Annotated in this window: 83 protein-coding genes, 3 tRNA genes, 1 other RNA gene and 3 pseudogenes (1 of these 90 cut by a window edge); 43 read left to right on the plus strand and 47 right to left on the minus strand. The window is 69.8% G+C overall.

What is annotated here, in order from left to right:
• The 23 genes from FL583_RS22485 to FL583_RS22590 all read left to right on the plus strand — a co-directional run.
• A protein-coding gene (locus FL583_RS22485; protein ID WP_142706693.1) for a type IV secretion system DNA-binding domain-containing protein crosses the window boundary here: on the plus strand, window positions 1-1,582 show its 3' portion. Its footprint begins 962 nt before the window's first position; 1,582 of the gene's 2,544 nt are visible here — the last part of the coding sequence; its start codon lies off the left edge, out of view; its stop codon occupies window positions 1,580-1,582.
• Window positions 1,583-1,810: 228 nt separating this feature from the next.
• Window positions 1,811-2,707 carry a replication-relaxation family protein gene (locus FL583_RS22490; protein ID WP_205752359.1) on the plus strand — a complete coding sequence of 299 codons (897 nt, stop codon included), beginning with the start codon at window positions 1,811-1,813 and terminating at the stop codon, window positions 2,705-2,707.
• A gap of 506 nt (window positions 2,708-3,213) precedes the next feature.
• Entirely contained in the window at window positions 3,214-3,870 is a 657-nt protein-coding gene (locus FL583_RS22495) for a hypothetical protein (RefSeq protein ID WP_142706694.1), read from the plus strand.
• 114 nt (window positions 3,871-3,984) lie between these two features.
• Entirely contained in the window at window positions 3,985-5,097 is a 1,113-nt protein-coding gene (locus FL583_RS22500) for a hypothetical protein (RefSeq protein ID WP_170323819.1), read from the plus strand.
• On the plus strand, window positions 5,094-5,411 hold the full coding sequence (locus FL583_RS22505; protein WP_142706696.1) for a hypothetical protein: 318 nt from the start codon (window positions 5,094-5,096) through the stop codon (window positions 5,409-5,411). Before FL583_RS22500 ends, FL583_RS22505 begins: the two co-directional genes overlap by 4 nt.
• Window positions 5,412-5,540: 129 nt before the next feature.
• Window positions 5,541-6,515 carry a hypothetical protein gene (locus FL583_RS22510; RefSeq protein WP_142706697.1) on the plus strand — a complete coding sequence of 325 codons (975 nt, stop codon included), beginning with the start codon at window positions 5,541-5,543 and terminating at the stop codon, window positions 6,513-6,515.
• Between the two features lie 357 nt (window positions 6,516-6,872).
• Window positions 6,873-7,673 carry a hypothetical protein gene (locus tag FL583_RS22515; RefSeq protein ID WP_142706698.1) on the plus strand — a complete coding sequence of 267 codons (801 nt, stop codon included), beginning with the start codon at window positions 6,873-6,875 and terminating at the stop codon, window positions 7,671-7,673.
• Between the two features lie 227 nt (window positions 7,674-7,900).
• Entirely contained in the window at window positions 7,901-9,112 is a 1,212-nt protein-coding gene (locus tag FL583_RS22520) for an FAD-dependent monooxygenase (protein WP_205752360.1), read from the plus strand.
• 217 nt (window positions 9,113-9,329) lie between these two features.
• Window positions 9,330-10,715 (plus strand): hypothetical protein, encoded by a 1,386-nt coding sequence (locus tag FL583_RS22525; RefSeq protein ID WP_142706699.1) that lies wholly within the window; start codon window positions 9,330-9,332, stop codon window positions 10,713-10,715.
• 275 nt (window positions 10,716-10,990) lie between these two features.
• The gene (locus FL583_RS22530; RefSeq protein WP_142706700.1) at window positions 10,991-11,191 is read left to right on the plus strand and encodes a hypothetical protein; all 201 of its coding nucleotides are present in this window, start codon (window positions 10,991-10,993) and stop codon (window positions 11,189-11,191) included.
• Window positions 11,192-11,295: 104 nt separating this feature from the next.
• On the plus strand, window positions 11,296-11,676 hold the full coding sequence (locus FL583_RS22535; protein WP_142706701.1) for a hypothetical protein: 381 nt from the start codon (window positions 11,296-11,298) through the stop codon (window positions 11,674-11,676).
• 256 nt (window positions 11,677-11,932) lie between these two features.
• Entirely contained in the window at window positions 11,933-12,874 is a 942-nt protein-coding gene (locus FL583_RS22540) for a hypothetical protein (RefSeq protein WP_142706702.1), read from the plus strand.
• 108 nt (window positions 12,875-12,982) lie between these two features.
• Window positions 12,983-13,654 (plus strand): GGDEF domain-containing protein, encoded by a 672-nt coding sequence (locus tag FL583_RS22545; RefSeq protein ID WP_142706703.1) that lies wholly within the window; start codon window positions 12,983-12,985, stop codon window positions 13,652-13,654.
• A gap of 140 nt (window positions 13,655-13,794) precedes the next feature.
• Entirely contained in the window at window positions 13,795-14,148 is a 354-nt protein-coding gene (locus FL583_RS22550) for a hypothetical protein (RefSeq protein WP_142706704.1), read from the plus strand.
• A 482-nt stretch (window positions 14,149-14,630) separates the two neighbouring features.
• Window positions 14,631-14,990 carry a hypothetical protein gene (locus FL583_RS22555; RefSeq protein ID WP_142706706.1) on the plus strand — a complete coding sequence of 120 codons (360 nt, stop codon included), beginning with the start codon at window positions 14,631-14,633 and terminating at the stop codon, window positions 14,988-14,990.
• Window positions 14,991-15,236: 246 nt separating this feature from the next.
• Window positions 15,237-16,343 carry a M23 family metallopeptidase gene (locus FL583_RS22560; RefSeq protein WP_142706851.1) on the plus strand — a complete coding sequence of 369 codons (1,107 nt, stop codon included), beginning with the start codon at window positions 15,237-15,239 and terminating at the stop codon, window positions 16,341-16,343.
• Window positions 16,343-16,489 (plus strand): hypothetical protein, encoded by a 147-nt coding sequence (locus tag FL583_RS40275; RefSeq protein ID WP_170323820.1) that lies wholly within the window; start codon window positions 16,343-16,345, stop codon window positions 16,487-16,489. Before FL583_RS22560 ends, FL583_RS40275 begins: the two co-directional genes overlap by 1 nt.
• 1,195 nt (window positions 16,490-17,684) lie before the next feature.
• Window positions 17,685-19,688, plus strand: a complete 2,004-nt coding sequence (locus FL583_RS22565) for a hypothetical protein (protein WP_142706708.1) — start codon at window positions 17,685-17,687, stop codon at window positions 19,686-19,688.
• A gap of 35 nt (window positions 19,689-19,723) precedes the next feature.
• The gene (locus FL583_RS22570; RefSeq protein ID WP_142706709.1) at window positions 19,724-20,245 is read left to right on the plus strand and encodes a DUF4262 domain-containing protein; all 522 of its coding nucleotides are present in this window, start codon (window positions 19,724-19,726) and stop codon (window positions 20,243-20,245) included.
• Between the two features lie 629 nt (window positions 20,246-20,874).
• On the plus strand, window positions 20,875-21,765 hold the full coding sequence (locus tag FL583_RS22575) for an AAA family ATPase (protein ID WP_205752362.1): 891 nt from the start codon (window positions 20,875-20,877) through the stop codon (window positions 21,763-21,765).
• Between the two features lie 26 nt (window positions 21,766-21,791).
• Window positions 21,792-23,609, plus strand: coding sequence for a VWA domain-containing protein (locus tag FL583_RS42495; protein WP_142706713.1), 1,818 nt, complete (start codon window positions 21,792-21,794; stop codon window positions 23,607-23,609).
• A gap of 96 nt (window positions 23,610-23,705) precedes the next feature.
• Entirely contained in the window at window positions 23,706-24,818 is a 1,113-nt protein-coding gene (locus tag FL583_RS22585) for a hypothetical protein (protein WP_142706714.1), read from the plus strand.
• A 673-nt stretch (window positions 24,819-25,491) separates the two neighbouring features.
• Window positions 25,492-25,845, plus strand: coding sequence for a histone-like nucleoid-structuring protein Lsr2 (locus tag FL583_RS22590; protein ID WP_142706716.1), 354 nt, complete (start codon window positions 25,492-25,494; stop codon window positions 25,843-25,845).
• Window positions 25,846-26,488: 643 nt separating this feature from the next.
• On the opposite strand, the gene FL583_RS22595 is transcribed toward FL583_RS22590, so the two are convergent.
• The 3 genes from FL583_RS22595 to FL583_RS22605 all read right to left on the minus strand — a co-directional run bounded on the left by FL583_RS22595 (window position 26,489) and on the right by FL583_RS22605 (window position 31,020).
• The gene (locus FL583_RS22595) at window positions 26,489-27,841 is read right to left on the minus strand and encodes an ATP-binding response regulator (RefSeq protein ID WP_170323821.1); all 1,353 of its coding nucleotides are present in this window, start codon (window positions 27,839-27,841) and stop codon (window positions 26,489-26,491) included.
• A gap of 1,763 nt (window positions 27,842-29,604) precedes the next feature.
• Window positions 29,605-29,934, minus strand: a complete 330-nt coding sequence (locus tag FL583_RS22600; RefSeq protein ID WP_142706720.1) for a hypothetical protein — start codon at window positions 29,932-29,934, stop codon at window positions 29,605-29,607.
• 450 nt (window positions 29,935-30,384) lie between these two features.
• Window positions 30,385-31,020, minus strand: a complete 636-nt coding sequence (locus tag FL583_RS22605) for an IS1096 element passenger TnpR family protein (protein WP_142706722.1) — start codon at window positions 31,018-31,020, stop codon at window positions 30,385-30,387.
• On the opposite strand from FL583_RS22605, the gene FL583_RS22610 reads away from it, so the two are divergent.
• From FL583_RS22610 to FL583_RS22620, 4 genes and pseudogenes are all read left to right on the plus strand, one after another.
• Window positions 31,019-31,261, plus strand: coding sequence for a hypothetical protein (locus tag FL583_RS22610; RefSeq protein WP_142706724.1), 243 nt, complete (start codon window positions 31,019-31,021; stop codon window positions 31,259-31,261). The genes FL583_RS22605 and FL583_RS22610 overlap by 2 nt on opposite strands.
• Before the next feature lie 66 nt (window positions 31,262-31,327).
• Window positions 31,328-31,537, plus strand: coding sequence for a hypothetical protein (locus FL583_RS22615; protein WP_142706726.1), 210 nt, complete (start codon window positions 31,328-31,330; stop codon window positions 31,535-31,537).
• 164 nt (window positions 31,538-31,701) lie between these two features.
• Window positions 31,702-31,833: pseudogene (locus FL583_RS43030) on the plus strand (zinc finger domain-containing protein); the annotation flags it as partial.
• A gap of 21 nt (window positions 31,834-31,854) precedes the next feature.
• Window positions 31,855-32,388: a hypothetical protein gene (locus FL583_RS22620; RefSeq protein ID WP_142706728.1), complete on the plus strand. Its 534-nt coding sequence runs from the start codon at window positions 31,855-31,857 to the stop codon at window positions 32,386-32,388.
• A gap of 427 nt (window positions 32,389-32,815) precedes the next feature.
• On the opposite strand, the gene FL583_RS22625 is transcribed toward FL583_RS22620, so the two are convergent.
• Window positions 32,816-33,622, minus strand: a complete 807-nt coding sequence (locus FL583_RS22625) for an SAM-dependent methyltransferase (RefSeq protein ID WP_142706730.1) — start codon at window positions 33,620-33,622, stop codon at window positions 32,816-32,818.
• 166 nt (window positions 33,623-33,788) lie between these two features.
• Here FL583_RS22625 and FL583_RS22630 point away from each other — a divergent pair, with 166 nt between their 5' ends.
• Together FL583_RS22630 and FL583_RS22635 are read left to right on the plus strand one after the other, a co-directional pair.
• Window positions 33,789-34,706 (plus strand): hypothetical protein, encoded by a 918-nt coding sequence (locus FL583_RS22630; RefSeq protein WP_142706732.1) that lies wholly within the window; start codon window positions 33,789-33,791, stop codon window positions 34,704-34,706.
• A 155-nt stretch (window positions 34,707-34,861) separates the two neighbouring features.
• Window positions 34,862-35,908, plus strand: coding sequence for a hypothetical protein (locus FL583_RS22635; RefSeq protein WP_142706734.1), 1,047 nt, complete (start codon window positions 34,862-34,864; stop codon window positions 35,906-35,908).
• 283 nt (window positions 35,909-36,191) lie between these two features.
• Here the strand turns inward: FL583_RS22635 and FL583_RS22640 are convergent, their stop codons facing one another.
• Entirely contained in the window at window positions 36,192-36,398 is a 207-nt protein-coding gene (locus tag FL583_RS22640; RefSeq protein WP_142706736.1) for a hypothetical protein, read from the minus strand.
• Between the two features lie 459 nt (window positions 36,399-36,857).
• On the opposite strand from FL583_RS22640, the gene FL583_RS22645 reads away from it, so the two are divergent.
• Together FL583_RS22645 and FL583_RS22650 are read left to right on the plus strand one after the other, a co-directional pair.
• A complete protein-coding gene (locus FL583_RS22645; protein ID WP_142706738.1) occupies window positions 36,858-37,823 on the plus strand; it encodes a hypothetical protein in 966 nt (321 codons plus the stop codon).
• Between the two features lie 1,793 nt (window positions 37,824-39,616).
• Window positions 39,617-40,285 carry a hypothetical protein gene (locus tag FL583_RS22650; protein WP_142706740.1) on the plus strand — a complete coding sequence of 223 codons (669 nt, stop codon included), beginning with the start codon at window positions 39,617-39,619 and terminating at the stop codon, window positions 40,283-40,285.
• Between the two features lie 762 nt (window positions 40,286-41,047).
• Here the strand turns inward: FL583_RS22650 and FL583_RS22655 are convergent.
• The gene (locus FL583_RS22655; RefSeq protein ID WP_142706742.1) at window positions 41,048-41,464 is read right to left on the minus strand and encodes a hypothetical protein; all 417 of its coding nucleotides are present in this window, start codon (window positions 41,462-41,464) and stop codon (window positions 41,048-41,050) included.
• On the minus strand, window positions 41,464-41,928 hold the full coding sequence (locus FL583_RS22660) for a Panacea domain-containing protein (RefSeq protein ID WP_205752363.1): 465 nt from the start codon (window positions 41,926-41,928) through the stop codon (window positions 41,464-41,466). The genes FL583_RS22655 and FL583_RS22660 overlap by 1 nt, the downstream gene beginning before the upstream one ends.
• 310 nt (window positions 41,929-42,238) lie before the next feature.
• Here FL583_RS22660 and FL583_RS22665 point away from each other — a divergent pair, with 310 nt between their 5' ends.
• The 3 genes from FL583_RS22665 (at window position 42,239) to FL583_RS22675 (ending at window position 44,123) form a co-directional block, all read left to right on the plus strand.
• Window positions 42,239-42,514 (plus strand): hypothetical protein, encoded by a 276-nt coding sequence (locus FL583_RS22665; RefSeq protein WP_142706744.1) that lies wholly within the window; start codon window positions 42,239-42,241, stop codon window positions 42,512-42,514.
• Window positions 42,515-42,670: 156 nt separating this feature from the next.
• Window positions 42,671-42,919 (plus strand): hypothetical protein, encoded by a 249-nt coding sequence (locus FL583_RS22670; protein ID WP_142706746.1) that lies wholly within the window; start codon window positions 42,671-42,673, stop codon window positions 42,917-42,919.
• A gap of 370 nt (window positions 42,920-43,289) precedes the next feature.
• On the plus strand, window positions 43,290-44,123 hold the full coding sequence (locus tag FL583_RS22675) for a hypothetical protein (RefSeq protein WP_142706748.1): 834 nt from the start codon (window positions 43,290-43,292) through the stop codon (window positions 44,121-44,123).
• 79 nt (window positions 44,124-44,202) lie between these two features.
• Here FL583_RS22675 and FL583_RS22680 read toward each other — a convergent pair whose 3' ends face one another.
• The 3 genes from FL583_RS22680 to FL583_RS22685 form a co-directional block, all read right to left on the minus strand.
• The gene (locus FL583_RS22680) at window positions 44,203-47,958 is read right to left on the minus strand and encodes a DUF4365 domain-containing protein (RefSeq protein ID WP_170323822.1); all 3,756 of its coding nucleotides are present in this window, start codon (window positions 47,956-47,958) and stop codon (window positions 44,203-44,205) included.
• A 366-nt stretch (window positions 47,959-48,324) separates the two neighbouring features.
• Window positions 48,325-48,392, minus strand: a tRNA-Lys gene (locus FL583_RS40280).
• Between the two features lie 26 nt (window positions 48,393-48,418).
• Window positions 48,419-48,769: a histone-like nucleoid-structuring protein Lsr2 gene (locus FL583_RS22685; RefSeq protein ID WP_142706752.1), complete on the minus strand. Its 351-nt coding sequence runs from the start codon at window positions 48,767-48,769 to the stop codon at window positions 48,419-48,421.
• Window positions 48,770-49,506: 737 nt separating this feature from the next.
• Here FL583_RS22685 and FL583_RS22690 point away from each other — a divergent pair.
• The 3 genes and pseudogenes from FL583_RS22690 to FL583_RS43035 form a co-directional block, all read left to right on the plus strand.
• On the plus strand, window positions 49,507-50,241 hold the full coding sequence (locus FL583_RS22690; protein ID WP_142706754.1) for a hypothetical protein: 735 nt from the start codon (window positions 49,507-49,509) through the stop codon (window positions 50,239-50,241).
• A complete protein-coding gene (locus FL583_RS22695) occupies window positions 50,234-50,593 on the plus strand; it encodes a hypothetical protein (protein WP_142706756.1) in 360 nt (119 codons plus the stop codon). The genes FL583_RS22690 and FL583_RS22695 overlap by 8 nt, the downstream gene beginning before the upstream one ends.
• A 30-nt stretch (window positions 50,594-50,623) precedes the next feature.
• Window positions 50,624-51,625: pseudogene (locus FL583_RS43035) on the plus strand (recombinase family protein); the annotation flags it as partial.
• On the opposite strand, the gene FL583_RS41855 reads toward FL583_RS43035, so the two are convergent.
• The 4 genes from FL583_RS41855 to FL583_RS22720 all read right to left on the minus strand — a co-directional run bounded on the left by FL583_RS41855 (window position 51,548) and on the right by FL583_RS22720 (window position 53,289).
• Entirely contained in the window at window positions 51,548-52,036 is a 489-nt protein-coding gene (locus tag FL583_RS41855; RefSeq protein WP_240746765.1) for a hypothetical protein, read from the minus strand. The pseudogene FL583_RS43035 and the gene FL583_RS41855 overlap by 78 nt on opposite strands.
• 190 nt (window positions 52,037-52,226) lie before the next feature.
• Window positions 52,227-52,299, minus strand: a tRNA-Ala gene (locus FL583_RS22710).
• Window positions 52,300-52,376: 77 nt separating this feature from the next.
• On the minus strand, window positions 52,377-52,934 hold the full coding sequence (locus FL583_RS22715; RefSeq protein WP_240746766.1) for a YqgE/AlgH family protein: 558 nt from the start codon (window positions 52,932-52,934) through the stop codon (window positions 52,377-52,379).
• 160 nt (window positions 52,935-53,094) lie between these two features.
• Window positions 53,095-53,289: a CsbD family protein gene (locus tag FL583_RS22720; protein ID WP_142706760.1), complete on the minus strand. Its 195-nt coding sequence runs from the start codon at window positions 53,287-53,289 to the stop codon at window positions 53,095-53,097.
• Window positions 53,290-53,370: 81 nt separating this feature from the next.
• Between FL583_RS22720 and FL583_RS22725 the strand changes: the two genes are divergently transcribed.
• Window positions 53,371-54,168, plus strand: coding sequence for an S-methyl-5'-thioadenosine phosphorylase (locus tag FL583_RS22725; RefSeq protein WP_142706762.1), 798 nt, complete (start codon window positions 53,371-53,373; stop codon window positions 54,166-54,168).
• A gap of 9 nt (window positions 54,169-54,177) precedes the next feature.
• Here the strand turns inward: FL583_RS22725 and FL583_RS22730 are convergent.
• From FL583_RS22730 to FL583_RS22740, 3 genes are all read right to left on the minus strand, one after another.
• Window positions 54,178-54,250: transfer RNA gene (locus tag FL583_RS22730), tRNA-OTHER, on the minus strand.
• 52 nt (window positions 54,251-54,302) lie between these two features.
• Window positions 54,303-55,982 (minus strand): MDR family MFS transporter, encoded by a 1,680-nt coding sequence (locus FL583_RS22735; protein ID WP_142706765.1) that lies wholly within the window; start codon window positions 55,980-55,982, stop codon window positions 54,303-54,305.
• Between the two features lie 9 nt (window positions 55,983-55,991).
• The gene (locus FL583_RS22740) at window positions 55,992-56,510 is read right to left on the minus strand and encodes a MarR family winged helix-turn-helix transcriptional regulator (protein ID WP_170323823.1); all 519 of its coding nucleotides are present in this window, start codon (window positions 56,508-56,510) and stop codon (window positions 55,992-55,994) included.
• A 114-nt stretch (window positions 56,511-56,624) separates the two neighbouring features.
• On the opposite strand from FL583_RS22740, the gene FL583_RS22745 reads away from it, so the two are divergent.
• A complete protein-coding gene (locus tag FL583_RS22745) occupies window positions 56,625-57,188 on the plus strand; it encodes a pyridoxamine 5'-phosphate oxidase family protein (protein WP_142706769.1) in 564 nt (187 codons plus the stop codon).
• Window positions 57,189-57,226: 38 nt separating this feature from the next.
• Here FL583_RS22745 and ssrA read toward each other — a convergent pair.
• The 20 genes from ssrA to pruA all read right to left on the minus strand — a co-directional run bounded on the left by ssrA (window position 57,227) and on the right by pruA (window position 75,451).
• Window positions 57,227-57,599: a transfer-messenger RNA gene (gene ssrA, locus FL583_RS22750) on the minus strand.
• A gap of 24 nt (window positions 57,600-57,623) precedes the next feature.
• Window positions 57,624-58,100: an SsrA-binding protein SmpB gene (smpB, locus tag FL583_RS22755; RefSeq protein WP_142706771.1), complete on the minus strand. Its 477-nt coding sequence runs from the start codon at window positions 58,098-58,100 to the stop codon at window positions 57,624-57,626.
• 69 nt (window positions 58,101-58,169) lie between these two features.
• Window positions 58,170-59,414 (minus strand): M23 family metallopeptidase, encoded by a 1,245-nt coding sequence (locus FL583_RS22760; protein ID WP_142706773.1) that lies wholly within the window; start codon window positions 59,412-59,414, stop codon window positions 58,170-58,172.
• 77 nt (window positions 59,415-59,491) lie between these two features.
• A complete protein-coding gene (ftsX, locus tag FL583_RS22765; protein WP_142706776.1) occupies window positions 59,492-60,376 on the minus strand; it encodes a permease-like cell division protein FtsX in 885 nt (294 codons plus the stop codon).
• Window positions 60,377-60,424: 48 nt separating this feature from the next.
• Entirely contained in the window at window positions 60,425-61,105 is a 681-nt protein-coding gene (gene ftsE, locus FL583_RS22770) for a cell division ATP-binding protein FtsE (protein WP_142706778.1), read from the minus strand.
• A gap of 444 nt (window positions 61,106-61,549) precedes the next feature.
• The gene (locus FL583_RS22775) at window positions 61,550-62,491 is read right to left on the minus strand and encodes a hypothetical protein (RefSeq protein WP_142706781.1); all 942 of its coding nucleotides are present in this window, start codon (window positions 62,489-62,491) and stop codon (window positions 61,550-61,552) included.
• A 391-nt stretch (window positions 62,492-62,882) separates the two neighbouring features.
• Window positions 62,883-63,998, minus strand: a complete 1,116-nt coding sequence (gene prfB, locus FL583_RS22780; protein ID WP_142706783.1) for a peptide chain release factor 2 — start codon at window positions 63,996-63,998, stop codon at window positions 62,883-62,885.
• A gap of 187 nt (window positions 63,999-64,185) precedes the next feature.
• Window positions 64,186-64,713, minus strand: coding sequence for a PadR family transcriptional regulator (locus FL583_RS22785; protein WP_142706785.1), 528 nt, complete (start codon window positions 64,711-64,713; stop codon window positions 64,186-64,188).
• 156 nt (window positions 64,714-64,869) lie between these two features.
• Complete coding sequence (locus tag FL583_RS22790; RefSeq protein WP_142706787.1) at window positions 64,870-65,262, minus strand: hypothetical protein; 393 nt, start codon at window positions 65,260-65,262, stop codon at window positions 64,870-64,872.
• 23 nt (window positions 65,263-65,285) lie between these two features.
• Window positions 65,286-65,828 (minus strand): hypothetical protein, encoded by a 543-nt coding sequence (locus FL583_RS40285; protein ID WP_170323824.1) that lies wholly within the window; start codon window positions 65,826-65,828, stop codon window positions 65,286-65,288.
• Window positions 65,829-66,400: 572 nt separating this feature from the next.
• Entirely contained in the window at window positions 66,401-66,766 is a 366-nt protein-coding gene (locus FL583_RS22800; protein WP_142706791.1) for a TadE/TadG family type IV pilus assembly protein, read from the minus strand.
• Window positions 66,767-66,800: 34 nt separating this feature from the next.
• Window positions 66,801-66,995: a hypothetical protein gene (locus tag FL583_RS22805; RefSeq protein WP_142706793.1), complete on the minus strand. Its 195-nt coding sequence runs from the start codon at window positions 66,993-66,995 to the stop codon at window positions 66,801-66,803.
• A 102-nt stretch (window positions 66,996-67,097) separates the two neighbouring features.
• Complete coding sequence (locus FL583_RS22810; protein ID WP_142706795.1) at window positions 67,098-67,481, minus strand: hypothetical protein; 384 nt, start codon at window positions 67,479-67,481, stop codon at window positions 67,098-67,100.
• 85 nt (window positions 67,482-67,566) lie between these two features.
• Window positions 67,567-67,932 (minus strand): fluoride efflux transporter FluC, encoded by a 366-nt coding sequence (locus FL583_RS22815; RefSeq protein ID WP_142706797.1) that lies wholly within the window; start codon window positions 67,930-67,932, stop codon window positions 67,567-67,569.
• Entirely contained in the window at window positions 67,929-68,372 is a 444-nt protein-coding gene (locus FL583_RS22820; RefSeq protein ID WP_142706799.1) for a fluoride efflux transporter FluC, read from the minus strand. Before FL583_RS22820 ends, FL583_RS22815 begins: the two co-directional genes overlap by 4 nt.
• 44 nt (window positions 68,373-68,416) lie before the next feature.
• Window positions 68,417-69,520 (minus strand): type II secretion system F family protein, encoded by a 1,104-nt coding sequence (locus tag FL583_RS41070; protein ID WP_205752365.1) that lies wholly within the window; start codon window positions 69,518-69,520, stop codon window positions 68,417-68,419.
• Window positions 69,517-70,230 carry a type II secretion system F family protein gene (locus FL583_RS22830; protein WP_205752366.1) on the minus strand — a complete coding sequence of 238 codons (714 nt, stop codon included), beginning with the start codon at window positions 70,228-70,230 and terminating at the stop codon, window positions 69,517-69,519. Before FL583_RS22830 ends, FL583_RS41070 begins: the two co-directional genes overlap by 4 nt.
• A 191-nt stretch (window positions 70,231-70,421) precedes the next feature.
• The gene (locus FL583_RS22835; protein WP_142706803.1) at window positions 70,422-71,657 is read right to left on the minus strand and encodes a TadA family conjugal transfer-associated ATPase; all 1,236 of its coding nucleotides are present in this window, start codon (window positions 71,655-71,657) and stop codon (window positions 70,422-70,424) included.
• 78 nt (window positions 71,658-71,735) lie between these two features.
• Window positions 71,736-73,538: a serine/threonine-protein kinase gene (locus tag FL583_RS22840; RefSeq protein WP_170323825.1), complete on the minus strand. Its 1,803-nt coding sequence runs from the start codon at window positions 73,536-73,538 to the stop codon at window positions 71,736-71,738.
• A gap of 281 nt (window positions 73,539-73,819) precedes the next feature.
• Window positions 73,820-75,451: an L-glutamate gamma-semialdehyde dehydrogenase gene (gene pruA / locus FL583_RS22845; protein WP_142706807.1), complete on the minus strand. Its 1,632-nt coding sequence runs from the start codon at window positions 75,449-75,451 to the stop codon at window positions 73,820-73,822.
• Window positions 75,452-75,850: 399 nt separating this feature from the next.
• Between pruA and FL583_RS40290 the strand changes: the two genes are divergently transcribed.
• A complete protein-coding gene (locus tag FL583_RS40290; RefSeq protein WP_170323826.1) occupies window positions 75,851-77,716 on the plus strand; it encodes a hypothetical protein in 1,866 nt (621 codons plus the stop codon).
• A 778-nt stretch (window positions 77,717-78,494) separates the two neighbouring features.
• Here the strand turns inward: FL583_RS40290 and FL583_RS22855 are convergent.
• The 6 genes from FL583_RS22855 to FL583_RS22880 form a co-directional block, all read right to left on the minus strand.
• On the minus strand, window positions 78,495-78,704 hold the full coding sequence (locus FL583_RS22855; protein WP_142706809.1) for a hypothetical protein: 210 nt from the start codon (window positions 78,702-78,704) through the stop codon (window positions 78,495-78,497).
• Window positions 78,705-78,782: 78 nt separating this feature from the next.
• On the minus strand, window positions 78,783-79,286 hold the full coding sequence (locus tag FL583_RS22860) for a DUF6912 family protein (protein WP_142706811.1): 504 nt from the start codon (window positions 79,284-79,286) through the stop codon (window positions 78,783-78,785).
• A 14-nt stretch (window positions 79,287-79,300) separates the two neighbouring features.
• Complete coding sequence (locus FL583_RS22865; RefSeq protein WP_142706813.1) at window positions 79,301-80,281, minus strand: patatin-like phospholipase family protein; 981 nt, start codon at window positions 80,279-80,281, stop codon at window positions 79,301-79,303.
• The gene (locus FL583_RS22870) at window positions 80,278-81,642 is read right to left on the minus strand and encodes a WS/DGAT/MGAT family O-acyltransferase (RefSeq protein WP_420843179.1); all 1,365 of its coding nucleotides are present in this window, start codon (window positions 81,640-81,642) and stop codon (window positions 80,278-80,280) included. The genes FL583_RS22865 and FL583_RS22870 overlap by 4 nt, the downstream gene beginning before the upstream one ends.
• A gap of 37 nt (window positions 81,643-81,679) precedes the next feature.
• Window positions 81,680-82,708: a CpaE/TadZ family protein gene (locus FL583_RS40295; RefSeq protein WP_170323827.1), complete on the minus strand. Its 1,029-nt coding sequence runs from the start codon at window positions 82,706-82,708 to the stop codon at window positions 81,680-81,682.
• 1,337 nt (window positions 82,709-84,045) lie between these two features.
• Complete coding sequence (locus FL583_RS22880; RefSeq protein WP_142706817.1) at window positions 84,046-84,897, minus strand: SAF domain-containing protein; 852 nt, start codon at window positions 84,895-84,897, stop codon at window positions 84,046-84,048.
• Window positions 84,898-85,101: 204 nt separating this feature from the next.
• Between FL583_RS22880 and FL583_RS22885 the strand changes: the two genes are divergently transcribed.
• Window positions 85,102-85,347 (plus strand): helix-turn-helix domain-containing protein, encoded by a 246-nt coding sequence (locus FL583_RS22885; protein WP_142706819.1) that lies wholly within the window; start codon window positions 85,102-85,104, stop codon window positions 85,345-85,347.
• On the opposite strand, the gene FL583_RS22890 is transcribed toward FL583_RS22885, so the two are convergent.
• Window positions 85,340-85,900, minus strand: coding sequence for a hypothetical protein (locus tag FL583_RS22890; RefSeq protein ID WP_142706821.1), 561 nt, complete (start codon window positions 85,898-85,900; stop codon window positions 85,340-85,342). The two genes, FL583_RS22885 and FL583_RS22890, sit on opposite strands and share 8 nt — an antisense overlap.
• Before the next feature lie 115 nt (window positions 85,901-86,015).
• On the opposite strand from FL583_RS22890, the gene FL583_RS22895 reads away from it, so the two are divergent.
• The gene (locus FL583_RS22895; RefSeq protein ID WP_142706823.1) at window positions 86,016-86,531 is read left to right on the plus strand and encodes an Rv3235 family protein; all 516 of its coding nucleotides are present in this window, start codon (window positions 86,016-86,018) and stop codon (window positions 86,529-86,531) included.
• 55 nt (window positions 86,532-86,586) lie between these two features.
• On the opposite strand, the gene FL583_RS22900 is transcribed toward FL583_RS22895, so the two are convergent.
• The 3 genes and pseudogenes from FL583_RS22900 to secA form a co-directional block, all read right to left on the minus strand.
• Window positions 86,587-87,900 carry a hemolysin family protein gene (locus tag FL583_RS22900; protein WP_142706825.1) on the minus strand — a complete coding sequence of 438 codons (1,314 nt, stop codon included), beginning with the start codon at window positions 87,898-87,900 and terminating at the stop codon, window positions 86,587-86,589.
• Window positions 87,901-88,023: 123 nt separating this feature from the next.
• Window positions 88,024-88,182, minus strand: a complete 159-nt coding sequence (locus FL583_RS43040) for an SEC-C metal-binding domain-containing protein (RefSeq protein ID WP_420843181.1) — start codon at window positions 88,180-88,182, stop codon at window positions 88,024-88,026.
• Window positions 88,183-88,307: 125 nt separating this feature from the next.
• Window positions 88,308-90,855 (minus strand): annotated as a pseudogene (gene secA / locus FL583_RS22905) (preprotein translocase subunit SecA); the annotation flags it as partial.
• 245 nt (window positions 90,856-91,100) lie between these two features.
• Between secA and FL583_RS22910 the strand changes: the two are divergent.
• Window positions 91,101-91,649 (plus strand): GNAT family N-acetyltransferase, encoded by a 549-nt coding sequence (locus tag FL583_RS22910; protein WP_205752368.1) that lies wholly within the window; start codon window positions 91,101-91,103, stop codon window positions 91,647-91,649.
• The last annotated feature ends 229 nt before the right edge of the window (window positions 91,650-91,878 follow it).

The following is a 91,878-nucleotide window of genomic DNA, read 5'->3' on the forward strand; positions in this document are numbered from 1 at the left end:
CACCGACCCGCATCCGCGGCTGGGTGGGCTGGGCAGCACGATCGCGGCGGCCTTCGCCGTCTACGACGGCCGCAACCGCCTCATCCGCCGGGTCCCGCTCACCGGCCCGGCACACACCATGGCGCAGCGACGCCTCTCCGGCGGATTCTTGGCCAGCAGCGACGAACTCGCCGCGTTCGCCGCACTGCCCCGCGACCTGGCTGTGCCGGGCTTGGAGCGGGCCCGCGCCAAAGCGGTCCCCGCCCCGATCGCCGTGCCCACCGGTGGGCGTGGCACCAAGGTCCTCGGTGACGCTCAGGTCGGCGGGCACGCCGTGGCCCTCTCGGTGCCCGACTCCCGGTTCCACACCCACATGATCGGCTCCACCGGCTCCGGCAAGACCACGCTGCTCGCCGGGCTTGCGCTCGACGACATCAAGGCCGGGCGCGGCACCGTGGTCATCGACCCGCACGGCGACATGGTCCTCGACATCCTCGACCGGCTCCCGGCCTCCGCCGCCGACCGGCTGGTGCTCATCGATCCCGACCAGCCCAACCACGCCGCGTTCAACCCGCTGCAGGGCGAGGACCCGGACCTGGTCACCGACAACCTGGTGTCGATCTTCGGGTCCATCTTCGCCAAAGCCTGGGGACCGCGGATGGACGACGTGATGCGGGTGGCGTGCCTGACCCTGCTGCGGCACCCCGCGGTAACGTTGCAGCACATTCCGCCGCTGCTGAACTCCAAGCAGTTCCGCAGCGAGATGACCGTCGATCTGGACGATCCGGCCGGCCTCGGCGGGTTCTGGGCCTGGTACGACGAACTCACCCCGGCGCTGCGCTCCCAGGTCATCGGCCCGGTCCTTGCGCGGCTGCGGTCGTTCCTGCTCCGGGATTTCGTCGCCCAGACGCTGCGCTACCCCCGGTCGAGTTTCGACATGCGCAAGGTCCTCGACGGCGGCATTCTGCTGGTCCGCCTCCCGAAAGGCGCGCTGGGAGAAGACACCACCAAGCTGCTGGGTTCGCTGATCCTCGCCCAGGTCTGGCAAGCCGCCACCGCCCGCTCGAGAATCCCGGCCGACAGACGCCGGGACGCGAGCCTCATCATCGACGAGGCGCAGAATTTCCTCACGCTCGCCGACTCGCTGGACACGATGCTCGCCGAAGCGCGGAAATACCGGCTCGCGTTGACTCTGGCCCATCAGGACCTCGCGCAGTTCCCCCGCGAGCTGCTCGCCGCAGCCTCGGCCAACGCGCGGAACAAGATTTACTTCGCCTGCGCCCCCGAGGACGCCCGGCTCCTGGCCCGGCACACCCTCCCGGAACTGGACGAACACGACCTCACACATTTGGATGCCTATCACGCCGCCGCGCGGCTGATCGCCGACGGACGGCAAACACCCGCGTTCACCCTGCGGACCCGCCCGCCCCGGCCTCTCATCGGTGATACCGAGGAGATCCGCCGGCGCGTCGCGGCCAGCGTCCCCGACCAAGACACCAGCGCCCTCGACGCGCTCGTCCTCAAATTCTCCCAACGCCCCCGACGCGACGCCCCGGACCGCAACCGGCGGCCCTCGGCGGAGGCCTCCGGCACGAGCAGCTGAACCCTCGGGCCATCTGCTGCGGCGACGGCGACCCGGTGGGCCTTCCGTGACCCCTTCCGTCAGGTCTTCCCTTCGGTCTTCCCCAGCTCAGACCGCGTCGCGGCGATCAACCACCGTGGACGGTCCATGTGCGCAGGACGTCCGGGCTGACAAGCGACGGCGAGTCCGCCCCGCGAGCCAGACACCCCCTCCCAAGGGGGATCCCCTTCTCCCGCTAGGAGCATCCTCGTGTCCTCCGCATCTCCTCCCCGGGCCTCGTCCACCCTCCGATCCCACCTGGCCAGTCTTCGCCGTCTGACACTGCGCGACCGCCAGCTGCTGGACTGGCTCGCCGAGCACTATCTGCTCTCCACCGCTCAGATCACGCAGGCACTCTTCCCGTCACCGCGCACCGCACGGCTGCGCCTGAAGACGCTGCACGACTTCGGCGCGCTCGAACGGTTCGCCGACATCACCACCGGCACCAACCAGCACCTGTACGCCCTCGGACCGGTCGGTCTCCTCGTCGCCCCGACCCAGTGGAACGACCCGGACCGGCCACAGTCCCGGCCGCTACGGTCCAGCGCCGAACGGACGGCACGCATCGCTGCGTCCCGCACCCTGCGGCACCTGCTCGGCACCAACCAGTTCTTCGTCGATCTGCTCGCCCACGCCCGCGCCCACCCCGACGCTCACCTGCAACGGTGGTGGTCCGAACAGCACGCCACCGCCTCCTGGACCTTGGCCGGTATCCGCCCCGACGGGCACGGCGTCTGGACGGCGCAGGGCCGCACCGTCGGGTTTTTCCTTGAGCACGACAACGGCACCGAGCCCCTCGGCACCGTGCTGGGCAAGCTGCGCGCCTACAGCCGTCTGGCGGCCGTCGGTCCCCGCTATCCGGTCCTGCTGCGCGTCCCCGGCCCGGTCCGGGAGGCGCATCTGCTCGACGCGCTCACTGACATCCCCACGCCGATGCCGGTGGCGACCTCCACTCACGACAGGCATCCCGCCGTCGCGGCCTGGCTGCTCGCCGCCGATCCGAGTCGACGCCGCGCGCTTCACGAGCTGCCCAGCGACCACGGCCCCGACGACCCACCCATCAACCCGCATCGCTACCAGCCCACCGACGGCCGCCCGACCGCCTGACGTCCGGCCTGCGTCGCTGCCTGCCCTCGAGGTACGCCGACCCCCGACACCGGCCACCCAGCGGGGTCGGCAAGCCGTTCTCACACGACGGGGCGCGCCGATTCAGGCTGGCTGTGAGAACCACTGCCGAGGTTTTCTTCTCACAGACGCTGGCGCTCTAGCCAGGGAAATTCTTCTAACACCGCAGCCCAGAGCGCCTTTTCACGAGGTTTCTCCGCCGATTGAGGTGGGAGATCCAGCCGCTACGTTTCCGGCATCACATCCCTCTTTTAGCTCCACCCGGTCCCGCCTCGCGGGGTTCCCGCCGCACTCTGCGGTGCTGCTCGTCCACCCGCCTCACGGCCGGTCGACGTCCGCACCGCGCGGCGACCCTCTGCCAGGCCGCACTGGTCTTTCCCTGTCCCGTTCCGGCCCACGACCCGTGGCGCTGGTCCCCGGCGTGCCCGACGCGCCTATGCATCCGGAGGTAATTGATGCCTGCTACTACGCGGTCTCGTACCGCCCCGGTGACCGTCCAGACGTACGCCGCAGTCCTGCCCGACGGCATCTCCGCCCAGGACTTCCTGGCGCACGCGCTCGTCGGCGGGCACGCGTTGGCTCCGCGGTTCTGGACCAACGCGCGGCGCCGCCACCGCGACCAGCTCGTCGGCTACCAGCCCGGTCGCCGCGCACTGTGCGCCGGTGGTCGGCTGGACCTGCTGGACCTGCGAGGGCAACGTGAGGCAGTCGCCGCCTGGGCGGCCGTCCGCTACCACCACTGGTTCCAGCTTGCGCGCGGCACTCGCGACGCCAAACCGCTCGCGGCATTCCTCCGTCGTCACGCCACCGCACCGCAGCAGTATCCGCGGTCGGAGGCCGAACACGACTTCTGGTCGCAGCCGCGGATCAACGCCATGGTGCTGCACAACCACACCGTCGCCGATCCCCAGCTCTGGCTCTCCCCCACCCAGGTGGAGATGTTCCAGGCCGGCCAGAAGGCCTACGTCCAGTACAGCATGGATGCGGCGCTGGCCTGCGACAAGATCATCCTGCCGACCGGTGAGGTCCTGGCCCCGGCTAGCGATTTCATGGCCGACCGCATCGCCTACCACCAGCAGGCGCTTGCGCATCTGCGTGCCCTCCGGGGTTCGCAGCGGCTGATCGCCGTCACCCGCAACTCCTGAACCTGCCAACCACGAGTACAGGGAACCAGAACAGCAGCGCGGAGCCCCCGGCTCCCGCTGCTGTCCTGGCCGCCCCGTCCTGCGTGCAACGGCAACCGAACGATCCTCCGCGGCATGAGCACCGGAGAGCGCACCGCGCGGCAGATCGCGCCCGATCGCCCGTCCCTCGATTCGCCGCCGAGGCCAAGTCCCGGCGAGGTTCCGCTGCGCGCAGGCACATGCACGGGTCCGTCACTACCTGCGCCGCGACCGACGAGGTCACCGCAGTTGGGTCGCGCGCCGGGCGCCCTGGGCCAGGGCATCGCGGAGTCCCCGGCCACGCAGCAAACGGCCGCCTTCCCCTCTTCCCCGACCCTTCTCAGCTTCCCGGAAAGGGAGGTTTCTTCTGTCATGTCTATCCGACTGTGGTTTCGCCTCGACGAGGTCCTGCCTCTGGCCGAGCACGCCGCGGCGTGCTTCGACCACCGCGCTCCGATCGCCCCGCTACCCGAGCAGGCCGGGCGCCGGCCAGCGCTGATCTGGGACGGCCGCGGCCAGATCGATCAGCTGTACTCCAACGGGCTGCCCGGCTGGTACGTGCCATTCGGGTTCCCGTACACCGCGGCCGCCTCGACCTGGCAGCACGCCAATACCGGCGAGCGCGGCACCCCGGCCGGCGCCGGCCGCGACACCGCGGTGCTGCTCCTGGACGTACCCGGACAACAGCCGCCCCTGCTTGAGCGGCTCCGCGCCGCTCGGGACAGCGGCGTGTTCTGGGTCGCGCTCACCACCGCTGACGGCCCGGTCCTCGGTAGCGACGCGGTCAGCTTCGCCGAGCAGCGCGGCGACCTCGCCCCGCCGCACGCACAGTGGATGCCCAGCACCGTTCGGATCGACGAACCCTGGACTGCGGCCTATCCGGCGCTGACCCCGATCGGCTACACCACGAGCAACGGCGACACGATCCCGCGCTTCGACCGGACCACCGTCGAACGGATGGTCACCGACTTCGCCGCCGCGCACGACAACCCCGACCGGAACACCGATCTGATGCCCGGCGAACGCCCTCGGCTGTCCTTCTACGAGCCAGGCGTCCTGGTCATCGCCCAGGAGACCGACGACGGGACCGACACACCGAGACTGCGCGTGACCGACATCCTGACCCCGGACGCCGACGGGTTGTATGCCGTCGGCGCGCATCAATGGGCTTGGGAGCAGGCCCCGGGTCCCGAGGGCACTGTCCGGTGACTGCCGGCGACGACGCGACCATCGTGGACGCGGTCTTCGCGCAGACCCGCGAGGGCTGCTACCGACTGACTCGCGTGCACCACATCGCCGGACGCGTCCTGCGTGTTGACGTCGACCGCGACTACTACCCGTTCCAGAGCCACGCGCGTGCGGAGATTCTCGCCCCGTCCCTGACCTGGACCGTGCTCGCTTACGTCCCGCCGGCGGAGTGGCATCGGCAGACACCGGTTCGTCACGCCGACGCCGGCACGCTCGCCCCCATCGCCAACCTGCTGCTGGAGCGGGCGCTGCGCATCCTGCCTGCCTCGCCGTGAGGCTGCGTTCCACCGCCAGCGGGCCGAACTACAAGGACGCCGAAGACGCCCCGGCCGCGCCGTGCCGCCGGGCCCCGCAGCCGTGCAGGCATCCCTCATCACTACCCCTCTTCACCGAAAGGCTCCGCTATGAGCCCCCACGCTGACCTGCCCGACAAACCTCCGTCTCCTACCCACGAGAGCCCCGACGATCCTGACACCCGCACGCCTGCCGACCAGGGACATCGACCCACCACCGCAGAATGCGCGCCCTCGACGCAGGCTGCACCCAGTGCGGCATGGCGACGGGAAGCGCTCGCCGCGGTCATCTCCGAGCTCGACGTCGCCCTCAGCTCGTGGACCGTGCACGCCCTCTGGGTCGATGCCGAGGAGCAGCTCTATGCCCAGGCCGAGCCGGACGATGTCCCCCTCATGCTGGAGGCGCCCCTGACCTCCCTGCTCGGACGGGCGCAGGAAGCAGGCCTGCAGGACGACGCGGCCAGTCCTGCGGATCTGGTCGGGTACGCGCTGGTCCACCAGGCGCCGAGCCCGCACGACACCGTGACGACCGTCTGGGCCGCCGACCTGTCCGGCCGGATGTGGCAGGGCCACCGCGACGCCGACGGGGTCGTGCACGCGGCTGAGCCCTCCGCGTCACGCCGCGACCCCTACCTGCGGGCAGTGGCCGCTCTCGCGCTGGCCACCGCCGGACACTTCCCGGCAGACCCTCAGCGCGTACGCACGGGCGCTGCCGCGTTCGTCCTGCTGCTCGGCGGCTCGCCGGCGACCGTCGCCAACGCCACCGCCTTCGCCGCGGCGACCGGGCTGCAGTTCCGCCACTACAGCCCCGACGCCCCGCCCATGCCGACGGACTGGATGGACGCCATCGTGGCGCTCGTCGATCTGGACGCCGTCCCCCTCGCCGTAACTCTCCCGCTGCGACCCGTCACGGTCCTGCTGGTCCCCGCAGCCATCGACGGCACACCCAGCAACCCGCCTGTCCGGGCGGCTGCGGAATCACTGCTCGCCGAGTTCAGCATCAGCGACGCCGACCAACCCGACACGCCCAACTGGACGACGCTGGCCAAGCTCCTGCGCACAAAGCCCTCTGCGCGACCGACGTAGCGCCAGCGCGGGCCGGACCATCCGGTCGTAATGGTGGGCGCTGCATATCGCGCCAGGCCGCGGCTTCGGCCGCAGCTCGTACCGCCAGCAAACGGGCCTGACCCGCACGCCGCACCGCACCCTCCTCCTTTGCTAGTCCCGCAGCCCTCGCCTCCGGTGAGGGCCATTTTCGTCGTGCGCCGCTGCGTCCCCGAGGGCGCGCCGCGTCAGCGATTCCTCCGCGGACGCGAACCGAATCTGGAGTTCCTCATGCCTGATCACCCTGTGAGTTCCGGTCCTTCTGCTGCACCCGAGCCACCCGCACTGCCCGGATCCATGCCCGCCGGATCCATGCCCGCCGGGTCTGGGCTGCGGGGTGTGCCCGAGCCCTGGCTGCCGCCCTCCGCGCTCGCCGCAGCCCTCAACACCCTCAACCCCCGCGCGGGCGCCTATCCGCTTCTGCTGAGCCTGCACCGGGACACCGCCGGCGCACTGGTCGCCGTGGAAGAAGGAATCGACCCGGACGCCTGGGCGCACCTGGGCTACGCCGGAACCCTCGGGTGGGTCGCCGGCGGTCTGGCGCGCACCCCCTGGACCCTTCTGCCGCCCGCCGGGTTCTGCCTGATCGCCGAGCGGCATTCCGGTCCACTGCTCGGGTGGGCCGCCGACCGCAACGGCGGCATCTACGAACTGACCGTCAATGTCGTGCACGGCCTACGCATCCGGCACTATCTGACCGCCGGGCCCGCCCGCCGCAGCGAGCCGCTGCCCTACCTGCCCCGGGCACTGGCCGCGGTCGCGCTCGCCGCCGCAGGCCATCACCCCGGGGTCCCCGGCCAGCCCCCGAACGCGCTGCTCGTCGGAGGAAGCGCCGATCTCTACGACGACCTCGAGGCGAGCCAGACGCGCTACCAGCTGCACCACTACGAACGGCGAACTCCGCCGCTGGAGGAGTGGGCCGCGGCGTCGCTGGTCTTCGTCGCCACCGACGCCGCGGACCGATGCCGTGATCTGCCGCTGCGCCCCGACGTGATCTACCTGCCCGAAGCCGGTGTGCCGGGCTCGCCGTCCGCCGACGGATACGTCGCCCAGCTGGACGCGATGGCCGTCGCGCGCCGTCACCCCGATCGCTGGCGCATTCAGTGGCTGCCTGGTGCCCAGTTCGGGACCGGCCGCTAGCACCACAGCTGCGCGCACCAGGGCGGCCGCCCGCTAGCGGCCCCACCGGCATCGTCGCGCGGGCACCGAGCCCGCAGTGACCCGCCCGTGCTCATTCCGCTTGCCGTTCTTTCCCTTCGTCGCCGCGCCCGACCCCGCGCTTCTCGCGCACCGCGGACCTACCGCCCGGGCCGGCCGCAGCGCCGTGCCCGGGCGCCCCCGCGTCCTACCACGCCAGGGAGTTCTCTGTGTCCTCACTGAAACCGCCTGAAACGCCGCACCGTACGGCCCCGCGCTCCACGACAGCCCGCAGCCACCTGCGGACATCACGTCTGCGGATCGTCCGTCCGCCGGCCATCCTCATCGTCGGCGCCTCGATCACCGGGCCCATCCTGGCGCTGCTGCTCTGCCGCGCCGGATTCGACGCCGTGTCCGTGCTCGACGCGGCCCCGGCCGTGACCGAACGCGGCGGCGGTGTGCTCGGACTGCGCCACCCCAGCCTGGACATCCTTGACCGCGCCGGGGTTGACCAAAACGACTACGTCACCCACCCGTCCGAACGCATCCGCACGATCGAGGTGCGCCATCGCCGTACCAACGGCCCGGCTACGCATCTCTACCCGGGGCGCAACACCACCTGGACGCAGCTGCATCATGCCCTGACCCGCCGACTGCCCGACGGCACGCTGCGCACCGGGCAGCGCGTCACCCACCTCCACCTGGCCGGCGGACGGCCGCAGCTGACCGTCGCCGGCGCCGACCCTTACTCCGCCGACCTGGTGATCTTCTGCGACGGACGCACGTCCGTCGGGCGCCGGATCCTGGACCCCCGGCGGCGCCTGCGCTACGCCGGCTATGTCGCCCACCGCGGCCACACCGACGCCCCGACCGACAACCGGACCAGCTATCTGGCCGACTTCTGCCGCTACGAGCCAGTGCCCGGTGGCCTGCAGTTCAACCTGGCGCCCGTTCCCGGTGGCCTGGACTGGACGATGCACCTCAACACCCACGCCGCCGACTACACCGCCTGGTGCGGTACTACGCCGACCCGCCGCGCGTATCTGCCCGCCGCGCCGCAGGCCGCCCGCGACCAGGTCGACCAGGCCGCCGCCGAGCACCTGCCCGCCGAGCTCGCTGACCTCGTCGCCGACACGCCCCGGCGGGCCGCCGCGCCCGTCCTGGACATTCCTGCGCCCCGGCGCATGGTGTGGCCGCTCGGTCGCGGCCACACGATCCTGCTCGGCGACGCCCTCGCCCCAGTCCGGCCTCATACCGGCATGGGCGCCAACCTCGGCATCGAACAAGCCGCCGGCCTCACCGCCGCTCTCACCCAGCACTCCCGGCACGGCGCCGACCTGCCCACCGCGCTCGAGAGCTTCCAAGCCCGGCACCTGCCGGCCGTCACCGCCGTGCTCCGCGAGGGTCGCGCGATCGCGCGGGCTCTACGGCTCGGCGTCTAGAGGCGGCGAGGCTCTCCGGCACACGACTCCGGCGGCGGCCGACGCCCGCGCGACCTGAAACCCGGCCCAGCTCAACAGCTGGCCCCCGCTCAGCGCACATCGCTGATCCCCGCCTCGGGCACCCATCACGATCTCCGACCGCCGCGCCCCGGCACGCCGCCGGGCGTGGCGGTCGGCGCCGCGCGATAGGCCCGGGCCACACCACAGGAGAATTCCCATGCCCAGCACCTCACCGGTGACGCTCGACCCCAACCCGCCGTCCGCCGCAATCGCGTCCATCCTGTCCGCCGTCGCCACCAACCGCGACGCCATCGCCGGACTCGACGCCGTGCGCGACCGCACCGCCGACTTCCCCACCCCGCTGGCCGCGCAGCTCACCGGCGTGGCCCTCCACCCGGACAGCCGCCAGCTCGCCGACCACGCCCTGGACACCTACTGGGCGGACGAGGACCGCCAGCAGAACCTGCTGCGCTCGGCCGGCACCGACCGAGAAGTGATCATCGGCGCCGGATTCCACGCCGCGACCTACGCCGCGATCCGTGTCCTGAGCGGCTACCCCAAACCGCTCGTCCTCGAGCAGCGCGACCGCGTCGGCGGCACCTTCGCACTCACCACCTGGCCGACCTTCCGGCTCAACTCACCCAACCGACCCGGACGCGCCGGCATCGCCGGTGACCAGGCCACCAACCCCAACCACCTCCCGGGCGCCCCCATCCAGGCCGCCAACCTGTCCATGACCGAGTTCCAGACCAACACCGACATAGCGTTCGTCATCCGAGTCGCCTTGGCGCAATTCGCCGACGTGGTCACCAACGCCGAGGTACTGACCGCAGCGGGTATCGACTACGAAGAGGGTGTCGAACTGCAGATCGCCGACCGAGGCCCTCTGCGCGTCGGACGGGTCATCGACGCGCGCGGCATCGGCGACCCCCGCGACCAGGCCCTCGCCAACGGCACCACCATCCTCACCTTCGACCAGTTCCTGCAGCGCATGACCAGCCCCTGGCCGCTGCGCGGTGTCCGGCGCGTCGCCGTCGCCGGCGGCGGCGACTCTGGCAAATGCACGGTCGAATCCCTGCTCGGAATCGCCCCGCCACCGCGCATGTCCGCCGCGGCCCTCGACACCGTCGAACGCATCGACTGGTACGCCCCCGGCCTGCCCACCACCTGCGAGCAGTGGCGACAAGAGATCCGCGGCCGATACCAGGGCATCGGCCGGTACCTGCGAGCCGACCGCCTCGGCGGGCGGCGGCTGGCCGTCCTGCAGCGGCGGGCGCAACCGGTCGCGCTTCCCGACACGACCCTGATCGACGGCCGCACCTACGACCTCGCCGTGCTCTGCACCGGTAGCGAAGAAATCCCCATCGACGGGCTCTCCCTCGACGCGTTCGGTCTCCTCACGGGCGCCGGAGAAAGCCCCGTTGCCCGTGAGCACTACGACCTGCCCGCCTACCGCGTGGGCCCGCACGCTCGGCTCCCCTTCACCCAGCGGGAACGCGAAGACGGCATCGCGGAAATCCCCGGCAACGCCGTCTCCATGTGGCGGACCTCGACAATGACGGCCGCGCTCGCCGCGACGCTTCCCGACCCCGGTCAACCCTGACGCACACCATCTCCCGCAACGCGCACGCCCGACCCGCGACTCGCCGACAAACGCGCACCGCCCGTCCTTGAAGTTGCGATTAGCCGACGGCGCGCATCACTCGACTGACCGACCACGGCGATTCCCGATCGCGCCGATCCCCGAACCGGCGGAAGGCGCGCACGGCCCCGCGCCGACAAACCGCCGGTGCGCCTCGCATCGCCGGATCAGGCCAGCTAGCTGGCCCGGCCTCGTATCGCGTCAACCACCCTCATCCAGCAAAGGAGCAATTCATCATGGCCCGAGGTAAACACCGTGCCCCCGCCCCGCGGCGAGCAGCCCACCGCCTCCTGCGCCGAATCAGCACCGCCGCGTCCCAGGCCGACCGCGAGTTCTTCCCCCTGAACGCCCTCGCGGCAAGCCCTGTCGCAGCGGGTCTGTTCTCCGCCGTCGCGGTGCTGCTCGGCCAGCACCTGTGGTGGCTGATGGCCGGCTAACCCCCGGCCCCTCGCGCCCCCCGCGCGGCTCGGCAGACCCACCGATCCGCGCCGGGCCGCCGGCGCAGCGTCTGCTCACCCATCCCTGATCTACGGAGGCACTCGTGTCGCTCCGCGTCTACCTCGTCGATGAGCTCGGCGGGGATCCCGAACACATCACCGTCCACCGCGTCGAGCCCGACGGCACGGCCCATGAGCTCATCCAAGCCCCGGACGCGCGTGAGGCTCTCCGGGCGGCTCTGCACTCGCTCATCGCCGACAACGCCACCAGGCGCCCCTCTCCCCCTGCCGGCCCGCAAGTGCTGCGCGCAGCGGGCTCGCTGCCCGAGGCCGCCGTTCTCCGCGCGTGGTGGGCACAGCAACCGCCCGAATCCGGTTTGCCCTTACCCCGCGCAAGCCGAGCAATTCCGCGGTCCGTGCGCACCGCCTACGCCAACTACCTCAACAGCCTGCACGCAGAACGCCCCCGCACAACGACCGACTAGCACGGCCTCTCCCCGCCACCAGTCACACCGACGGCCGACCACTCGGCAGGAGGGCACCGCCGCTGGGGCCAACACCGGCAGCAACCACCGATCGCAACCGCGGGCGGGCGCAGCCATTCGCGCGGCTGGCTGCACTTGCATTCGTCGGTCTCGCGAAGCGTGCATCAGTCCACCCCACCCCACCCCACCCCCACCACACCGCACCGCACCGCACCGCGCAGGGCCTGCCGCTCGGGCAGGCAGAAAGGACCGCATCATGACCGACTCCGCACCACCGGAAATACCCGCCGATCCCGCCGACTCACCAGTTGACGCCGGCACAGCCGGGACAGCCGGGCCAGCCGCAGACGACACCGCGCTGTCCGCCCGGGACAGGATCTGGGCCGCCCTCGCTCGCCTCGGACAAGCCACCGCCGGTGAACTGGCCGCAGCAGCCGACGTCGGCTACTCCACCACCAGCCCGAAGCTGCGCTCACTGCTCGAGGACGGCCTAGCCGAGCGGCGCGAGGACAACGGCCGCATCTCGTGGAGCATCACTACCGCCGGCAGGACCCGCGCCCCCGGACCGACCACGCCGGCCACCGACGAGGCGGCAGACGACCCGGAGGCCGAACCGCACCGCACCGCCGCGACCTGCGCCCCCACCGGCGACTCGTCCCGGCCGTTCGCCGCACCGCACGACACCCGGGAACGCGACAAAACCATCGTGGCGCCGGAACTCCCGGCAGCAGAGCTCCCGCCCGCGGCACCGGCCACCGACGCGTCACCCTCAGTCCCGTCGCCGACACCAGCCCCGAACACATTTCCCTCCCCTTCCCGTCCCTCCTCGTCCCGGCCCAATACCGCCGATGGGCAGAAGGAACTGACCACCGGCCACAAGACCGCCGCGCTGGACGCCGCCACGTCGGCAGCGACCCCACCGGAAGCTCTCAAGGCGACCTCCACCGTCAGCAAACGCGCGAAAGGCGCTCTCACCGCAGAAGTGTTCGAGGTACTCAAGTCCAGTCCCGACGCCGCACTCAAGGTCGGGGAAGTCAGCCGCTTGGTCGACCAAGCGGCCCAGGCGGCCGGACTCGGCCTGCCCCCCGCCAGCCCGGGCGCCGTCGTTCTCGCCCTCGACCGGCTCGTCGACGCCGGACGCGCCGTCCAAACCCTCGCGCGACCCGCGACCTACCAGCTGGCCGCCGGAGCGGAATAGACCCCACCGGATCGCTCAGACCACGCCCGAGCCCTGGTCGGCGCGACGGTCACCCGCCCCGCTGCCCGGGCGGCTCCGGCATGCCCCTCCACCGAAAGGAGCGCTTCGATGTCCGTGCTCCCGGCCGCCGCAGCGGCCGCCCTCGCCGTCGCGTTGACCGGATTGCCGGCCGGTCTCGCCTGGCGCCGCGAACGGCGCGCGCGACGCCGCTACCAGCACCACGCCACCCACGACGACCTGACCGGCCTGCCGAACCGGCGCGCCATCCTCCATCACCTCAGCACGCAACTGCTTACCGGCCAGCCCACCGGTGTGATCCTGCTCGACCTCGACCTGTTCAAGTCCGTCAACGACACCTACGGGCACGCGGCCGGCAACCTGCTCCTCACAGCCGTCGGGGAGCGTCTGTCCACGCTGGTCACGCCGGCGGTGTTCCTCGGCCGGCTGCACGGCGACGAGTTCGTGTTCATCACGTCCGGGGACCGCGACCGCACCAGTGCCCTCGCGCTGACCGTGACCCGCGCGCTCACCCATGAGCCCTTCCTCGTGGGCCCCGACCAGCGGCCGGTCCGAGTCAGCGGCAGCGTCGGCTACGCCCAGTCCGCGCTCGGCCTGGACGCGCCCGCCCTGCTCCGCCTGGCCGACGAATCCCTCTACGAGGCCAAGGACACCCAGCGCGGATCCGTCCACGGAGTGGCGACCACCGCCAGCCGCAGGCCGCACGCCGCCGGCTCTCGCCCACGCGACCAGCGCCGCCACCCCACCGAGCACGAACGGTGAGCCCGCCATCAACGCCCTGCGGCAACCACGGCACTCGCCGCGGATACCGCGGTGCCGCGCACCGAACGCGATCAGGTCGATCAGCGGCACCGCATCACGGCTGGGTCCGACGCACGGGGGAGCGGCTGGACAGGCTCGCCGTGGCGGTCAGGCTGCGGTGGCGATGCAGCGACCCGGGCTGCGCGAGCCGTCACTGGGCGCACGTTTCCATCTGCACGGTCTGTGCCCTGCCGCGCGGCTGGATCCGCCTCTCGCTGCACGTCGAGAACGCCTACGAGCTCTACCCGGACGCCGAATGTGACTTCACCGACGTCATGATCCCGGCCCCACCGGCACAGCGCTGCGGCGAGGGCTGGGACGAGTGGGCGTACACCAACGTCTTCGTTCCGTTCACCGGGGTCGGTCACACCGACGGTGACAGCTGGTACGACGTCGCGATCACCGCATGCACCGACCCCACCCTGGTCGGTCAGACCTTCGACTGGGGTTACTGACCCCACCCTCCTTGATCCGCACCGGTCCGTCGCCCCAGGCCCTCGGTCGGGGGCGACGGACCTTCCACCCCGTGACGAGGAGAGCATCGGGTGCCGATCACCGTGCGTGGTGCATCGCATGGGCGCGGCGCCCGCCCGTCGCCCAGACGGGAACCGCGTCTCAGGCCCCGTCCACGCATCGCGCGGCCCTTCCTCGCGCGGCGAAACACCCACCGCCCTCGCTCCGAGCCCGCTCCGATCAGCCGCACGGACAGGGCGCCTCTGATCCGACGAGCGTCTCGCGTCCCACGGCGCCTCCCCGGTCGCCAACACCAAACACGGAAAGTAACCGCCCGAAGCCAGCACCGCCCAAGCCGACCGCGCCGCCTGCGCTCCCCCAACCGACAGTGACCAACCGATCGATAACCGAGTCACCTGAACCACTCATCCCGCGACCAGGCAGTACCCGCGCCCCAGGCCGCCACCACTCCGGAGGACTGACCGTGACCACCACCGTCGCGCGACCGTTGATCTGCGTGCGCGCACTGAATCTGACCGATCAACTCACCCGCCTAGCCACCACAGCCGGCGTCGATGTCGACGTTGCCAACGACCCAACCGCTGCCCGGCCACTCTGGACCACAGCCCGAATCGTCATCGTCGGCGCTGACGTCGCCACCGAATATGCAGCGGCCCGCCTACCCCACCGATCCGGACTCATCTTGGTCGCAGACGAACGAGCAATCCCATCCGACGCGCCAATCATCTGGCAGATAGCCGCCGAACTGGATTCCGAATACGTCACCTTCGTGCCAACCGCCGAAGCCTGGCTGATCCAATCACTCGCCGCATCACCACGCTAAAGACCCGAGATCCCGCAGCGACCGGCGTCGAGACAGAATCGCTTCCCGACCTGACCCTCGCCTGCTCATTCGCCGCATCTCACGCAACCAGGCCCCTCACCACTCAACGCCGGCTGGGAGTGCCGCCATGCATAGCCGAATGCGCCCCGTCACATTGCGCCGCGTCCTGGCGCGCGAGGCATCGCCAGCGACCGCACCCACCCTCAAGCCATGGACGCAGCAGAGATCTCCGCGCGGGGCCCCCGGATGACCGGCCGGACCTTGGCGATAATCGGTGCGCTGGTCGCCGGACTACTGCTGCTCTGCACCGGAGGCATCGGGGCTGTCCTGCCCAGCGTCACCACGCAAGACACGTGCAGCGCACCGGACCCCCCTGCGGATTCCGCGGTGACGCTCACGATCGACGATCTCGCCACCGATCAACGGCACAACGCCACCACGATCATCAACGTCGGACAGCAACTGCACGTGCCGCCGCGCGGATGGATCATCGCGCTGGCCACCGCATTACAAGAAAGCCTCCTGCACAACTCTACGGCCGTCACCGATCATGACTCAGTCGGCCTGTTCCAGCAGCGCCCGAGCAGCGGCTGGGGCGACACCCCTGCTGCGCCGGGCGACACCCGGACGCCCGCCCAGCGGCTGGCCGACCCGCGCTACGCGGCCACCCGGTTCTACGACAAGCTCCTGCGGATACCGGATTGGGAGACCCGCCGGCTCGCCGACATCGCGCAGACCGTTCAGATCTCCGCGTTCCCGGAGCGGTACGCAAGATGGGAAAGCGTCGCGACGCTCCTGGCTGTCCACCTGACCCAGGACACCACCACCACCAGCGCCCACGACGCGGCCGGTGTCCTGGCGACCGACGAGACCACGATGCGCTGCGCTGCTCCCGGTCAGGTTAGCGCCGCCGGATGGACAGTCCCGGTACGCGGCCCGATCGGCAGCGGCTTCCGGACACCGCAGCGCCCCGGCCACGCCGGAGTCGACCTCCTCGTCGCCCGCTTCACCGTCATTCATGCCGCCAGCGCCGGCATCGTCATCACCGCCGCCTGCAACGCCTCGACAGGTAACTGCGACATCGACGGTAACCCGCAGGTGAAGGGATGCGGCTGGTACGTCGAGCTCGCGCACACCACTGGGCTCACCACGCGGTACTGCCACATGGTCGAGCGTCCAGCAGTCACCGTCGGACAGACGGTGGTCGCCGGACAGCCACTCGGCAAAGTCGGTTCCTCGGGTAACTCCTCCGGGCCCCACCTGCACTTCGAGACACACGTAAACGGTCAAGCCCGCGATCCGGTGCCGTTCATGGCCGCGCGCGGCGCACCGCTCGGGGCAAACGAGCCATGATGATCGACGCCATCCACGTCATGCAGCTAAAAGGCACTTGTCCAGCAGGACCGAACCGCAACAACCGTCAGATATCCACTGCTGAATTCGCAACCGACCTACTGCCGATGAGCGATAGGGAATTAAAAGGGGGGCTTACAAAATGACCGCATCGCGACCAGACGGACAGGAATTCGATCAATCCGAGACGCGGGATACAGCTCCCGCCACAAACCCGGGAGCCGCCGCCCGCGCCAACAACCTCGATGGGCTTTGGGCCTTCTTAAGCTGGATGGAAAATCATTCGTCAGAACTGCAATTGAGCTTGAGAACTGTCCGGAATTCTAAGGAAACATGGCGGCTCGCTATGCAGCGACTCGACCTGCCCGGCAGTACGGCGATCGACGATCTGGACCTTGCGTCTCTCGCTGAAGGCGTCGTCGCCGATAGCCGCTATCGTGGCAACGATCCCGCGTCTACCGTACGTACCTACGCTGGCCACCTCGCTCGGGGGCGGGCGTGGCATCAGCGATGGCGCACCGGTGATCCGAACTGGACGCAGAGGAACTACTCTCGCAACCCAGCCACAGCGCGGGAACTTGCGAAAGTCCACGATTACACACTCTCTCTGAGCGGCAAGCGACGGGTCACTATTCGGCTACCCGTCGATCTCAGCGCCGCTGAAATCGACCTATTGTGGTCGTGGCTACGGGCTCTGACGCTCAACCAATCCGGCTCCGCGGAATCTCCTGCTCCTAATGCCGCCACTGATCAGTAGAAATTCCATTCAGAACTGCAGCGCGCCTTCACAGCAACAAACGATGCTGTGAGATCGACAATCTAAGCCCAAATACTGACCTCCTCAGCCAGGCCTCGGCACAGCCGATTTGGTTTGATAGCACCACCTCTTCGCCGCCCATGGGACTTGGCCGGTCGGCACCTTATAGGAGGCGAGTTGACTGCCGCGTTATGCATTGGCGCCGCATGCTGAATTCGGGCCAAGCACTTTCGATGCGCAGCGTCGACTCGACGCCGCCACGAGCAACCACTGTCGTCGGTCAGTACAGACTCTCGGGGAATAGCGCACAGTTCGGATAGCACCGCCTCCCGGCCAATCGAGCAGTGATGCATCGAATGCATGCTGGGCGAGCTCCGCGCTAAGTAGGCGCCACCGACGCCTCAGCGCGCGCCACGTGAGGCCAGCCCGCCGCATAAGCCGCCCCGCCACATCGGCCCGCGCCTAGCGGGCCAGCGCGCGCCCGCTGCCCGGCGGCCCTTCCGCAGCGCCTTCCGACACGTCACTTCCGTGGTGTCGGCGCGCTGCAGATTCCTCCTGTTTCTCCCACGGAAAGGATCGGCGCAGTGACAACCCACAGCGCTCACACGTACCGAATCAACGACCGAGTCACTCTGATCGCCCCACCGGCCGGGGACGGGGCGCTAGCGGCCGGTGATCTCGGCACCGTCGCCGAGATCCACGGCGACCCGCCCGCTCCGCAGGTCGCAGCCGACCAGCCCGCGGCTTCGCTCGAGCCGCCCGCACCCGAGGCACAGCACCCCATCTATGCGGATATCGTCCAGCCCGGCACGGACCCGATTCGCCTCGACGTGATCTGGGACCGCGGCGGCCGCACGTCGGTCAGCGCAGATCAGGTCGAGCCGTTCGTCGCCCTCGGTCGCTTCACCCGTGCCACCGTCGCGGTGTCCGCCGCCGCCGCACGCCGGGGACAGCAGGTCGCACACCTTTGGATCGCCGAAAACATCGGCGACTTCGCTCCCCACCCCGGTGCCCGATACGAACGCCGCCGCCACATCACGCGAGAGGCCCGCCGGCTGCTGGGCTCGATCGCGATCGGACAACGCTCCCTACTCGACCGGCTCCCGACCGTCGGTGACCTCACCGGTCTCGACACCCGCGTCCAGGAGCCCGCTTGGTACGAGGCGGCGGTCGGCGACCGCGGCCCGGCTTGGCGGCTGCTCACCGACGATCGCCGTGACGCGCTGCGGCACGTGTACAGCCGCTCGTTCGATGAGGCGCTCCGAGACCGGGTCATCGACCTCTGCCGGGTGCTGGCCGGGCCTACCGGCGACGACCGCGACCTGGCCCACCTCGATCCTGCCGGACTCACCGCCGGCGGCACCGCGGTCTTCTCCCACCGCTGGCATCTTCTCGACCCCGACCTTCCCCACGACGCCCCCACCGGCGACGGCGACGGCGACTTCGGCGCGTTGGCGCGGTACGCGGAGGGTTACGTCGGTGTCCTGCTCGAGGAGACCGTCGAGGGCACGGTGTTCGACTGCGACCGGACCACCGCAGAGGCGATCGTCGCCTCGCAGCAGGCCCGGCGTGCACACGCTCGGGAACGGATCGCCGTCACCGGACTGGACTCCGCGGCCGCCGACGACGCCGTCGAGAGGTGGGCCGCCGGAATGTTCTGGGACGACGACGTCATCGTCATCGACGAACGCGTCCGGTCCGGCGACTACACGGCAGTGCGGCGGATACACCCGGACGGTGATGGTCGCTACCGGATGCCCGACTGGGGCTGGTACCCCGTCGATCCCTACGCCTGCGACCGCATCCACGGCCCGTTGCCCGCACCCTCCGGCGGGCCCGGGTGGGTACCGCTGCAGCACGTGCCGGGCGTGCGGTTGGCCGACGACCGGCTCCGCGCCAGGCCGCTGATGCTCGCCCACCTCCGCGAGGACTCCCTCAGCGTCCTGGGCCTGGAGTACGCCGGAGAGCCGGTCGCCGTCCTCGATGCCGGCGAGGAGGTGACCGTGACCTTCCTCGGCCCCGACTTCAGCGAGCACGACCTCCGCGGCTACGCCGCCGAATCCACCTTCGACGGCACACCGCTCACCGCCGGCCAACTGCTGCAGACGCTAGTCACCGACGCCGAAACCGCAGCGCTGATCGCCGAAATGACCACCAGGAGCATCACCCTCGCCCGCTATCTCGACGCGGGTGGCCTGCACCTCCTCACCAGCATCGCCGTCTGGCCGGCGCCCCGCACCACCGCCGCGGCGCTCAATCTGGGCCGCCAGCTGACCGCCGCCGCCGAACTCAACGACCCCGACTTCACCGACGACCGAACCGGCCGCTGGGAACTGTGGACCGGCACCGGATGGCTCGACGTCACCCCCTACCTCGACGACACCGACACCGGGTCCACCAGCGTGTTCACCGGCTGGCTGACTCAGCCTCTCAGTGAGATCCCGCCGCTACAGGCGCCGCAGACCCTCTCTCGGGACCGGCTGGTCGACCTGGCCGCCGACCACGGCGTTCTGCTGCCACGGGATGGTGACCTACCGGCGCTGGCCGCGCGCATCGTCACGGTCCTGCACCTCGGAGAAATCCGGTGAGCAGAGCCGACGCCTTCTACCAGCGTCAGAGCGCGATGATCGAGCGCTACGGCTGGGCCGTCACCGCCGTCGTCCCGACCTCCGAACCCGCCGACACCGAAGACACCCACACCGAAGACACCAGCACCGACGACACAGAAACCGGAACCACAGCGGGTGGGGACCCGCAGCCCTTCGCCTACACCGTCGGCCTCACCGCCTACGGCTACCCCGAGCTAGTCATCGCGGGACTGCCGGTCGCGGTCGCCCACGCCTTGCTCAACGAAATGGCAGGCCGGGTGGTCACTCGCGCCGAACCCTTCGCCGCCGGCGACCAGATCACTGACCTGCTCGACGGTTACGCCGTCGTCATCGTGGAGGGCCCTGCTACCGACCAGCTTCATCCGGGCGCGGCGGTCGGCCGCTACGGACCCGAGGCGGTGCAGCTCCAGCAGATCGTCTGGCCCGACCGCGACGGACGGTTCCCCTGGGACGAGGGCTATCTCCATCCGCCGCAGACCCAGCCACTCCTCGGCCCACCACCACAGCCGCCGCGGCCTTCCTCGGCGGCCGGATAGCACCGCCCCAAGGGGCTCTCCGAAACATTCAGGTCGGTGCGCAGTCGCGGTGCTGCCGTCCGCGCCACCAGATTCCCGGACACCATCTCGCGCTGCCCTCTGCTGCTCCCCCCGCCGATGTGCCCACCCGTCGCGCTGCCGTGCGCTCCGGGAACGGAGCGCACGGCAGCCTGCCCACCACTCCCGCTGGAGGCAGGCATGACCGTTACCGCCCACCCTCTTCACGACGGGGTGATCGCGGCCGACTTGAGCGTTGGCCCTCTCGCGGCTATCCGTGTGCTGTCCCGCGCAGCCACTGATCCGAGCAGGCCCCCTCGATGACCGGCCCGACACCACCACCGACTCCCGCGTCCGCGACGCCGGCGACCAACGCCGGCGGACTCCCCAAACTGCGCCCGGGCCAGCTCCGCGCGCAGGTCCTGGCCCTGGCAGCCTCGGACCCGAGTGTCGAGTTGAGCGTCACCATCGCCGCCGCGCGCCTGGGTGGCCGATCCTCCGGAGCGGTCGGGGAAGCGTTCACCGCCCTGACCGACCACGGTCTGATGCGGCTGATTCCCGGCTCGCCACGCCGCTGGCAGATCACCCCCGATGGGCAAACCGCAGCTCAGCAGCAGGGTGCGGCGCCTCTCGTGACCGGAGCCGCACGGCGCCCCGGCTCCACTCCTCCGTCAGACCCCACACCGCCCGCTCCCACCCAGGCCGGTCCGAAACCGCCGCGCCCCGGCGCGGTCCAGCGGCCGGGCGGCTCCTGGTACTACCCCCGCGAGCTCACCGGCGGCCGCCTCGACGTCGACGTCCTGCGTGACCTGCGGGTCAAGCAGCTGCCGGTCCTGCTCTACGGGCCACCCGGCACCGGCAAGACCGCGCTCGCCGAAGCCGCCTACGGTGCCGATCTGATCACTGTCACCGGCACCGGCGACGCCACCATCGACGACTTCCTCGGCGGCTACGTCGCCGAACCCGACGGCTCGTTCACCTTCACCTACGGGCCCCTGGTCGAGGCGATGCGCGGCGGCAAGGTGCTGTTCGTCGACGACGGCACCCTCATCCCGCCCCGCGTGCTGGCCGTGCTGTATCCGGCGATGGACGGCCGCGGCCGCATCACCATCCCCGCCTACCGCAACGAACCCGTCCACGCCCAGCCTGGGTTCTACGTGCTCTTCGGCCACAACCCCGGCGTCCACGGCGCCGTGCTCACCGAAGCGCTCGCCTCCCGGCTGCGCGTGCATATCGAGGTCACCACCGACTTCCGCCTCGCTGCCTCCCTCGGCGTCCCGCTGAAGGCACGAGAGGCCGCACTACGCCTCAACGAAGCCTTCGCCCGAGGGGAAATCGGCTGGGCGCCGCAGCTCCGAGAACTCATCGGCTTCCGCGACATCGCCACCGCACTCGGCCCGGACGCGGCCGTCAGCAACCTCCTGGCCATCACCCCCGAAGAAGACCGGCCCGTCGTCCGCGGCCTGCTCAGCAACGTCTTCGGCCACCCCGTCACACCGCTGACTCTCGGCGACCAGCGCTAACACCCTGACCACCCGGAAGGACGCCCATGGCGCCTCGCACGCCGCACGTTCATCACACCACCGGCCCCACCAGGCCCACCAGCCCCAGCGGCCCCGCCGGCCCCGGCGGCGCAACTAGCCAGAGCAGCCCGGGCGGCGCCGCTGCCGGCCCACCGCCAGTCCCACCGGTCCGGTCGGGCTGGGGACGCTGGTCGCAGGCCTGGACCCGGCAGGCACACATCCTGGCCGGTCGCACCGACCTCACCGTCACCGTCGCACCCGGCGCCGGTCACGGCTCACCCGCATGTTTCTTCCCCGCCCGGGCGGCCATCGAGGTCGACGCCGACCTCATCGGCGACCCCACCGTCACCGACCCCCGCCGGCCCGGTCACAAAAAGACCGTGCCCACCGCTTACGGCGCCCTCGTGCATGAGGCCGCGCACGCCCGCGCCAGCCACTGGACCAGCCCGCCCGGAACACCACCAGTGCTCACCCTGGTCGCCGACCTCCTCGAGGAGTCCCGCGCCGAGAACCGCCAGCGCCGCTCCCGGCCCCGCGACAAACAATGGCTCCGCCACGCCGTCACCCAGATCATCGACACCAATGATGCCCCCACCGACACTCACTTCAACGCCGCCTACGCCGCCGGGCTCCTGCTCGCCCGCGTCGACGCCCGGATCCTCACCTCCGCCGACGTCACGAAAGTCCGCGCCGCGGTCACCCGCGTCCTCGGACGTCCACGGCTGCGGAAACTCCGGACGATCTGGCGCGCGGCTCTAGCCACCGGCGACACCGACGGGGCCGCAATGCACGCCCACGCCCGCGACTGGTGCGCCGTGCTGGGCATCGACCCCGACCAGCAGCCCGCCATCCCCGACCCGAACGCCGGAACCAGCACCCGCATCGCCGAGGCCATCGCGGCCGTCCTCGACGCAATCGCCGGACGCATCCCCAGCCCCGGACCGTCAGAACCCGATCCGCCGGGTTCCCCCAATAGTCCCTTCCCCTCACCGCCTCCCAGCACAAGGGATTCCGGTACAGGGCATTCAGGTTCAAGGCGTTCCGGCACAGGGGATTCCGGTTTGGGGCATCCCGGCGCGAGCGTCACCGTCAGCCCGATCCCCGCGCGATGGACACCGCGCTCACCACGGCCCGCCGAGCAGCAAGCCGCCGGGCAGCTGGCCGCGCTGCTGCGCCGCGCGCGGACCCGCGAACCCGTCCGTACGCCCATCGCGACCGTAGTTCCTCCGGGCCGGCTCAACGCACGTGCCGCCGTTACCGCCGCTGCCCAGGCCAGTGCCGGGGCGTTGCCCACCGCGCAGCCCTGGCGCCGCACCGTGCAACGCCCCGCACCCGAACCCGAGCTGAAGATCGCCGTGCTCATCGACGTATCCGGCACCATGCGCGCCTTCGCGCCACCGATGTCCTCCGCCGCGTGGATCCTCGCGCACGCCGCCGTCCGCGTCCACGCGGCCAGCACCACCATCGCGTTCGGACGGGCCGTCACCGTGCTCACCGCACCCGGGCAACGCCCCACGCACGTCCACGACCTGCAGGCCACCGACAACGCGCACCGCTTCAACGACGCCGTCGCCGTCGCCGACCGCCTGCTCGGCCTCACCACACCCGGCGCCGCGCGGCTACTGGTCCTGGTCTCCGACGGACTGCTCCACGGCAACGGCATCCCCGAAGCCCAAGCCACCCTCACCCAGCTACTACACGCCGGCTGCGCGGTCCTGGTCCTCACCCCCGACACCGACCGAATCCACACCTACCCCGGCCCCACCACCATCCGCGTCGCCGACCCCGCCGACTGCGCCGCCCTCATCGGCCGCGCCGCCGCCCAGGCCCTCACCCGCCGCTAACCGGCCAACGCTCACGCGGGACAACCCCTCGACCGGAATCCAGCTGCACTCCCCCACCGCGATGCAGCGAAACACCACCCAGAAGGACGAAGGCCAATGAACAACGCAGACGACACCCATCAAAGCGCCGACGACCCAACCGATCCGAGCCTCCAAAGGACCCGTCGCAGCGGATACGTGACCCACGTCCGGTCCGACACATTCCACGCGATTCTCGCGGAAAACCCGGGCGAACCGGACGAGGCCGCAGAGTTCCCCCTGAGGCTGGTCTCCCCACGCGACCGGCAGCGCGTCACCCCCTCCGCGGCTTTCGTGTGGGAGACCGGCGTCGAGACCGCAGACGACGGCACGCGGTCCTGGATCTCCCGGCTCCACTTCCCCGAACCGGAACCGCTATCGCCCGAGGAATTGGCCCGCAGCCAGCAGGAAGCCGCCCGGATAATTCGTTCACTCCAGGAGCACAGCCGACGGTTCAGCCCGCACGACGTAGCCGATGAGCCGGCCCGGACACCGGGCCGGGAACTCTCACCGGAAGTGACCCAGCGGGATCGTGGCAGCGGCAACTCCTCACCACAGCCACGGCCGCACGCAGACGTCCACGAAATCCCACCGGAGATGGCCGAGACGCCGCGTCGGGCCCCACTGCCCGACCCGCCGGCCCCGCTGCCGCATCCGCCTCCGGTCAGCGAGTGGTATCGCGTCGAGTGGACTGAAACCAGCGTTGAACGCCAGACCGCCTACGTGACCGCCGCCGATCTGGCGCTGCTGGCCCGAGAACCATTCAGCCGCGATATCGCACGCACAGTCCGCAGCGCTGACCCGTCGTCGATGGCCGACCTTGTCGGGAACCCCTACGACTACGACCTCGACAACAGCCTCGCCGACCTGGACGTGGCCCCCGACGCCGGGATACTGGACGACTTCAACCGCACCGATATCGTGATCAGCCCGATCACCGAGCAGGCAATGCGCGTCGCAGGGCATGACCCGAAACCGCGACGGTGTTCCAGCTGCGGCGCGCCCTGCCACTGGACCGCGACCGGCTATCTGCACACCACCGACGGACCCTGGCCGCACGGACTACCTCACACAGACGTGCACGACGCGCACCTGGCCGGTCAGCCCGTCACCGACGAGGACGTCACCCAGACCGGCGACAACCTCGACAATCCCCTCGCCGACGACCACACGCAGCAACCACCGCGCTGAACAGCGCCGACGTCGCACCCAGGCGCCTACGCCCGCCGCCCCACACGAGTTCGGCGCCGGCATCAGGCCCGCCGCTCCGATCCAGCACCAGCCTTCGGCAAATATTCGCCGCGCGTTGAGGGCGCACTCTCGCCCGGAATCGAAATGCCGACGTATCCAAGATGAGGACACCGTGTAGTCAAGACGGCGCGCCATCCGTGCGGGACCGGCCCCAGGTCGGTCCCACACAGCGCGGACCAGGGCTTCGCCGCAGGTGTTGCGTCATTCCCGAAGCCGCGTCCGCGACCACTGCCAACGCCTTCCACTAAGCCGGCGTGGGCGGCCATTGCACATGCAACATCCGCCCTACATCGTAGGCCTTCCGCGTTGTCCACAATGTTATTCCGATCCGCGATGACGATCACGCGCTTCAACGCCGTACCGATCGTTTCGAAGCGCGGCGCAGTACCCATGCAACACCCACTCATCGCCGGATCAGCGAGACACACCGTAGGCACACGAAGGCGTCCGCGCGTGCATCACTTCACACCGGTCGGACACAGCCGATCCTCGAGTCCTCAATACTGCCTCACAACCGCCCGCAGAATCGCGGCAACCAGCCCGGGGAAAGCGCGCGGCACGCCCGATTACACTGACCTACCGATACCCCCTCTTCGTTAACGAAAGGCCATCCATGGCACGCAAGGTCGAAGTTCTTCTCGTTGACGACATCGACGGCAGTACCGCCGAGGAAACCATGACGTTCAGCCTCGACGGCACCAACTACGAGATCGATCTCTCCGCTGACAACGCCGGAGCGCTACGAGACGAACTCGCACGCTACGTCGCCGTCGCCCGCAAAACCGGGAAATCGACCGGTTCCGCGCGGGCCCGCGCCGCCGCGGCACTTCCGAAAGCCCCGATCGGGAAAGCCGACCGGGAACAGAACCAGGCCATCCGCGACTGGGCCAACCGCAACGGCCTCCAAGTCAGCGCTCGCGGCCGCATCCCCGCAGACGTCGTCGAGAAATACCACGCTGCTAGCTAGGAACCTCAGAGCCCAAGCCACACCCCGGCGCCCGCGCCGTCAGCCCTACCTCCCCGACGCCCTGCCAGGACCATGCCTCCACGGCAGTCCCCAGCATCGCCGTCGACCGGCAGCGACGCCGCACCCAGCCGCACTTGTCACCGGCAAGACACTGTCCTGCCGACGCCGTAACGCGCAGTAACCTGCGCTCCACTCGCCACTCAGTACCGCCCCTCTAACCTTGCCTCGCCCGCACGAACTCGACCTCCGGGCACACGCAGAGCGTCCATCCGTCCCGCGCCTGGTCCGGCCGCACACACCCAGCGGCCGGCCCAGGAGGCCGTACCGGCCTCCCTACTCCATACCGCCACATCTCGCGGGTGCCGGATAACGGGCCCGGCCCGAATCCTTCACGCGGGCCGCAGATTTGGGCCGAGATCCCCCGCCGCACCTTGGTCACGCCCACCCGACCTCCATGTGTTCGACTCGGCCGCGGTGGCTAGCGTCCGAGCATGTATTGGCCACCGATCGCGATCGCGCCGGTCATCACGATCAGAAGGCATAGACGTAGCGTTTGTGGCCAACCGCGTAGAGCGGCTCGGACCGTCAGCCCGATCTGTTTAGCCCAGGGTTCCATAGGACGTATCCCCTTCGAACGTGGCGGTCAGCGGCTTATTGCTGCTCGAAGAGGAACGGTCCAGTCCAACTCGGTGCCCCCACCGTCGGCTTCGAGGAGTTCCAACTCGCCGCGCCAGCGCTGGGCTCGGGCGGCCATGTTGGCTAGGCCGCCGGTCTGTGGACGTTCCGCAGGCAGGCCAATTCCATTGTCAATGACAGACAATGTCAACAGCATCCGGGCGGGGTCGACCTGGACCGACACATCGACCTCTGTGGCTGCGGAATGCCGGGCGGCGTTCGAGAGTGCTTCTCGTAGGGTGGCGGTCAGGTCTCGTTCCAGTTCGGTCGGGATGTCGAACTGGCGCCCGTTGCGATCGTCGGCCGCGCTGTTAAGGGCGTCGTCGATGACGACGGTTGGAGCGAAGCCCAACTGTCGGGTGTAGTCGGCCACGCAGTGCCTGATCGCTGCGGCGATTGTTTCTGTCTCCTCGTTAATGTCCAGCGCTAGCACAATCGCGCGGAGTTCGCGGTTGGCTTCGTCGATCCGGCGGGCCAGCTCGTCCCGCCGACGGAGCGCTTCCGGGCCTTCTACGGGGAACTCGCGGAATTCTAGGCTGATCGTAAATAGTCGCTGGCTGACCACGTCGTGAAGGTCGCGTGCGATGCGGCGGCGCTCGTCGCGTACGGCGTTCTGCACGTCGCCCGCATTGGCCGCTGTGTGCTGGGCATCGGTGGGTGCGGGCGGGTCGGGAGGCCGGTAAAGATAGCCGACGTCGCGAACGCTTGCGATGACGGCGCCACCTAGTGGGGTGCGATCCAGCTTCAGCCGCAGGCGCGAGATCGTGGACTTTAGCTCTTTGCTGTCCGCGAGGCGGCTAAGTTCGGCGGTGCGGAAGATGTGTGAGGGATGGCGTGCTAACCGGTTCAGGATGGCGAATTCCGCATCGGTCAGGCGCAGCGGTTCGCCGGCAACGTGCGCGGCAGCCAAGCCGGGATCGAGCCGGAGGACGCCGTCTTCGTAGACCTGGTCCGCCGCTCTAGCCAGGCGGCGCGTTCTTTTCATGACGGTCTCGATACGCGCGACCAAGACCTCGAGAGAGAACGGCTTGACGAGGAAGTCGTCTGCGCCGGACTTGAGTAGGGCCACGATTTCGCGTTCGGAGTCGCGTGCGCTCGCCACGATGATCGGAAGGTCCGCAAACGCGCGAATCATCCTCAGTAAGTCGGCTCCGTCGAGATCGGGGAGTCCGAGGTCCAGCAGGACGACGTCGTACTGCTTCGTCGTCACCGCTCGCAGGCCGGCCATCGCGGTGCCGGCGGCGTCAACGTCGTAGCCATATTCAGTTAGCCTTCGCACGATCACACTGCGGATGGTGTGGTCGTCCTCGATGTAGAACACACGGGTCTTCATCGCGGCGCCCATTCGTTGTCAACCGTTTCGGTGTATCTACCGTCGCTGGCGGTGACGGACACTACAAGGTTCTGCCACCAAGGTCGCAGAACCTCCCGCGGCCCGGGCCACTCCGTCGGTGCCGCAGACCGCGCAAGGACTGTCGGGCATGGAGCACGCCTGGCAAATGTGGCTAACCTCGATGGCGTACGCAGCCGAGTTAACCCCCGGGTATGTCGGAGACCTAACGGCTGATCCCCACCGGGCCCGGCGGCCCGGTCGCGCAACTCCACGACGCCGGCGCCCGCCGAGCCGCCCGTACCGCTAACGGGCGCCGCGCCGCCAGCCAGCAGCTACCGCCCCTCGGCCAGGGCCCCACCACCGCAACAGCACCACCGTCGCCGTCGACCCGCAGAAACACGACACGCACCTGCGCCCGCCGACAGCCCACTGGCGCCCATCGGGCCTCGAACCCGCCACACCGGCAACCGCGCGAACTTGACTCCCCAGCACAAGTGGAGCGTCCATCCATCCCGCCGCCCGGCCCGGCCGCCCACACCCGACGGCCGGACCGGGCAGCACTCGGCACCTCACTCAACGCCGACCGGAGACGCTGCCATGACCCCGCCCATGCGCGCACGCCCCAGCGACACCGCCCCGATACCCGACGACGTCACCGACCTGCTCCTGTGGAAACTCGCCTACGACGTCGCCGCCGCCCACCAGCCCGGCCCCGACGGGCGCTGCCCGAACTGGCAGTGCGCCAACACCATCGGCCCCTGCCCGACCAGGGCCGACGCTCATATCGCGATGCTCCTTGCCCGGCGTGGCAACGCCCGCAACTCGGGGCCGACCTCGGCACGCCGCTCTCAACACACAACCCTTTCCAGTGCCCGCGGACTAGCGCAGGTCAGCCCGATCTTCCGGGGAGAACCGCAGGCATCCGATCTCCCGGGAACCCGAACCTGGTCCAAGCAGTTCACCGGCTGGTTCGCTCCACGATTCGGACAGCACCTAGCACCGCTGCGCAACACCGACAGTCGACGCAGCTCTCCGCGGACGATCGGCTCTCCACCCACCGGTCCGCCGGACGGCACGCGGCCGGATCCGGTGTCGACGCCGAACCCGGCTGCGGCCGGGCGATGGGTCTTCATGCGCCATGGGAACGCAGCCCGGAAGCCCTACCGGCCGCCATACTCGATGCCACCACATCTCGCCTGCGCCGGATAGCAGACCAGGCCCGGTTCCTCGCCCAGCCGTTGCTTCTGGAGCTCGCGTCGCGCGTCAATCCTCGTCAAGGCCCGCGGGGAGGGTGATCGTGTGGGTGTAGTAGCCCGGAAGGTGGTCGGTCCAGGTCGTGGGCTCGGGACGCACGGTCCAGGGACATTCCTCATCCGGCCAGGCCGGGATAGGGGTCTCTCCGTCGTCGCCGTCGAAAAGCCGACCGTAGGGGATCCGGGATGCTGCCCCGGCCCCAATTACGCCAAGGGGACGGGCCGGCACAATCCCGAGTTCCGGTCGTCGATCGCTTCGGCTAGGACGTAGAACGTGTGCCGCGAGCTGACCGCGAAGATGCGGCCCGGCCGCCCCGGCCACAAGTTCACCGGCCGGCCCGCCACCCAGCAGCTCCACCGGCACCGACCACCAGTCACCCGTCATGGCTGCTGATTGTGCCGCGAGGTGACGGGCCAGAGCGTCCCGCCAGCTGCGACGGCGAGGGAAGCAGCCGAGCCCGCGCGAGATCGCGCGGGCTCGGCGTCGGATTGGACCGGTCAGGCTTCGAGGGTGTGTGCCTGTCGGACAGGCTCGAGTGCAGTGCGCAAGGCGGCGGGATCGATGACGGCGCTGGTACCCGCCAGGCCCAGTTGCGCCGCGATGCGCCTGCCGTCATCGGTGAAGTAGAGCCAGAAGTCGTAGTCCAGCGCCCAGGTTCCCAGGCAGCGGACGCACGCGGTCTGGAGGTGCTCGCAGAGGGCCGAATCCGCAGTGGGGATGCTGGTCGATTCGCCCTCAAGGTGGGCGTAGAGGCCGTTGTGGCCCTCGGCCGGCGGGCGGTCTTGCCGGTTGAGGTCGCTACCGAGTCCGGCTTGCTGAAGTGACATGGAGTCCTCGCGAAGTCGTGGGGATCAAGGGATCGGCCAGCGCGGAAGCCCCTATCGCGGAGTTGGTCGATGAATCAGTGGTGGGCGTCATCCGGTCAGATACGTTGGTCGGGCGACGGTGGTCCGGCGCGGCCGACGTGATGGACGCTCCACTCGATGGCGCTGGTCAAGTCGACGGCTCCACTCGGTTGCAGTGATTCAGCGCCCTTCCGCGACGCGGCCACCCTGCGTGTGACGTGATCAGCGGCCGGTCGTCGCTGGCATCCTCGCGCCGCCACCGGCGCGATTCTCCACATCGGATACGGACGCGATGAAGCCCGTCAGTACGATTAGCTCGCCAGGACGGGTCACGACAGAACCAGAAGAGGGTCTCCCGCCGCGCTGCGGTTCTTACCAATCAGGACGGTGGCCTGTAAGGGCCCGAGCGGTTGGCACTGGTGTCGAACCGCATCAATCGTCGTCGTCGACGTCTGCGGGCAGGCTGAGCGTATGGGTGTACTGGCCCGGACAGTGATCGGTCCGCACCGTCGGCGCAGGTCGCCCGGTCCAGGGCCAGTCATCGCCCGGCGGCGCCGGAATGGGTGCCTCACCGTCGTCACCGTCGAACAACCGCCCATAGGGATCCGGGATGTATCCCCAGCCCCAGTACGCCAGGGGGCGGGCCGGCACGATCCCGAGCGCGGTCTCCGGGTCGAGCGGTCCGTCGCCGATTACGCAGCGATGGCGCCAGTTGTCCCCGAGGTCGAAGACATACCCGAACTCGTCGCCGAGACCTAGCAATGCCTCCAGCCGCACATGGTCAGCGTCGCGGTACCGGTCCGGCTCGTAGTCCTCGAGGTACTTCAGCTCCGTGACGTAGAGATCGTCGTAGTGATCGCCTCCAGCTGGGCTTGCCGCGGCGGGCACGGTGAACTCGTGCAGGTGGCTGCGGTCCCAGCGGGCGAACGCGTCGTCGATCGCCTCGGCGAAGACATGAAACGTGTGGCGCGGATTGACCGCGAAGATCCGGCCAGGCCGCGGCCACAACTCGCCCGCCTGGCCGCCGCCCAGGAGCTCCACCCGCACCGACCACCAGCTGTGCGTCATGCCGCTGATTGTGACGCCGCAGACCGTCACCCGCGGGGCGGTCGACGGGGCCGTCTGGTGCTCCGCGCACACCGCTGCAGCCGCCGATCGGCGGCTGCCGCCCCTGGTGTGGCGAGGTCGCCGCCCAGCTGACCCGCTGGCGGGCGGAAACCCCGACCGGCTGCCGGTTACTCACGTCCTGGGAGCCGGGACGGTCGGCTCACCGCGGCTGGCCGCGGCGATCCCGGCGCCGCCTGACTAGCCGCCCTCGCATCGCGCCTTCCGCCCCAGGTCAAGGCCGTTCATGATGGTGAGGGAGCATCACAGTGTGTTGGTATCCGGCCGGTGGCGCATCGAGGAGATCTCGCCGACCGAGTCCTCCGGTCGGGCAGTTCAGGCACTTCTCCGGCTGAGCAAAGACGGCGACGTGGTGATCGACTGCCTGAACCTCACCGAGCTTGCCGGAGCCCTCGACCGGATCCCCGGCGCGCCGACACTCGCCGAGTGGACCTCTGCCGACCTCGACGCCCCGGAGTAACCGGCGTCGCCCCGGGCCCGCTACCGCGCCCAGAGCAGACCGCGAATCCGGAGTGAGGAACACAGTGGCATGGCGGGGAGTTCCGCGGCCAACGGTCACGACACGGCGCGATAACCAGTGCACTCCAGCGAAAACACGATGCCGTTTTCGTGTATTTATGTTCTGTGGCGAGACGGTTGATTCCCGATCAGCCGACACCAGCCCTGAACGCGCCGTGTCCCGCCTGTGACGCGCCGCCGGGGTCACCGTGCCGTCGCCGTGACCATCCCGGCGAACTTCGGGCGCGGCCTCATCCGCACCGCTACCGGTCACCGGCGGTGCTGGTCGACGTCGACGGAGTACTGGCGGACCTGCGCCCGTTCGAACACGAACTGTCTGCCGGCGGCGAGACCGGCGCACGGAAGCGGTGGACGGCATTCTTCGCCCACATCCCCGAGGCCGGGCTCATCGAAGCCGGCGCCGAACTGGTCCACGCACTGACCGCGATCGGTGCGCGCGTGCAGTACTCCACGACCCGCCCGTACTGGGCTGCCCGCGCCACCCGTGACTGGATGGCCACCCGCGGCCTACCCGCCGGGTACCTGTACTCCCGGTCGCCCGGCAACGGCAAGACCGGCTACGTCCACAGTCAGTTCCCCACGATCGGTCCCGCCGCCACGATCAAGGCCGCGCACTGCGCCTTCGTCCATGACCGGGACGGACTGGGCGCATTCATCGACGACGAACCCGACGCCGTGACCACGCTTCGTCACTCGGGCTATCCCGCCGTCCTGCTCAGCGAACTGTCCGCAGCCACCACCCAACAACTGCACAGTCTCACCCGGCACCGCCGGCTCGTGTCCATGACCTAGCCCGGACACGTCAATCAGCGATCTTCGGCGTGCCGGCGTCGAGGCTTTGACGTCGGCCGCCGCGCGGGTCGTGAACCTTGCCGAGAGACGGGCCGTGTGCTTGACGCGACCGGACCACGCCCGGAACGGTCGTATCGCAGGAGTAGCACCGCATCGTGTCGGCGTGCGCGCCCGGAACCCGCAAGCCGACGCGCAGCGGGGCCGTGCCGCTGATGCACGGTGCGGCCCCGCAGCGGGCCATCAGCCCAGATCCTTGGTTCGCCTACCGGAGAACGCGCTGGATCAACCACCGCCAGATTCGTCGCGGGCAGGCGAAGCCCTCCCACCGGCCATCCGGCGCCCTCGGCGGTTTCTTGCGGGTGCCCCATCGTGGGTCTCTTCGGAGAGGGCACTCAGCCGAAACCTGTGTTACCGCAGGTACCTGCGCCTACGGTATGCGGGCGACGGTGCCGTAGGCGGAGGTCTCGTGGTCTTCGGGCATCGGCAGGCCCGCGGAGTCGTCACGGAGCCACCGGTGGATCAAAGACACGCCCGGCTCGACCAGTTCCAGGCCGTCGAAGAACCGCGCGAACTCCTCGTGGGTGCGAGGCTGCCCCTCGGCGCTGACGGCCGGTTCCAGGAGCTTGCGCTGATCAGGGTCGTAGTAGTCCCAGCTGTTGTGGCTCATCGCCAGGTACGAACCGGACGGCAGCGCGCCGACCAGTTGGCGCACCAGCCCGTAGGGGTTCTGCGCGTCTTTGAAGAAGTGCAGGACCGCGATCAAGCTCAGCCCGACCGGCTTCGTGAGGTCGAGGGTCCGGGTGACCTCGTCGCTGCGCAGGATGCTGTCCGGGTCGGACAGGTCGGCCTGGAGGTAGGCGGTCTGCCCTTGGGTGCTGCTGACGAGCAGCGCTCGCGCGTGGACGAGGACCAGCGGGTCGTGGTCGACATATACGACGCGGGCGTCCGGGGCGATGCCTTGTGCGACTTCGTGCAGGTTCGGTGAGGTCGGGATGCCGGTGCCGATGTCGAGGAACTGTCGGATGCCGGCCGTCGCGAGGTAGGCCGTGACGCGGTGCATGAAGAACCGGTTTTCCCGCGCCCAGGTCCGCAGGTTCGGCGCGACTGCTAACGCGGCCTCGGCCGATTCCCGGTCGGCGGCGAAGTTGTCCTTGCCGCCCAGCAGGTAGTCATACCGCCGCGCCGCGTGCGGTGTGGAGGTGTCGATGAGGCGCTGCGCGTCGTCGTCCGGCATATCTCCTGCTTCACCATGGCCCGCTGTGGCGCGCTCATCGTACTGACGGTGTTCATCGGCCCAACGACCCGATACGGATGGTGCACCTCCATCGCATGAGGACGCGAATGGGCCGCAGCGATGGCGAGGCCCAACAAAGAGTTAGTCGCCGCCCTACCCTCAGTAGATGCCGAAATCGCGTGAACGTAAGCCGCGCCACCGCACCGGAACGCCCTCCGAATCCCGCGATATCAGCAGCCGAGGCGTCCTGCGTTCCACTGCAGACCTGGCCGACCACCGGCCTCGGTTGCATCTTCGGCGTACGGATCCAGCGGATATTCGTCTGGTCATTGGCGTTCCACCGCTGTTCGTCGACTTGCGCGCTGAGCAGATGGGGGCACCCGCCGGCCGGTGCGTGGATGACTGCCTTACCCTCGCCTGCGCCTATGCCCAGCTCGGGTTCGTCGCGCAGGTCCGCGTCGCCCAGCTTGAGATCGTCGAGGAGCGGACCGGGCAGACCTGGAGCCACGGCGCGGCGACGCCCCGCTGGGACAACGACCTCCTGGACGGACATACCGTGGTGTGGCTGCCCGACGTGGGTTATTTAGTCGATGTGACCGCCGACCAATTCCCGCCGCTCGACGCGCGTTACGCCGGTCCGGTCATCGCACCCTTGTCCGCGCCCGGCGAAGCCGCCGCTCGCTTCGCTGCACCGATCGGCCACGGTGGCTTTGTCCTGCGCTACAAGCTCGCGCCCTGGCACGTCACCCGCGCCGCGCTCGATCATCCGCTGATCCGCGACGACGAAGCCGCCTACCGGCAACGGGGCATCAACGTCGCCGGCGCCACCATCGGGCTGCTCACGAACGCGCTCACACCGCGACGAACCCGAGTCCTCACGCACGACCGGTCGGCGGCGCTGATCACCGCGGCTCGCCAGACGACTGTCGTCGACGACCCGCTGCTGGGCGCACGGTTCCGATGCTCGTCGCTCGGCGAGGACTCCCGGCTGCTTGCCCTCGATGAAATCCCGCTCCCGGACACAGTCCCACCGGCCGTCCCGATCCTGCTGTGGCCGACGGACCCATCATCCACAACCTCCTGAAGCGACACGAACCGGTCGTTTCTTGCTTTCCGGTACTTATCGCTCAATGCTGTGGGCGGCGATTAAGGGCGCCACGTCGAAGGTCGCACCCGGAGATAGACGACCGGTCTCGGCGGAAAGGGCTCGGCCTCACCCCACCGTCCCAGCAAACGAGTGTGCGACTGGCGCTGGCTTTCCGCATCGACCGGGCGATGCCGCGGAGGTTCACGATGCCCAAGTCCCTGCTTAAAACGCTGGCCCGTCAATGCCGCCGCTACACCGGCGAGCGCTACCAGAAGGCCCTCACCAGGCTGGCCGCCGACCCTGGCGCGCCACCGATCCCCATCGCCTCACCGGCCCAGGCCCAACTCGAGGCTGAAGTGCTCGCCGGCCTCGGGCAAGGATGGGTCACCGATTCCCACGGCGCCCCGCCCACGGAAACCCCGTTCGCCCTGACCTCGGTCACGCCACTACCCGACGCGCTCGAAGTCACTGTTCAGGACATCGCGCTGCCCGACGTCATTACCGCACTCTTGCCGACCACCGATGAACAAAGCAACACGTCCGGCATCGCCGGCCTGCGCTTCCGGCTCCAGCCCAGTGGCGTGGAGCTGACCCGGCTGGACTTGCCCGGCGTGGTCCGTATCACCGGCGTTACACCCGCGCAGTGGTGGCAGGCCTACGCCGTCGCCGAAGCCGACACCGATGTCCCGATCCTGTCCGGCCACCACCCCGACCGGATGCACCCTGCCGAAGAAGCCCACGCCCGCGCCTACTGCCCCGGCTACAGCCCCCGGCACGACGAACCCCGCGACCAGGCACTCGCTGCACTCACCTCCGCGTTCCTGCGCCGCCACATGATCTTCCGGACCCCCGAGGTGACCTCCATCGATCTCTGGAGCAACCCCGACTCCCTGGAAGTCGAATGGTTCGGCCCGCTCACCCACACCCAGGCCGTCACCGACCTCTGCGACCCCGTCTTCGGGCTCGGCGGCACGCCGAGCAAAGACTGCGAGTGCGAGCGTCATTCCTGGTGCTTCGTCATCCCCGTGATCACCGACCCGGTGTTCGGGACCTGCGTCGCGCTCCGGCATAACCGCCACCACGACACCGACGACGAACTCGCGGACAACCTCCGGGACGACTGGCGCCGCAAGCACCGGTCCGAGCGACTCAGCCAGATGGAACGATGGCACGGTGCCCGTCCACGCACGCAGCGGTGACCAGGCGGACAGAGGTAACTGCCTCGAACCGAAGCCCAGACGGCACGAGCTTCTTGCGCCGCCCTGGCGGTCCAGCAAGCGTGCGGCCGACTGCCCGTGAGCTTCGGCCAGCAGCCTTCCCCGTCCTTCCCAGCCGCACCGCTCACACCGTACGAACTCCTCGGTTCCCGACGTTGTCGCCCCAGCTATCTCAGGGCAGAGGGCCGTCCTGGCGGGGGCCGCCCGCGATCAGCAGACGACGAGACGGCTACCGACGTGGATGCCCACACCGTTTGCCGGTGGCTCATCTGCCGATGATGCGGTCGAGTGGGATCAGGGAAACGCCCGCGGTGGAGAGCCCGGCTACCAGCGCCACCGGCAGTGAGGCGCCGCCCCACAGCGTTAGCCCGCCCATGACCGCGCCGGCGAGAAGCGCGATCACGATGATCAGCGCGGAACGCATCGGCAGCAGGGGCGGGGGCGTCGGATCGGTCGTCGTAGGCCTACTCACGGGTGGAACTCCTCCCGCCCCGGTGGCGGGGCGCTCGCGGTTGTGTTCGGCGAGTTTTCCCTCTGTCGCAACGCGACAGCGACACGGTCGAGGTCATGGCGGAGCGGCACGGTCTCTACTCATCGATTCATCTAGTCTTCCTACGAGGAGAGGTAGTGCTATGTGCCGCTCCGCCGTGACCTGCTCCGCCGTGTCGAACCCGCCGGGAGGTTCGCCGTGTTACCTGGCAAGTCGCCGCCGCGGGGCGCGTTTCCTGCGGATCCGGCCCTCGACCGGCAGCGGCAGGCCGCTTGGCGAGAACGCAGCGTCGAGCGGATGCGGGCGTCACGGGAACAACGGCTGGCCCAGCTCGCGAGAAAACGCGTTGCTCTGGACCGCGCCCGAGCCGACTACCGGACGATCGACACCGGCGATGTCCCGGAGATTCGGATCCTGCCCGGCTTCACGCGGCTGAGCACGATGCGCGTGCGTGACCCCGCCGACAAGGACATCGCGGTCGATGCCGATCCTGACTACCGCGACCGGCAGGCGGCCGAGGTCGCCAGCAGGCCACCGGCGACCCGCCTGGTCCATCGGCGCTCCAACTCGCTGGCGTTCTACCTGACCACGGTCTACGTCGCGCACCTACGCGCCGATCCGTCGCGCCCGGGGATGCGACCGGTCTTCGTCAACGACCTCGCCAATCTTCGTAGCCGGCCAGAGGCCGGCCCGTCCTGGGCGTCTCTGGCCGCGCTGACCGCTCCGAGAGAGCCCCGCGCCCGTCGCGCCCAAGTCCACCGTGCGCTGGACTCCCTGGAAGCCGCGGGCTTGGTGGCTCTCCATCCGCCCGGAACCCGCTACCGATACGAGCAGTGGCAGTTACTGCAAGAAGATGGAAGCGGCCAGCGGTACCGCGTGCCGCCCGAAAAGAGCCCCACCGGGCTAAGACTTCCCGCCACGTTCTTCTGGAACGGCTGGCATCTGGTCTTGGAGCCGGCCGAGCTGGTGATGCTACTGGCCGTCCTCGACCAGCACTGGCGACTCAACTACGACCCAGCCCAGAACAGGCCACCGCGGGCCACGGTCGCGCTCCCACGGACCGTGCGCTGGGGCCACTACGGCATCAGCGGAGAGGTGTATCTCCACGCCCAGCAACTCGTCGAGTTCGGCCTCCTCGAATTCCACGACCCCATGCCACACCGGCGACGAGGAAAACTCCCCGCCCACGGCGCGGAAGCAAACCCCAGCCGGGAAGACCTCAAAGCCGATACCGAAGCCAACGGCGATGTCCATACCGGGCAGCCCCCACCGAAAGAGCCCTACCAGTTCGGACCCGTCGACCCGTCGACCTTCAACCGTGACCCAATCGCCGTCGTCACCGACACCCTGACCGCCTACCCGATCCCGTCACGTCTCCAGGACGACGAAGACCTCCTCTGGTCGTAGCCGCCCTTCGACCCCCGTACGCGAGGACGGCGATTCCAGCTCTAACCGAGAGCCCACTGCTAGAGCGGGTTCAGTTCGCCGGCGGATGCGTGTCCAGCGCGCGTGATGATGGGCCAGAGTCGGCAATGGCGGTTGCGCGTCGGCCGCGCAGGTGGTCCCGGGATCGCGGCGCGGCGCAAATCCGCGCCCGATTACGAGAGGCCGGAGTCCGAGGTGTCGACGAACCTAGGTAGGCGACCAGAAGCAGGGCCCGACAGCCAGCGTCCAGCCGCCGCCACCGGGTCCGCAGCTGGTTGCGGCGAGCGCGTAACTCGTCGGCCAGCAGCCGCACCGCGCGGCTGGACACGGTCATCCCCGACGGTTAGGAAAGCAACCTGGAGCTCTTGGTGGGCGATGGGTTGATCTAGGCAATCGCCTGTCCTACCAGGGGCTCCTCTCCGTGCCAGCACATGGTCTGACCTCACCTCGGTGGACACCCGGACACCCACTGCATCGGCGGCACGGACCCCGGCCGCCCGGAGCGTTGCCCGGCGTGCCGGGGTGATCGCTGCCCGTGCGGCTTCGGCATCGCCCCAGCGTTTGGACGAAACCCGTCTCTCCGGGTCATCCGAGGCCACAGCGAGCGCACATCAGAGGAAGGTCGTACGACCAATCGGCTGCTGCTTCACCGACGCTGATCCGTATCCGCGCCCCACGTCGCTTCTCTGCATCGGCTCCACATAGGGCATCGTGTTGAGGGGTCAGATCAACAACCTCGCAAGCTGCATGCCGTCTGTCGTGCCCAAGGGCGGATGTCGACTCTCGTCGTTCGCCGGAAAGCGCGGCAGGTACGGGATAGCCAGGCGGGGCGATATGTTGTTTGCTACCCGAGGCAGTACCTGAAACTCGTGTACTGCCTCGGGTAGCGCTGCTACCTCAGGTTCTGAGCTGCGCTCAGAACCTCCTCAACAAACATGTGGCTGCCGGCCGCGAGGTTGCTGAGGATGTAGCCCGTGCTCACGGTGACCGCCGCGAGCAAGGCTATGAAGCGAGCGGTACCGGCAGTGCTTTCCAGAGCCTGCCGGGCCGTTCGCCAGTACTCGGCGAAGAACCACCGCCAGAATCCATCCCTGGGCCGTTTCAACAACTTCTCCCCTCACATGAATAGGCGCCCAGCGCGAGTCCTCCAATTCCGACCGCGCCGACACCGCGAACGGGGAGAACTCAGGCTGAGCGCCTGCATTCGACCTGTTGTTGCCCTGTGTGCGAGTAGTCCTATTGAGCCCCGAGTCGGGAGGCTCACCTCGCCCGGCCTGCGTGCCTGACTCACGCGCCGCATCCGCAGACCTGCCGGACGCTGGCAGTCTGCCCGCCGCGGTAGCCGATCTCAACCCCGCCCCGAATCACGGTGACAAGCGACGTACGTCCCCGATGCACCGCAGCTCGGACCCAGATACGACCTCGGTGGCCGGGTTCTAGCTGCGAGCCCGTCGTTCTCTTCATTCAGATTGAAGAGAGCTGAACTGGTGTCCGAGGACAGGCCCGGAATCTCGGTGGAACGATCCGTCGTCGCGCCGTACAGCCTCTACCGGCATGGGCGGAATCGCGCAAGAATCAGGCATCGGTCGGACCTCTAGGGGCCGCCGGACTTTGACACTGAACACAGCACTCATATTGATGGTTCGAATCATGCACGGTGAGTCCTAACGGATATTGCCAAGTCATCCGCGTATCGAGTTCCTGCGGTTTTGCCGACAACAACTCTTCCCGTGGCGGGATGGACAAACGTATTTGTCGGCTGGCATTCTGCCGTCGTGCCTAGCCACCGTCCCCCACTCCAGGGAATCAGTCGCCGCGAAGTAGAGGAAGCCATCCGGGCGGCCGCGCAACGCGACATCCTCGACACGGAATCGCAAGGCCAACGCCTTAGTAGACGTCAGGCCGACGGTGACCGGCCAGAAGCCATCACAGCGCTGGCGCTACTCACGACGATCGAGCGCGCGCACGCACTCCTCGACGACCTGGCGCAGCGCGTCGCGCGCCGCGCTGTGCGCGCCGGCGCCGACTTCCCCGACCTCGGGCGAGCGATCGGAGTGACCCGCCAGGCCACACGGAGCCGGTGGCCCGATCTGGCGACACCCATTCGCCTCTACCCGTGGCTCATCGCTCACCGCAGCGAGCTGCTCAGGCTGGCCAGACGCAGCCTAGACCTTCCGTTAGCCAGCTGGGGCGTAGACGATCTGCCTGATCACGCGGCTGCGCTCGTGCGAGCAGCCGTAGCTGGGCCTCACTCCCTGATCGCCCGGGGGTACCGGAACGCAACCACCCGGAATCGCGAATGGAGGGGACGCGACCTGTTTGACATTCAGGACGGTTTGGCGTCTCTGACCCGCCTGGCCCATCGGGACCAGGCGACGGCGGCCCTGCTGCTGGATGATGCCGATGGGCTCCTGGAGACGATGCCGTCAGCCCTCCCGCTGTAGAGCGCACGACGATGGTGGCGGCCATGGCACTGGCGATCAGGGCACAACAGGGCGGAGGCTAAGCGGCGCATACCGGCGGCTGTCTCGCGGGACATGGTGCAGGCGTCGGTAGCGGGCGGCACGCCCGGAGAGGTTTCGCCGACGGCGGTACGGTCTGCTCAGGCCGACACCCGCGCGGCGCTGGCACTGCCGTGGTGGTGGCTCGCCCGGTCGGGGTGTTTCGCCGGTCAGCTCGCCGCGCTAGTCCGCGGATGGTGGCAGGTCTTCGGTGAGCGAATCCATCGGCCAGAGCTCAACCACTGGGCCTTGCGTGGCCGCGGGGAGCGGAAGCACGTGGAGAGTCAGCAGCCGTGGATTCTGTCTAGGTTGCCGGTCATGGCTGGCCGGTGGCGATCGCGGCGAGCAGCGCGCCGGCGCGGCCGAGGGCGTCTTCGAGGGCGAGGATTTCGTGGCGCAGGCTAAGCGGTACGCGCTGACGTTCCCAGCCGGACACGGTCTGGTCGGGTGGGCGGGTGGCCCAGAGGGTCTTCGCCCGGCCCGGCGGGCATCACCTCGTGCAGTCGGTAGAACGTCCGGGTGTGCCGCAACCGGTCCTCACGGAAGGGCTGGCGGACCTCGCGCTCATCGCAGCCCGTGGTCCGGATTCGGTGTGGGTGTCCGTTGATGACGAGCGTGGCGAGGTAAGCAGCGATAGGGCGACGGTCGTACATGACCGCATCATACGAACATGCGTTCGATACGTCGAAGTATCGGCGGCGATCCTCACCCATGGTTGTAGACGTCTCCGTAGCAGGCTTCGATCCACAGCACGTAGAACGTGTCGCCAACCTTGTAGCCGACTGCAGGCAGGTTGCCTTCGTGGCGGACGACCATGTACTTGTTTTGCGCTAACGCGTCTGGGGCGACCTTCTTGATCTGGTGGGCAGGAAGGTACTCGAAACCGAGACCGTGCTTCTGGTGCAGCTGAAGTTCCGCCCAGGTGAAGCGGGATCGCTTGGCCCACTTCACCAAGAACTCCGAACGTTGCCCCTCCGAAAGCTCCTCTACTCCATACCCCTGCCGGACGTGCCGAAGGCACAGCGAGGGGTAGCCCGACGCGGCGTCACCGGATTTCTCCTGCAAGGTCTCACCGGTGCCCCCCGGACGAGTTCCCTTGCCCTTCTTCTTGCCGCCGCCCATCAGGCGGTAGGCGCGAAGAACTCGCGGAGCGCGTCCTGGCTGATCACCATGTTCCACTCACCGCGGTCGAACGCTTCCTTCCACGGCCGTTCACTGTGCGTCCGCTGACGCAGCGCCCACGCCGCGTACTTGGCGTAGGTGTTCCAAACCTTGATGAGGTGCTGTTCGACGTCGCGATAATCGTCCCAGTCGAAAGACTCAGCGACGGCCCGCTCGGTGTCGATCGGCCCGGCGCCGAAGTGCTTGAGCCTGTGGTACTCATTCGGAACCACGGGCCCGTGCGCCCACGCCTGAATCTCATCGGAGAACAGCGGCTTGCCATGCTCGCCCAGGTAATGGCCCTGCGCGTAGTACAGGAGTTTCTGCAGCTTGAGGTTGGTCAGGCCCGGATCTTCACCGGTCTCCTCGTCGGCCCACATCAGGAGCCAGTTCGCGATGTCCTGCGCGCTGCGCACGTTCGCCACCCATCCTCCAGTCGCGGTTCTTTAGCTGCTCTTATGGTTAACCAGCCTACGGGGTCACGGCATTCCAAGGGGTGCACGTTACGGGTTCGACGCCGAAGTACACGTGCCCGCGCCCTGTGGATGACGCCAGCAGGCAGCGAGCTGAATCTGTCACGCTGATGCGGTCGTCCGGGACGGGGATCCCGACCGGGCACCGGCCACACCTACGGGAGGTGGGGCGCCCGCGTCCGGAGCGCACCCCCGGGCGGCCTCAGGACCACGCGATCCGCACCGATGGAGCATTGACGTCTGCCATCGGCTCGGGGGTTCCGTGACGAAGCTCAGCCAGCACGAACGCGCCGCCGACCAGGCGTGGAAGGCGGGGATCCAAGGGCCGGGCAACGCCGCCTTCCTGAGCGCGATCCTGGCCGCGCTCTCCCTCGTCGGCGGCGTATTCGCTTCCGCCTTCCTTGGGGACGGCACCCCGTTCATCGTCGGCCTTGCCGGCTGCATGCAGCTCTACCTAGTACGCGTCGTGTTCCGCTGGATGGAGGCGAGGTTCAAGCAGACGGAACAGCTCATCCAGCACCTGCTGGTGGACGACTGAGCCGGGGTGCTGCCCGCGCCTGGGGTAGTGGGTTGGTCCGGCCGAAGAGCCGGCCCGTCGACACCCACCCCGACGGGCGGTCTCGGTGTGCTGACCGTTCGGTCAGTGGGCATCCCTCGAACGTCGGCACGGTAGGTGCGTCGCTACTGTCCGCACGTGCGCACCGTGCCCTGGTGGCTTGCTCTCGCCCTTGCCCTCGTCGTCGGCGCCGGCGCATCCGCGGCCACCTTCGCGGCGACCACGTACCTCACTGACCCGTCCGCCGCGCCGATCTCAGCCGATGCGCGGAAGAAAGCCGTCGAAGCCTGCGACAGCTGGAGGTGCCGCAATGTGCCTGATGCAGTCCAACGCGCCGGCGAAGCCCTCGCGTTGGACGAGCGGTACCGGCCCCTCACCAAGCGATAGCCGCTGACCAGGAACGCCGCGACAACCCGTTGACGGGTTCTGCAGCCGTGGGAGTTGAATGCAAAGCGATCGACGGGAAATCCGCGTTCACCTACCGCTGACACGACCGGCGACCTGGACCGCGATCGAACCAACCAACGTGCGTAGGCGTGCTCGGCGGCAGCCTGCACAATCACCCCCGGTTTGCTTCCCGAGTCGCTCTACGGAGCAACCTCGAGCATTGCCTCAGCCTGGAGCGAAAGCGGTCGATCCGCGGGGCATGCGAGGAACAGCCAACCTTGACGACGTCCCATTAGGCGTCTCCATTGGCGCCCGCCGACCCGCCGTGTTCCGGTGGACACCGGTACCGGCGGTTCTCCTTGTCGCGGCGGTGGCGGTGATCGCCGCGCTCGCAGTCGTTGCCGGATGGAACTCCGGCGGTGACCGGTGGGAGCGGGCCGCAACTGGTGCCGGCGCGGTGATCGCGTTCGCCGGGCTGGTGCTCACGCTGGCTCGCCACGAGCGAATCCGTGCGTATACCGAACTGGCGCGGATGACCGCAGAAGCGTTGAGCGCGTGGAACGGCCTCAAGGTCGCCACGGGCATCAACCAGGCGATTGAAGGCAACATCGGCGTCGCCCGCGAGACATTCCTTTCGCCGAGCGAGGGAGCGCACCAGAATGCCGCCTTGGAACTCGGCCAGTTGGAGGAGGCGCTTCGTTCGGTTGAGCCGCTCTCTCGTCCCGCGGACCTCGCGAAGGTCGACACGTGGCTCAATGAGCGCTATGACCATGTCTTCGACCTCAACCAAGAGGTTGTCAAGCTGCTGCATTCGGCCGGCTACACCGGCTTCGAGAAGGACGGACAGAAACCCCGCGAGCAGATCGTCGCCGCGCGCGCCGACTGGGAAAGGACTGTCCAGACGGCGCGATCGCAGGCCGCCCGCTGGGAGCCGGTCGCGGGCATGATCCACGCTGCCGACCGACTCGTGCAGTACTGGGTGGTGCTGGCGTTGAACGATCCGCGATACGCCAACCAAGACGAGGCCTTCAAGGCCGAGCGCAAGCGCGCGTTCGAACAGGCGGAGGACGCCGTGGAGCGGATGGGCTGCGCGGTGGCGACCCGTCGTCTCGGCCAATCGTGGTGGCGCGTCGTGCTGCTACGGGCGACGACAGGACACGCCGGGATCCGCTCACTCGACGCAGCGAAGGACGTCATCCCCTAGGAGGCCGACCGGAAGGACGACCGTCCAACTGATGCCCGAAGACCCCGAGGCCACGCGCCACCTGCCGGACGGTCAGCTGCTATGCCTCGAACAGCACGCTCGTGACGATCGTGGCTGGATCGGTCAGATATCCCATCCTGTGTAGGAGGTACGCGGCAGCCGACAGAAACTGGCGGGGCCCGGGAAGGTGACGGGCCGCAGCTAGTTCGGCCACTCGGGACAGTCCGGCCTTGACGTCTTCCGTTGGCGGGTCCGGCGCAAAGCCGTACAACGCGATGGTCGTCATCCAGAGAACGGCCTCGTTGGGGTCATCGGAGAACGCGAGGCTCAGACCTTCCATGGCCGCGTACTGCCAGCCGATCAGGGCTTCAGGCCGGTGCTCGCTGACGTGCTGGTAGATAGCGCGTAGGTCGGCGAAGGGGGTGTCGGCCCATGCCCACCAGGCCGGGCGCGTGAGCAGAACGGCGGAGGCGGCAGGTTGCCACTCGTCGGCCTGTGCCTGGGCGAGGAGGTCATCGAGGGAGGCCGGAACGTCCACGACATAGTCCGCCACCATCGCGCGGACGAGCTGGTGTTGGCGGTCGGTGAGATCCCGAATCCTGTCGTCGCTGCCAGGACGCGTCGGATCATCGAGTTCGATCGCGATGCTCGTCAGTTCTTCAGTGAGAGCTGCCGTGCTGAAAGCAGGCACTCCGACGGATCGGGCAAGCTGTCGGAGCGCGACGTCGTCACTCCAAAATGACCACTGTTTGGTCTTGGCGAGTTGAAGTGGTGCCAGCCAGGAGCCGAATAGCTCGGGATCGAAGTCGCCGAAGTCGGGTAGGTTCACGACCCGGTCGAAGACGAGATCGCATGAGGATGCTTCGAGCGCTGCGGCGCGGCGGAGCAGTTGGAGGCGGTCGGCCGGGGTCATCGGGTGGAAGACGAGTTGCTGGCGTTCGTCGTCCCACCCGAGGCTGCCGACGCTGGCGGCATTACTTCGGGCATGGATGACGGATTGCAAGATGTCGGCGCGCGACACGGCCGGCAGATGCACGATGGAGAACCTGCCGGCGAGATCAGTGCCGCCGGGGAGCTGGCTGGAGACCATGAGCGCTGACGCGTCTACGACGACCGGACGGTTCAATGCGTCACGGGCCGCCTGGTGGTCGAGGTCATGTTGTCCGTCATCCGCGGCGGCGGCAATTTGTACGCCCGCGGCGCGTTGGATTAGCACTAGGCCATAGGGCAGGCGCAACCCCGTCGCCAGCATCCCGAGGGGCAGGCGGCCGAGTCGGATAGCGCGAATGAGGTCTGTGGCTATCCGCGGGTCCGCCGTGGATTGCACGGTGGCGGTGATCTCGTCGGCCAGGGTCTCGATGGGTCCGTCGAACTTGCGTGCCCCAAGGTCGTCCCCGTGCCGGGCGATCAGGCCGTCCAATGCCTGGAACGCCGCAGCGTACAGTTCGTCGGGAACCGCTGCCGCCGCAGCGGATGTCGTGGATCGCCTGGCGGCAGCCGCGTGGTCATCGTCGGGGTCAGAGTGCGTGTGGACATCCAGGAGCTCTGGGCGTTCGGCGGTGGCGCGTTCGATAATCGCCATCAGCAGCGCTCGGGCCAGGTTCGGGGCCTTATCCCGGAACTGGCTCGCTAGCGCGTAGGCCTGACTGGCGTCCTGGTCGGTCCACGGTTCGGTGGCGAATGCCTGGAGCCACCAATGGCCGTGCGTGGGGGTGAGGACGGATGGGTGGTGGTCGTGGAGCAGCGCGGCGGCTCGGTTGGGACGAAGTTGGACAAGTTCGGCGGCTACGCGTAGCCAGATGACGTCCGCCGGTGGGTCCGTGGTGAGCGTGAGCAGGGTGCCGGTGTGTCGCTCGGCGGCGGCACCATCGCCGGAGTGGATTGCGCGCAGCGCAAGGAACCGAAGTAGCCGGGCCCGTTCGACATGGCCGAGGTGCCCATCGGCGAGCGCGATGTGTGCGGCCTGTTCGGCCTGGCCAAGGCGATCAGCCTCTTGGAGTACCTGGACTCGGTAGGCCAGGAAGATCGGACGGTGCAGCGAGTGGTACGCGGCGTCACACGCGTCGAGGGCCTCGTCGTAGCGATGGGCGGCGCGGAGCTCGCGGATCAGCATCAGAGCTGCGTTCGCGTTCGTCTTGCTCAGTCCCCGCAACGACGGCAGAGCCGGGTCCAGCTCGCGGACTGCAGCGGCCACGACGGTGATGCGCTGCGGCACGTCCGCGGAGATCAGCGAGCGGCGAACCAGAGGATCCAGCCGTGCCGCAGCGTCGACTCCGAGACCGGAGAGGTTCTCGACCGCGCGCAGGATGCCGGTGAAGTCGTCGGTCGCCTCCGCTTCGTCCAGCGCCGCGGTCCACAGGCGGATCTGGTCGTCGCGGGGCAACGCGGTGTCGTTGATCCTCGCGGCGAGCAGCTGGTCGGCGGGTGCATCGCCGAGTTGCTCGGCGAGCGCCACCGCAAGGTCGTGCTGGCCCAGTTCGTGTGCTGCCTCGGCTGCGTGTCGACGCACGTCGGGGCGCTCTGCCTCTTCGATCCGCGCGACGCCGTGCGGCGCAGCGAGTGCGTAGCGCAAGACCACGTCCAAATCTCCGGACAACACGTGGATCTCGAGCAGCTTGTCCAAATACCCATCAGTAGCGCCGGCCCATCGATGACGCTGCTCGACGGCGTGCCTCATTAGTTCGCCCGCCCGCTGGAGGTCGTCGGCGTGGGCGCACGTACTCAGCGAGCGATGCAACAGGGCTTCGGCAAGCAACTCCATCGCGTCACTGCCATCACGATCCAGCTCCAATGCGCGTGTCGCCCGGACGACCGCAGCGTCCCATTCGTGCGACCGTAGTGCGTGCCTGGTCAGGATGGCCTGAACAGCGTGGTCTGAGCGAGCTGCGGGAACGTCGAGGTCGAGCCCGGACGGCAGCTCCCACGGCGCGGCGTTCCCTGACGGTTGCGCCAGGATCGCCCGTATCAGCGCAACCACCAACTCCGTGCCGGGGAGGCCGGCTGCGCGATCAACCAGTTGATGGGCGCGGTCCCGATCGAGATCCAGCAGCGGCAGGACCGCGGCGAGAAGCAGGCGCCCCTCGCGCTCCGGGTCCGCCGCTGCGGCGCGCTCGAACGCCTCCGACCCAACCGCCATGGCACCGTGTTCGACGCCAAAGCTGGCGACCGCTCGCCAGGCGCGTGCCGCGTCACGGATCAGCCATATCGGCGCCATAGAGAGCAGAGCCCGGCAGGTCTCGGTCGGCTGGCTGCGGCCGTCAGCCAGATGAGCCGCGAGGACCGCGGCGTCACCGGGTGCGCTGTCATGCAGCTCGGCCAGGATGGCCGCAGTGGACGGGGGCAAGACCGTCAACAGCTGCTCGTACCGCGTCCGGGAATCTCGCTCGATGCCGCTGGCGATGTGATCCCACTCGTCGGCCGCGTCGCTGACGCACTGTCGTTCCGGGACGACGATCTTGTAGCCCTTGCCGGTCGGCTCCACCGTTCCTGGCGTGAATTGTTGCCAGTACCCTCGCTGCGTCTCGATATCGACGAGCACAATCAACACCGGTAGCGCATGCCCAAGCCATAGATGGAAATGAGCTTCGTCGAACCGGAACACCCAGCCGTCGGCGGTGCGTTCGCCGAAGAAGCTCGGACCGGCCTTGATCTGCAGGGCAATCAGACGCCCAGTCTGCCGGCCCGCCGAGTCCCGCGCCTCAACGTGCGCATCGATCCCCGCGTCCGATGTCGCCTGCTCCCGGAACACCCAACGCAGATCGCGCACGACCAACGTGTTCAGGATTGAGACCCCGAGCCGCCCCGTGCCCTCGCGGTCCAGCCCTGCAGCCCCCACCACGTCCTCCTGTCATACAGCACAGCAGGAGGAAGTGTAGGCAACTGACGTCTAACGGCTGGCGCACAAGACGCGAACGGCCAGAGGTGCGAATCAAGGGTATTTCGCGACCAGCGTTCGGCGCGAGCAACGGCCATACAACCTGGATGGGGTAGCCCCGACCCAAGTCGCCCCGCAGCCAGGCGCGCCGTCGACACCGCCACGCACTGCTCGGCGTTCGTCTTCCCTGCCGACAAAGCGGCCGAACACGCCGGCCTGAGCAGTCGATACGACACGCCGCCGACATCCGAGCAACCAATGAGCAACCACAGCCCATTTCTTGACCACATACGACACTTGTATTCAACAAAACAGCTGCTCAGCGGGTGGGCCGCCTGGGGATCGAACCCAGAACCCGCGGATTAAAAGTCCGCAGGTCTTGAGTCTCAACACCTCTTGGCTCTACTTCCATCTCACTGCTCTAACCTCGGATAGACGCCCTGTACTTCTCGACGATCTCAGTTGGGATCCGTCCGCGGACGTTGACATCGAATCCTTGGGTCTTCGCCCACTCGCGGATTGCATGGTTCTGCTGACGGTTTGCCCCTACCGACTGGGACTCGCCCGCGGTGCGGGTGCGCGCGGTTCGCGGAGACTTCCCAGCCTTTCGGGCCGCCGCGACGAAGCGCGCCATCTCGTCTCGAAGAGCGCCGGCATTCGCGGCGGACAAATCGATTTCGTATGCCGTTCCGTCGAGGGCGAAGTTCACGGTCTCCGCGGCGGCGCCGCCATCGATGTCGTCAACGAGGAGTACTTCGACCTTGCGTGCCATCCGAACCTCAGTTGCTCTTGTTCCCGGTCTGTGTCGACGAAGTGTATGTGCTGCCGACGAGCCCCCATCGCGCCAGGCTGCTGCTGGATGGCCGTCCGCAGATCTCGCCGCCGGTCAACGACCATCGCATGCATTGGTTACCCGGACACGGCCATCGGGCGCCGAAGCCGTGTCGATGCCTGCACGACCTGATAGGCACTGCAGGCTTGTTCTCAGCCGAGTCGGCGACTCACGATGACTCTGCCGTCGGGTTGCGCGACTCAGCTCGGGCTGGCACCGCGATCTCGATCGTTGTCTGGCGACTCGAGGTCTTCCGCGGCCGGGAGGTGATCGGCTGAGTCTTTTCGGCCGATCTAGTCATTGTTCCGTGACCGATGCCGGGTCGTCCCGACTGGCTCGAGGATGGCCTCCTCGCGGCATCGATTGCGGTGTTCCAATCTTCTTGGGCAGCCTTGGGGTCGTGGCGGTCGTCCGTTGGGTTCGATGGTCTGCAGCCGTGGCGCCGATGCCGCACGGGCTTTCCTCGATGCCCGCGGGAGGCACAGGAAGCTGAGCTGACCGAGCCTGAGCGCCAGCACCCCTTCTCGGTCAGACACGCGCGCCGCCGTCGGCGGGCGGGGAGGCAAGGTCTATCCCTTGCGCGACGCCCGCGATGCCATGTTGGCCCGCTGTTGGGTACGGGTGACGCATCGCGACCGGCGAGACCGTCGGCTGTTGGACATTCGACGTTGGCGAACATGGCCGGTCAGGCACCGGAGCCACCCGTTCGGATGGCTAAGCGAACGAACGATTCACAACCCCGCCCATCGGACGAGCCCGACAAAAATCCTGTCTATCACAGCAGACGAACGAACATCCACAGCGAATTGCCGATCGCTGTCTGGCAACTGGGACACCACGAAAGCGCCCGTGAACCGGCCGAGGACTTCGCGTCGCGCGTCGCAGAGCGACTCGTTCATGTGTACGCGCGGCCTGGGGAATCAGTCGCCGACCTCGACGGCGACCCGATCCTTCGCTATGCCGTAGTCGCCGCCGGATGCACCTACCTGGACGTGCAGCACCAGAGCGACGTTTCCGTGCTTGGGCCCGTGGCGCCGCCGGTCAGGCTGATTGTCGTCCGCTGGCCTCGCGCCGCAGGCAACCCCGACCTTCTGGATCTCCGCGCCATCAGCCGGTTGTTGCTGCCCGACATCCCGAGCCTGGTCACGACTGTTCGGCCCGACGACTCACCGCGACCAAGCTCAAACCCGAGTGACGATGAGCAATTGGTAGCGGCAGCCCACGACGCTGGACTTCACCGGATGCTGCAGATCGTTACAATCAGCGCCCCTAGCGGCGGTGATCGATTCCTTTACTACTCCACCCAGGCAGAGGCCGAACACCTCACGCGCGCGACACCTGCGAGATCTCAACACCCGACGCTGCGTCTCGACCTCTTCGTCTTCAGCCCGAACCTTTCGCACCATGACTGACCGCGACTCAGTCACACGCGACGACGACACAACCACCCACGCTGAACAGCGAAAAGTCGCCCGAAAACGTCGCGAAGTCACGTTGCCGTCGCGCAACGAAGCGAGCTACGTTTCGGATTCTCCGGAGCCGGCCCTGGGCTTGGGCGCTCGGCCAACACCCGGAATGTCTCCCGCGGTGCTGCCGACACTCGCCGCGCCACGCACCGCCCCCATCTCCGAGAAGAAGTACCGACAGGCCGTCGATCTCCTCGCATCGATGATCGCCGAGGCAGTAGCCCGCGCTCGTTTCGAGCGGATCGACACCCCGCAGCCGTCCCCCAGCCCGGACAGGCCAACCAAGCCTGAGGACTAAGGCCGACTTTCTCTCCGGGAAGGAGTCGCCATGGCACGCCGATCACGCCCGGCAAGGACGACGACCCTGTCTCTGCCGATCACCCATCAGCGGGTCGCCACCTACACCCGTTGCTCCACCGATGAAGAGAACCAGCCGTTCACCATCGAAGCCCAGGACACCAAGCTCGACGCCTACGCCTCGTCGCAAGACGGCTGGTCCGTCGTCGCCAAATACACCGACGACGGCTCGGGCGGAACCCTCGACCGCCGCGACCTCCAACGCGCGATCGCCGACGCCAAGGCCGGCAAGTTCGACGTCTTGCTCGTCTACCGCGTCGACCGATTCAGCCGCCGAATCCGCGACCTGGTCTGGCTCCTGGACGAGCTCACCTCCGCCGGCGTCACCTTCCGATCGGCCACCGAGCCCTTCGACACGGCCACTCCAGCGGGCCGAATGCTCGTCCAGATGCTCGGGGTCTTCGCCGAGTTCGAACGCGAGATGATCATTGATCGGGTCATCAACGGGATGGAACGTAAGGCCAGCCGAGGCCAATGGACGTTGAGTACTCCACCAGAGGGGTACGTCGTCGATCAGGCGACCCAGTGCCTGACCCCGATCTCCACAGAATCCCCAAACATTACGAACATATTCCAGCAATACACGACTAAACGGCGCGGCGCCCGGGCGATTGCCGCGGATCTCAACAGCCGCGGCATGCGACGACGCAGCGGGCGGCCCTGGAGCCACAAGACCGTCATCGATGTCCTCACGAATCTGGCCTACGTCGGCACGGTCGCCTTCCGCGACATCTACGTGGAAGACGCTCATCCGCCGCTGATCCCACCCGAGGTCTTCGCCCTGGCCCAGGAAATCCTCGTCGAACGCAGCGAACATCCTGCGAAATTCGCCGGCGCGGCTTCCGACTACTACCTGAGCGGCAAGATTCGCTGCCCTCGATGCGGCCAGACTTACCTAGGAACGTCTGCCACCGGCAAGTACCGCCAATACCGCTACTACACCTGCTTTACCCGCAACCGGTACGGGACGGAGAGGTGCGGCGCCCCACGGATCCAAGCCGACGCCTTCGACGAGATAGTGCTCCAGGCGTTGGGCACCTTCTACCGCACCCGAACCGACCTGATCAACGACGCGCTCCGCGCCACCCAGGAACACCACCGCGCCGCAGTGGCCGGCAGCGAAGCCGAACTCGCAACGATCAAGGCTCGGCTCACCCAGAAAGAACTCGTCGTCGACCGCTACTTCACCGACTACGAGGCCGGGCGCCTCGACCACGATCTTCTTCGAACCCGGATCGAGACACTCTCCGAAGAACTCACCGAGCTCCGCCGCCGGCGCGATGAAATCCAGATCCAGCTCGACAACGCGCCTCCGATGATCAGCCCCCGTGAGCTCGAGACCGCCGCCGCATGGATCACTGACATCATTCGGGACGGGGACCACCCGCGCCGCAAGGAACTCTGCGACCTTCTCATCGACGAGTTGCAGCTCGACTTCAAGGCGGCCACTGCGACACCGGTTTTTCGTGTCCGAGCCGGAGACCTCGTCCCGGAAAGCAACGAAGCCCCGGCCAGTACTCTGGCCGGGGCGAATCAGGCCAGCTCACGCGGTGTTCGCGAGCATCAACCTCGGGTGGAGCTGAGGGGACTCGAACCCCTGACCCCCACACTGCCAGTGTGGTGCGCTACCAGCTGCGCCACAGCCCCGTCCGGCCCGTTCCGGACCGACTGCTGAATAGTACACAACCCGCCGGGCTCCCCCTCCCCGGCCCCCTCCCGGCCCCTCAGTTCAACTGCGGATCCGCCGGATAGAACGCCAGCGCCGCCAGCATCCCGCCCTGCCGCCTCAACACCATCGACCACAGGTCGTCCGGCTGGGGCACGAACGCATCCCCCGGCAGCGCGTCCAGCACCAGCCACGCGCCCTGCTCGATCTCCGACTCCAGCTGGTCCGCGTCCCATCCCGCGTACCCCGCGAAGACCCGCAGGCGGTCCAGCGACCCGTTGAACGCCTCCGGGCTCGCCGACAGGTCGACTGTCCCGACGACCCCCTCGACCCGGCTGAACCCGTCCGGCGACGTCCCCGGGCGCACCCGGGCCAGGCAGATCGCCGCCTCCGGCTGCACCGGACCACCCTCGAAGACGACCGACGGCTGCGCCGCGAACTCCTGCCAGCCATCGAGGACGTCTTCGACCTGGACCTCGGTCGCGCGGTTGAGGACGACGCCGAGCGCGCCGCTCGGCTCGTGGGCGATGAGCAGAACGACCGAGCGCTCGAAGTTCGGGTCCTTGAGCGAGGGCGAGGCGACGAGCAGGCGCCCCGTCAGGTCTTCCGCCGGCATGCCCGTGATCATGCCGAACCACCCCCGCCACCGTTCCGTCGAGTCGCCCACGGGCGCCCGTCGGAGCATGTCATCTTGTTCGCCGACGCGCGAGCATCTCCCGACGACCGGCACACGAAAACGCCGCCCCCGCCGACGCGGGGGCGGCGACTCTCGGTGATTACTTCTTGAAGGCGTCCTTCACCTTCTCGGCCGCGTCCTTCACGTGCTCTCCGGCCTGCTTGAGCTTGGACTCCGAGCGCTCTGCAGCGCCTTCGGCCTGCAGGCTCTCGTTACCGGTAGCGCCGCCCCAGCGCTCCTTGGCGGCGCCCTTCAGCTCCTGCGCCTTGTTCTCGGTCTTGTCGTCGAAGCTCATGTCGGACTCCCTTTCGATGACTGATGGTTAGGTATCCCGACCGCGAACGACTTACACATGGAGCCCGGTATCGTCCGCCACATGACCGTTACTGCCCGGCCGGACGTCGCCGTGATCGGAGGCTCGGGCCTCTACGCCCTGCTCGAGCAAGTCGACGAGGTCGTGGTGGACACCCCGTACGGCGCCCCCAGCGACCCGATCACGATCGGCCTGGTCGAGGGCCGGCCGATCGCCTTCCTCCCCCGCCACGGCCGGGACCACCGCTTCCCGCCGCACCGGATCCCCTACCGCGCGAACCTCTGGGCGCTCCGGTCGCTGGGCGTCCGGCAGATCCTCGCGCCGTGCGCGGTCGGCGGCCTCCGACCGGAGCTCGGTCCCGGCACGTTCGTGGTCCCCGACCAGCTGGTCGACCGCACCTCCGGCCGCGCTCAGACCTTTCACGACGTCGGAGCCGTGCACGTCTCGTTCGCCGACCCGTACTGCCCGGTCGGACGCTCCGCCGTGCTCGCCAACGCCGAGAACGCCGTGGACGAGGGCACCATGGTCGTCGTCGAGGGGCCTCGCTTCTCGACTCGCGCCGAGTCCCGCTGGTTCACCGCGCAGGGCTGGTCGGTCGTCAACATGACCGGGCACCCGGAAGCCGTCCTGGCCCGCGAGCTGGCCGTCTGCTACACCGCGATCGCGTTGGTCACCGACCTGGACGCCGGGGTCGACGCCGGCGAGGAGGTCACGCAGGAGGAGGTGTTCCGGGTCTTCGCGGAGAACACCGACCGGATGCGCACGCTCGTGCTCCAGACCGCCGCCGCGCTGCCGAAGGACCGCGACTGCCCCTGTTCCCACGCGCTCGACGGCATCGAGCTCGCGCTCGAACTTCCGTGAGGAGTTCGGACTCGCTGGCCGGAGTCGAACCGGCGTCTCCCCAGAGATACTCCAAGGGCTCTGTCCACTGAGCTACAGCGAGGGGCCTCTCAGTGTGACGCATTTCGCACTGGGAAGCGCCACTCCGCGCCGAACTAGTTTGACCCCTCTTCGGCAGCCCGAGCCTCCGCCCGAGCGGCGTCCACGCCCGACTGCGTCCGCAGTGGGATCTCCTTGATGAGGAACGCGAGCACGATCGCCACCACCATGATCGCCGCACCCAGCAGGAAGACCTGATCCACCGCGTCGGAGAATCCGACGAAGAACGGCTTCGCCAGCCGTTCGTCCAGCTGGTTGATGAACGACGAGTCGTCCAGCGCGCCGCCGAAGCCGCTCCCGGACGACAGCTGCTCGACGAACCGCTGGTTGGCCGGGTCGGCCAGCACCTGCGGATCGTGCAGTGCGGCCTGGTACGACGGCGTCGGCACGATCGTCGAGAACGCCGAGCCGATCTTCGTCCCGGCCTGGCTGAACAGCACCGACAGGAACACCGCGGTGCCGAGCGTCCCGCCCATCTGACGGAAGAACGTCGAGGACGACGTGGCCACGCCGATGTCGCGCGGGGGCATCGCGTTCTGGACCGCGAGCGTCACCGGCTGCATCACGTTGCCCAGCCCCAGCCCGAAGATCGCCATCACGATGCCGGTCTGCCAGAACGGCGTGTCCCAGTGCACCTGGCTGAACGCCAGCAGCCCGACCGTCATCAGCACCGTGCCGATGATCGGGAAGATCTTGTACCGGCCGGTCCGGGAGATCAGCTGGCCGGAGATGATCGAGCCGGTCATGATCCCGGCGGTCAGCGGCAACAGCAGCAGGCCGGCCTGGGTCGGCGACGCGCCCTTGACGATCTGCAGGTAGAGCGGCAGCGCCGCGAGCCCGCCGAACATCCCCATGCCGGTGACGAGCGCGACCAGCGACGTCGTCGTGAACACCGAGTTCCGGAAGAACCGCAGCGGGATCAGCGCGTCCTCGCCGCAGCGGCGCTCGGCCAGGATGAACAGCACGAGGCCGATGGCCCCGATCACGAAGCACACGATCGAACGCCCGGAGCCCCAGCCCCAGATCCGGCCCTGCTCGGCCACGATCAGCAACGGCACCAGCCCGACGACCAGCGCCAGCGCGCCCGGCCAGTCGATCCGGTGCTCACGGCGCTGGTGCGGGATGTTCAGCACCCGCATGACGATCATCAGCGCCACCAGCCCGATCGGGACGTTCACCAGGAACACCCAGCGCCAGCCGGAGACCCACAGGATCGTGTCCTGGCCCGCGAACGTTCCCCCGATCACCGGGCCGAGCACGCTCGACGTCCCGAACACCGCGAGGAAGAACCCCTGGTAGCGGGCCCGCTCCCGGGGCGGCACGATGTCGCCGAGGATCGCCAGCGCCAGGCTGAACAGCCCGCCCGCGCCCAGCCCCTGCACGGCCCGGAACGCGGCCAGTTCGTACATCGACTGCGACGCCGCCGAGAGCGCCGACCCGACCAGGAACAGCCCGATCGCGCCCAGGAAGAACGGTTTCCGTCCGTAGAGATCGGAGAGCTTTCCGTAGAGCGGGGTCGTGATCGTCGCGGTGATCAGGTACGCGGTCGTCGCCCACGCCTGCAGCGACAGGCCGTCGAGGTCGTCGGCGATCGTCCGGATCGACGACGCGACGATCGTCTGGTCGAGCGCCGCCAGGAACATGCCCGACATCAGTCCGGTCAGGATCAACAGGATCTGCCGGTGCGTCAGCAGCGTCTCCGACGCTGCTTCCACGGGCTTCGACGGCGCGGCCATCCGTACTCCTCAGCTTCTGTCTTCATCAATGCGGACGCCCAACGGGCGAGCGGACTCGAGCCCGGTGATGAACCGGCCGAGCAGCCGCACCAGGTCGTCCACGTCCCTGTCCGGCCAGTCCCGGACTATGCGCGCCAGATGCTCCTCGCGCTGCTGGCGCAACACGGCGATCACCTCGCGGCCGGCCTCGGTGGGGACGAGCACGCAGGCCCGGCCGTCCGCCGGGTCGGGCTTGCGCTCGACCAGCCCCCGGTCGACGAGCTGGGCGACCTGACGGCTGACCGTCGACGGGTCGGCGTGCACGGCCTCGGCGAGCGTCCCGGCCCGCTGCGGACGTTCGGCGAGCTGGAAGAGGAGCCCGTAGGCGGCGGTGGCGGCCTCGCCGACCGTGGCCGCCTGCTGGGCTTTGTAGCGCACCATCGTGCGACCGAAGCGGGCGAGCTGGCGCCCTAACTCGGTGACCGCGTCGTCGGGCTGATCGGCGGCGGGCAGCTGCGCCGCGGACAGGGCGGCGCTCGAGTCGGCCATGGGGATACGTCTCCTCGGACAAAAAGCTTGCTGGCTGCAACTGTAAGGGTGTAAGGCTCGGGTCGCCATCGAACGCGAAACGCGGACTCAATCTGGGATCCCTACGCTGCGCCCGTGACCGATGTATTTGCTGTGCTCCGCGCCTGGCTCCCCGACAACGCCGACCCGATCCGCCCGCCGATGACGCTCGCGACGCTGGACGCCGACGGCTACCCGGACGCCCGCACGGTGCTGCTCAGCGCCCTGGACGACCACGGCGTCCAGTTCCACACCGACGCCCGCTCGCGCAAGGCCGCCGAACTCGCGGCCGCGCCCCGGGCCTGCGTGGTCATCCCGATCGGTGAGCGCGACCGCCAGATCACGCTGGTCGGCGACGTGGAGCCGCTGGGCCCGGACGCGCTGCGCGAGGCGTACCGGCGTCGGACCCGGTACCTCCAGGTGCTGGCCTGGGTGAACAGCGACGAGTTGGCCGCCCGCCCGGCCGGCCAGCGCCACCAGGCCTGGCAGGCGTTCGAGGACACGAACCCGGGTCCGCTCGAGCCCCCGGCGACCTGGACCGGCTTCCGGCTCCGGCCCCACCGGGTCACGTTCTGGACCGCGGACGAACTCGGCCCGAGCACCCGTCTCGAGTACCGGCGCAGCGGCGACGGATGGACCACGCACGCGCTGGCCGGGTAAGGCGAAGGCCCCCGACTTATGGTCGGGGGCCTTCGTGGCCGTGGAGGTGGCGGGAATCGAACCCGCGTCCACCGTCGCCTCAACAGGTCTTCTCCGGGCGCAGTTCGCTATGTCTCTACTTGGCCCCATCGGTCACGCGAACAAGCCGATGTGACGAGCCCAGCCACTGTGAGATTTCCTTGCCAGCCCCGATGGCCGGGCTGGTAAGTAAGCCTTCTAGCTGATGCCAGGATCCGGTCCGAAGGCGTTACCGGGCTGACAGCGTATCCCTAGCCTCAGGCGGCGAGGGCGTACGCGCGCTGATCAGAGTCGGCGCTTAATTGGTTGCAACGCATGGTTTACGAGATCATCGTTGCCTTTCTCGGCCCGCTTCCCCTGTCTCAACGTCCGGTGTCGAGACCAATCACCCCCTGGTCGGTGTGTAACCACTCCAGTCTAGCGCCGTCCCTTGAGATTGCGCCCATACGCCCGCGCGATCTCCCGGTCGGAGTCCCGCTTGGCCAGGTCCTGACGCTTGTCCCAGGCCTTCTTACCGCGGGCCAGCGCGATCTCGACCTTCGCCCGCCCGTCCGAGAAGTACATCGACAGCGGGACGAGCGTCAGCCCGCCCTCCTTGATCTTGCCGATCAGCTTCTCGATCTCGGCCCGGTGCAGCAGCAGCTTCCGGACCCGACGCGGAGCGTGGTTGGTCCAGGTCCCGGCGACGTACTCCGGGATGTGGACGCCGTGCAGATAGATCTCACCGTCGTCCACCAACGCGAAGCCGTCGACGAGTGAGGCGCGGCCGGCGCGTAGTGACTTCACCTCGGTGCCGGTCAGCACGATGCCGGCCTCCCAGGTGTCGAGCACGGTGTAGTCGTGCCGAGCCTTGCGGTTGGACGCGATGACCTTGCGTCCGGTCTCCCGCGGCATCGACCTGCCTTCCTTCGAGCATTTCCGTAGATCTAACGATCCTACGGTGGCAGGCCATTCCTTAAATGCTCAGAGGTACCCGAGCGGGTTCACCGGGCTGCCGTCGATCCGGACCTCGAAGTGCAGGTGGTCACCGGTCGACGCGCCGGTCGTCCCGACCAGGCCGATCGTCTCGCCCCGGCTCACTTCCTGGCCCGGCGAGACCAGGATCCGGGACTGGTGGCCGTAGCAGGTCGACAGGTCACCGCCGTGGTAGATGCAGGTGTAGTTGCCGTACCCGCCGTTCCACCCGGCCCGCACGACGACCCCGCTCGCGGCCGCGTGGATCGGCGCCCCCTCGGGCGCGGCGAAGTCGGTGCCCGCGTGCAGCTGCCAGCGCCGGAAGTACGGGTCGAACCGGTAGCCGAAGTCGCTGGACTTCCAGCCCGCGACCGGCATCCACAGGCCGCCGGGGCGACTCCGCGGCCGGTAGCTCCGGCTCCGGCCGGAGCTCCGCCGCTCGCGGTGGGCCACGGCCCGCAGGGCGCGGGCGATCCGGTTCGACTCGGCCTGGGCGTCGGCGTACCGCTCCTGGCTGGCCTGCTTCTCCTGGTTCGCCACGACGACCGCGTTCCGTCGCTGCGCGACCAGGCTCAGCACCTCGGCCCGGGCGGCCTGCGCGGCCGACTGTTCGGCCCGGGCGGCGGCGAGCGCGCGCTGCGCGGCCGCTCGGGCCGCGTCCACCCGACGTTTGTGTTCGGCGACGATCGCGCGTTGCTCAGCCACGTCCTGACGACGTCGCTCGACGGCGTCGACCGCGCGGTGCTGGCGGCCGATCAGCTGCGTCGCGAAGTTGAGGCGGTCGAGCAGGTCCTCGGGGCCGTCGGCCGCGCTGACCGCGGACAGGACCATCGCCGAGTGACCCTCGTAGGTCGCCCGGACGTAGGTGCCGAGCGTGTCGCGGGCCTCGTCCACCGCGGCCTGAGCGGCGGCGAAGTGCTGCTCGGCGACACCGAGCGCGGCGGCCGCGCGGGCCGAGGCGCGCTCGGCCGCGGTGGCCCGGACCGCCGCGGCCGTGACCCGCCCCTGGGCGGTCGCAACGCGCGTCTGCGCGCCCGGCAGGCGCTGCGAGGTCTCGACGAAGGCCGCGGTCGCGGCCTGGGCCCTGGCGGTCGCGGTCTCCATGATCGCGGCCGCCCGCTGCATCGCCCGCTGTGCCGCGGCCCGGTCGGCCGGCGAGGGCCCGTTCCGGGCCTGAACGACGGGTTGGTGGACGAGTAGCCCCGCACCGATCGCGACGACTAGGCAGAACACTCGGCGACGCCCTACGCGCATGCCGATACGGTACGGATTGCCCGATTAGTTCACAAAGGTCACAGGTCTACCGGCGCGTCACCCGTGACACGCAGACGTCAGACCTTGACGTAGAACCGGAGCGTGACCCACCCGGTGATGCCGGCCGTGAGCACCGACACCAGCATCAGCAGCGGGGCCGTGACCAGCAGGATCGCGCTCCAACCGATCGTCGGGACGACCGTGTCCTGGCCGAGCGCGGAGAGCGCGCCGTCGATGACCGTCACCTTGGCGATCGACAGGAAGACCGTCGCGAAGATCGCGCCGATCAGACCGGCGACCGCGGCCTCCAGGATGAACGGCAATCGGACGTACCAGTTGGACGCGCCGACCAGCTTCATGATGCTGACCTCGCGCCGCCGGCTGTAGGCCGCGACCTGGATCGTGTTACCGATCAGCAGCAGGGCGGCGAGGCCGGCGAACAGCGAGACGGCCAGCGAGGTGTTCTTGACCGCGTCGATCGCGTCGAACAGCCGGCCGACCAGCTCCTCCTGGGTCGAGACCACGTCGACGCCTGGCTGGCCTTTGTACTCGGCGTCGACCGTGTTGGCCTGGTTCGGGTTCTTGAGCTTCACCCGGAACGACTCCGGGAGCGACTCCGGCTTGGTGTTCTCGACCAGGTCCGGCGAGTCCTTGAACAGCTCCTTGAAGCGCTTGTAGGCCTCGTCCTTGCTCTCGAACGTGACCTTCTGGACCTCGGGGTCGTCCTGGAGCTTCGTCTGCAGTGCGGTCTTCTGGTCGGCGGTGACCGCCGCGTCCAGGAAGATCGAGACCTCGACCTGCGCGTACAGCAGGTCCTTGGTCTTGGCGACCCCGGCGTACAGCAAGCCGCCCGCACCGAGCAGCGCCAGCGAGATCGCCGTGGTGAGGATCAGGGCGATCGTCATCGTGACGTTGCGCCACAGGCCGGTCGCGGCTTCGGTCAGGACGAACTTGGCACGCATGGGTTCCTCGGGAAGGACGGGAAGTTGGGGGGCCGTTGGGGGTGCTGTTTAGCCGTAGACGCCGCGCGCCTGGTCACGAATGACCCGGCCGCGGTCGAGCTCGACCACGCGGCGGCGCATCTGGTTCACGATGTTCGAGTCGTGCGTCGCCATGACGACGGTCGTGCCGGTGCGGTTGATCCGGTCGAGCAGACGCATGATCTCGATCGACGTGTCGGGGTCGAGGTTTCCGGTCGGCTCGTCGGCCAGCAGCACCAGCGGGCGGTTGACGAACGCCCGGGCGACCGCGACGCGCTGCTGCTCACCACCGGAGAGCTCGTGCGGATAGCGGTTCTCCTTGCCCTCCAGGCCGACCAGGCTCAGCACCTCGGGCACGACCCGACGGATGACCGAGCGGGTCTTGCCGATGACCTCCAGCGCGAACGCCACGTTCTCGGCGGCGGTCTTGTTGGGGAGCAGCCGGAAGTCCTGGAAGACACAGCCGACGCTGCGCCGCAGCTGCGGCACCTTCCACGGGCGGATCGTCGCGACGTCCCGGCCGGCCACCATCACCTTGCCGGACGTCGCGGTGTCTTCCTTGAGAAGGAGGCGGATGAACGTGGACTTCCCCGAACCCGACGGCCCGATGAAGAACACGAACTCGCCCTTCTCGACGTTGACGTTCACGTCGTCGAGGGCGGGACGACGTGACTTCGGGTACGTCTTGGTCACACGGTCGAGGGTGATCACGGGGGCCGAGTCTAGCCACACCGGGTCCGGCGACAGCTCGGGCTACACAGCCTTCCTCAGGTGTTGTTCAGAGAGCGGCCGTGGCCGGGCGCCGGGCGACCTCACAGGGCCCTGTCCGGAACGCCGGTAGAGAGGTGGGGCGGGTGTGACGGCCGGGAGTGCTCACCGGCACCGCCGGAGGTGATCCGTCACTCTGCGCGGTGATGATCGGCGGACGTTGCCACTGCTCTGTCAGTTCGACCGCAACCCCGGTGTCGTTCGAGGGATGCGCACGGCTTCCCAACCGCCCCGCAAAGCGAAGATTCCCGGGAAACGGGGTGGCGAGAATTCTTAATGCGGCGATAAGAAACGCCTAGAGATAGCGATAGGTTTCTATTTCCGGACAGCAGTCGGCCCGGTCGCACAGGCGACCGGGCCGACCATTTATCGGTGGTGCTTATTGCGTCAGGCGCGCTTCCGGCGGCGGGTGAAGACCACCATGCCGACGCCGAGTCCGAGCACCAGAACCGCGCCGGCGATCAGGCCGCCGAGGCTCGCACCGGTGACCGGCAGGCTGCCTTCCTCGCTCTCGCTGTTCGAGGCAGGCGAAACGCTGGGCTGCGCCTCGTCGTCACCAGCGACCGCGCTCTCGCTCGGCGAGGCCTCGTCGCTGGGCTCGGTGCCCTCTTCCTCGTCGCACTTGTTCAGGTCGAGGCTGGCCGAGTCGAGCTTGTCGCCCTGGGCGATGACCGCGACGGCGATCTTCGAGACGTCGAAGTCCTCGTCGTCCGCCTTGGCGAGCGCCTTGAAGTCGTCCTCGTTCTTGAGGTCGTCCGGCAGCGTCAGGGTCTTGCCCGGGTTGACGGCGAAGTCCTGGGCCAGCGGCTTGTCGTCGTCGAACTTGACCAGGACGGTGAACCGGGCGCGCCGGTCGGTGTCGTTGGTCAGGTCGATCGAGAAGACGTCGCAGCTCAACGTGATGTCGGCGGAGAGAGTGTCCTCTTCGTCGGCCGAGGGCGACTGGCTGGGCTCGGGCTCGTCACAGGACTTGCCGGGCAGCGGAACGTCGGCGGTCGCGTCCTTCTCGATGACCTTGTCGCCGTCTTTCCACGTGCCGTGGACCTCGAGCCGGGCCACGTTCTTGCCCATGGCGTCCTTGATGCCGGTGCTGCCCTTCGGCAGGACCTGCTTGCCGGTGATCGACTTGCCGGCCTCGATCTCGTCGGCGATGCGGACGTGGCTCTTCTCGGGCTGAGCCTTGACCTCGATGGCCTCATCGAGGTGCGGGTCCTGGTTGGTCACCGTCCATTCGACGACGTACCGCCCGTCGACGCACTCGGCGGTGCCCTTCACGGCGTTGGTGGTCGCACTTGCCGGTTCGGCGAGCGCTACCGCCCCGAGGGTCACCAGTCCGGTCACCATCGTTGCGGCAAGGCCGCGGCGGAGAACACCGCGTAAGCCTCGGGCCATCTCAAGCACTTCCATTCCCTCGGTGGACATCGAAAAGAACATCTGGGAACGACAAAGGACACGCCGCTGCGAATAACGGTGTGCCCCCTAGTGGCGGCGATTCCCGGCAATTACGTGGAGCCGGTTTCGCTGCCGGTGCCAGACCATACGTTGCCACGGAGATGTCACGCCACAGCTCTGGCAATGTTGTGAGAGAGATTTAAGAGGCGGGCGTTCTCAACCGTGAAGGTGGATCGGGCAACCAATTGCGGTTGAGCTTTCAACCCTGACGCTGGGACGGCGACCCTGAGTAAGCAGAACGCCCTCCGGATTCCGGAGGGCGCGCTGGTCAGGACACTGCGACGTCTTGTTGCTTGCGCCAGCGGATGCCGGCCTCGATGAAGCCGTCGATGTCGCCGTCGAACACGGCCTGGGGGTTTCCGGCCTCGAACTGGGTGCGCAGATCCTTCACCATTTGGTACGGGTGAACCACGTAGGAGCGCATCTGGTTGCCCCAGGAGTTGCCACCGTCGCCGCGCAGGGCGTCCATCTCGGCCTTCTGCTCTTGACGACGGCGCTCCAGCAGGCGCGCCTGCAGGACCCGCATCGCGGCGGCCCGGTTCTGGATCTGCGACTTCTCGTTCTGGCAGGACACGACGATGCCGGTCGGGATGTGCGTGATGCGCACCGCCGAGTCGGTCGTGTTGACGCTCTGACCGCCGGGACCGGACGAGCGGAAGACGTCGATACGCAGGTCGTTCTCGGGGATGTCGACGTGGTCGGTCGTCTCGACGACCGGCAGGACCTCGACGCCGGCGAACGACGTCTGGCGACGGCCCTGGTTGTCGTACGGGCTGATCCGGACGAGGCGGTGGGTGCCCTGCTCGACCGAGAGCGTGCCGTAGGCGTAGGGCGCCCGCACAGTGAACGTCGCCGACTTGATGCCGGCTTCCTCGGCGTAGGAGGTGTCGTAGACCTCGGTACCGTAGTGGTGCCGCTCGGCCCAGCGCAGGTACATGCGGAGCAGCATCTCGGCGAAGTCGGCCGCGTCGACGCCACCGGCCTCGGCGCGGATCGTGATCAGCGCCTCGCGGGGGTCGTACTCACCGGAGAGGAGCGTGCGGACCTCGAGCTCCTCGATCGTGGCGCGCAGGCTCGTGAGCTCGGTGGCGACCTCCTGCACCGAGCCCGGGTCGTCCTCGGCCTCGGCCAGCTCGAGCAGGACGCCGGCGTCGTCGAGCCGGCTGCGCAGGCCGTCGATCTTGTTCAGTTCGCCCTGGACGAAGCTCAGCCGGGACGTGACCTGCTGGGCGCGGTCTTGATCGTCCCAGAGGTCGGGCGCCGCGGCCGCCTCGTTCAGCTCGGCCAGCTCGTTGCGGAGCTTGTCGAGGTCGAGCACGCTCTCGACTGAGGTCAGGGTCGTGTCGAGAGCCTTGAGCTCTTCATGAAGGTCGAGGGCAGCCACAGCAACCCAGCCTACGCGGTCGGGCCGCTTGTTCGCTTACCACCGTGCTCAGCGACCCGTCGTTCCCGGCCGTGCGGAGCTCCCCTGGGGGCCCAGCCAGCTGATGCAGCGACCCGTCGCTCCCGGCCGTACGGAGCTCCCCTCCCGGCAGCTGCGCGCGGTCGGGAACGACCGGTCGCCTTGATCGTCAGCTGCTGGACGACAGCCCGGGGGCGCTGTCCAGCCACTTCAGGATCGAACGCTGGTACGAGATCGCGAACTCCAGGGTCGCCACCTGGAACGAGTCGTCCCGCTTCTTCACCTCTTTGAGCTCCTCCCGGAGCTCGGCGAGCCGGGCGTTGTGCTCCTCCCGCCGCTCCGCGTACAGCTCCTGGAGCTGCTGCGGCTTGTGCAGAGACCCGAAAGCGGCCCGCAGCATCAACGGGTTGCGCAACTGGTCGCGCCCCGCCTCCTCGCTCAGCCACTTCGCGAACACCCGCTTGCCGGATGCGGTGATCGCATAGGGCTGGGAGGAGCGGGGGCCGGGTCTTCCTAGCCGAACGAACCCCTTCTCGGCCAGGACCGGCAACTCGCGGTATACCTGGCTCCGAGTAGTGGTCCAGAACGGACCCAATCTGTTCTCCGCAGTGGCCATGAGCTGGCCACCTGTCATCGGACCTTCGTGCAGCAGCCCAAGAAGTGCGGCTGCCGTCGCATTGAGACCTTTCTCCGCCATGTTAGCCACGGTGACACGATTCGGGCGGTCGCGCCATACGCCACGCCTTCCAAAGTGGAACCCATCACAAGTCGGACAGTTCCCTGGTCAAGGGGGCGCTACCTTCCCCCGGGCGAGCAAGTCGACGATCGTCGACAAGCTCCGGTCACGGTCCGATCAGGTCTTCCAGACTACTCGCGCAGAGCTGGTAGCCACCCTCTCGATTCCCTTCGGTCGACCGAACAGCCGTCCGAACGGGAGAGGCGCCATACGCGTACAGATCAGTATTATCTGATCATTTTGCACGCTCAGCGCGACGTCAACCTCCTCTTTTTGTATACCTTCTAGGTAGCGTCGCAGCTCAGGGGCTGCTTCCTCGTATGTGACGGACGCGTGATCGGACGGTTCCGTACCGCTTATGTACGCTGCTGCGTCGCTTGTGCCGCCTGCCGTCGCCAGCGCGGCAGCGTCGCACCAGGACTGAAGGTCCCGCTGGGCCAGGAATGCACTGGATGCAGTCGCGACACCGGCGATCAGGAGCAGCGCCACCGCGACACACAGGAGGATCACCAGCTGCAGGCTGCCGCGGTCTTTCACGCCGTACCCGCGATTCGCACGACGAACCGGGCCTCGACCACGTTCCGCCCGGCGTCGAACATCGTCGGCACGCCCGGCAGGCGGTAGGTGCGGCGGACGCACAGCTCGAAACGGGACCCGGGGTCCAGCGGCGGGTTAACCGTCGAGTCCACGGTGAGGGTCGGGCCCGTGCAGCCGTGTCCGATCGGACCCCAGTGGAGCTCGGCCGGCCCGGTCAGGCCCTGGTCCTCGAGCGCGAGGCGGACGGCGTAGGTCGCTCGCTCGGCGGCGGTCGAGGGGTCGTCCGCGCTCACGTAGGCGCGCCCGGCGTCGCGGGCCGCCTCCGTGACCGCGAAGGCGTTCCGCTGCACCTCGAAGACGGCGATCACGACGTACAGGAGCGGGACGAGGAGCAGCACGCCGCCGAACACGAACTCGACGACCGCCGACCCCCGCTCCCCCCGCCTCACCCACCGCCCGGCCGCCCCGCGCCACACCTCCCCGCGCCGGAGCTCCCTGCGCTGGATCTCCCCGAACTCGGCCTCCGGCGGCCAACCCATGCCGTGCGAGACCCCACCACACGGGTTCCTACCGCGCAGGGCCCCTTCGGGTGGACCCGCACCGCGGGGACCCACCGAGCGCGGGACCACTCCGCGCGAGGCGCCGCCGCGCAGGAGCGGCCTTGGCGAGACCGCGCCCTCCCGGGCCCCGGCGTGGGCCGCCCCGTCGCCTACTGACGGCACGGTCGAACCCGCGGCCCTCCGAACCGCGCCCCTCCGAACCGCACTTCGCAGGGCCCAACGCACCGCCGCCGCGCGTACGGCTGCCGCCCGAAGGACCACCGCGCACCGCCCCGCACCCTTCGCAACGACGGCGCGGCCGGAGGCCACACGTGCAGCAGCCACCGCACAGCCGACCACTGCGGGAGGCATCCCACCGCACGGCACGTCGGCGCGGCGAGCCGCCTCACGCACGGCCGCCACCCCCACGGCCGCCACACCGAACACGACCCCGCACAGCACCGCGGCCCTCGCAACCGCGGCCCACAGCGCCGTTGCAGCGCAGAGGGCTCCAGCGCGGAAGCCACCGCCCCCACCGCTCAGAACGACCCTCCGCCCCACGATGGCGCGCCTCACGACGGATCACCTTCCTCCACCGCCCGCGCCGTCACATGGACCGGCAACACCTCACCGAGCGGCGCGAAGAACGCCGGCAACGCACCCACGCAGTCGATGCGCGCCAAGCGCAACCCGTTCCCGGCCACCTCCTCCGACCCCGTACACACGAGATGCTCCGCCACCTCGCGGCCCGCCCCGCGACGCAGGAGATCGTGCGCCCGCGCGGCCCCCGCGTCCGGATCCACGTCCGCATTGGCGGCAAAACGCGCGCCCTCGGCGGCGCTCGCCGCCGCGATCGTGCGGACGTACAGGTAGACGGCGACCTGCAGGACGCCCAGCAGCAATCCGAGCAGCACCACCGTGACCAGCGCGAACTCCACGACCGCGGAACCGCGGTCGCCGTGGCGCACCGGGTCACCGACCGGTGTCCGAGACCACCTGATCCAGCGCGGTCTGCACCGCGGTGACGATCGCGTCGCGGAACACCGCGAACACGGCCGCGACCAGCCCCGCGGTCATGACCGTGACCATCACCCAACCGGGGACGTCACCACGGTCACCCCGCAGTGCCCGCACGCGGCAGAACAGCCAGAACAGAGGAGGCAGCACGGGACGCCCTCCGAGCGCTCGACGCGAGTTCCCATGGCCCCGAAACAGAGGGTAGGGATCACATCGACGCTGCGCGAGGGCTTCCCGAAAGGCTGTGGAGAACTACGCGAGCTCGGCCGGGCGGGCCACGTCGTTCTCGTCCAGGATCGCCCGCAGCGCGTCGGCCAGCTCGGCCGGGGAGATCTCGTCCTCGGGCGTCGTGGGGCGGTCGGAGTAGCGGAAGCTCCGCTCCCAGCCGTGGCGCCCGTCGGCGAAGACGAGCACGCCGTCGTCGTCGCCCTCGACCTTCGTCTCCCAGTAGCGGTCCTGCTGCTGACCGGTCAGCTCGCGCATGAACGACCCGAACTTCCGGGACGTCCCCGGGTTGTCGGCCTCCCCCATCGCGGCGAGGAACGCGTCGACCAGGCGAGCCCGCTCCGCGCGCTCGGCCTCGAAGCCGGGGTCCGACTCGGCGAACCCGTGCTCTTCCCTGCGGACGTCGACCATGGAACCGGCCTCCTTCTCGTCGTCGCTGGTCTCGTGCCCGGCAGCGCGCCCTCCAAACCTCAGGCGGACGAACGTCGCAAAAAGCCTAAAGCTGATGAATAGCCCTAGCCAAAATCAGGCCGATCGCGGCCGCTCCGAAGCCGGCGAGCACCGTCGCACCGGCGTACGCGACCGCGAGGAACCGCAACCTCTGCTGGGTGAGCCGCAGAACCTCGAAGCTGAACGTCGAGTACGTCGTCAGCGCACCGCAGAAACCGGTGCCGACCAGCGCGGCCACCGCCGTCGAGGCGGGCCAGGCGGCCACGAACCCCAGGATCAGCGACCCGGTGACGTTGACCCCGAACGTCCCCCACGGGTACCCCGGCCCGACGATCGCCTGCACGGCCCGGTCGGTGAGGTACCGCAACGGCGCCCCGACCGCCGCACCCAGGGCCACCAGCAGCACGGTCACCGCGAGACCAGCCTCGCGGTCAGCGCGCTCCCGGCCCAGACCGCCAGCAGCGCTCCGACCAGCGTCACCGCCAGGTACGCGAGCCCGACCGCGGACGCGCCCGCGGTCGCGTTGCGACCCGCGTCGACCACGTAGGTCGAGAACGTCGTGTACCCGCCGAGGAACCCCACGCCCAGGAACGGCCGCAGCAGCTTCCGCTGCGGATACACCTCGGTCACCACCACCATGAGGACGCCGATGAGAAAGCATCCCGACACGTTGACGACGAACGTCGACCAGGCGAAGCCGTCCGGGCCGTGGGGCCAGGCGGCCGTGATCCCGTAGCGGGCGAGGGCGCCCAGCACCCCGCCGGCCGACACCGCGGCCAGCACGGGCCAGAGACGCTCGCGCCGTTGGGCCGGGATCGCCAGGTCGACATCGGCATCGGTTGGTTCGCTCATCCGTCCTCCCCGGCGCACGGTAACGCGAGCCCGGGACGTCGCCGCTAACGGGTGAGCATGCTGATCGAGACCAGGCCCGGGTAGAGCGCGAACAGGACCGTGACCGGCAGGATCAGGAACACGACCGGGACCATCATCGCGATCTCGCGCCGACCGCCCGAGGCCAGGAGCGAGCGTTTCTCGGCTTCGCGGGCGTCGGCGGCCTGGGCGCGGAGCACCTCGGCCAGCGGGGTTCCGCGCTCGAGGGCGATCACTATGCCGTCGACGAAGCGGGTGAGCGGCTCGGAGGCTGAGCGGGCGGCGAGTCCTTCGAGGGCGGTGACCAGGCCGGCGCCGGAGCGGCTCTCGTCGAGGGTGCGGGTGAGTTCGCGGCTGAGTTCGCCCTGGCTGACGGTGGTGACTCGGCGGAGGGCGGCGGCCGGTGCCTCGCCGGCGGTGACGGCCAGGGCGAGGAGTTCGGCTATTACGGGGAGCTCGGTGCGCATGGCATCGGCGCGGCGGCGGACCTGGGCGGAGAGCCACCAGTCGCGGGCGAGGATGCCGGTCATTGCGCCGAGGAGAGGGAGTACGGCGAGGGCGGTGAGGTTTCCGGTGGCGGCGGGGACGACTATTCCGGCGGCCAGGCCGGTTGCGCCCCAGCGGACCTGTTCGGCGCGGAAGGCGGCTACGGCGTTGGCGTGGTCGAGCGCGTCGCCGAGGGGGCTAGCCGGGGCGGCTGGGCCCGCGCGGCCGGCGGCGGTCGGGCCGGCGCGGCCAGCGGCCGTCGGGCCGGGGCGGCCGGCGGGGGTGGTCGGGAAGACGCGGGTGGCCGGGGAGGTCGGAGTGCTGCGGTCGGCGGCGATGAGGCGGCGGCGGATGGACGGGGTGCCGCCCAGGAGGCGGTCGAGGTGCCGGGCCAGCACTTCGGCGAGGGCTTGGGCCGCGGTTCGGGCGGCCTGGGCCGGCCCTCGGCCGATCAGCCCGGTGGCCTGACCTGGCTCCGACGGGGTGGGGCGGGCGGTGAGGGAGGCTCGGGTCACGTCGGGGTGACCCAGGTAGGGGGCCAGGCGTTCGTCGAGGCGGGGGCGACGGGCCGGCGGGACTCCCCGGACGATCAGCGCGATGCCGACCACCAGCGCCAGCCCGAACAGCGCCCCGACCGCGTTCACCCGAGCACCCGCCGTTCCTCGGGCAGGTGCCCGATCCGCAGCATCAGCCGGTACGCGGCCAGCGTCACCGCGCCTCCGAACGCGAGCAGCAGCCGACCGGAGCCGCTGTCGAAGACGGTCAGCGTCGTGGACTGGGTCGCCAGCAGCACCAGCACGAGCCATGGCCCGGCGACCGCAAGGCGGGCCGCGTTGACCGTCCAGCCCTGACGGGTCTCGAGTTCGGCGCGGATCCGGGCGTCCTCGCGGAGGAAGCTCGCCAGCGTGCGGAGCAGTCGGCCCAGGTCGGTGCCCCCGACTTCGCGGGCTACCCGGAGCGCCTCGCAGATCCGGTCGGCGACCGGGTCGGCCAGGTCGTCCTTGAGGCGGTCGAGGCAGAGTGCGAATTGGCCGGTCGCCCGGTGGTCGGCCGCGAACCGCGCGAAGGCCGGTCGGAGCGGCACCGGCCCGCGCTCGGCGATCGCGCTCACGGCCTCGGGCAGCGACATGCCGGCCCGTACGGCCGACGCCAGGTTGTCGACGACGTCGGGCCAGGCGTCGCGGAGCTCGCGGGCCCGGCTCGTGCGGAGGCGACGCACCAGCGCGGTCGGCCCCAGAAATCCGAACGCCGCGAAGCAGACCGCGATCGAGCTGCTCCCGGAGACGAGCAGCGCCACCGCTCCCACCGCCGCCGAGGCTCCGACCTGCGCTGCGACCAGCTGCCCGGGGCTCACCCCCGCCAACCCGGCCGCGCCCAGCAACTCACCCCGCCGCCTGCTCCACCGACGCAGAGCCCGACGCGGATACCCGCCGAGGCCCCTACTGGCCGCCGCGCCGCGGCCACCCGCGGCACGGCGGCGCGCGGAGCGGCGTCCGCATAGAAGTAGTAGGCCGCAGGCGAAGGCCAGGCCTAGCGCGGCGCCCATCAGGGCGGTCCGGACGCCAGGAGGGCCGGCAGGTCGATGCCGGTGCGCGCGTAGCGCTCGCGGTGGGGAGGGAAGCCGTCGGCGCGGGTCAGCTCGCCGCTGACGGTCGTGAAGACCTCCGCGGTCTCGATCGCGCCGTCGCCGCTGCGCCCGCCGACCGCGACGATCTCGCGGACGGTGCGCGCGCCGGTCGCGCTCATCTCCAGGTGGACGACGAGGTCGACGCACGTCGCGACCGTCGGCACCACGAACGACGGGTGGACGTTCTCGCCGGCCAGCAGCGGGAGCGTGCAGAGCTTGGTCACGGCCTGGCGGGCCGAGTTCGCATGCACGGAGCACAGCCCGGGCAGCCCGGCGTTCAGCGCGATGAGCAGATCGAGTGCCTCGGCCTGGCGAACCTCGCCGACGATCAGCCGGTCGGGGCGCATCCGCAGCGCCTCGGTGACCAGCCGGCGCAGCGGGATCTCGCCCGCGCCCTCGAGGTTCGGCTGCCGGGTCTGGAGCGCGACCCAGTCGGGATGGTGACGGAGCTGGAGCTCGAAGACCTCCTCGCAGCTGATCACCCGCTCGAACGTCGGGATCGCTCCGGCCAGGCAGTTGAGCAGCGTGGTCTTGCCGGTCTGGGTGGCGCCGCTGACGATCACGTTCAGGCCGGCCACGACCGAGGCCTCCAGGAACCGGCCGGAGTGCGGGGTCAGCGTGCCGAGCGGGATCAGTTCGGCGAGCGTGTGGGCGCGCGCGACGAACTTGCGGATGTTGACCGCCCAGTGCTCGCGGGTCACGTCCGGGATGACGACGTGTAAACGGGATCCGTCGCTGAGCATCGCGTCGACGAACGGCGTCGACAGGTCGACGCGGCGGCCGGTGCGCTCCAGCGCGCGCTGGACGAGCTCCTCGATCTGGCCGGGAGCGAGGATCGTGGTCGTGAGCTCGGAGCGTCCGTAGCGGGCGACGAAGACCCGGCCGGGGCCGTTGACCCAGATCTCCTCGACCGTCGGATCGTCGAGGAAGCGCTGGAGCGGGCCGAGGCCGGCGACGGCGTCGAGCACCACGCGACGGGTTCCGACCGGGTCGGGGAGCGCCTCGGCGGTGCCGCCGGCCGCTCTTTCGGCGTGGGTGGCCAGTACCTCGTCGATGAGGCCGCTGACCGCGGCGGGGTCGTGGAGCGGGTCGACACCGCGGCTCCGTACCAGCTCACGGACCTCCCGGTGGACGATCTCCTCGGCGTTGGACACCCCACCTCCCGGTTGCGGTTCCTGAATCGACGGTAGCGATCAGAACACCGCACGTAACCGGGGTGTGGATAAGTTCAGTCAGGTGTCGACTCGGTCGCCGATCTTGTCGTCGCTGGACGGGGCCGGGGTGCCCTGGGGGTTGCTCGGCATCTTGTCGCCGGGCTTGGGGAGGCCGGGGATGTCGGTCGGCGGGCTTCCGGGTGGGGTCTTCGGGCCGGAGCCGTCCGGGCGGGTCGGGAACGGGTTCTTCGGGAGCTGCTTGGGCTGCTGCTTCTGTTGCTGCTGGGTCGGGGTCGGTGCGGGGCGGACGGCGGTCTTGTTGGTGTCGGACTGCAGGATGCCGGACCAGGCGACGCCGAAGGCGACGGCGGCGAGCGCGACGACGCAGGCGGCGGTGAGGCTCAGGACCAGCGGCCACCGGCGGTGCCGCTTGGGCGCCGACGGGGGCGCGGCCCAGGGCGGAGGGGGTGGTAGGCCGGGTCCGCCGAAGGTCGGAGGGAGGCCGTGGCCGGGCGGCGGCGGATAGCCCGGCCCGACGGCACCGGGCCCGACGGCGGGTCCGGCGGCGCCCGGGGCCGCGAACAGCGAGGTCGGCGGGGCGGCGGGCCGGAAGTCCGCGTTCTGCGCGCCGCGCGCGCCTGCGCCTGCCGCGCCGCTCGGCACGCCCGCGCCGCTCGGCACGCCCGCGCCACCCGGCACGCCCGTGCCGCCGGGCGCGTTGGGCGCGCCTGGGGAGGTTGGGGCCGACCAGGCGGTCGTGGCCGGCATCGGGCTCGCGTTGCTCGCCGCCCAGGCCGCCGGCGCGGCCGGGCTCAGCGGCGCGGCCGGGCTCAGCGGCGCGGCGGCGGCGGCGCCGCTCACCGGGATGAACGGCTCCACCGGCGACTCCAGGTTCGAGGACGCGGCCTGGGCCGGGACCGGCATCGCCAGCGTCGGGCTGGGCCGCACCGGCAGCGCGCCCGGCGCCGGCTTCGACGGCAGCACCGACGTGACCCGGTCGTCCGGCAGCACCTCACCGACGGCCGCGACCGGCACCGCCTGGTAGTGCGGCGTCCCCTCGGGCAGCGGCGTCCCGGCCGGCACGCCGGCCAGCGTCGCCGCGAGCTCCCGCAGGTCGACGGCGACCGACTCCGCGGTCGGCCGCTGGACCGGGTCCCGCCGCAGGCACGCGGTCAGCAGCGGACGCACCGCCGGGACGGTCGCGTCGGTCCAGATCGGCCGGGCCGTGACGTGCCGGTCCATCACCTCGGCCGACGTTCCCCCGCGGTACGGCGTGGTGCCGGTGAGCAGCTCGTAGAACAGGATGCCGAGCCCGTAGACGTCGCTGGCCGGGATCGACGCGTGCCCCTGCACGACCTCGGGCGCGATGTACTCGGGCGTGCCGTAGCTCAGCGGCGCCGGACCGCGGACCAGCCGCGACACCCCGAAGTCGGCCAGCCGCACCGGCCCGCCGTCCGCGGGCACCAGGACGTTCGCGGGTTTCACGTCGGCATGAACGACGCCGGCCGCATGCGCGGCGGCGAGCGCATCCGCGATCGTGGCCGCGATGAGCGCGGCCGACGTCGGCGCGAACGTTCCGGTGGTCGCGAGCGCGTGGCGCAGGTCGGCCCCATCGACCAGGTCCATCACGAGCGTGATCTGGTCCCCCTCGACGACCAGATCACGCAGTCGGACGACGGCCGGGTGCGCGATCGACGTCAGCACCCGCCGCTCCCGGAGGAACCGGTCGACGACGTCGGCGTCGGCGGCCAGCTCGGCCCGGATCTGCTTGGCCGCGACGAGCTCGCCGGTCTTGACGACACGGGCGCGCCACACGGATCCAGTGGCACCGCCGGCGATCTTTTCGACCAGTTCGTATCGGCTGCCTAAAGGCGTGGTCACGGCGTCGTCCCTTCGGGTACCGGGCGCCGGGGGTGCGCCCGCAACCCGAGTATGCGAACGGGCCGTCCGCAGGGTCTCCCGGATTCGTGCCACTCCTCCGCGCTACGTCAGCGAACCGACATCCGCGCGTGTAGCAGTCGCGCGCCGCCAGGCGCGAGCGCTTCGTTCGAACCTGGAGCCTGCTGAGGGCGGCGCTGACATCCGCGCCACTCGACGCCGCGTACTGGTCGTACTCAAGTCGGGTGGCGCGGCTGTCAGCGTCGTCCTCAGCAGGCCGCCCACTAGCGAGACATGTGCGGGTAGGTGTGGTCGGTGGGCGGGACGAACGTCTCCTTGATGGTTCGGGGGCTGACCCAGCGGAGGAGGTTGAAGATCGAGCCGGCCTTGTCGTTGGTGCCGGACGCGCGCGCTCCGCCGAACGGCTGCTGCCCCACGACCGCGCCGGTCGGCTTGTCGTTCAGGTAGAAGTTGCCGGCCGCGAACCGCAGCCGCTCGGTCGCGGTCGCGAGCGCTTCGCGATCGCGTCCGAAGATGGACCCGGTCAGCGCGTACGGGGTGCTGTCCGCGGCCAGGTCCAGCACCTCGTCGAACTTCCCGTCCTCGTACACGTGGACGCCCAGCAGCGGACCGAAGTACTCGGTGCGGAACAGCTCGTGGGTCGGGTCGGTGCCGACGACCACGGTCGGACGCACGAAGTACCCCACGCTGTCGTCGGTGCCGCCACCGGCCAGGACCTCGCACGACGGGTCGGCCTCGAGCTTCGCCAACACGTCCCGAAGCCGGTCGAACGCCCGACGGTCGATCACCGCCCCACCGAAGTGGCGGAAGTCACGGACGTCGCCGTACTCGAGTTCTTCGGCCGTGGTGGCCAACCGGTCGCGCAGACCGCCCTCCCAGAGGGACCGGGGCAGGTAGGCCCGGGAGGCCGCCGAGCACTTCTGGCCCTGGTACTCGAACGCGCCCCGGACCAGTGCGGTGTGCAGCGCATCCACGTCCGCGGACGGGTGCGCGACGACGAAATCCTTGCCGCCGGTCTCGCCGACGAGCCGTGGATACGCGGCATACCGGTCGAGGTTGCGGCCGACCGACTCCCACAGGTGGCGGAACGTCCGGGTCGAGCCGGTGAAGTGGATCCCGGCCAGGTTCCGGTCGGTCAGGGCCACCTCGGATACGGCTGCGCCGTCCCCGGTCAGCAAGTTGATGACGCCGGGCGGCAGCCCGGCCGTCTCCAGAACCCGCATGAAGTAGTGCGCCGACAACTGCTGGGTAGGCGACGGCTTCCAGAGCACGGTGTTGCCCATCAGCGCGGGCGCCGTCGGCAGGTTCCCGGCGATCGCGGTGAAGTTGAACGGCGTGATCGCCAGCACGAACCCTTCCAGCGGGCGATGGTCGAACCGGTTCCAGGCGCCGCCGCCGGAGTTGGGCTGCTCGGCCAGGATCCGCTCGGCGAAGTGGACGTTGAACCGCAGGAAGTCGATCAGTTCGCAGGCCGAGTCGATCTCGGCCTGCTGGACCGTCTTCGACTGGCCGAGCATGGTGGCGGCGTTCAAGGTGTCGCGCCACGGGCCGGCGACCAGTTCGGCCGCCCGGAGGAAGATCGCGGCCCGATCGGCGAACGACATCGCCTGCCAGGCCGGGGCCGCCTGGGCCGCAGCACTGATCGCATCGGTCACGTCATCCCGCGTAGCCTGCCGCAAGGTTCCGAGAAGATGGGCATGCGCATGCGGTTGGACCACCGGCACCTCGTCGCCGCCACCCCAGCGGGTGGCGCCGCCGATCGTCTGGGTGAGGTCTTCTCTCCGACCGTCCAGCGTGTCCAGGGCGGAACGCAGGGCTCGAGCGTCGGCACTGCCCGGTTCGTATGTCCGGACCGGCTCGTTGGCCGGTTCGGGTACCCGGGTGACACCGTCCATGTGTGGTCACCTCCGATGGGAAGACGCGAACCCCACCCTATCGGGCACCTATCCAGCCGCTTTGGGGATCAACCGGCGGTGGGGCAGACTGCCGGGTGCCGAACGTCGATACCTAAGATGCGCCTGTAGACCGTGTCCGCTCCTGTTCAGAAGGGAGTCGACGTGGAGTCCGGCCCCGCGCCCGCCCACCCGCTCACCGAACCCGGTCGAACCACCGTTCAGTTATTGGTCGCCTCGTCCGCGGTAATCGCACTTCTCCAACTTGTCGCGGCGACCTCTGTCGACGTCTACAACGGCGAGAGAGCCGGATGGTGGGTCGCGATCCAGGGCGCGACCGTCGCCTTCGCTGCCGCCTTCGCCGGCGCCGCCGCCAGCGCCAACGGCGCCTGGTGGCGCCGAATGCAACAAAAGTCCGCCAGTACGACGCCCCAGAGCCTCGGTACCGGCATCGCGGCGGCCGTCGTGGCCGGCACCGTGTTCGCGATGCTGTGCTGGGCCTCGTCGGCGCTCGCGGACGCCCACGCGACCTATCCGATGGTCGTCGCGGTGTTCGTCGCCGCGATGCTCGGTGGGGTCGTCGGTGGGGTGCGGGCCGGTGGCGCCGTGCTCGGCGGCCTCGTGTCGACGTTCGCCGCGACGCTCGTGAACCTGTTCGGGCAGGCCGTGATCTCGGTGCTCTCGCTGGCTCCGGCCACGCCCGGGCACGGGACGCCGCTCGGGGTCAGCGCCGTCAACTGGGGCATTTCGTCCGTGGTCGGGGCGGTGGCCGGGGTGTGGTGGCTGTCCCGGCGTCGCCAGCGGACGTGGTGGTCGCACTGGCTGATCGTCGGCTGGTTCCCGGCCGCGCTGGTGGTCATCGGGGACATCGCGGAGTTGCTGGCCTGGCTCATGGTCGACGATCCGGCCAAGGGTGACGCGCTCGCCCAGGCCGCGCGGGGACATGGCCTGCAGCTGCTGGTGATGGTCGTCTTCGGAGGGATCGCCGCGTACTTCGCCGGGCGGGCCCGTCGGGCGGCTCGTCTGCGGGCGGCGATCGAGGCTCGTCAGGCCGCCGAGTCGGCGGCCGCGCACGCGGCGGCGGCTCGCGCGACCGCGACCCAGGCCACCGCGGCCGAGGCCGGTGCACCACCGGCGTCGGCGGAGCAGGCTGCGGCGACCCAGGCGCTGGTCGAGCAGGCGGCCGCGGCCGAGAAGGCGGCGGCGCAGGCCGCTGCGGCCCGGGACGCGGCCGAGCAGACCGGGGCGACCCAGATCGCCGCTCTGCAGGCGGCGATCGCCCGGGCCGCCGCGGCCCAGGCGGCCGCGAATGACGCCGCCGCCCTGAACGAGGCCGCCGCCGTCCGCAACCCCGTGCCGTACATCCCCCGCCCCGCAGCCCAACCGCCCCAGACGCCGGCCCCGTCGACGTGGCCGGGCCAGACCGCGCCGACCCCGGCGCAGGGGTCGGGGGCGGGCCAGGCGACAGCGGATTCATCGCACTGGCCGGGTCGGGGCGCGACCACGCAGTGGCCGGGGCAGGCCGCGGCGGGTCCGTCGCAGTGGCCGGCGGAAACGGCTCCGTCCCAGCGCCCGGCGCAGGCGGCTCGGTCGCAGTGGCCGGTCGAAACCGCTCCGTCGCAGCGCCCGGCGGAGACGGCTCCCTCGCAGTGGCCGGCGCAGACGGCTCCCTCGCAGCGGTCGGCGGAAACGGCTCCGGCGCAGCGGTCGGTGGAGGCGGCTCCGTCGCAGCAGGCGAACCCGGCCTCGGCGGTGCCCATGCAGCGGCCGGCCGAGGGCCAGGCGGCGCAGTGGCCGACCCAGGCGGCTCCGTCGCAGCGGGCGGAGCCGGCCCCGGCGGCGCCCGCCCAGGCCGCGCCCGCGCAGTGGCAGGCTCCGGGCCAGACCGAGGCCGCGAATTGGCCGGGCCAGGGGCCGGGAGCGGCGAATTGGCCGGGCCGCGGGCCGGAGGCGCTGACTCGGCCGGGCCACGGGCCGGAGACGGCGAACGCGGAGCAGCCGACCGCGCCGATCCCCGACCTCCGGCAGGCATCACCGGCGGTGCCGAATCCCCGCCAGCCCACCGCCGGGCAGCCCACGGCCGGGCAGCCCACGGCCGGGCAGCCCACGGCACAGCCGTCCGCGCCGCAGGGCGCGGCTTCTCCGGGGGCCGGCGACGGCGGTCCGGAGGCGCCGACCGTGCCGATCCCCCGCCCCGGGCCCGAGGTGCCCCCGGGCGACGAGTCGCCCACCCGGCCCCTCCCGCCGGCGGGCGTCCGCGGCCGTTAACCCGAGCCTCAGCCGCTGCCGCCGTCCGGCACCCACCGGCGGCGGCCCGGCGCCCGACTCCGACTCCACGCCGCCGTCGGCGGCCTTACGCCCGGCTCCCGCCGGCGGCGGCCTCACACCCAGCTCCCGCCGGCGGCGGCGTGGGACCTCGTACCCGCTGGCGGCGACTTGGATCTCGTGCCCGCTGGCGGCGGCCTAGATGTTGATTTCTAACGGCGCGGCGACCAGTTCCAGCCTGCGCCCCCTTGAAGGCGCGAACCCCTATCGGACATCTCCCCCACGCCTTGTCGCACGGATCGCAGCGATGGGAGACCACGGCAAGGCCAGCCAACTGCCCCGATCCTCAGCGCGGCCCGAGGGCGCTGGCCGACCGTGGGTTCCGCGGATTGGTCAACTTTCCTGACTACTTGGTCAGGTAAGTTGACCAATCCGGAAAAGCACCAGGCCCCCGGCGAGCGTGCGCCGGCCACTGAGGTGGCGTTGCTAGGAGCCGGAATCGCGGGATGGCTGCCCGTTCGGAGGTTCCCCAGCCCTTCCCGGGTCCGAACGTCCCGCATCTCGCTACACCCCGGCCAGATCACCGAACACCTGGCCGATCCCGGCACGACCACTGCCTCCGATCACTCATCTAGCACCCGGCAACCGGCGGCCGCGGCCCGGCACCCTGCGCCCGGCCTAGCCAGCCCCGGGCGCCCGGCCTCGCCGCCCGCTCCGCCGCCCGGCGCGAGGGCCCGGCACGGCCCAGAGGCCCGGCACGGCCCGGAAGGCCCGGCGCAGCTCAGGAGCCCGGCTCGGCGCGGGGGCTCGGCACGGCCCAGGAGCCCGGCTCGGCGCGGGGGCTCGGCACGGCCCAGGAGCCCGGCTCGGCGCGGGGGCTCGGCACGGCCCAGGAGCCCGGCGCAGCCCAGGAGCCCGGCACGCAGAGGCTCGGCACGGCCCGAAGGCCCAGCACGGCCCAGGAGCCCGGCGCGGCGCAGGGGCTCGGCATGGCCCGAGGGCCCAGCGCGGCCGGGGGCCCGGCACGGCCCAGGAGCGGGGGCTCGGCGCGGCGCGCGGCCGCGGGCCGTCAGACCGAGAAGGACTCCAAGAGCTCCGGCAGCTCCTGGACCCCATACCACTCCAACTCGTAATCATCAGTCCCGTCGACCACGAACTGAGCGTCCTCGTCCCCGAGATCCGCCTCCATGATCACCCGAGCCGCCGCGGCCACATCCGCCTCGGCCTCCGCACCGTCGACGTGGATCGACGCCAACCGATCCAGCGAAATCGGCACCGAGCTCCGCACGACCGCCCGCTCCAGATCGGGATGCAGCGTCACGTCCCGGTCGGGCACGTCCGCCGACAGCACCACGCGCCGCCGCGGCGCCGACGGATCGTTGTCCAGCAACCTCAGCGCCGCGCGGGCGGCCTGCGAGAACGCCGCGTACTCCAGCACCTCTTCGTCGTCGTCGAGGTACCACTCGCGCAGCGCGGGCGTGACCGCGAACGCCGTCAGCGGCGCCGGTCCCACCTCCTTGTCGGCCTCCACCTGGTGCAGCATCGCCAACGTCGCCGGCACGTAGATCCGCATCCCCCGAGTGTCCACTAACCCGCGATGTCGAACGGCACCGACCGCAGGCGTCGCGTCGTCGGTTCGGGTCGGAGCGCGGCCCAGGACGTCCGCAACGAGGTCTCGAGCACCGACGCGCGCCGGCGCGCGTCCATCAGATTCGGACCGATCGCGGTCAGGTCCTCCGGACCCGGTCCGAGCAGCGTGACCCGCGTGCCGGAGGCACGCAGCACCTCCGCTTCGCGGAGCAGCTGCGCGGTGAGCGAGCGGCGCACGCGCCGCTCCAGCTTGCCCGCGAACGAGGTGGGCGCGTCGTAGGCGAAGGACGCCATCGGCGTCAGGACGTAGACCTCGTCCAGGTCGCAGCCGGCCAGCAGGTCGGCCGACGCGGTGGAGTACGTACCACCGTCGACGTACGGACGCCCACCGATGCGGATCGGGGCGAACCAGCCGGGCACGGCGCAGGAGGCGCTGACCGCGTCGGCCAGCGGAGCCTCGGGAGCACCCTCGCGACCGAAGACGACCCGCTCGCCGGACGCGTAGTCCATCGCGACGACCCAGGGCCGCGGACGGTCGGGCCAGTCCTCGCACGGCAGCACCGAACCGATCAGCCGCCGGACGCCGGTGTGCGCGGCGCGGCCCCGCGGCACGAGGCCGGAGAGTGCCACCATCGGTGACATCGACGCCGGGTGGCGGGCCGCACGCCAGAGCAGGCCGGGCGATCCGAGCGCGAACGCCGGCCAGGGCGGGGCCGGTCCGGCGCCGTCGACCTCCTCGTCGTAGTCGACGACCGGGTCCTCCGGCGCCGGGATGCCCTGCTGGTGGCGGACGATCGAGTCGACCGGCGCCCCGCAGGAGAGCAGCGACGCCAGTATCGAGCCCGCGGACGTGCCGACCAGCGCGTCCACGTCGCGGCAGTCGAATCCCTCGGCGCGCTCCAGCGCTTTCAGTGCACCGGCTGCCCAGGCGAACCCGAGCACGCCGCCGGCGCCGATCACCAAGCCTCGTCGCGTCATGGCGCCCCCTCCGTCAGCTCGTCGATCGACTCGTTCAGAAGTGCGGCGAGCACGTCCACATCGGCCATCGCGTCCCAGTCCGCGTTGAGGCCGTAGTAGACGTGCCCGTCGTACGACGTCACTCCAATTGCGACGGCTTGCCCAGCGGCGAGCGGCACAAACGGAAAGATCTCGCGGAGCCGGGCCCCGGCCACGTACAGCGGACGTTGCGGGCCGGGAGCGTTGGTGACGACGAGGTTGAACAACCGACGGGAGAGTCCGGAGGCGGCCCGGGCCGCCATCGCGTTCAGCGTCGCGGGCGCGAAGCCGGACAGGCGGACGAGCGCGTCCGCGCCGACCCGCCGCCCGGGTTCGGCGTGGGCGCGCATGGAGTACGCGATCTGCGTGAGCCGCACGGTGGGGTTCGGCTCGCCGATCGGCAGGTCGATGAGCGAGGTCGCGACGCGACTGCCGACGTCGTCGCCGCCGAAGGCCGCCGGGGGCCCGCCGCGGACGCTGGTCGGGACCAGCGCGCGGAGCACGGCGTCGGGCGGGACCGGGGCGCCGCGGTAGAGCAGCCAGGCGCGGAGCGCGCCGGCGACGGTGGCCAGGACGACGTCGTTGACCGTCCCCTTGGCGCGGAGCTTGCGGTACTGGTCGAGGTCGGTGCGCGCGGTGGCGAACCGGCGCTGGCGGCCCGGCTCGGCGCTGAGCGGGCTGGCCGGGGCCGGGCGGGCGGCCGCGAGCAGTCCGGTACCGGTCGCGCCGAGGGCGCGTCCGGCGCTGGTGAGGGCCGCGATCGGGTGCCGGACGAGGTCCGCCGCGGCGTCCAGCATCAGGTCGGCCGGGCCCGGCTCGGGGTCCGGACGCCAGACCGGAGTGACGCTCTCGGCGGTGGCCGGGCTGTCGTCGAGCAGGACGTGGAGCAGATCGACGCCACCGACGCCGTCGACGAGCGCCGGATGCGATTTCGCGACGACCGCGACGTTCTTGTCTTTGAGTCCCTCGACGAGATAGAGCTCCCAGAGCGGGCGGGACCGGTCGAGCTGGGTGGACATCAGGCGCCCGACGAGCGCGTGCAGCTGGGCGTCGGTGCCGGGAGTGGGTAAACCGGTGCGGCGGACGTGGTAGGCGAGGTCGAAGCGGGAATCGTCGACCCAGACCGGCTGGCTGAGGCCGCCCGGTACCCAGCGGACGCGCCGACGGAAGCGCGGAACCAGCGCGATCCGCTGCTCGACCCGGCGCCGGAGGGCGGCCACGTCGAGCCCGGTCTCGGCCGGTTCGAGGATCGCCAGGCCGCCGACGTGCAGCGGAGTGTTCGGCGTCTCGGCGGAGAGGAACGAGACGTCCAGCGGCTGGAGGCGATCGGACAACGCGATCACCTCCCTCGTTGGATGCGCATCCTCATCGTGACATGGGTTACTCGTCGGTACCCACATTTCTTCTGGTATGCACCCACCCTGCACCGATCACGAGGGTTTTCAGGGCCTTCCGCAGCGGGGAGTTCGGGGTCACCTCGGCGAGCGTGCGGCCCTCGGCCAGCGCACGGTCGGTGGACGGCCGGTCGTAAGGGAGCGTGCGGATTCCGTCGATGCCGGCGAACCGTTGGAGGGCGCTCTCGACGCTCCGGGTGGGGTCGCCGGGGATCGGCCCGCGGCGGAGCTTGTTGACGACCACGATGGGTTCCGCGCTGGGGAGCGCCTCCTTGAGCGACGCCAGCCCGCGCACCAGGCGGTGCAGCCCGACCGGATCGGCGGCGCCGATCGCGAGAATCGAGTCCGCGTTCCCGAGGACGGCGAGCGTGGCACCGTTCCGCCGCGGTGCGGCGGTGTCGAAGACGAGTTCCTCGTCCTCCTCCAAGCAGAAACCGATGTCGACGATCGTGAGCTCGGAAAGGGCGCGGGCGTGGTCGAGGATCTCGTCGACGGCGTCGGGGGTGATCTCCGGCCAGCGGTCGGGGCGGCTGATGCCGGTGAGGACGCGCAGGTGGGGCGAGATGGCGCGGGCGGTGGCGGCGAGGGAGGTCGGGGTGAGGCGGCCGGTGTTCGCGAGCCGGGCGGCCGAGGCGAGGCCGGCGGCTTCGTCGAGGAGGCCGAGGTGCTGGGCGACGACGCCGCCGTAGGTGTCGGCGTCGATGAGGAGGGTGTGGATGTTCTGGCGGGCGCTCTCGTCGGCGAGCCCCAGCGCGACGGTCGTCCGGCCGGGCGCGCCGGTGGGCCCCCAGACGGCGATGACCTGGCCGCGGTTCGGGTGGTTCGGGGTGTTGGTGGGGGCTGGTGATCTGGGTGCCGTGGTTGCGTGGGTCGGGGGTGCCGCGGGTGGGGAGGGGGCTGGGCGGCCGGGCAGCAGAGGCCATTCCTCCAGGTCCCGCTCGGCTCCGATCCATCCGGGCGAGAAGCCTTCCCTGGAGCCGAGCCCACCGAGCGCGCCCAGGCCGTGAGCGCCCACGCCCGCGCCCGGGCCGGGACCGTCGGGACCGGGACCACCGCGACCGGGACCACCGGGATGCGGAGAACCAGGACCGGCACCGCCCGGGGCGGGCGCACTCGGGCCGAGTGCAGCGGGACCGCCTGGTCCGGTCGCGCCGGGGGCGGAGCTGGGCTCGCCTGATTCGGGACGAGCGCCTTGCCCACGCGAACTGGGGGCGGGTGCGCCTGGGCCGGAGCCGCCGGCTGCGCCCGAGCCGGCGCCGCCGGCTGCGCCTCGGCCGGGGCTGGCCGCGTCTGGGCCGGGGCCGCCGGGCACGGCAGGTCCGGAGCCTGGGCCAGGGCCGCCGCCGGCGCGCGGACCACTACCAGGACCGTTGCTGTCGGAGCCGGCAGGCGCGCCATGGCCAGGGCCGGCGGACACCCCGTAGTCGGGCGGAGCTCCCGGGGCGCGGTCGGGCGGAGGGCCGTAGCCAGGGTCGCCGGGCGCTACACGGCCGCCGCCAGGGCCCGGGAACGCGCCGTGATCGGGCCTGGCCGGTCGGCCATGGTCCCAGCTCGACGGAGCACTCTGGCCCAAGTCAGGCGGAGCATCGCCGGGCGGGGCGTTTTGGGCCGAGCCGGATGGGGTGCCCTGGCCAGGGATGGCGGGCGTGGTGCGGCTGGCGTAAGGGCTAGGAGGCGCGCCGTAGCCAGGATCGGGGACGGTGGGATCGCTCGTCCTGTCCGGCACGCCGGCTCCGGTACCGGCCGATCCGCCGTGGCCTGGGCCGGGGTCCCCCGCGCCCGTTGACCCGGATCTGTCGCCGACGGGTGCGGAAGGGCCGGCAGCCGGGGAGCGTTGGGGCCAGCGTGGGGGCGGGGCGCCGTCAGGGCGAGCTGACGGCGGCTCGGCATGGCGCCCGCTGCTCGCGGCGCCCCGGCCACCCGATGCTCCCGGTTCGACCGGGCGGCTGCGCGGGGTCGATCGCGGGGCCCGGGCCACGGACTTTCCCGCGACCAGGGCGTTGGCGGCGCTTCTCAGAGCAGCGGCCACCGCCGTCGGGGAGGCGTCGGTCGGGAGTACGTGAGGGATTCCCAAAGCACGCAGCCGGTCGCGGGACTCGCCGTCGTCCGGGTGGGCCAGGCCCACGACCGCGACCCCGCACCCGGCGAGGCGGGTGAGGAGTGGGCGGTCCAGGTGCGGAAGATCCGCCGAGACCACCACCGCGACGGCCACTCCGGTCGAGGCCACCGCCAGCAAATCCGCCGCCCCGGTGCAGCGCCGGACCACGTTCACGCCAGAGCTCCCGCTCCCCCACGCCGCCACCAGCGCGTCCTCCCACGCACTCCCATCCGTCACCACGGTCAAGACGGAAATCACCGCCCACCCCCCGCCGACTGCCCCCCAACAGGCCCGCCCCCCGACGGCCCCCCTCCAGACGGCTGCACCCCAGAAGGCTCAACCCCAGACGGCTCGCCCCCAGACGGCTCGCCCCCAGACGGCTCGCCCCCAGACGGCTCTCCCCCAGACGGCCCGCCCTCCGACGGCACCCCTTCAGGCAAACCCCCGACGGAAGCCGACGAAGACCCCACCACCGGCGCCGCCCCACAAACCAGATCCGCACCCCGCCCACTCACCACCACCACATCGATCTCCGAAGTCCGAACCGCCCGCACCACCCCCGCCGCGACCTCATCCGGCACCCGCAAAACCAACGCCACCCCGCCCGCGATCCCCGACTCCCGGCTCACCCCCTGAACCGCGGCCGACACCAGCACCCGCACGGTCTCCCCACCGCGCGGGGTCGCGAACACGTCCACCCGCACCCCTCGCCGCAACGTGGCGGGGGCGTGTTCCGCGCTCACCGGGACGCTCACCTCGCTGCCGCACGTGCGCCCGGCCACGGCGGCCTTCGGTAACAGCTCCCCGGCCCCCACGTCCCGGGCCAGCGGCCGGCCGACCGGCCCGGCGCCGTCGGCGGCGAGGTACAGCCCCGAGCTCTCCGGCAGCCGGACCCGCACGCCGACCAGGTCACCCGCGGACAGCACGGTGCCCGCCCCGAGATCGCGCGCCACCGCCCACACCCGCACCGTGTCGTCGGCGACCGCGAAGAGCCGGGCTCCGCCCAGCACCGACCCGACGACCAGGAGCAGGCCCAGCAGAAAGCGAAAATCCACCCACGACGGGACGCGACGCCGGAGGGCCGGCGGTGACACCGGTACGGACATCGAAATCCTCACCGTGTGGTGTTTAGCCCGGCCGATCGAGGCGACTAGGGGTGTTCCTATGATCTCGCACCGCGATCAGCTTCCGCTTCATTTGTCCACAGTCGGCGTCGATCGGATTTGAGCATCGTTGCGATATCGCTGTGGACCGTCGAGAACGGAGCTACCACCCCAATGGCAAACTCGAAGGCGGCAGTGGGAGGTGACATGGCAACCGAGCGATTTCTGCAGCTCTCCGACGTTGCAGAGATCCTGAACATCTCGTCCTCACAGACCTATGCGCTGGTGAGGTCGGGTGATCTCCCGGCCATCAAAATCGGAGGCCGGGGCCAGTGGCGTGTCGAGCGCGCCGAACTCGAGCGATATATCGAGCGGATGTACAAGGAGACCAAGGACTTCGTCCGCAGCCATCCGTTCACCTACACGGACGCACCCGAGGAGGAAATCAGCTGACGCGCGCGTGAACGGCCATCAGCGCGGCCAGCGGCACACTTCGCACCGCGCGGACGGCCCGCGCGCGCCTCGGTTCGGTCTCGGAGTGTTCGGCGAGTTCGAGGAAGTCGCGCCCGACCCGGTCGATCGTCCCCGACAACGATTTCCCTCCCGGTAGCGCCAGCCGGACCGGCGTCCGGTCCCGAGCCAAGCGCCGAAGCACGAACCGCAGGTCCATCCGCGCCTCCACCGGGCCGACCGGGTCGGCCGCCGTCGCCGGCGACAGGCCCTCCACCGCCACGACCGCGGCCAGCGGTATCACGACCTCCCGAGCTCCACCGGCCGACAGCGCCATCCAATCCGGACCCACGCGCGCCAGCACCCCGGTCAGCGAAGCGTCCGGCAGCCACACCTCGAGCTCCGACCCGACGCTGCCCCGCAACCGGTCCACCAGCGAGACGAGCGCGAACTCCCGCCGGGTCCGATCGGCCGCCTCGGACGCCATCTCGTCGCGGCGCAGCGCCTCGAACTGCGCCTCGGCGTCGGCGAACAGGTCTTCCCACCGGTCGTCCACGGGTCCACTGTGCCCAGTTCATCCACAGAAAGAAACCGATCGCTTGCGCAGCGCTAACCCGAGATCGTTTCCTAGAGGAGGTAAACGAAAGCAAACGTAGGGGAACGCTATGCAAGTGCCCGTCATCACCCGGCCACCCGCCCTCGAGCCACCAGCCCTGACGCTCCTGCGTCCGCCCGCGCTCCACCTCCGGTCGGTCCCGCCGGAACTCCCGTTCCGTCCGGCCGTCCCCACGAAAGCCACCGCGAAGAAGGTCTCCTTCGGACCCCAGGCGACGCCTCGGAACGCGCTGCCGGACCCGATCGCCCACGCGCGGGCCCTCGTCCTGGCCCTGCTCGAGGTCTTGAGCGGACGCCGACCGGTCCAGCAGCTCCGCGCCCACCTCACCGAGGACGCCTATCACCGCCTGGCCGGGCGCCTCCAGCGAGCGCGGGCCGGCGTCCGCTCCACGCCCTACCGGCCCCGCAACCGCACCCGCATCCATCTCGGACGCACGCTCCTCTGCGAACCGGCCGACGGCGTCGCCGAAGTCACGGTCCTGGCCGACGTCGGCACCCGAACCCGCGCCGTCGCCATCCGCCTGGAAGGCCTCGACGGCCGCTGGCGCTGCCCGGTCCTCACGATCCTCTGACCACAGACCGCGCCCCTCCGGGGCCATGCCGACGAAAAACAGCGACCGCGGACCCTCACTCCGCCGCCGCGACCTCTTCAACTTCCTGCGGCTCCACCCCAGCCGAAAGGTCCGGCCGAACCCGCACCTCGGTGATCGCCCGCCGCCGAACCGCGAGCACCTCGAACGCCCACCGATCCACGGTCACCTCGTCCCCCGGCGACCGCGGGATCCGCCCCAGCACCGCCAGGATCAGCCCAGCCACCGTGGTGTAATCCCCCTCCGGACGGTGCGGCAACTCGATCGCGATGTCGATCAGGTCGTGCACCGGGAACGACCCCGGCAGCACCATCGACCCGTCCTCGGCGATCTGCACCGACCGGATGTCCTTGTCGGTCTCGTCGTAGATCTCGCCGACGACCTCCTCGACCAGGTCCTCCACGGTCACCAGCCCGTCGATGTCGCCGTGCTCGTCGACGACCAGCGCCATCTGGGTCCGGGCCAGCGACAGCTCCCGCAGGGCGTCCGGCACCCGCATGCTCCCCGGCAACGCCGGCACCGGCCGGACCCGCGAAACCAGATCCACGGAATCGTCCAGGAGATCGCGCAGATGCACGACCCCGATGACGTCGTCCAGCGACCCCCGCGAAGCCACCGGCGCCCGGCTGTGCCCGGACGCCGCCAGCTCGGCACGCGCCCGCGGAACCGACAGATCGGACGACAGCACGAACGCTTCCCGGCGCGGCACCAGGATCTCGCGCAGCACCCGGTCGCCCACCTCGAGCGCCCCGACGATCATCGTCTGCTGGAGCGGCGTGAAGCCCTTGTGCGAGCTCACCATCTCGGTCACCTCTTCCCGGGTGACCTCCTCGCGCTGCCGGTCCGGATCTCCCCCGGCCAGCCGCACCACCGCATCCGTCGTGACGCCCAGCAGCCAGATCACCGGCCGGCTCAGCGTCGAGAGCAGGTCCAGCGGCCGCGCCACCGCCAGCGCCCACCCCTCGGCCCGCTGCATCGCGATCCGCTTCGGCGCGAGCTCGCCGAACACCAGCGTCACGAACGTCAGCAACACGGTCACCAGGACGATCGCGACCGGCCGGGCCGCGTCGCCGAGAAAGCCCAAGGGCCCCACCAGGGGCGACGCCAGCGACACGGCCGCGGTCGCCGACGCGAGGAACCCGGCCAGCGTGATCCCGACCTGGATCGTGGCCATGAAGCGGTTCGAGTCGCGGGCCAGCCGCGCCAGCACCCGGCCACCGGCGCCGTGGCGCGACAGCCGCTGCAGCTGGCTCTCCCGCAGCGAGATCAGCGCGATCTCACTCCCGGCGAACGCAGCGTTGACGAGGACGAGCAGGGCGACGAGTGCCAGCTGGGCACCGACGGAGTCCATGATTCCTCTCGGGGACGCCGAACAGATGTTAACTGCACTTACCCCGACAACTGCGCAGCTCAAACGGCGTCCGAATAAGAAAGCCGGGCCTGGGAAATCCCAGGCCCGGCCCCCTGAACGGACCTAGGCCGGACCGCCGGGCGCGCCGTGGCAGCGCTTGTACTTCTTGCCCGAGCCACACGGGCAGGGAGCGTTCCGCGACGGACCCGCACCGGTCTTCTGACCCGGGGCGACGGCCTTCCGCGCGCCGGCCGCCGCACCCAGCGGCGAGTCGGTCGCCACCGCGACCCCGCCGCCGGTGCCGGCCTCGCCGTCGATCGCCGGCGAGCTGTACTGCAACGGCTGGTTCGACGGCCGCGGCCGCAGCAACCCGTGGATCTCGGCGTGCTGCTCGACGGTCGGGGAATCGTCGGCGGGAGCCTCGACCGGGGGCTCCTCGGTCTGGATCTCGGCGTGGAACAGGAGGCGGACCGACTCCTCCTTGATGCCCTCCATCATCCCGTTGAAGAGGTCGAAGCCCTCGCGCTGATACTCGACCAGCGGGTCACGCTGGGCGTACGCGCGGAGGCCGATGCCCTCCTGCAGGTAGTCCATCTCGTAGAGGTGCTCGCGCCACTTCCGGTCGAGCACCGCGAGCACGATCTGACGCTCGGCGTCGCGCATGAGCTCGGTGCCGAGCTCCTTCTCGCGCCGGTCGTAAGCCTCCTGCGCGTCCTCGGTGAGCTTCGCGGTGAGGAACTCGGCGTCGATCGCCTCGCGACCGCCGGCCTCCTCCTCGAGCGACTCCTCGGTGAACGAGATTGGGTAGACCAGGCTGAGGTCCTTGATCAGCTGACCGAGGTCCCAGTCTTCCACGTAGCCGTCGGCGGTGAGGCCGGTGACGTACGCGTCGATGATGTCGTCGATCATGTGCCGGATCTGCTCCTGCAGGTCGGCACCGTCGAGCACCTCTTTGCGCTCGGCGTAGATGACCTGGCGCTGCTTGTTCAGCACCTCGTCGTACTTGAGGACGTTCTTGCGCGCCTCGGCGTTCTGCTGCTCGATCTGCGTCTGCGCCGACTGGATCTGCCGACTGACCATCTTCGACTCGATCGGGACGTCGTCCGGGATGTTGAGGCGGTCCATGATCGCCTCGACCGCGCCGGAGTTGAACCGCCGCATCAGGTCGTCGCCGAGCGAGAGGTAGAACCGGGACTCGCCCGGGTCACCCTGACGGCCGGACCGGCCGCGCAGCTGGTTGTCGATACGACGGGACTCGTGCCGCTCGGTGCCCAGCACGTAGAGCCCACCGGCGTCGGTGACCTGCTCGGCCTCCTCGTCGACCTCGCCCTTGACCCGCTCGACGGTCGTGGCCAGGAGCTCTTCCCAGTCCTCGTCCTCCGGGGTGTGACCGGCGTTGCGCAGCTCGGCGGCGGCGAGGAACTCGGCGTTGCCGCCGAGCATGATGTCGGTACCACGACCGGCCATGTTCGTCGCGACCGTGACCGCGCTCTCGCGGCCGGCCTGGGCGATGATCTCGGCTTCACGCGCGTGGTTCTTCGCGTTCAGGACCTCGTGCCGGATACCGCGCCGGTCGAGCATCGTCGACAGGTACTCGGACTTCTCGACGCTCGTCGTACCGACCAGGATCGGCTGGCCGTTCGCGTGCCGCTCGGCGATGTCTTCGACGACCGCCTCGAACTTGGCCTGCTCGGTCTTGTAGACGACGTCCGGCCGGTCCTTGCGGACCATGTCCCGGTGCGTCGGGATCGGCACGACGCCGACCTTGTAGGTCTTCTGGAACTCGGCCGCCTCGGTCATGGCCGTACCGGTCATGCCGCCGAGCTTGTCGTAGAGGCGGAAGAAGTTCTGCAGCGTGATCGTGGCGAGAGTCTGGTTCTCGTCCTTGATGTTCACGCCCTCTTTGGCCTCGATGGCCTGGTGCATGCCCTCGCTGTAGCGACGGCCGTGCAGGACGCGGCCGGTGAACTCGTCGACGATCAGGACCTCACCGTCGACGACGATGTAGTCCTTGTCTTTCTTGAAGAGCTCCTTGGCCTTCAGCGCGTTGTTCAGGTAGCCGATCAGCGGGGTGTTGATGGCCTCGTAGAGGTTCTCGATGCCGAGCTGGTCCTCGACCTTCTCGACGCCCTCTTCGCTGATGCCGACCGTGCGCTTGCCCTCGTCGACCTCGTAGTCGCGCTCGCGGCGCAGACGCGGCACGATCCGCGCGAACTCCGTGTACCAGCGGGCCGACTGCTCGGCCGGGCCGGAGATGATCAGCGGCGTCCGGGCCTCGTCGATCAGGATCGAGTCGACCTCGTCGACGATCGCGAAGAAGTGGCCGCGCTGCACCAGTTCTCCACCGGAGCCGGCCATGTTGTCGCGCAGGTAGTCGAAGCCGAACTCGTTGTTCGTGCCGTAGGTGATGTCGCAGTCGTACGCGGCCTTATGCGCGCCGGGCAGCGCGTTCGGCAGGATCGTGCCCACCGACAGGCCGAGGAACTTGTGCACCCGGCCCATCCACTCGGCGTCGCGCTGGGCCAGGTAGTCGTTCACCGTGACGACGTGGACGCCCTCGCCCGCCAGCGCGTTCAGGTACGCCGGGAGCACGCAGGTGAGGGTCTTGCCCTCACCGGTCTTCATCTCGGCGATGTTGCCCAGGTGCAGTGCGGCGCCGCCCATCAGCTGGACGTCGTAGTGCCGCTGGCCCAGTACACGTTTGGCGCCCTCGCGGGCGACCGCGAACGCCTCCGGGAGCAGGTCGTCGAGCGACTGGCCGTCCGCGTACCTCTCCTTGAACTGGTCGGTCTGTTCGCGGAGTTCCGCGTCCGTCAGATCCGTGTACTCGTCCTCGATCGAGTTCACGGTGTCGGCGATCGCCTTGAGACGGCGAATGATCCGCCCCTCACCGGCGCGGAGGATCTTCTCGAAGATCACGGGTTCGGTCAGCTCCCTCGGATGTCCTACCGCCATCGTAGGCGCGGTGGCCGGCGACGGGCCTCCCGCGCTCACGCGGCCAGCCGTCCACCGGTCGGGGCACGGCTCCTCACCAAGTAAACCGCAGCGGGCCGCACACGGTTCCCAGGAGCGGCAACCTTGTGTTACCGGCGCGGGCAGGACCCCGAACAATAGTCCGACCCGAGCAGTTTGCCGAAGATTTCCATGTTTGGGATGACCACGTTAGTGCCGAGAACCCCGCCAACAGCGAGGATGGCCTGGTGGACACCGTGGAGCTCACCGCCGGACGCTTCCTGCTCCGGCCGTGCCGGCCCGTCGACGCGGAGTGGGTCTGCCGCGCCTGCCAGGACCCGGACATCCAGCGCTGGACCCGCGTCCCCGCGCCCTACCGGCTCGACGACGCGGTCGGCTACGTCACCGACCACGTCCCGCAGTCCTGGGCCACCGGCCGCGGCGCGCCGTTCGGCGTCTTCGACGCCCTCACCGGCGAAGGGCTCGCCACCGTAGGACTCGTCTCGATGGACCTGACCGAGGGCCTCGCCGAGGTCGGCTACTGGGTCGCCCCGTGGGCGCGCCGCCGCGGAATCGCCACCGCGGGCACGCTCGCTGTCGCTCGCTGGGCGTTCGGTTCGCTGGGGGTCTCGCGCCTGACCTGGCTGGCCGAGGTCGGCAACACCGGCTCCCGGGCGGTCGCGGAGCGCGCCGGCTTCACGATCGAGGGCGTCCTCCGCGACCGCGTCCGCGTCCGCGACGGCTCCCGCGCCGACGCGTGGATCGGTTCGCTCCTCCCGAGCGATCTCAAGAGCTGAATTACGCCGCCCGGCGAACCACCGCCCGCCGCACCGCCCCGCCGTAGAACCTCCGCCCGTGCCCGGACCCCCCAGGATCAGTCCCACCCACCGCCCCGAGCCACCGCCGAGCCACCGCGGGTCACCGCCGAGCCACCGCGGGTCACCGCCGAGCCACCGCCGGCCACCGCCGAGCCACCGCGGGCCACCGCGGGCCACCGCGGGTCACCGCCGGGTCACCGCCGGGCCA

Source organism: Cryptosporangium phraense (assembly GCF_006912135.1).
Lineage (GTDB): Bacteria > Actinomycetota > Actinomycetes > Mycobacteriales > Cryptosporangiaceae > Cryptosporangium > Cryptosporangium phraense.

What these genes read in the sequence shown, in the direction of transcription:
- FL583_RS22605 (WP_142706722.1), bottom strand. Translation starts at nt 31,020, where the DNA reads ATGACGCACAGCTGGTGGTCGGTGCGGGTGGAGCTCCTGGGCGGCGGC.
- FL583_RS22725 (WP_142706762.1), top strand. Translation starts at nt 53,371, where the DNA reads ATGACCGTTACTGCCCGGCCGGACGTCGCCGTGATCGGAGGCTCGGGC.
- ftsX (WP_142706776.1), bottom strand. Translation starts at nt 60,376, where the DNA reads ATGCGTGCCAAGTTCGTCCTGACCGAAGCCGCGACCGGCCTGTGGCGC.
- FL583_RS22860 (WP_142706811.1), bottom strand. Translation starts at nt 79,286, where the DNA reads ATGCGGATCTACGTGCCGGCGACGTTGGCGATGCTGCACCAGGTGGAG.
- FL583_RS40290 (WP_170323826.1), top strand. Translation starts at nt 75,851, where the DNA reads ATGCAACAAAAGTCCGCCAGTACGACGCCCCAGAGCCTCGGTACCGGC.
- FL583_RS22690 (WP_142706754.1), top strand. Translation starts at nt 49,507, where the DNA reads ATGGCCGGTCAGGCACCGGAGCCACCCGTTCGGATGGCTAAGCGAACG.
- FL583_RS22585 (WP_142706714.1), top strand. Translation starts at nt 23,706, where the DNA reads ATGAACAACGCAGACGACACCCATCAAAGCGCCGACGACCCAACCGAT.
- smpB (WP_142706771.1), bottom strand. Translation starts at nt 58,100, where the DNA reads ATGCCGCGGGAGACCGGACGCAAGGTCATCGCGTCCAACCGCAAGGCT.
- FL583_RS42495 (WP_142706713.1), top strand. Translation starts at nt 21,792, where the DNA reads ATGGCGCCTCGCACGCCGCACGTTCATCACACCACCGGCCCCACCAGG.
- FL583_RS22560 (WP_142706851.1), top strand. Translation starts at nt 15,237, where the DNA reads ATGACCGGCCGGACCTTGGCGATAATCGGTGCGCTGGTCGCCGGACTA.
- FL583_RS22880 (WP_142706817.1), bottom strand. Translation starts at nt 84,897, where the DNA reads ATGTCCGTACCGGTGTCACCGCCGGCCCTCCGGCGTCGCGTCCCGTCG.
- FL583_RS22545 (WP_142706703.1), top strand. Translation starts at nt 12,983, where the DNA reads ATGTCCGTGCTCCCGGCCGCCGCAGCGGCCGCCCTCGCCGTCGCGTTG.
- FL583_RS22540 (WP_142706702.1), top strand. Translation starts at nt 11,933, where the DNA reads ATGACCGACTCCGCACCACCGGAAATACCCGCCGATCCCGCCGACTCA.
- FL583_RS22695 (WP_142706756.1), top strand. Translation starts at nt 50,234, where the DNA reads ATGACTGACCGCGACTCAGTCACACGCGACGACGACACAACCACCCAC.
- FL583_RS22625 (WP_142706730.1), bottom strand. Translation starts at nt 33,622, where the DNA reads ATGCCGGACGACGACGCGCAGCGCCTCATCGACACCTCCACACCGCAC.
- FL583_RS22715 (WP_240746766.1), bottom strand. Translation starts at nt 52,934, where the DNA reads ATGCCGGCGGAAGACCTGACGGGGCGCCTGCTCGTCGCCTCGCCCTCG.
- FL583_RS22820 (WP_142706799.1), bottom strand. Translation starts at nt 68,372, where the DNA reads ATGAGCGAACCAACCGATGCCGATGTCGACCTGGCGATCCCGGCCCAA.
- FL583_RS22570 (WP_142706709.1), top strand. Translation starts at nt 19,724, where the DNA reads ATGATCGAGCGCTACGGCTGGGCCGTCACCGCCGTCGTCCCGACCTCC.
- FL583_RS22685 (WP_142706752.1), bottom strand. Translation starts at nt 48,769, where the DNA reads ATGGCACGCAAGGTCGAAGTACTCCTCGTTGACGACATCGATGGCGGC.
- FL583_RS22655 (WP_142706742.1), bottom strand. Translation starts at nt 41,464, where the DNA reads ATGGGCGGCGGCAAGAAGAAGGGCAAGGGAACTCGTCCGGGGGGCACC.
- FL583_RS22855 (WP_142706809.1), bottom strand. Translation starts at nt 78,704, where the DNA reads ATGCCGAGCCCCTGCGCCGCGCCGGGCTCCTGGGCCGTGCTGGGCCTT.
- FL583_RS22630 (WP_142706732.1), top strand. Translation starts at nt 33,789, where the DNA reads ATGCCGAAATCGCGTGAACGTAAGCCGCGCCACCGCACCGGAACGCCC.
- FL583_RS22885 (WP_142706819.1), top strand. Translation starts at nt 85,102, where the DNA reads ATGGCAACCGAGCGATTTCTGCAGCTCTCCGACGTTGCAGAGATCCTG.
- FL583_RS40275 (WP_170323820.1), top strand. Translation starts at nt 16,343, where the DNA reads ATGATCGACGCCATCCACGTCATGCAGCTAAAAGGCACTTGTCCAGCA.
- FL583_RS22720 (WP_142706760.1), bottom strand. Translation starts at nt 53,289, where the DNA reads ATGAGCTTCGACGACAAGACCGAGAACAAGGCGCAGGAGCTGAAGGGC.
- FL583_RS22735 (WP_142706765.1), bottom strand. Translation starts at nt 55,982, where the DNA reads ATGGCCGCGCCGTCGAAGCCCGTGGAAGCAGCGTCGGAGACGCTGCTG.
- FL583_RS22530 (WP_142706700.1), top strand. Translation starts at nt 10,991, where the DNA reads ATGGCCCGAGGTAAACACCGTGCCCCCGCCCCGCGGCGAGCAGCCCAC.
- FL583_RS22590 (WP_142706716.1), top strand. Translation starts at nt 25,492, where the DNA reads ATGGCACGCAAGGTCGAAGTTCTTCTCGTTGACGACATCGACGGCAGT.
- FL583_RS40285 (WP_170323824.1), bottom strand. Translation starts at nt 65,828, where the DNA reads ATGGGTTGGCCGCCGGAGGCCGAGTTCGGGGAGATCCAGCGCAGGGAG.
- FL583_RS22900 (WP_142706825.1), bottom strand. Translation starts at nt 87,900, where the DNA reads ATGGACTCCGTCGGTGCCCAGCTGGCACTCGTCGCCCTGCTCGTCCTC.
- FL583_RS22785 (WP_142706785.1), bottom strand. Translation starts at nt 64,713, where the DNA reads ATGGCGGAGAAAGGTCTCAATGCGACGGCAGCCGCACTTCTTGGGCTG.
- FL583_RS22810 (WP_142706795.1), bottom strand. Translation starts at nt 67,481, where the DNA reads ATGGTCGACGTCCGCAGGGAAGAGCACGGGTTCGCCGAGTCGGACCCC.
- FL583_RS22525 (WP_142706699.1), top strand. Translation starts at nt 9,330, where the DNA reads ATGCCCAGCACCTCACCGGTGACGCTCGACCCCAACCCGCCGTCCGCC.
- FL583_RS22760 (WP_142706773.1), bottom strand. Translation starts at nt 59,414, where the DNA reads ATGCGCGTAGGGCGTCGCCGAGTGTTCTGCCTAGTCGTCGCGATCGGT.
- FL583_RS22645 (WP_142706738.1), top strand. Translation starts at nt 36,858, where the DNA reads ATGCGCGTGCGTGACCCCGCCGACAAGGACATCGCGGTCGATGCCGAT.
- FL583_RS22610 (WP_142706724.1), top strand. Translation starts at nt 31,019, where the DNA reads ATGCCGCTGATTGTGACGCCGCAGACCGTCACCCGCGGGGCGGTCGAC.
- FL583_RS22500 (WP_170323819.1), top strand. Translation starts at nt 3,985, where the DNA reads ATGAGCACCGGAGAGCGCACCGCGCGGCAGATCGCGCCCGATCGCCCG.
- pruA (WP_142706807.1), bottom strand. Translation starts at nt 75,451, where the DNA reads ATGGACGGTGTCACCCGGGTACCCGAACCGGCCAACGAGCCGGTCCGG.
- FL583_RS22740 (WP_170323823.1), bottom strand. Translation starts at nt 56,510, where the DNA reads ATGGCCGACTCGAGCGCCGCCCTGTCCGCGGCGCAGCTGCCCGCCGCC.
- FL583_RS22510 (WP_142706697.1), top strand. Translation starts at nt 5,541, where the DNA reads ATGAGCCCCCACGCTGACCTGCCCGACAAACCTCCGTCTCCTACCCAC.
- FL583_RS22600 (WP_142706720.1), bottom strand. Translation starts at nt 29,934, where the DNA reads ATGTCACTTCAGCAAGCCGGACTCGGTAGCGACCTCAACCGGCAAGAC.
- FL583_RS22865 (WP_142706813.1), bottom strand. Translation starts at nt 80,281, where the DNA reads ATGACGCGACGAGGCTTGGTGATCGGCGCCGGCGGCGTGCTCGGGTTC.